This is a genomic window from Vibrio sp. PBL-C16 (assembly GCF_034321865.1).
GTDB classification, from domain to species: Bacteria; Pseudomonadota; Gammaproteobacteria; order Enterobacterales; family Vibrionaceae; genus Vibrio; species Vibrio alginolyticus.
Genome location: NZ_JAXLNY010000002.1, coordinates 2421855 through 2537197, shown reverse-complemented (window position 1 = coordinate 2537197; position 115343 = coordinate 2421855). Strand labels below are relative to the sequence as shown.

The following is a 115343-nucleotide window of genomic DNA, read 5'->3' as shown; positions in this document are numbered from 1 at the left end:
AGAAGGGATACCGCTAAAAGGCCTGTTAAAGTCTGACGTTTCATATCAGGAGTCTGTTCCTTGAATCTAAATATTTCTTAAGCTGCCGTTACTTTCTTTCCAGTAACAGATACAATGACGTAATAGTCTATTTTTTCACAGTCGTGAGCATTAGTCTCACAGTTTTTAAAAAAGTTCGATATGGCTCAGCAGATTGTATTAACAAATACCGTAAAAGATAGCCAGTTAGGTCAACGTTTAGACCAAGCTATCGCCGAATTATTCGCGGACTTCTCTCGCTCGCGCCTAAAAGAGTGGCTGCTTGATGGGAAAGTTCAAGTTGATGGTGAAGTTGTCACTAAACCTCGTACCAAAGTAATGGGTGGCGAGGAAATTACATTGCAAGCCGAGTTAGAAGATGAAGAACGCTGGGAAGCGCAAGATATCCCGCTAGATATCGTCTATGAAGATGAAGATATTATCGTTATCAACAAACCTCGTGACTTTGTGGTTCATCCGGGCGCTGGTACGCCTGATGGCACTGTGCTTAATGCGTTGTTGCATCATTACCCTGATATTGCAGAAGTACCTCGTGCAGGTATCGTGCACCGTTTGGATAAAGACACAACGGGTTTGATGGTGGTGGCGAAAACCGTTCCTGCACAAACTCGTCTGGTTCGCGCACTGCAAAAACGTAATATTACTCGTGAGTACGAAGCGATCGCTATTGGTCGTATGACTGCGGGCGGTAAAGTGGATCAACCTATTGGTCGTCACTCTACTAAGCGCACGCTTATGGCGGTGGCACCAATGGGCAAACCAGCAGTAACGCACTACCGTGTTGCTGAACGCTTCCGCGAACACACGCGTATTCGTTTGCGTCTAGAAACGGGTCGTACGCACCAGATTCGTGTGCACATGTCTTATCTTCAGCATCCGCTGCTCGGTGATATTGCATATGGTGGACGTGCTCGCATCCCGACAGGTGCGTCTGAAGAGCTAACGGCAATGATCCGGGGCTTCGATCGCCAAGCATTGCACGCAGTAATGCTGCGCTTTGAGCACCCAATTACGGGCGAAGTTCTTGAGTTTCATGCTCCAGTGCCTGATGACATGGTTGTGATGACTGAAGCGCTTCGTCAAGATACAGAAGAGCACGGCTTACCGGAAGAATTCTAATATGAAGACGATCATTCCGAACTGGCCAGCGCCTAAAAATGTCAAAGCTTTCGCCTCAACACGCATAGGCGGATTTTCGACAGGCCCTTACCAAGGGCTAAATTTAGGTACTCACGTTGGGGATGATTTGTCTTTAGTAGAGAAGAACCGAGCTTGGTTGGCGCAACAGGCAAGCATGCCAAATGCGCCAATCTGGTTAAACCAAACGCATTCAACCGTTGTGGCTCAAGCAAATGAACCAACAACACAGGTGCTTGATGCGGATGGTGTATTTACTTCTTCAAGCCATGTTGTTTGTTCAGCGATGACCGCCGATTGTTTACCTGTATTATTGACTAATACACAAGGTACGCAAGTAGCCGCTGTTCACGCAGGTTGGCGCGGCTTAGCAAATGGCATTGTCGAAAATGCGTTAGCGTTGTTTTCTGGTGAAGTGATAGCGTGGCTTGGCCCCGCCATTGGCCCTCAAGCCTTCGAAGTGGGTGAAGATGTTCTGCAAGCTTTTGTTGATTTTGATTCACAGGCGAATCAAGCATTTGCTCCACGCGATATCGACGGTAAATGGTTTGCTGACATGTCGGTGCTGGCAACGCAACGTCTAAACCGGACTGGTGTGACACAAGTGTTTGATTCTGGACTTTGTACTTACCAAGATAAAGCCTCTTTTTACTCTTATCGCCGTGATGGTAAGACTGGTCGACAAGCAACCTTTATTTGGATCGAAGACTAGCTATAAGCACCAAAGTGCTAAGATGCATACTACTATTTTTGCAAAGCTATCTTTATTCATTCACTCCCTTGAAATTCCCCACCCGAGTATCCATCTTTCTAACTGTCAAAAGAATTTCCTTTAGTTGAGGTTAGGAAGGTAGATATGCGTCTTGATCGATTCACAAGTAAGTTTCAAATCGCTATCTCTGATGCTCAATCACTAGCGTTAGGGCGCGATCATCAATATATCGAGCCAGTTCACCTCATGGTGGCTTTGCTTGATCAAAATGGCAGTCCAATTCGTCCATTGCTTACTATGCTGGATGTGGACGTAACGCATTTACGCTCTAAATTGAGTGAAATGTTAGATCGATTACCAAAAGTCAGTGGCATCGGTGGGGATGTTCAGCTCTCTAGCTCGATGGGCACATTGTTTAACCTGTGTGACAAAGTGGCGCAAAAGCGTCAAGACTCCTATATCTCGTCTGAAGTCTTCCTGCTTGCCGCTTTAGAAGATCGCGGACCATTGGGGCAATTGCTCAAAGAGATCGGCTTAACAGAGCAAAAAGTCAGCCAGGCAATCGAAAAGATCAGAGGTGGTCAAAAGGTCAATGATCCGAATGCAGAAGAGCTTCGTCAAGCATTGGAAAAGTTCACCATAGACCTTACCGAACGTGCAGAGCAAGGTAAATTGGATCCGGTTATCGGCCGTGATGATGAAATCCGTCGTACTATCCAGGTATTGCAGCGTCGTACTAAAAACAACCCTGTGATTATCGGTGAACCAGGCGTAGGTAAGACAGCAATTGTTGAAGGCTTAGCGCAGCGCATAGTTAACAATGAAGTACCTGAAGGTCTGCGTGGTCGCCGTGTGCTATCACTGGATATGGGCGCACTGGTTGCTGGCGCGAAATACCGTGGGGAATTTGAAGAGCGTTTAAAATCAGTATTGAATGAACTTGCTAAAGAAGAAGGCAATGTCATCCTCTTCATTGATGAACTACACACTATGGTCGGTGCTGGTAAAGGTGAAGGCTCAATGGATGCGGGCAACATGCTAAAACCGGCATTAGCTCGTGGTGAGCTGCACTGTGTTGGCGCAACAACATTGGATGAATATCGTCAGTACATCGAAAAAGATGCAGCATTAGAACGTCGTTTCCAAAAAGTGCTGGTGGATGAGCCGACCGTTGAGGATACCGTGGCGATTTTACGTGGCTTGAAGGAGCGTTATGAGCTTCATCATCACGTCGAAATTACCGACCCAGCGATTGTTGCTGCGGCGAGTTTGTCACATCGCTATGTCTCCGACCGTCAGTTGCCGGATAAAGCGATCGACTTAATCGACGAAGCGGCTTCAAGCATTCGTTTACAAATTGACTCTAAGCCGGAGTCCTTGGATAAGCTTGAGCGTAAAATCATCCAACTCAAAATTGAGCAGCAAGCACTAAGTAACGAGCACGATGAAGCGAGTGAAAAGCGTTTGAAAGCGCTTAATGAAGAACTCAATGAAAAAGAACGTGAGTACGCTGAACTAGAAGAGGTTTGGAATACAGAAAAAGCAGCTCTTTCTGGTACTCAACATATTAAGTCTGAGCTTGAACAAGCTCGTATGGACATGGAGTTTGCTCGCCGAGCTGGTGATCTAAACCGCATGTCGGAGCTTCAATATGGTCGTATTCCTGAACTTGAGAAGCAGTTAGATCTTGCAACCCAAGCTGAAATGCAGGAAATGACGCTATTGCGTAATAAAGTAACCGACAACGAGATTGCAGAAGTACTTTCTAAGCAAACCGGTATTCCGGTATCCAAGATGCTAGAAGCGGAAAAAGAGAAACTACTTCGCATGGAAGACGTGCTGCATAATCGTGTGGTAGGTCAAAGCGAAGCGGTCTCTGTTGTATCGAATGCCATTCGTCGTAGTCGAGCTGGGCTTTCTGATCCAAACCGACCAATTGGCTCCTTCTTATTCTTAGGTCCAACTGGTGTGGGTAAAACAGAGCTTTGTAAGACACTTGCGAGCTTTATGTTCGACAGCGAAGATGCGATGGTCCGTATCGATATGTCTGAGTTCATGGAGAAACACTCAGTGGCAAGATTGGTGGGTGCGCCTCCAGGCTATGTCGGATATGAAGAGGGTGGTTACTTAACGGAAGCGGTTCGTCGCAAGCCGTATTCGGTAATTTTGTTAGACGAAGTAGAGAAAGCGCATCCGGATGTATTTAACATTCTGCTGCAAGTTCTCGATGATGGGCGTTTAACGGATGGTCAAGGTCGTACTGTTGACTTCCGTAATACGGTTGTGATCATGACATCTAACTTGGGTTCATCTCGTATCCAAGAGAATTTCGCAACATTAGACTATCAAGGTATCAAGAGTGAAGTGATGGATGTGGTTAGCAAACACTTCCGCCCAGAGTTCTTGAACCGTGTTGACGAAATCGTGGTGTTCCATCCACTTGGTCAAGAACACATTAAGTCCATTGCTTCTATTCAATTGGGACGTTTGGCGAAACGACTAGAGGAGAAAGGCTATCAACTAGAAGTTTCCGACAAAGCGCTCGATTTGATCGCTCAAGTTGGTTTCGATCCTGTGTATGGTGCGCGTCCTTTAAAACGTGCAATTCAGCAGAATGTCGAGAATCCGTTAGCCAAATCAATTCTGTCTGGTGAAATCGTTCCAGACAAGACAGTGCAGCTAATTGTTACTAATGACCAAATTTGTGCTCATCAATAATTGTATGGATACAGTAAAATTGAGATAAAAATCACACTAAAGGGGCCGTTTGGCCCCTTTTCTATAGTTTTTTAGAGTCTTTTGTCTGTTTTCTATACGAATAAACTAAAAAGGTGAGTTTTTTTTAAAAATGCACTTGTGTTCTTTAATGAACTCCCTATAATGCGCCTCCGTTGTCACGGGAAAGCAAGTAAAGCGGAACCTAAACAACTACGGTTAGTGAGTTAAAATTAACTCGCAGATAAATAACTTAAAAAAGTGTTTGACACGATAAGTTATCTAGCTAAAATGGCCGTCCACTTTGAAGAGAACTTCGAAGTGTGCTCTTTAACAATATAGACCTATCAATCTGTGTGGGCACTCGTTGATGATAATCCAATTAGAAGCTTCGGCTTAAAATTAGGTTTCAATGATACGAAGTGACCATTCGAATTGGGAAGCAGCCTTGAGCTGTTTTGTTTTACTTTTCAAAAGTGAAAACCAATAAGAGCACAGTCAATTCAAACATTACTTATGTAATGTTCAGTATTCATTGAGCCAAACAAAATCTTAAATTGAAGAGTTTGATCATGGCTCAGATTGAACGCTGGCGGCAGGCCTAACACATGCAAGTCGAGCGGAAACGAGTTATCTGAACCTTCGGGGAACGATAACGGCGTCGAGCGGCGGACGGGTGAGTAATGCCTAGGAAATTGCCCTGATGTGGGGGATAACCATTGGAAACGATGGCTAATACCGCATGATGCCTACGGGCCAAAGAGGGGGACCTTCGGGCCTCTCGCGTCAGGATATGCCTAGGTGGGATTAGCTAGTTGGTGAGGTAAGGGCTCACCAAGGCGACGATCCCTAGCTGGTCTGAGAGGATGATCAGCCACACTGGAACTGAGACACGGTCCAGACTCCTACGGGAGGCAGCAGTGGGGAATATTGCACAATGGGCGCAAGCCTGATGCAGCCATGCCGCGTGTGTGAAGAAGGCCTTCGGGTTGTAAAGCACTTTCAGTCGTGAGGAAGGCGGGTACGTTAATAGCGTATTCGTTTGACGTTAGCGACAGAAGAAGCACCGGCTAACTCCGTGCCAGCAGCCGCGGTAATACGGAGGGTGCGAGCGTTAATCGGAATTACTGGGCGTAAAGCGCATGCAGGTGGTTTGTTAAGTCAGATGTGAAAGCCCGGGGCTCAACCTCGGAATAGCATTTGAAACTGGCAGACTAGAGTACTGTAGAGGGGGGTAGAATTTCAGGTGTAGCGGTGAAATGCGTAGAGATCTGAAGGAATACCGGTGGCGAAGGCGGCCCCCTGGACAGATACTGACACTCAGATGCGAAAGCGTGGGGAGCAAACAGGATTAGATACCCTGGTAGTCCACGCCGTAAACGATGTCTACTTGGAGGTTGTGGCCTTGAGCCGTGGCTTTCGGAGCTAACGCGTTAAGTAGACCGCCTGGGGAGTACGGTCGCAAGATTAAAACTCAAATGAATTGACGGGGGCCCGCACAAGCGGTGGAGCATGTGGTTTAATTCGATGCAACGCGAAGAACCTTACCTACTCTTGACATCCAGAGAACTTTCCAGAGATGGATTGGTGCCTTCGGGAACTCTGAGACAGGTGCTGCATGGCTGTCGTCAGCTCGTGTTGTGAAATGTTGGGTTAAGTCCCGCAACGAGCGCAACCCTTATCCTTGTTTGCCAGCGAGTAATGTCGGGAACTCCAGGGAGACTGCCGGTGATAAACCGGAGGAAGGTGGGGACGACGTCAAGTCATCATGGCCCTTACGAGTAGGGCTACACACGTGCTACAATGGCGCATACAGAGGGCGGCCAACTTGCGAAAGTGAGCGAATCCCAAAAAGTGCGTCGTAGTCCGGATTGGAGTCTGCAACTCGACTCCATGAAGTCGGAATCGCTAGTAATCGTGGATCAGAATGCCACGGTGAATACGTTCCCGGGCCTTGTACACACCGCCCGTCACACCATGGGAGTGGGCTGCAAAAGAAGTAGGTAGTTTAACCTTCGGGGGGACGCTTACCACTTTGTGGTTCATGACTGGGGTGAAGTCGTAACAAGGTAGCGCTAGGGGAACCTGGCGCTGGATCACCTCCTTAAACGATGATTATTGCGATGAGTGTCCACACAGATTGATATGGTTTAGATTTCAGAGCAAAATTGGTTCTGCATAAAATGCTGAAGCAATTTATGTGGGGCTATAGCTCAGCTGGGAGAGCGCTTCGCTGGCAGCGAAGAGGTCATCGGTTCGATCCCGATTAGCTCCACCACATACTCAGTGTCCCGTTCGTCTAGAGGCCTAGGACACCGCCCTTTCACGGCGGTAACAGGGGTTCGACTCCCCTACGGGATACCATCTTTAAACATTCTCTCTTGAGAGTTTTTAAAAATGGTTACTTCATTAGAAGTGATTAGCTCTTTAACAATTTGGAAAGCTGACAAAACAACAATTTATTGTTGTTTGTAAAGTTCTCAATGTTTGTCTTTAAGACAAACACCAAAAAACACATTCAAGTGTTCTTGGCTTTTTGTTTTCATTTTTTCTAAAAATGAAGGTAAAGAGATGAGTCCGGCAAAATCGAATGTCTCTCGCTCATTCAAATAATGAGAGACAACTTTGGTGATTTGATTATCAACTCGAAACTCCTTCGGGTTGTATGGTTAAGTGACTAAGCGTACACGGTGGATGCCTTGGCAGTCAGAGGCGATGAAGGACGTATTAACTTGCGATAAGCCCAGATTAGGTAGTAAAAACCATTTGAGTCTGGGATTTCCGAATGGGGAAACCCAATATCATAAGGTATTACTGTTGAGTGAATACATAGCTCAACAGGGCGAACCGGGGGAACTGAAACATCTAAGTACCCCGAGGAAAAGAAATCAACCGAGATTCCGAAAGTAGCGGCGAGCGAAATTGGACTAGCCCTTAAGCTTTACACGCGTTAGACGAACAGCCTGGAAAGGCCGACGATACAGGGTGATAGTCCCGTAGTTGACGACGTGTGTTCAGTGAAATCGAGTAGGGCGGGACACGTGATATCCTGTCTGAATATGGGGGGACCATCCTCCAAGGCTAAATACTACTGACTGACCGATAGTGAACCAGTACCGTGAGGGAAAGGCGAAAAGAACCCCTGTGAGGGGAGTGAAATAGAACCTGAAACCGTGTACGTACAAGCAGTAGGAGCAGGCTTTGTCCTGTGACTGCGTACCTTTTGTATAATGGGTCAGCGACTTATATTCAGTGGCAAGGTTAACCATCTAGGGGAGCCGTAGGGAAACCGAGTCTTAACTGGGCGTTCAGTCTCTGGATATAGACCCGAAACCAGGTGATCTAGCCATGGGCAGGTTGAAGGTTGAGTAACATCAACTGGAGGACCGAACCGACTAATGTTGAAAAATTAGCGGATGACTTGTGGCTAGGGGTGAAAGGCCAATCAAACCTGGAGATAGCTGGTTCTCCCCGAAAGCTATTTAGGTAGCGCCTCGGACGAATACTACTGGGGGTAGAGCACTGTTAAGGCTAGGGGGTCATCCCGACTTACCAACCCTTTGCAAACTCCGAATACCAGTAAGTACTATCCGGGAGACACACGGCGGGTGCTAACGTCCGTCGTGGAGAGGGAAACAACCCAGACCGCCAGCTAAGGTCCCAAATTACTACTAAGTGGGAAACGATGTGGGAAGGCTCAGACAGCCAGGATGTTGGCTTAGAAGCAGCCATCATTTAAAGAAAGCGTAATAGCTCACTGGTCGAGTCGGCCTGCGCGGAAGATGTAACGGGGCTAAGTAGTAAACCGAAGCTGCGGCAATGCACTTTAGTGCATTGGGTAGGGGAGCGTTCTGTAAGCGGTTGAAGGTGTGTGGTAACGCATGCTGGACGTATCAGAAGTGCGAATGCTGACATGAGTAACGATAAAGGGGGTGAAAAACCTCCTCGCCGGAAGACCAAGGGTTCCTGTCCAACGTTAATCGGGGCAGGGTAAGTCGACCCCTAAGGCGAGGCCGAAAGGCGTAGTCGATGGGAAACGGGTTAATATTCCCGTACTTCTTACAATTGCGATGGGGGGACGGAGAAGGCTAGGTGGGCCTGGCGACGGTTGTCCAGGTTCAAGTGCGTAGGCTGAAGAGTTAGGTAAATCCGGCTCTTCTTAAAGCTGAGACACGACGTCGAGCATCTACGGATGTGAAGTCATTGATGCCATGCTTCCAGGAAAAGCCTCTAAGCTTCAGATTGTAAGGAATCGTACCCCAAACCGACACAGGTGGTCGGGTAGAGAATACCAAGGCGCTTGAGAGAACTCGGGTGAAGGAACTAGGCAAAATGGTACCGTAACTTCGGGAGAAGGTACGCTCTCGACGGTGAAGTCCCTCGCGGATGGAGCTATTGAGAGTCGCAGATACCAGGTGGCTGCAACTGTTTATTAAAAACACAGCACTGTGCAAAATCGCAAGATGACGTATACGGTGTGACGCCTGCCCGGTGCCGGAAGGTTAATTGATGGGGTTAGACTTCGGTCGAAGCTCTTGATCGAAGCCCCGGTAAACGGCGGCCGTAACTATAACGGTCCTAAGGTAGCGAAATTCCTTGTCGGGTAAGTTCCGACCTGCACGAATGGCGTAATGATGGCCACGCTGTCTCCACCCGAGACTCAGTGAAATTGAAATCGCTGTGAAGATGCAGTGTACCCGCGGCTAGACGGAAAGACCCCGTGAACCTTTACTACAGCTTGGCACTGAACATTGACCCTACATGTGTAGGATAGGTGGGAGGCTTTGAAGCGCAGTCGCTAGATTGCGTGGAGCCGTCCTTGAAATACCACCCTTGTAGTGTTGATGTTCTAACGTCGACCCCTTATCGGGGTTGCGGACAGTGCCTGGTGGGTAGTTTGACTGGGGCGGTCTCCTCCCAAAGCGTAACGGAGGAGCACGAAGGTGGGCTAATCACGGTTGGACATCGTGAGGTTAGTGCAATGGCATAAGCCCGCTTGACTGCGAGAATGACAATTCGAGCAGGTGCGAAAGCAGGTCATAGTGATCCGGTGGTTCTGAATGGAAGGGCCATCGCTCAACGGATAAAAGGTACTCCGGGGATAACAGGCTGATACCGCCCAAGAGTTCATATCGACGGCGGTGTTTGGCACCTCGATGTCGGCTCATCACATCCTGGGGCTGAAGTCGGTCCCAAGGGTATGGCTGTTCGCCATTTAAAGTGGTACGCGAGCTGGGTTTAGAACGTCGTGAGACAGTTCGGTCCCTATCTGCCGTGGGCGTTGGAGAATTGAAAGGGGCTGCTCCTAGTACGAGAGGACCGGAGTGGACGAACCTCTGGTGTTCGGGTTGTGTCGCCAGACGCATTGCCCGGTAGCTAAGTTCGGGATCGATAACCGCTGAAAGCATCTAAGCGGGAAGCGAGCCTTGAGATGAGTTCTCCCTGATACTTTAAGTATCCTAAAGGGTTGTCGTAGACTACGACGTTGATAGGCAGGGTGTGTAAGCGTTGTGAGGCGTTGAGCTAACCTGTACTAATTGCCCGTGAGGCTTAACCATACAACACCCAAGGGGTTTTGATGGACTCAATGAAAGAACATTGAATGTGTAAGAACGAGAATTAAAAAAACGGCTTTCCAGATTAAAGAATTTGCTTGGCGACCATAGCGTTTTGGACCCACCTGACTTCCATGCCGAACTCAGAAGTGAAACGAAATAGCGTCGATGGTAGTGTGGGGCTTCCCCATGTGAGAGTAGAACATCGCCAGGCTTTAGTTTTATTTTCACTTTTTCGAAAAGTGAAGACAAAAGCGGACGCTTGCTTATTAAAGCGAGTGATACCACTGCGGAGTGGTAGTTCAGTTGGTTAGAATACCGGCCTGTCACGCCGGGGGTCGCGGGTTCGAGTCCCGTCCACTCCGCCACTTATTTGAGCGTCGTCTCAATAAACACGAATTACAGGGGTGTAGCTCCAATTGGCAGAGCAGCGGATTCCAAATCCGCGTGTTGGGAGTTCGAATCTCTCCACCCCTGCCATACTCTAAAGCCTCAGCAGTAATGCTGGGGCTTTTTTGCATCTGAAGAAAAGAGAAGCTGACTAGTTGGAAGAGTTGTCGATTCCTCTGATACCAAAGTATCGGGGGGATTGAAAGCTCATATCTCCGGGATATTGGTCCACTTCACCTATCCCCCATATTCATAAGCTCTGGCTTAGGTCAGGGTCTCTTTTATTCCTAACGTATAATTTCGATGTCAGGTGTATGTTTATCCAACGAATATGGCATACCTTTGCTTCAGATAGTTTTATTTTCTAGTAATGTAATTACTAAATGTTGATGTATCGCGTTGCTCTTTCTGTTTTACCTTCGAATTTCATAACACTTTTTCTTCGTTATCGAGCACATCTGATTCACAATCTATTGAAAGGTCAGTGGTTACATTGGCTTGGATGATTACTGACTTGGTTCCTGTTATCATCATGCATTAATGCTAATAATTAGGAAGTAAGTTTATGCCACATTTTCGATTCCGTGCTGTAGAGCCACAAGCTGTTCAGGCATTATCAAAACCCCTTACGGATGAACTTCAGCCTCTAATGGACTGTCCGCGTGAGGATTTTACTTTTGAGTATATCTACACTACGTTTTTCAATGAGGGTGAGGTGAGTGCTGCATATCCTTTTGTCGAAGTGCTTTGGTTCGACCGTGGCCAGGTAGTGCAAGATGAAGTTGCCAAGCTTATTACGCAACAAGTGCGCGGTATCGCTGGTGCCGATATTGATGTTGCAGTTATCTTTTCCGCCTTATCTCCTAAAGCTTATTACGATAATGGCGAACACTACTAAAGGTTAAAGGCTATGAGGCTGAGTTTCATTGTAACTTTGGGTTTATGTTTCTCAGCTTCAGTATGTTCTACTCCTTGGGAGTCTGTGGTTAATCCTACCCGAAACTCTTCCTCCTCTATTGGTAGTTATGCTAACGGTTGTTTAGATGGTGCATTACCCTTGCCTCTCGATGGCGTTGGTTATCAAGTCTTACGTAGTAAAACGAAGCGCTACTATGGGCACCCTAAAACGATAGAGTTTATTGAAAATCTGGCGCTTAAAGCTCATCAAAATCTCAACACCACTCTGCTAATTGGTGATTTGTCTTTACCTAGAGGTGGAAGGTTCTCCTCTGGTCATTCTAGTCATCAAACCGGGTTAGATATCGATATCTGGTTAAGGCTTGCTGACCAACCGCTTTCTTATAACGAATTACAACTTCCTAAGCCCATGAGTGTGGTGGATTTAAAAGGTTATTCCATACTTAATCATCGCTGGGAAGAACGGCACTTTAAGCTAATTCGGTACGCTTCAAAAAGTAAGGATGTTGCACGAATTTTTGTACATCCTGTTATTAAGGAGCAACTTTGCTTGCAAGAAAACGGCAAAGATCGTTCTTGGTTACGTAAAGTACGTCCATGGTGGGGGCATCATTACCACTTTCACGTCAGGTTGTCTTGTCCTGATTCGAGCGACTATTGTGTTGATCAAGCACCACCTCCAGTAGGCGATGGCTGCGGTGTTGAGCTTGCAAGTTGGGCCCCGAAAGCAAAACCTATTGATCCCCCTCCACGGGTAAAAACAACCTCTAAGCCCAAACGAAAAAAAGTCGTTCCACCTCAATGCTTGCCGCTTATCAATCCTAATTAGTGTTACTCTTCAGGTTTATCTGTACTTGGTGATCTCTTTTATGAAACTGGAGAAACATCATACTTTTGTCTACATTGAATAATACCAATACAAAAACTAACCCAATTAGTTTTGGGGACATATTATAGAAGTCTAAATTAAACAAAGAGTTGTAGTATGGGTAAGTTGTAACTTCTTTGTTTAGAAAAAGATCTTTCGTCACGATACTCTGGTTTCTTAGCAATATGTCTGTCAGTTGGCTAAAAAGCGATAACAACGCAGACAAGTGTGTAAGGCAGGGATATGCCCTTTTCCTGTTAGAAGAGTAAATCAAGGACAAAACCATGACTATGATTTGTGCAAAAGAATTTGCAGAGTGGTTAAGACACAGATTTAGCAGTGATACTAAAGGAGTCTCTTTGACTCGAGAGGATGTGAATCACCTGACTGGGCGTCAACGCCTTGATCCGGGTTTTGTTAATGATGTGCATTATGAGCTGATGCAATATGGGATGGCTTTCGTTACTGATACGAGCCGAGAAAACTTTTATTTAATACCTGTTTCTCAAGCGGAAAATTGGCGTGAGAGACTAGAGTATCATTTTGAAAAAGAGCTGTTCTGCAATATTATCCCTATTGAAAAATCAGGTTGAGAAAAGGTTCAACTTTGATGCCAAAGTTGAACCTAATTGCTCTTATGCTAACCCTTGAATAATCACGAATTTTTCAAGCAACTGCTCTTCAGTTTCGACATGGTTCGGATCAGTGATTATGCATTTTGTAATTGGACACACTGACTGACAGGTCGGCTTTTCGTAATGCCCCTTACACTCTGTACATAGCGCTGGATCAATTTCGAAAATGCTCTCTCCCATACTGATTGCCCCATTGGGGCATTCGGGATCACACATGTCGCAGTTAATGCATTTATCAGTAATGAGCAAGGCCATGGTTACTTACCAGTCGGGTTACGGGTGTCCTGCCCTGAGTTTAGATTACGCATTAATAGGCCATATTCTAAATCTAGCTCTGCTGGTACTGGAATGAATACAAAGTGACCGTTTCCTTTCGCGTCTTCAATAGACTCTGACTTGCGGTTTTCCATTGCCTCTAGCGTGAAAACAATATTGCCTTTTGGCGTCATTAGTTCAAGGCTATCACCGACAAGAAACTTATTTTTTACTTCTACTTCAGCCATGTCACCACGACGTTTGCCAGTGAATTCACCAACAAACTGTTGAGCATCAGAGACTGAGTAACCGTAATCGTAGTTTTGGTAAGTATCGTGTGTATGACGGCGTAGGAAGCCTTCAGTGTAGCCACGGTGAGCTAGGCTTTCTAGTGTACCCATTAGGCTTTCATCGAATGGTCGACCTGCTACAGCATCATCAATTGCTTTACGATAAACTTGAGCGGTACGTGCGCAGTAGTAGAACGATTTAGTACGACCTTCAATTTTCAATGAGTGAACACCCATCTTAGTTAAGCGTTCAACGTGCTGAACCGCTCGTAGGTCTTTAGAGTTCATGATGTAAGTACCATGCTCGTCTTCGTAAGCTGCCATTTTTTCTTCTGGACGGTGTGCTTCAGAAAGCAGAACGACTTCATCTGTTGGTTGGCCGCGACCAATTGTGGTTTCAGGGCGCTCGTCTTGTACTTCGACAGGCTGTGCTTCAGTCGGGTCGAATTTCTCTACGATATCACCAGCGTCGTTTTCTTTACCCTCTTCAACTTTGTATTCCCAGCGGCATGCGTTAGTGCAAGTGCCTTGGTTAGGGTCACGTTTGTTGATATAGCCAGAAAGTAGACAACGACCTGAGTAAGCCATGCATAATGCACCGTGAACGAATACTTCAAGCTCAGTTTCAGGGCAATGCTCACGAATTTCTTCGATTTCTTCTAGAGATAGCTCGCGAGAAACGATCACACGTCCCACGCCATTCGCTGCCCAGAACTTAACGGTCGCCCAGTTTACAGCGTTCGCTTGTACAGAAAGGTGAATTGGCATTTCTGGGAAAGCTTCACGAACCATCATAATTAGGCCTGGATCTGACATGATCAATGCGTCAGGACCCATCTCTACGATTGGCTTAAGATCACGGATGAACGTTTTTAGCTTCGAGTTGTGTGGTTGAATGTTACATACCACATAAAGCTTTTTGCCTAGGGCGTGGGCTTCATCGATACCGATTTTTAGGTTCTCGTGGTTAAACTCGTTGTTACGTACGCGAAGGCTGTAGCGAGGTTGGCCAGCGTAAACTGCATCTGCCCCGTAGGCGAATGCGTAACGCATGTTTTTCAGGCTGCCCGCTGGAGATAGTAGCTCAGGCACGAATGCTTTCTCAGTTGTCATTGCTCAATTCTCTTTTATCTGATCACAAGTCAGGCCAATTCCACCTAATGGAAATGGGGCGCAAATTTTACGTCAAAATGTGAACTGTGACTAGGGTAATTGTGCTTCAGATAGAAAAACGCCCTCAAAAAAAGTGAGGGCGTTATGGTTAACCTTTATACAATATTATGCGTTAGGATTCGGTAAGCCGCCTAGCGCATCGTATAGGTTGGGAAGGAAAGCACTGAACTCTCCACACATTAGAGAGAAGTCTGCATCAAATCGAGCTGCTTGATCTTCACGTGGAATATCATCGTTTTGATCTTTCAATTCATCAGAGAATTTTAGACGTTTGATGCCTGCATCTTCCGTCATAATGAACTCAATACGATCTTGCCAATTAAGCGCAAGTTTCGTCACGACCTTATCCGCAGCGATGTGGTTGCGGATTTCATCAGTGGTTAGCTCTTGCTTCTTACAGCGAATCACACCACCTTCTTCAAGTACGGATTTTAGCTCAGCTTCGTCCATCATGCTGATACCTTGAGGTGTGTCACCGCTTTTCACCCACTCGGTTAGCGTAGTTTCAATCGCCACCTCTGGAATAGCAGGAACAACAGGTAGACTACCCATGGTTTTACGAAGCAATGCTAATACATCTTCTGCTTTTTTATAGCTGCTTGCATCAACAAGGATAAAACCTTCTTTTGGCATGATGAGCACGTGAGAGTGGCTGCTGCGGCTGAATGCGCGCGGCAGTAAATCCATTACGATGTCATCTTTCAGGTTGTCTTTCTCTTTCTTCTTCAGAGGACGACCTTCTTGCGCTTCCATTGCTTCTACTTTTGCATTCAATGATTCTTTGATCACAGAGGCAGGTAGCATTTTCTCTTCTTTCTTGGCGCAAATCAGAATGCGGTTTTCTGACACGTGAGTCATCATATCGCCATGTCTACCCATTGCACTGACCCAGCCAAATTTCTGTTTGTCTTGACTGCCACACGGGGTGAATCGGAATTCAGACAGCTGAGTTTCTAGTTGTTCGGCGTTAAAAGTAACCTCGCGGTTAACGCGGTATACCAGACAGTTTTTAAACCACATAAATCTTCTCTAGGCTTGATGACAAGGGACTAATCATAGGGAATTTTTGTGCTGATGTCTTAATAGAAATGAAAAATATCCGAATGAACCTCAAAAGAAAGTTATATGAAAATTTGTTTTCAAAGGTCACAAAAGTGTCATAATTGGTAGTGATAATGCTTATGCATAGAGAGGCGCTTTGTCTCTTAAATTCATTAGCTCAACGAACATAAGGTTACTCAATTATGTCTAGAAGGATTCTGGTTGTTGAAGACGAAGCTCCTATTCGCGAAATGCTGTGCTTCGTACTTGAGCAGAAAGGTTACCAAGCGGTAGAAGCGGAAGATTACGATACTGCAGTAACCAAACTGGCTGAACCCTTCCCTGATTTAGTTTTACTGGATTGGATGTTACCAGGCGGTAGTGGCATTAACTTCATCAAACATATGAAGCGAGAGGAATTAACGCGCAACATTCCAGTTGTGATGCTTACCGCTCGTGGTGAAGAAGAAGATAAAGTGCGCGGTTTAGAAGTCGGTGCGGATGACTACATTACCAAGCCATTCTCTCCTAAAGAGTTGGTTGCACGCTTAAAAGCGGTGATTCGTCGCGTAACCCCTACTGCACTAGAAGATGTAATTGATGTACAGGGATTAAAGCTTGACCCTGTATCGCACCGTGTTACGGCTAATGATGCGCCATTAGACATGGGCCCAACAGAATTTAAGATGCTTCATTTTTTCATGACGCATCAAGAACGCGTATACAGCCGTGAGCAGCTATTAAACAATGTTTGGGGCACCAACGTGTATGTCGAAGACCGTACAGTCGATGTCCATATTCGCCGTCTGCGTAAAGCGTTGGAAGCTGCAGGGCATGATAAGCTGATCCAAACTGTTCGTGGTGCTGGATACCGCTTCTCGACGAAGGCATAAATTAACACGCAGCTTATCGGTACCATTTCTGGAGTTATGAGTGGTTGAAAGATTAACGTGGAAAAAGCTGGCCTGGGAGCTGGCTTTTTTTTACACCCCATGGGTGATAGTAGGTTGGATATTCGGTTATATGCCGTGGTTGCTTTTGGCTGCTACGGCATTGCAGCTTGTGTGGCATTTGCATAACCAAGTACGTTTATCTTCTTGGTTATGGGATGAAAAACGCCTCACGCCACCATCTGGTAGTGGTAACTGGGAATCTTTGTTCAATGGGTTGTATCGCTTACAACAGCGCCAACGCCGCAAACGAAAAGAGCTTACTAATCTTATTCGTCGATTCAGAAATGGTGCAGAATCGCTACCCGATGCGGTAGTGGTATTCCGTGCTGAAGGCAATATTGTTTGGTGCAACAAGCTGGCTCAGCACTTACTGGGCTTCCATTGGCCAGAAGATTCAGGTCAACCTATCTCGAATCTCATTCGTACACCTGATTTTATCAAGTACCTCAACAAGAAAGACTTTTCTGAGCCATTAGAAATGCGTTCACCACTCAACGTCGAACGCATGCTGGAATTACGTATCGTACCGTATACCGAGGGTGAGCACTTGATGGTAGTGCGTGATGTGAGCCAGTTAAAACAACTTGAGGGAATGCGTCGCAACTTCTTCGCCAACGTATCTCATGAACTACGTACACCAATGACGGTGCTACAAGGTTATCTTGAGATGACAGAAGACCCTGATATGGTCGTAGGTCCAATGTGGAGCAAAGCTCATGGTGTCATGACGGAGCAGCTCAACCGCATGAACAGTTTGGTGAACCAACTACTGACACTATCTAAAATTGAAGCGGCACCTATGCATGAGCTTGAGGAAGTCGTGAATGTGCCCGCGATGCTTGAAGTGTTAGAAAAAGAGGCGGTTAGCCTTAGTGGGGACAATCAACATAAATTGAAATTTGATGTTGATGCTAGCCTACGCGTGCTGGGCGATGATGACCAGTTACGTAGTGCTATCTCTAACCTCGTTTATAACGCCGTCAAATACACACCGCCTGGTGCGAACATTAATGTTCGTTGGTTCCAGACCTCTCAAGGCGCATGCTTAGAGGTGGAAGATAGCGGTGATGGTATTGAACCTCAGCACCTACACCGACTTACCGAGCGTTTTTATCGAGTAGATAAAGCAAGATCACGTGATACTGGTGGAAGTGGTTTAGGGCTAGCCATTGTAAAACACGCGCTGAGTCACCATGACTCTCATTTAGAAATTCACAGTGAAGTAGGTGTGGGCAGTAAGTTTTCTTTCGTATTGCCTGAGCGTTTGGTGGTGAAATAATGGCTTTACGATTGGCAAAAACATTCAGTTTATTCGCGCTTGTTTGTTCCTGTATGGCTGGGGCTCAAGATAAACCATTGCCGACTTATCATAAAACGACGGGGATTGTCGGGAACTTGCTCTCTGTTGGCTCCGATACACTTGCGGGTATGACAACGCTTTGGGTTGAAGAGTTTAAATCCATTTACCCGAATATTAATGCGCAAGTCCAAGCGTCTGGCTCTTCTACTGCCCCTCCAGCATTGACCGAACAAACAGCTCAGTTTGGTCCCATGAGCCGCCCTATGCGTTTAAGAGAGGTTGAAGCGTTTGAACGTGAACATGGCTACAAGCCAACGGCGCTTAGGGTAGCCATTGATGCAATCGGTATTTTTGTTCATCAAGATAATCCAATTCAAGGTCTTAACTTTAGTCAGTTAGATGCTTTGTTTTCTGCCACGCTACGCTGTGGTGAAAGTCAATTTGTAACAAACTGGCAGCAACTCGGTCTTGAATCACAGTGGGCAAAGCGAAACGTACAGTTGTTTGGTCGTAACTCCGTTTCTGGAACTTATGGTTACTTCAAAAGTAATGCCTTGTGTGGCGGCGATTTCAAGACTCGAGTTAACGAGCAGCCAGGCTCCGCGTCAGTTGTGCAAGCTGTAGCGTCAACCATCAGTGGAATTGGTTATTCCGGTGTTGGTTATCGAGTGGCAGGCGTGCGCTTAGTCCCTGTGGCTAAAATGGGAAATGACTACGTGACTCCAACGCGAGAACATATTGTTAGTGGTAAGTACCCACTATCACGTTACTTATATGTTTACGTGAATAAGCACCCTGATTACCCATTAACACCAATTGAAGCTGAGTTTATTCGCTTTATCTTTTCTGCTCAGGGACAAGCGTTGGTTGAGAAAGATGGTTATGTGCCCATTACGGCAGACTTTGCAGAAGAAGAGTTAAAAAAAGTCGGCCTGTAAGCCGACTTTTTATTTAGGTATGGACAGTACGAGATCAGAAAGTGAGTGTCCACTTCGCGCTGTCCCAACGTTCTTGTTCTTCCTGTAAATCCGCGTGAAGTAATTTATTGTTTTCTAGCCATGCTTCATCTGTGCATGTAAGAATCCATTCGTCATTTTTGATAGATAAGGTGATATCAGGCAATGGATCTTCATTACGCTGCCCATTTAATACGATAGAAAGTCGTAATATTTTGATGAGGCTTATAATGTCACTCTGTTTATAGAGGTTGAAATCTGGTAGTTCTTGCAATTTGAGCGCTTTACGCTGGAAGCGAGCTAATGTTGCAAGCACTAATTGCTGCTCACGGTTGAAGCCTTGTAGGGTGGAGTGCAACAGAATATAAAAAGAGTGGCGATGGAAACTACGCAAGTTAATACTTAATCCGACTTCATGAAGCAACGCTGCCCACTCTAGTAAGTCAAATAACTCACTCTTTTTCTTAATGCCTAGTTCAGAGCGTACCTGACATAACATCTCACGTGCATGCCCCTTAACACGAGCGGCATGCTCTAAGTCGACCCGGTGCTTGTTGGCTAAATTTTCTGTGGTGCGCATGCGAATATCGGAGCGCGCAAAACGCTCTTCCATTTCGTACAACAGGCCTTCGCGCAGAGCACCATCGGAGAAAAACATCTGCTCAATGCGAAGCGCTTTGAAAATCGCGGACAAAATCGCTACGCCTGCTGCGAATACGGGTTTACGTTCTTCTGTTAGACCAGTCAGTTCAATATCTTCAATTGAATCAAATTTACACAGAGTTTCGATAAGTGTATCCAGTCGACTCGCTGTGATCAGGCCATCTTCAAAACCTAATCCTACTAGCACTTCTTGAATTGCTTTGATGGTTCCTGATGAGCCGAGAGCAATATCCCAGCCCTTTTTACGATATGTTGAGGCGATGGACTCGAGTTTTTGTTCGGCCGCTAACATCGCCTTACTGAAGTTTTTGCCTGACAGTTTGCCGTTTTTAAAGTATTGCTCTGTAAAACTGACGCATCCCATCTGTTTACTGTTGAGAAGCTCAGGCTCAAATTCTTGTCCAATAATCATCTCGGTACTGCCGCCTCCGATATCGATGACTAGTTTGGAGTTGGATTCTACTTGAGTGTGCGCGACGCCTAAGTAAATCAGGCGGGCTTCTTCTTCTCCAGGGATAATTTCTATTGGGAAAGGCATCACTTCTTTCGCACGCTCGATGAAAAGGTGGGCATTTTTAGCGCGTCTTAGTGTGTGCGTGGCGGCGATACGTACATTTGACTCATCAAGCCCTTGCAACCTTTCAGCGAACATGGCTAAGCATTCTAGCGCACGCTCCATTGCGGCGTGACTTAAGTTCAATTCACTGTCGAGTCCTGATGCTAAGCGAACACGTTGTTTATGACGACTAACCAGTTGTAGGTCACTGCCGACAACTTTGGCCACCACCATATGGAAACTGTTTGAGCCGAGGTCTATCGCGGCAATGTAGCGAGTATCTTGTTCAAGTATTTGAGGCATCTGAATTTTGTTTTCTAGTTTGCTTTTCTATATTTTTAAGATAGTCATAGATAGCGATTTGAGAGCGAACTTTTTTGCGATTACCTCGTGGTACGTAAGCGTTACTCATTTCTTTATCTATTAAACGAGCCTTTACTGTATCGGTAAAATGGATATTCGTTATATCAATAATTCTCTGTTTCAAACGTGGATCACGGACTGGTACTGCTACCTCGATACGGTGATCAATATTTCTTGTCATCCAGTCTGCGGAGGAGATATAAACTTGCGGATCGCCATCATTGTGGGTGATCACCACGCGAGGGTGCTCAAGAAAGCGGTCAACAATACTGATGATGCGAATATTGTCGCTGATCCCCTCAATGCCCGGTACTAATGAGCACATGCCTCGAATGATCATGTTTATTTTTACACCGGAAGTACTTGCTCCATAAAGCTTATTGACGATGCCTTTATCGACTAGGTTATTGACCTTGATCGTAAGAGCGGCTTTTTTCCCTAGCTTGGCATTCGCAATTTCATTATCAATTAAGCGGTAGATTTGGGTTCGAGAATTACGAGGAGATACCATAAGGTGATTGAACTTCACTGGTCGGTATGGATTCTCAATGTAACCGAAGACATTACGGACTTCATTAGTAATTTCTTGATCTGCCGTAAGTAGGGAGAAGTCGGTATAAATTCGTGCCGTCTTCTCATGGAAGTTGCCTGTGCCGATGTGTGCGTAACGAATAATTTCTTCACCTTCGCGGCGGCTAATCATCAATAGCTTTGAGTGAATCTTAAGGCCAGGCGCACCAAAGATGACGTGCACACCCGCTTCGGTTAATACTTTTGACCATTCGATATTGGCTTCTTCATCAAAGCGAGCTTGCAGTTCGACGACCACAGTGACATTTTTGCCGTTGTGCACCGCATCAATTAAAGAGTTCATCAAGCGAGAATCTTTCGCGACGCGATAAATGTTAATCTTGATACTAAGTACTTTGGGATCGAAGGAGGCTTGGCGCACTAACTCACTAATGTGGTCAAAAGTGTGGTAGGGATAATAGAGCAGAATATCTTTCGCTTTAATCGCGTCAAAGCTGTTGGCATAACCTTCGAAATCGGCACATTTCATTGGCGGGAGAGGTTTATTTTCAAGATATTCTCGTCCAACATTTGGAAAGCCGATGAAGTCTTTAAAGTTGTGATAGCGTCCGCCGGGGATAAGGTTATCGTAGTTAGAGATATTAAGTTTGTTACACAGAAACTCTAACATTTGAGGCGGCATATCGCGTTCGTAGACGAAGCGAACGGGCTTTGCTGTCAGTCGCTGATTTACACCCTCTGACATTTGTTCAAGCAAGCTGTACTCGATTTCATTGCGTAAATCGTATTCAGCGTCACGCGTCATTTTCATCGCATAGCCGCTAAGCTCATCATAATCAAAAAAGCCTTTGAACAGCTCGTCCAAACAGTGGCGAATAATATTATCAAGTAAGATGATGGTTTTTCGACGCTTTCCTTTCTGTTCTGGTACCATCACAAAGCGGGGAAGGTGATCGGTTGGAATTTCGATCAGAGCGTATTGGTAATGTTCTTCTTTACGCAGCTCTACGGCGATGTAAGCGTACTCGTCTTTGAGAAATTGCAGAACATCGATCTCGTCTTTCATTAGGAGGGGAGTGATATGCGGCATTACCTCTCTACGGAAGTATTTTGCGATCCACTTTTGTTGCGATTCATCCAGTTGTTGTTCGTTGACCAAGAAAATGCGACGTCGCGCCATTTCTCGAATCAATTCGCTGTAAAGCTCATCAAATTGTTCGTTAAGCTTTAGTGCTTTCGACTGCATTTTGGTTAACAGTCGTTTAGGGCTATCACTGCCACCGCGCTCTTGGCTGATTAGGATTCTGCGCTTCACGTCCGCAAAGCGTACTTTGTAAAATTCATCTAAATTGTTGGAAAAGATCCCAAGAAAGCGAATACGTTCGATCAAAGGGACGGTTTTATCGGCAGCTTCTTGTAATACTCGTTCGTTGAAAGACAACCAACTCAGTTCTTTTTCTATATATAGTTTTTCTGCGCTCATAACCTTACCTAGCCAAAAGTGAAGTAATACGTACTCATCTTGGAAAAATGGATGAGTGAGAACATTATGAGATTTTCATTACAGATTTATTTCATACCACGCATTGCATAAGAGTTGTATTCTTTTCAGGTGTTTAATGTGATCTGTAATATAATTGTCATCTTAACGACATATTCTAGTACTAAGTCAAAAAAGGTAGAGATTTAAATGGCACAAGCCGAGTTTTCATTGCAGGAAAAAGATAAGAAACGACTGATAAAAGATCGTTTAGTTCGACTTGCAGTGACATCCGGTGGTGTCGGCGTACTCGCGGCGCTTATTTTGATCTTTGTCTACCTCGCCATGGTGATCATTCCGCTTTTTTCTGATGCGGAGATCAAAACCAACCAAGCCATTCGAGCCACTCATATTGAAACACCACTTGCGATTTCAGTGGATGATTACGCTCAGCTTGCGTTCGTCCTAACCCAAAGTGGTGAGATTCAATATTTGTCGATGGACGAGCCTACGAAACCTGCGGTGTATAAACAGCAAATCGTCCAGAAACCCGTCGCTTTCTCTCAATCTGCTCCTGGGCTAGGTTGGTATGGATTTGTTGATGGGCAGGGTAAAGCGAACCTTTTCAAGCCAGAATTTAATGCCACGTTGAGAGAAAATACACGTCCTCCGGAAGTGATTGAGCTAGACACCAGCATGGATCTGACACTAAGTACGCCTCAAGAGCCTGTGACTCAGTTTGTATTTGCAGCTTCGACGCCCTTACCAACGATTGTTTGGCAGACGCAAAGCGGTGAAGTGAAAGCTCGCTGGCAAGTGGCTTCGTCTTTGGGTACGCCTCCTACAACGATCGATTTTACGTTCTCTTCAGGCTTTAATACGCCTCAGCAAATGTTGTTGACACCTGACGGTGAAACGCTTTATTTGCGCGATGGCTCTGAGTTGATCGTGTTAAAGAAAACCGCACGTAAATTTGCTGTGCGAGAGGTGGTCGATCTCACTCAAGGTGATAAGAAGCATTCCGTTCGTACGATAGACTTATTGGCCGGTGCTTACTCGCTTTTGGTGACGCACAACGATGGTCGGGTGTCGCAATGGTTTGATACGCTGCAAGAAGAAAAACGCACGTTAACGCATATTCGTGATTTTAAATTGGCATCAGAGCTTAAGTATTTGTTGCCGGATTCTCATCGAAAAGGATTTTATAGCTTTTACACCAACGGCACGTTGCAAAGCCATTATACAACCAGTGAAAAACTGGTGTTGTTTAAGCGTGCGTACAATCAAGCGCCCGCAATCGCAGCAATGTCTAACAATGAACGCTACTTAATCACTTGGCAAAATAATGCGTTAAATGTTGCGGAAGTGGACAATGCCTATCCGGAAATTTCATTGTCTTCATTATGGCAAGAAGTGTGGTACGAAGGGTATCCTGAGCCTGAATTTGTGTGGCAATCGACTTCGGCGAGCGATAACTTTGAGGCTAAGTTCAGCCTAGTACCTATTGCGTTTGGAACGATAAAAGCGGCGATGTTTGCGATGCTGTTTTCAGTACTGCTCGCAGTGCTAGGTGCTATTTATACGGCTTACTTTATGTCGCCACGCATGCGTCGTGTCGTGAAACCGTCGATTGAGCTAATGGAAGCACTGCCGACGGTGATCATTGGTTTCCTCGCGGGATTGTGGTTCGCGCCTATTGTCGAAGATCACCTGATTACGATCGTCGTTATGCTGTTTGTTTTGCCCTTGAGCACCATGATTATGGGCGGGCTATGGGCATTAATACCGCAACCTTTGCGGAATCGTCTGCCTAATGGTTGGCATGCTTTAGTGCTCATGCCTGTCATATTGGTACTGATTGGGCTTGGAGTGTGGATTTCGCCTACGATTGAGCAGACGTTCTTTGGTGGCGATATGCGCTTATTCTTAACCGAGCATGGTATTGGTTACGATCAACGCAATGCATTGGTGGTGGGGCTAGCGATGGGGTTTGCTGTTATCCCGACGATTTTTACCATTGCCGAAGATGCCATTTTCTCTGTACCGAAGCATTTATCGGATGGCTCTTTGGCATTAGGGGCCACGCCTTGGCAAACTTTAATCTATGTTGTCTTGCTTACTGCAAGCCCAGGTATTTTTTCTGCCATTATGATGGGCCTGGGACGCGCTGTTGGCGAAACCATGATTGTGTTAATGGCAACGGGCAATACGCCATTAATGGATTGGAATATTTTGGAAGGATTGCGCAGCCTGTCGGCGACCATCGCCGTTGAGTTGCCAGAGTCGGAAGTTGGAAGTTCGCATTATCGCCTGCTGTTCCTAGCTGCATTGATTTTGTTTGTGTTTACGTTTGCAGTAAACGCGCTTGCGGAGTGGGTTCGTCAGAGACTGAGAGATAAGTACCGTGCGTTGTAATAATGGTTTGAATAAAGAGCGAGTAATAACGTGTTAAATTGGATTCGTTCTGGCGCACCGTGGATATGGCTAACAGGCGGTGCAGTCAGCATCAGTTTGTTGTCGGTATTAGGGTTGTTACTCCTTATCGGCTGGAAAGGCCTGACTTACTTTTGGCCAGCGCCCTTGTATCAGTGGAATGTTGCAGCGCTGACTCCTGTACAAGGTGAAGTGCTACATGAAAATACTATTCTGATTGGTCAAGTGTATGAGCGCAGCTTTGTACCGAAGAGTTATTTGCCTGAAAGCGCAGCACAACAGTTAGAAGACGATGAAGATTTTGCCACGCGACTCAACATCAAAATCGCTAACCGAGAGTTGTATCCCGCCGATTTTATCTCCGTATTGCAAATGCAGTTGGATGAGCCCACGACGCCAAAAGAGTGGGCGGTGATAGAGCGCAGTAGCGGTGGTTATTTCTTTGGTAAGCTGGTGGCGTTTCAAGATGGCGATAATATATACACCAGTGATATTCAATCGATACTAAATAAAAAGCTTGATGATGCAGAAACTCTGCGCCATGAGATTGATTCTTTGGTGGTCGATCAGCTTAAAGAGCTTGGTTGGAAGCTAGAGCAGTTGCGATTAGAAAAGCGCAAGCATGAATTGAATGACACGCTGACAGAAAGCTTCTTAAAGGAAAATCAGACGAAAAAAGAGCAGATAGAAAAAGCGCTTGCGACGTTAGATTTGCAACTTGATGGTTTACGACTTCAGCTCTCTGACTATGCCTTGATTGTCGAGGATATGACGGGGTCACAAGTATCGATTCCGCTCGAAGATATTTTGGACTACTGGTATCCAAACCAAATGTCACTGCCTGATAAAGTCATGCATTGGGGAAAACAGGTTTGGAAGTTTTTATCTGAAGATCCAAGAGAGTCTAACTCCGAAGGAGGCGTGTTCCCTGCGATATTTGGTACGGTTTTCTTAGTACTCATCATGTCGATCATTGTGATGCCACTCGGGGTGATCGCCGCTATCTATCTACATGAATACGCTAAGAATAACGCTCTAACCAGAGTTATTCGTATTGCGGTTATAAACCTAGCGGGTGTTCCATCGATTGTTTATGGCGTGTTTGGTTTAGGTTTCTTCGTTTATACGATTGGTGCCTCTATCGACAACGTATTCTATGCGGAGAAGCTACCGGCACCAACCTTTGGTACGCCGGGTTTGTTATGGTCTGCACTAACTCTTGCCGTGCTGACGCTTCCAGTTGTGATTGTGACTACTGAAGAAGGTTTAACTCGTATTCCGAGCTCAGTACGACATGGTTCTCTGGCGCTTGGTGCAACTCAGTTCGAAACACTATGGCGTGTGGTTTTACCTATGGCGACGCCAGCTATTATCACAGGTTTGATCCTTGCGATTGCACGTGCAGCTGGCGAAGTAGCGCCACTGATGCTGGTGGGGGTCGTGAAATTGGCATCCAGTTTACCGGTTGACGGACAATTCCCTTATGTGCATTTGGATAGAAAGTTCATGCATTTAGGTTTTCACATTTACGATGTTGGCTTTCAAACCTCCAACATCGAAGCGGCGCGACCATTAGTTTATGCTACCTCTTTCTTACTCGTGACAGTGATTGTCGGGCTAAACTTAACAGCAATCAGTATTCGCAATAATTTACGAGAAAAATACAGAACGTTAGGACAAGATTAAGTATGTTTAATTTTGATAGTACATTAGGTTATGAGCCACCATTGGATGTTCATAATTTAACGGATGAACAAACAGCCATCTCAATCGAGAACCTTAATCTGTTCTATGGTCAAACTCAGGCGCTGCATGATATTTCGATGCGAATTCCCAAAGGGCGAGTCACCGCTTTTATCGGTCCTTCAGGGTGTGGAAAGTCGACGTTATTACGTTGCATCAATCGCATGAACGACTTAGTGGAAGGGTGTCGAGTCACAGGTAAAGTGCGTCTCCATGGCAAGAATGTTTATCATCCTAATGTCGATGTTGCGACACTTCGACGCCGAGTTGGGATGGTGTTTCAAAGACCCAATCCATTTCCTAAGTCTATTTATGAAAACGTAGTTTATGGCTTACGCTTACAAGGTGTAAAAAACAGCCGTAGTTTAGATGACGCAGTGGAGCGATCCTTGCGCTCAGCGGCGTTGTGGGATGAGGTAAAAGACCGCTTGCATGAGAACGCATTTGGCTTATCTGGGGGACAGCAACAGCGCTTGGTCATTGCGCGCGCGGTGGCGATTGAGCCGGAAGTCCTGTTATTGGACGAGCCAACATCAGCGTTGGATCCAATCTCAACTTTAACTATTGAAGAGCTTATCAATGAGCTGAAGACTCAATATACTATGGTTATCGTTACCCATAACATGCAACAAGCGGCGAGAGTGAGCGATCATACTGCATTCATTCATATGGGTAAGTTAATTGAATACTCTGACGCGGATTCGATCTTCACCTCGCCAATGAAGAAACAGACCGAAGATTACATTACGGGTCGCTACGGTTAAGTCGCGACTCTATACGGAATAAGGAACATCATGCACTTTGGACGTCATATTTCAGGACAATTTAACGTAGAGCTAGAATCGATTCGTACTCATGTATTAACCATGGGGGGCTTGGTAGAACAGCAGCTTTCGTATGCTATTCAAGCCTTGCATAAAGAGGACATCGAACTGGCGCGTAAGGTTGTGCGTGACGATCATAAAGTGAATGCGATGGAAGTCTCGATCGATGACGCCTGTACACGCATTATTGCTAAGCGTCAGCCAACGGCAAAAGACTTGCGCTTAATCATGGCTATCATCAAAACGATCACTGATTTAGAACGCATCGGTGATGTGGCGACACGCATTGCTTACGTTGCCATTGAAAGCCCATCATCAAAAGAACGACAATTCCAAGTGTCGTTAGAGCCTCTCTGCCGTCAGGCAATTAATATGCTGCATCAGGTTTTAGATGCGTTTGCCCGCATGGATGTAGAAGCGGCAGCAGAGGTGCATAAACAAGATGACAAACTAGACGCCGAGTATGAAGCGGTGATTCGTCAGTTGATGACTTACATGATGGAAGATCCAAAAAATATCCCTAATATTCTGCAAGTGATGTGGTCGGCACGCGCGATTGAACGCGTGGGGGACCGCTGCCAGAACATCTGTGAATACATTATTTACTTCGTGAAAGGGAAAGATGTACGCCATCTAGGTGATCAAAGTATTGATGACGTACTGAAGTAACTGACTTCAATAAATAGACCAGCTTTTAGGCTGGTCTATTTATTAGAGAGAAGGAAAGCACGTCAATATTTATCAGGAACGAAGGTCTGATCATCAATGGGCGCTCTGACGTAACCTTCTTTATTGAGTTCAGGTAATTCGATGGGTGAGTACTCAAGTGCTTTGTAATCAATCTGGCTTAGTAAATGACTGATACAGTTCAAGCGCGCTTTCTTTTTGTCATCTGAAGGGACGACCCACCAAGGGCAGTTTTTCGTGTCTGTATAGGCAAACATCTTATCTTTTGCTTCCGAATACTCCGCCCAGCGATGACGTGACTCCAAATCCATTGGGCTGAATTTCCAACGTTTGATCGGCGTATTAATTCGACCTAGAAAACGTTTTTCCTGCTCTTCGTCTGAAACCGAAAACCAATACTTAATCAGAATAATCCCAGAGCGTTGCAACATTCTTTCGAATTCAGGACAAGAGCGTAAAAACTCTTCGTATTCATCAGGCGTACAGAACCCCATGACTTTTTCGACACCCGCTCGGTTATACCAACTTCGGTCAAATAAAACGATTTCACCAGCAGATGGTAAATGAGCGACGTAACGTTGGAAGTACCATTGCGTTTTTTCTTTTTCTGTCGGTGCAGGCAGAGCCACTACGCGACAAACACGCGGGTTTAGCTTTTCTGTAATTCGCTTTATCACTCCGCCTTTGCCCGCAGCATCACGGCCTTCAAACAGAACCACCACTTTTAACCCTTTGTGTTTGACCCACTCTTGAAGTTTTACGAGCTCAACTTGAAGGTTTTTGAGCTCCTTTTCGTATTCCTTTTTCTTCAATTTAGACATACACCTTTCCTCACTCCTTGATAAACAATATGTTAGCACTCAAAAGCTATGCGCGTGAGGTTACGGTGGTCTATTTGAGAGATGCTACGACATCGGTTATGGCTTGTGTACTTGTGATGGGGATTAAAAAATCATCGACATCGGATGCGCCCATTTTGCTTTGTTCAGCAACAAAGGTCATTTGGCTAGGGCGTGTGGTTTTGCCTGACAGATGGATTTCAGGAACTTGAGTGTCTTCTACTAACGCACGTACGTTACTCGCATTAACGCCAGCCCCCGCCATGATTGCTATGCGTCCTTGGGCTTGCTTAACCAAAGCTCTAAGCACATCGATCCCTTGTGGTGCTGAAGGCGCAAGACCGGAGGTTAAAATACGTTCACAACCTAAGCTGATCACTTCTTCCAAAGTTTTTTCAGCGTCACGACACTGGTCAAAGGCACGATGGAAGGTCACGCCTAAGCCAAGCGCTTGAGCAAATTCACACAGCGCAGCCGCGTAAGGCATATGAATATCACCGTCTTGAGTGAGCACGCCGAACACGACACCGCTCAAGCCTGATTGGTGAGCCGCTTCAATATCCCAACGCATCATTTCGATCTCTTCTTCATTGTAGAAGAAGTCACCTTGGCGTGGGCGGATCATGGCATAAACTGGAACACTCGAAAGCTTAGCCGCTTGCTGCATACAACCATAACTGGGTGTTAGTCCGCCTAAAGCCAAAGAGGAGCAAAGTTCAATCCGAGTGGCGCCGCCAGCAATGGCGTAGTGCAGAGATTCAATATTATCGATACAGACTTCTAGGTGAGTAACCATGTTCATTCATCCTGCTAACGTTACAAATAGGTGTTGTGGCTAAGATATTAACAGGGCAAGTAAGCAGAATCTGTATGGAGGGGATGATAAATAGAGGTAAAGTTTACGCTAAAGCGTTACCTCATTTTGGCGGTTTATCTGAAGGAAAAAGAAAGCCCAGAGCAGAGGCTCTGGGCTTTGATAGGACTTTACTTAGACTGATTGGCGTTTGCGGTTTTCCGCATTAGCTTATTGCTTTATATACATCCAACCATCACACCCGTTGAGCTAGGGTGAAGGTCTATTATTTTTTGCCTAGGTCAGCTGCGTGCTCAGATAGGAACGCTGCAACACCTTTTGGAGATGCGTCCATACCTGCTTTACCTTCTTCCCATTGTGCAGGACATACTTCGCCGTGCTTCTGGTGGAAGTTAAGAGCGTCAACCATGCGTAGCATTTCGTCGATGTTACGGCCTAGTGGTAGGTCGTTAACTACTTGGTGACGTACAACGCCTTCTTCGTCGATTAGGAAAGAACCACGGAAAGCAACGCCTGCTTCTGGGTGCTCAACGTCGTAAGCTTTACAGATTTCGTGCTTAACGTCAGCAACTAGTGGGTACTTAACTTGACCGATACCGCCATCTTCGATAGCAGTGTTACGCCATGCGTTGTGAGAGAACTGAGAATCGATAGAAACACCGATTACTTCAACACCTTTAGCTTGGAAGTCAGCTAGACGGTTGTCGAATGCGATTAGCTCAGATGGGCAAACGAAAGTGAAATCTAGTGGGTAGAAGAATACTACTGCTTTCTTACCTTTAGTGAACTCTGCAAAGTTGAAGTTTTCAACGATTTCACCGTTACCTAGAACAGCTGCTGCAGTAAAATCAGGGGCTTGACGACCTACTAGTACCATTTTTTTGCTCCTAAAAAGTATGGTTAGCTCCAAACCGAATTCAGTTGTGTCGGTTTGGTTCGTGTTTGTACGAGACAAACTATAGTACAGATTGTAGTATTGAAAAAAGCGAAATAAATAGATTGAGTTAATCGAAAAAAACGATAATAACAAAACTCTTAACTCGATCACTGGAACGGCGGTAGATACAAATACAATTATGAATAAATGGCCCAGTTTGAAGCAGTTACACTATTTAGTCACACTGCATGAAACAAGACATTTTAGTGACGCTGCAGAGCGTTGTTTTGTCAGTCAGTCGACTTTAAGTAAGGGTATTCAAAACTTAGAGGAGTTGATTGGCTGTCCATTATATGAAAAGAAAGACAAGAAAAGTCCACTGGTTTTTACCCAAACAGGAGAAATGGTAGTAAAGCAGGGGCGAGAGCTGTTAGCAAAAGGGCAAGATTTGGTCGAGCTTGGACGTATGTGCCAAGGCGACGATATGCAAGGCCAGCTAAAAGTAGGATGCATACCAACAATTGCTCCGTTTTTACTGTGTGATTTGGTACAAGAGGTGAACTACCGTTTCCCACAACTGAACCTTTTATTAAGAGAAGACACGACGACAAACTTACTCCAAGCGCTCAGACATGGTGAGCTGGATGTGCTTATTTTAGCGTTACCAGTCGAAATTGATGGGATGGAAAGCCGAGTAGTGGGTAAGGATCCGTTTCGAATGGTTATAAGCGCTAATCAAGCCCAATCGGTCCCTGTGCCGATTCGTTACGCGGATTTACCTGACGAATCCGTCTTTCTACTAGAGAAAGAACATTGCTTAACGGAACATGCGGTATCAGCGTGTAAATTAACAGACAAAGAAAAAATCAATCCGTTTACGGCAACCAGCCTCCATACACTGGTGCAAATGGTTGCGAATGGTTTGGGAACAACGTTCATTCCTCAAATGGCTATCGACCATGGCTTGCTGCATAACCAGAATTTAGTCGTGATCGATCCTCCAGGTAAACAAGCTTATCGCGAAATCGGCTTAGTTTGGCGTCCGAGCTCGTCAAGAACGAAAACATTTAATCAACTTGCAGAAGTCGTTTCAGAGCTGCTTTAGCTATTAGTATTAGCCCTTACTTCTCCATTATTTATCTAAAAGCGCACTGGAAACAGTGCGCTTTCTAGTATTTTATTCTGTTGGTAAACTTTGACTTGTAAAATTTTACAGCTCTTCTTTGATGAAGCTTTCATAAAATAGTGAAATTTCACAATGTTAATTTTACACAAAGCCCTGCATACCTTGTTTGACCCCTGTTTAAATACATCTCTTCAGCCCTTGTGAGTACAAGGTGTTTGTTTACCTGTCAATATTCATACGCTTGTTTGAAATTATAAAGCGACTTTAAATTTAATGTAATTTTATTACGTAATAACTTACAAAATGAGGCGCTTGATAGATGGTTTTTACCTTGCGGAATAAAACTTTGAATTTTCTGTTTTGTTTATATTAGGGGTTTCACTAAACCCTTTGTTGATATAGCTTATTTAAAGGCCGATACGACTTATGTCTAGATTGAAAATACACGTAGCATTACGCAATCTATCGGCATGGCTAGACGAGTTGAACACAAAGTTAAAGGATGTAATTTGTTGTTCATAACTTACAAATGTAGCTTTACGCTGACTGCCCAAGATTGATAAAGCACGTTAAGGATGAATGATTATGCTTGCTCAGACAGAACAAAAAACACAACAACTAAAGCAAACCCAAGGCATGCTTGAGGTGAATGGAGTCGTTGCTCCAGAACATCAAGCAATTTTCCCTGTTGAAGCCCAAACCTTTTTATCTCTACTGTGTGAAAAATTTGCCGGACGTGTTGAACAGTTGCTGGAAGCAAGAGAAGAGAAGCAAGCACGTATTGATGCTGGTGAGCTACCAGATTTTCTACCAGAGACACAAGACATCCGTGAAGGAAGTTGGAAGATCCTAGGAATCCCACAAGATCTGCAAGATCGCCGTGTGGAGATTACCGGACCAACTGACCGCAAGATGGTGATTAACGCACTGAATGCGAATGTAAAAGTGTTCATGGCAGACTTCGAAGATTCAATGTCTCCTGCATGGAGTAAAGTGCTAGATGGTCAAATTAACTTGCGCGATGCTGTTAATAGCACCATCAGTTACACCAATCCTGGCAATGGCAAACATTATCAGCTGGAAGATGACCCAGCGGTGTTGATCTGCCGTGTTCGCGGCCTTCATTTAAAAGAAAAACACGTTACGTGGCACGGTCAGATCATTCCAGGTGCGCTATTCGATTTCGCTCTGTATTTCTATAACAACTACAAAGCGTTACTTCAAAAAGGCAGCGGTCCTTATTTCTACCTTCCAAAACTGCAATCGCATCACGAAGCGAAGTGGTGGAGCGAAGTGTTCCATTTCACGGAAGACTATTTCGGTTTGGATACAGGCACCATCAAAGCGACTGTGCTGATTGAAACCTTACCAGCGGTATTTGAAATGGACGAGATTCTGTTCTCGCTTAAAGAACACATCGTTGGTTTGAACTGTGGTCGCTGGGATTACATCTTTAGCTACATCAAAACATTGAAAAAACACTCAGACCGAGTACTGCCAGATCGCCAAGTGGTAACGATGGACAAGCCATTCTTAAACGCTTACTCGCGATTATTGGTACGTACTTGCCATAAACGAGGTGCTTTCGCGATGGGAGGAATGGCCGCATTTATCCCAGCTAAAGACCCGAAAGAGAATCAAAAAGTATTAGACAAGATCCAGACTGACAAATCGTTAGAAGCTAACAACGGCCACGACGGTACTTGGGTGGCTCATCCAGGTTTGGCTGACACTGCTATGGAAGTCTTTAGTGCTGTGCTGGGTGAACGCACCAACCAGTTGGATGTGAGCCGTGCAGAGGATGCGCCTATTACAGCAGCTGAACTGCTTGAGCCTTGTGAAGGCGAGCGCACTGAAGGCGGAATGCGCCACAATATTCGCGTTGCGCTGCAATACATCGAAGCTTGGATTTCTGGCAATGGTTGTGTGCCGATTTACGGACTAATGGAAGACGCAGCAACGGCAGAAATCTCACGCGCCTCTATCTGGCAATGGATTCAACACGGCAAGTCGCTAGACAACGGATTAAAGGTCACTAAAGAGCTGTTCGAGCTCTATCTCAAAGAGGAGATTGAAGTCGTGAAGCAAGAAATTGGCGAGCAGCGCTACCATGCGGGTCGATTTGAAGAAGCAGCAGACTTAATGGCAAGGCTCACGACGAGCGATGAACTGACCAACTTTTTGACAGTTCCTGGTTATGACTACCTGGATTAATAAAGAATAACTGTAACACCAATAACGTGAAGGATTTTCAAGGCAGATAGGGAAGTACTGCCTGAGAACGGAAACTCAACGCACACGCATAAAGTGCAAATTATAAAGAGGGATAGACCAATGACTAACTTAACTCGCCGCCAACAAATTGAAGCTCTGGAAAAAGACTGGGCAACTAACCCACGCTGGAAAAATGTGAAGCGTACTTACACTGCCGAGGAAGTGGTGGAACTGCGTGGCTCTATGGTGCCTGCAAACACAATTGCACAACGTGGTGCAGACAAACTTTGGTCACTGGTCAACGGTAGTGCGAAAAAAGGTTACGTAAACTGTCTTGGTGCGCTAACGGGTGGTCAAGCCGTTCAACAAGCTAAGGCAGGTATTGAAGCGATCTATCTGTCAGGCTGGCAGGTAGCGGCGGATAACAACACCGCTTCGACGATGTATCCAGACCAATCTCTTTACCCAGTAGATTCTGTACCGTCAGTAGTAAAGCGTATCAACAACTCATTCCGTCGTGCAGACCAAATTCAGTGGGCTGCTGGTAAGACGCCTGAAGATGAAGGTGGTATTGATTACTTCCTACCTATCGTAGCGGATGCTGAAGCGGGCTTTGGTGGTGTGCTTAACGCTTACGAACTAATGAAATCGATGATCGAAGCCGGTGCCGCGGGCGTTCACTTTGAAGACCAGTTAGCATCGGTGAAAAAGTGTGGTCATATGGGGGGTAAGGTATTAGTTCCTACGCAAGAAGCGGTACAAAAGCTCGTTGCAGCTCGTTTGGCTGCTGACGTAGCGGGAACAACAACATTAGTTATTGCTCGTACTGATGCGAATGCGGCGGATCTCATTACTTCAGATTGCGACCCATATGATAAAGACTTTATTGAAGGTGAGCGTACTCAAGAAGGTTTCTACCGCGTTCGCGCGGGTATCGACCAAGCGATTTCTCGCGGTCTGGCTTACGCACCATATGCAGACTTGATTTGGTGTGAAACGGCTACGCCATGTTTGGAAGAAGCACGTAAGTTTGCAGAAGCAATTCACGCTGAATACCCAGATCAATTGTTGGCGTACAACTGCTCGCCTTCATTCAACTGGGAGAAAAACCTAGATGCAGAAACCATTGCTAAGTTCCAACAAGAGCTTGCAGACATGGGCTACAAGTACCAATTCATCACGCTAGCAGGCATTCACAACATGTGGTTCAACATGTTTGAACTGGCACACGCTTACGCTCAAGGTGAAGGTATGCGTCATTATGTTGAGAAAGTTCAGCGTCCTGAATTCCAAGCAGCTGAAAAAGGCTATACGTTTGTTGCGCACCAACAAGAAGTAGGTACAGGTTACTTCGATAGAATGACCAATACTATCCAAGGTGGTAACTCTTCAGTGACAGCATTGACAGGTTCGACCGAAGAAGACCAATTCTAATTGGCAGAGAAACACTTCCTTAATCAGCGTCAGTAATGGCATTTTGAGCGGCAACCCTGCCGCTCTTTTTTCGTTTAACCGGTGTAAAAACGAAACTTACAACAAAGAGAATACGCTTGCGTACTACTCTTCCTGCTCGATTTCTTCAGGTTCCACTTCTTCTTGTAGTTCCAATAAGTTAATCGCAATCGTCACGAAGTCACTATCAGTAATAATGCCGACCAATCGACCTTTGGTGACAACAGGTAGACAGCCAACTTTATGCTTTTGCATATAGATAGCGCTCTCTTTGAGCCCCGCGATAGGCTCTGCCGTCATGATATTGGTGTGCATCATTTCGTAGAGCGGTGTGTCTAAAGTAAAAGATTGTTCAGCCTCATCTGGGTGCAAGCTCGATTCTTGAGCAGCAAGAATGTCGCGTTGAGTCACCAAGCCTTGTAAGTGGTTATTGGCATCAACAACCGGAATGTGTCGAATATCAAGCGCATCCATCATGCTTTTTGCATCACGCAAGGTGTGCGTGCGCAGTAAGGTATGAGGATTACGAGTCATCATGTCTTCAACCTTGATCATAGAGACCTCCAGCGGCATTGTCCTTCTCTTAAATATAGAGAATATTTTTCTGTATATCTGGGAGCTAACTCGTTTTTCATCAATTAAATAGCACAATGCTGATGGGCTGCGTAATCTGTGTTTTATTGGTGTTTTTATTAATTTGAATAAGTCGGTTTGTGTGCGAGTCAGTTGGCATTTTTAGTTGATATTGAATGTGTCCCCAAGGTAATCCAATGAATTGAATCGCACATTTTTATTCGCTGGATTTTCCAAGATTCTTCTCTCGAAGAAGATACGTCCAGGCTTACCAAATTGAAGACAGCAACCTAGATGAAACGAACAACGTGTAACAAACTTATTGCGCTGGCAGTGGCGGCATTCAGTGTGCCATCAACACAGGCGATTGTGTTAGGAGATGAACAAACCGATCATGTTGACCGCGTTACTTTGAGAGCAAGTAATATGGCAGAGTTTCCGCTGTGTGGTGGAACGATGCTGACAGAGCAATGGGTACTGACTGCGGCGCACTGTGTGGTGATGGGACAAGGAACCAATGAAGCAACCTACTATGTGACCCCGCCGGGTGAGCTGTCGGTGAATGCGAATGTGTATGAACTTAATTCTGCAGGGCTTGATAACTTCTATCCGGTGTCTCACGTTGTGGTTCATCCGGATTACACTCGGATTTCAAAAGCTGAGACCGACGGTAATGGCAACGTGAAACCTATCCAAACCGGTTTAGATTCAGACATCGCGTTGCTGTATCTCACGCGCCCAGTGGCAAACGCGAACTTTGCTGACCTAGCGAGTAAAGTTGACATGGAGAGTATCGAAGCACGTTTGGTGGCGGATTGGAACGATAATTACCTGACCAATCAACGTGTCGAAAATGTGCAAGTGTTTGGATGGGGGGCTACTCAGCCGGATGCTTCTGAACCTTCTAATACGCTCAAAACCACCATTAGCACATTTTTACCCATCGACAAATGTTATGAGCGTTTAGAAATTGGCAGCAGTTTTCCGGGGATCATTGATTCAAGAGACAACCAAACCAAAATTTGTACGCTACCAACACAAAACCATGTATTGGAGCCAGATAGCCATACTCAATATGGCAACTCTGCATGTAAAGGTGACAGTGGTGGCCCGTTGGTCGATGTGGCGACCGGCAAACAAATTGGTATTGTTAGTGGCGGCCCCCTTATTCTACCAACGTGTGGCTCTTTGACGATCCCAAGTTTCTACACCAAGGTGAGCCACTATTACGACTGGGTACAGTCTTACATCACTGCCGATGCGCCACCAAGTCGTTACATCGTTGCGCCGAATTTTATCAAAAGTGCTAACAATGAAAGTGGTGACAATAAAGAGTGTCACGATGGCATTGCGACCAATAACTGTGATTTCAAAGGCTCAGATGATGAAGGTGGCAGTCTAGGGTTTTGGTTATTGGGTTTATTCGTGCCGTTATTCTTGTGGCGAAAGCGTGAGGTTTGATAGGGCGATTGGAATGCCAAACTAATAAGCAGCGGTATACGCTGCTTTGCTTTTTTCATGTTTTCTCTTTTGGGCTCAAATTAAAAATAGTGCCAAGTAATCGAGGCTTTTCACGTTTTATTACACTCTTCACCATGGCTTTTACTGCTATATTCTGGTGATTTGCTTGCTATTGCAGCATGTAAACATATACTAGTCTGCTGCGAAAAACTCGTCGCAATTTTATCGTCGCCTAGACGTGATTTGACCAATAGATAAGACAAGTAACATGCAAGTATCAGATTTCCATTTCGACCTTCCAGATGAACTCATCGCTCGCTACCCTCAACCAGAGCGTACCGCTAGCCGACTGCTGCAAATGGACGGCAATACCGGAGAGCTCATTGATGGCACATTTACTGATGTATTGGGCCAAGTTCAACCCGGTGACTTAGTGGTGTTTAATAATACTCGTGTTATTCCTGCTCGTCTTTTTGGCCGCAAGGAGTCGGGCGGTAAATTAGAAGTGCTAGTGGAGCGCATGTTGGATGAGAAAAGCATCCTCGCGCACGTTCGTTGCTCTAAATCACCAAAACCAGGTACAACCATTATTGTTGGCGAGAATGATGAATATTCAGCAGAAATGGTTGCACGCCATGATGCTTTATTTGAACTGAAATTTAGTTCTGATAAGACGGTACTAGAAATTCTGGAAGAAATCGGCCATATGCCGCTTCCTCCTTACATCGACCGTCCAGACGAAGATGCAGATAAAGAGCGTTACCAAACGGTATATAATCAAAAGCCAGGTGCGGTTGCGGCACCAACAGCGGGCCTTCACTTTGATGATGTTCTCTTGGAGAAAATCAAAGCGAAAGGTGCAGAGTTTGCTTACGTTACTTTGCACGTTGGGGCGGGTACATTCCAGCCAGTAAAAGTGGAAAATATCAACGATCACCACATGCATGCCGAGTACGTAGAAGTACCGCAAGAAGTCGTCGAAGCAATTAAAGCGACGAAAGCGCGTGGCGGACGAATTATTGCTGTTGGTACCACATCTGTGCGTTCACTTGAAAGTGCAGCGCAAGACGCATTGCAAAAAGGGACTGAGCTGGCCCCATTCTTTGGCGATACAGAAATCTTTATTTTCCCTGGTTACGAATATCAGTTGGTGGATTGCTTGATCACAAACTTCCACTTGCCTGAATCAACACTGATCATGTTGGTGAGTGCATTTGCTGGATACGAGAACACCATGAATGCTTACAAACATGCGGTGGAAAACAAATACCGTTTCTTCTCGTATGGCGATTCAATGTTCATCAAGAAGAAAACGGCGTAGTTAAAAATAGATTTACGAGTGCTAGCAGTAAGCTAGGAAATAAAGCATCCATTGCTTTGTCTCTCGCAAGGAAAAGCGACCGCTCCTTAAAGTAGGGTAGAGCCCTAAACACTCAGTCAGACTGTTTCTCTGACACCCGGAGGCATCGTGAAATTAAAATTCGATCTTAAGAAGAAAAACGGCAATGCACGTCGTGGTCAACTGACTTTCGAACGCGGCACTGTTCAAACTCCTGTGTTCATGCCAGTAGGTACTTACGGTACCGTTAAAGGTATGACACCAGAAGAAGTAAAAGGTACTGGTGCAGAAATTCTGCTAGGTAATACGTTCCACCTGTGGCTACGTCCTGGTCAAGAAGTGATGAAAATGCACGGTGACCTGCACGATTTTATGAACTGGCACGGTCCTATTCTTACTGATTCAGGCGGCTTCCAAGTATTCAGCCTTGGTAAGATGCGTACGATCACTGAAGAAGGTGTCCATTTTCGTAACCCAGTAAACGGTGACAAGATTTTCATGGACGCAGAAAAGTCGATGGAAATTCAAAAAGACCTGGGCTCTGACATCGTTATGATTTTTGACGAGTGTACGCCTTACCCAGCGACACACGATGAAGCGAAGAAATCGATGGAAATGTCATTACGCTGGGCACAGCGTTCACGTGACCATTTCGAGAAGCTAGAAAACCCGAACAACCTATTTGGTATTGTTCAAGGTGGTGTTTACGAAGATTTACGTGATGTGTCGGTAAAAGGTCTAACGGAAATCGGTTTTGACGGTTACGCGGTTGGTGGTTTGGCAGTAGGTGAGCCTAAAGAAGACATGCACCGTATTCTTGAGCATACTTGTCCTCAACTTCCTGAAGACAAACCTCGCTACTTGATGGGCGTAGGTAAGCCAGAAGACTTGGTTGAAGGTGTTCGTCGTGGTATCGACATGTTTGACTGTGTAATGCCAACGCGTAACGCACGTAATGGTCACTTATTTGTGACTGGTGGTGTGATCAAGATCCGTAATGCGAAACATAAAACGGATACAACACCATTGGATCCGCATTGTGACTGTTACACTTGTCAAAACTACAGCAAGTCGTACCTTCACCATTTAGAGCGTTGTAATGAAATCTTAGGCGCTCGCTTGAATACAATCCATAACCTGCGTTACTACCAGCGTCTGATGGAAAGCATTCGTAAAGCAATTGATGAAGATCGCTTCGATGAATTTGTTACTGAGTTCTATGAGCGTCGTGGCCGTGAAGTGCCACCACTAGCAAAAGAGCAGTAATTGAAAAACTAAAAGAATTAAAGCCTTTGGTATGTCGCCAGAGGCTTTTGCTAATAAAGTAGGCTAACGCACGTTATTTTTGAGAGAGCGATCTCTATTAGTTACTCTCAGACTTGAATCTAAAATGCGAAAGCCCAATTTGTTTGATTATCAATAAAATATAATGAGGATGTTTTAATGTTTATTTCTCAGGCTCACGCAGCAGCAGAAGGTGCGCCAGCAGGCGGTGGTTTTGAAATGCTAATCATGCTTGGCATGTTCGCAGTGATCTTTTACTTCATGATTTACCGCCCACAAGCGAAACGCGTAAAAGAACACAAAAACCTAATGGCTTCTATGGGCAAAGGCGACGAAGTTTTAACTAGCGGTGGCCTAGTGGGTAAAATCACTAAGATTGCTGAAGACAATGACTACATTTCAATTGAGCTTAACGCGAACAATGAAGTAGTAATCAAGAAAGACTTCATCACTGCAGTGCTACCAAAAGGTACGCTTAAGTCTCTATAAAACAGCTAAAGGATCCTCGCTGTGCTAAACCGTTATCCATTATGGAAGTACTTGATGGTGCTTTTTGCCATCATCACCGCTGCGTTATACGCACTTCCAAATATCTACGGTGAAGATCCGGCTATTCAAGTTACAGGGGCGCGTGGCGCCTCTGTAGATATGTCAACGCTGGATGCTGTCACTACTGCTCTTAACAAAGAGCAACTTTCTCATAAATCCATTGCTCTCGAAGATGGATCAATTCTTGTTCGTTTTAACGACACTGACACACAAATCAGTGCTCGTGATGTCATCAGCGAAGCGCTAGGCAAAGACACAATTGTTGCACTTAACCTTGCACCTTCTACACCCGATTGGCTAGAAGCGATTGGCGCGTCACCATTGAAGCTAGGTCTTGACCTTCGCGGTGGTGTTCACTTCTTAATGGAAGTGGATATGGATGCAGCGATGGAAAAGCTTGTTGGTCAACAAGAAGAAGCTTTCCGTAGCGAACTTCGTGACGCCAAGATTCGTTACCGTGCAATCCGCCCTTCTGGAAAAGAAGCGGTAGAAGTGTTGTTGCGTAACGAAGAGCAATTAGCAGAAGCGAAAGCAACGCTAGAAAAGAATCACCCGGACATGATTTTTGTCGATTCTGATTCAAATGGCCGTTACGCTCTTACTGCAACCTTTACTGAGCAACGTTTACAAGAGATCCGTAACTATGCTGTTGAGCAAAACATTACGATTTTACGTAATCGTGTCAACGAACTAGGTGTTGCGGAACCATTGGTTCAACGTCAAGGTGCTAGTCGCATTGTAGTTGAACTGCCTGGTGTTCAAGACACTGCTCGTGCAAAAGAAATTCTCGGAGCTACGGCAACGCTTGAATTCCGTGAAGTTGATGATAAAGCTGACCTATCGGCAGCGGCAAATGGTCGTGCGCCAGCAGGTAGTGAAATCAAGATGGACCGTGATGGTCGCCCAGTTGTGCTTAAGAAGCGCGTTATTCTTGGCGGTCAAAGCATCACAGATGCAAGCTCAAGTGTTGATGAATATGGTCGTCCACAAGTTAACATCTCGCTAGACAGCGAAGGTGGTAATAAGATGTCTGCGTTCTCTAAGAAGAACATTGGTAAGCTAATGGCTACCGTGTTTGCAGAATACAAAGACAGTGGCCGTCGTACGCCTGAAGGCAAAGTTATTCTGGATAAGCATGAAGAAGTCATCAACCAAGCAACGATTCAATCGGCTCTTGGTCGTAACTTCCGTATCACAGGTATCGACTCTGCTGCAGAAGCACACAACCTAGCACTTTTACTACGTGCTGGTGCACTGATTGCACCTATCTCTATCGTTGAAGAACGTACCATTGGTCCATCAATGGGCCAGCAAAACATCGATATGGGTATCCAAGCATGTATCTGGGGTATGGTTGCCGTAATGCTATTTACGCTGCTTTACTACCGCGGCTTTGGTTTGATTGCAAACATCGCTCTAATGGCAAACTTGGTGCTTATCATTGGTGTTATGTCGATGATTCCAGGCGCTACCATGACGCTTCCAGGGATAGCCGGTATCGTGTTAACAGTCGGTATGGCGGTTGATGCGAACGTACTGATCTTCGAGCGTATCCGTGAAGAAATTCGTGATGGACGCAGTCCACAACAAGCGATTCACCAAGGTTACGCGAATGCATTCAGCACGATTGCTGATGCGAACATCACAACACTAATTACTGCAATCATTCTATTTGCGGTCGGTACAGGTGCGGTGAAAGGTTTCGCAGTTACTCTATCTATCGGTATCTTAACTTCAATGTTCACCGCCATTATTGGTACACGTTGTATCGTGAACCTGATCTACGGTGGCAAACGCGTTGATAAATTGTCGATCTAAGGCTGGGAATTAATATGTTTCAAATTCTAAAAGCAGAGAAGACGATCGGCTTTATGCGTTGGTCGAAAGTAGCATTCGTTTTTTCAATTATAATGATTGCTGCTTCTATCTTCACTTTGTCAACCAAGTGGCTTAATTGGGGTCTAGATTTCACTGGCGGTACGCTTATCGAGGTCGGTTTTGAACAGCCAGCAAACCTTGAAGAGATTCGTGCAGCACTAGATTCAAAAGGCTTTGGCGATGCGACAGTACAAAACTTCGGTAGTGCTCGTGAAGTCATGGTCCGTCTTCGTCCACGTGATGACGTTTCTGGTGAAACGCTAGGTAACCAAATCATTGGTGCTATCAAAGATGGTACTGGCGAAAGCGTAGAAATGCGTCGTATTGAGTTCGTAGGTCCCAACGTTGGTGATGAGCTAACAGAAGCTGGTGGTCTAGCGATCTTGGTATCGCTGATCTGTATCCTGCTTTATGTATCGATGCGATTTGAATGGCGTCTAGCGGCTGGTGCGGTAATGGCATTGGCTCACGATATAATTATCACGCTAGGTGTCTTTTCGTTTCTACAAATTGAAGTTGACCTGACTATCGTAGCTGCGCTACTGACGGTTGTGGGCTACTCACTCAACGATACCATCGTTGTATTTGACCGGATTCGTGAAAACTTCCGTAAGATGCGTAAGGGTGAACCTTCGGACATCATGGACGCTTCAATCACTCAAACATTGAGCCGTACATTGATTACATCTGGTACGACGTTGTTCGTGGTAATTGCACTGTTCATGCAGGGTGGTGCTATGATTCACGGCTTTGCAACCGCACTTTTACTCGGTATCACTGTAGGTACTTACTCTTCTATCTACGTAGCATCAGCACTGGCTCTAAAACTGGGTATCCAGAAAGAGCACTTGATGCCACCTCAAGTAGAAAAAGAAGGTGCAGAGTTCGACGAAATGCCATAAGGCAGATTGAGAACCGAAAACAAAAACCGCTGAACAATCAGCGGTTTTTTTGTATCTGAATAGAGTCGTGAGCTTGCCGAACCTCATTGTATGGAGAGCCTTACATTGCAGCTAAGTAGATACGGTTCGGTAGATACAAAAAAGCCCCGCTCATTGAGCGGGGCTTTCTAAAGTCATCAGCGTGACGGGCTAAATATGACTTTCAAATCTTACTTAAGGATCGCGCTGTTACCGTTTTCGCGGATGTGCTTAAGGATAGATTTTACGCCACGAGCGCTTGAAGCAACGATGTTACCAGACTTCATGTAGTCAGTGCCGCCAGCAAAGTCTGTTAGGATTGCGCCAGCTTCACGAGCAATAAGCTCACCTGCTGCCATATCCCAAGGTTTTAGGCCTAGTTCGAAGTAACCATCAACACGGCCAGCTGCCACGTAACAAAGGTCTAGAGCAGCAGAGCCGCTACGACGGAAATCAGCACACTCAGTGAATAGCGCACCAACGATCTTGATGTAAGACTCAGCGTGTTGTTTCTGCTTGAATGGGAAGCCTGTTGCTAGAACAGTACCTTGAAGGTCTTTTAGTTGAGCAACACGAATACGTGCACTGTTTAGTTGAGCGCCGGCACCGCGTTGCGCAGTGAATAGCTCGTTTTGCATTGGATCGTAAACACAAGCAACTTCAGTTTTGCCCTTAATACGAACAGCGATAGAAACCGCGAAAGTTGGGTAACCTTTTACAAAGTTAGTGGTGCCATCCAGTGGGTCGATGATCCATTGTACGTCTTTATCTTTACCTTCGATAAGACCTTGTTCTTCAGCAACGATACAGTGCTCAGGGTAAGACTGCTTGATAGTATCGATGATGATGTATTCTGCTTCTTTGTCTACGTTAGTGACAAAGTCATTAGTGCCTTTAAGAGTAGATTCTACTTTATCAGTGTTTTCTAATGATTTAGCAATATGATTGCCTGCCTTTCGCGCAGCGCGAATAGCAATGTTTAGCATTGGATGCATACGAATTTCCCAACGGATGTTAAAGAACAAATGAAAGCGGCGGCGAGTATACCAGAGATAATTAAAAAGGGAAGTGGTTATTTTTTGTTCTAAATGCGACTGGTTGAGTGTACAGAGCATACTGCGGACGAGAACAATAACCAAGAATGAGAAGAGAGGTCTGCTTGCCTCTAGGGTGTCTTAAAAAACTATGATAACATTCTGCGGTTTTAATTTAGGTAGCAAACACAGATGTTGGATCAAGTAAAAATTGTACTCGTAGGTACCTCTCATTCAGGCAATATTGGCTCAGCAGCTCGAGCAATGAAAGTGATGGGTTTAAACCAACTAGTATTAGTCGATCCACAATGTGAAGTGGATGAACAAACTCTTGCTTTAGCTGCGGGTGCTGGTGATATTGCTCAAAATGCAAAGATTGTCGGCACATTAGAAGAAGCGGTTGAAGATTGTGGCCTTGTTGTGGGTTCTAGCGCCCGCTCTCGTACATTAGAATGGCCAATGCTCGAACCACGTGAATGCGGTGAGAAATTTGCAGTTGAAGGCCGAAAGCATCCGGTTGCGCTCGTGTTTGGCCGAGAAAGAACTGGTTTGACAAACGAAGAGCTACAAAAGTGCCACTACCATGTTTGTATTCCCGCTAATCCTGAGTACAGCTCGCTTAACCTAGCGATGGCTGTACAAACTCTCAGTTACGAAGTGCGAGTTGCACACTTGAACTTAGAGCAAAGCCAGTTTTCCCCAAATGAATCGGAAGAATACCCGCGTCATCGAGAACTCGAAATGTTCTTCGAGCATCTTGAAAAGGTGATGGTTGAGACCCAGTTTATTAACAAAGAGCAACCTGGACAGGTGATGAATAAGTTGCGCCGTTTGTTCTCTCGTGCTCGACCAGAAACCCAAGAACTTAATATTCTACGAGGCGTTTTGACTTCGATAGAAAAGAAGTTCTGAGTGAATAATAACCACTTTAGGTGTAAGGATGAATACCTGAGTAAAATGGTCAAATAAATACTTGACCAAATTACTCAGGTATGGAAAAATCTTAACCATTACAAACCATGTGGATACGGTGTGGTATGAAACTTACATCTAAAGGAAGATATGCGGTGACAGCCATGCTGGATGTGGCACTGCATTCGCAACAAAACCCTGTACCTCTGGCTGATATTTCAGAGCGTCAAGGGATCTCGCTCTCTTACTTAGAGCAGCTATTTTCAAAATTGCGTAAAGCAGGTCTCGTTGCCAGCGTTCGTGGTCCTGGTGGTGGTTACCGACTTGGTGCCGACGCTCACAGTATCGCTATTGGTACCGTGATTGCTGCCGTTGATGAGTCAGTAGATGCAACTAAATGCCAAGGTAAAGGAGATTGCCAAGGTGGAACACGTTGCCTTACTCACACGCTGTGGCGTGACCTAAGCTCTCGCATTAGTGACTTTTTGAATAACATCACTCTTGGTGAGTTGATGACAGACAATGAAGTACTCGAAATTTCTGATCGTCAGGACATTGATCTGGCGGTAACCCATGGGCTATCAAACAAAAATACAACCGCCGCGCCCATCGGTGTAAACGTCCGCTCTTAGCGGTCAGCTTTTTACATTGGAGTAGAGAATGAAACTGCCGATTTATCTTGATTATTCCGCTACATGTCCAGTTGATCCACGTGTTGCTGAAAAAATGGTTCAGTACATGACAATGGATGGCACATTTGGCAACCCAGCGTCACGTTCGCACCGTTACGGCTGGCAGGCAGAAGAAGCGGTCGATACTGCTCGTGAGCAAATTGCTGACCTTCTAAATGCAGATCCTCGCGAAATCGTATTTACATCTGGTGCGACAGAATCAGACAACCTTGCGATTAAAGGTGCAGCGCACTTTTACTCGAAGAAAGGCAAGCACGTAATCACTTGTAAAACAGAGCACAAAGCCGTTCTTGACCCATGTCGTCAACTTGAGCGTGAAGGCTTTGAAGTGACTTACCTTGAGCCAGAATCAAATGGCTTGATCGATCTAGAGAAGCTTAAAGCAGCCATGCGTGATGACACCGTGCTTGTGTCTATTATGCATGTAAACAACGAGATTGGTGTGGTTCAAGACATTACAGCGATCGGCGAACTGTGCCGTGAGCGTAAAATTGTTTTCCACGTGGACGCTGCGCAATCTGCAGGTAAATTACCAATCGACGTTCAAGAGATGAAAGTTGATCTAATTTCACTTTCTGCTCACAAAGTATACGGCCCTAAAGGTATCGGTGCACTTTACGTACGTCGTAAGCCTCGTATTCGTCTTGAAGCGCAAATGCACGGTGGCGGTCATGAGCGTGGTTTCCGCTCTGGTACACTTCCTACTCACCAAATCGTAGGTATGGGTGAAGCATTCCGCATTGCAAAGGAAGACATGCAAAAAGATTACGATCACGCTTTAGCGCTGCGTAACCGTCTTTTTGATGGCGTGAAAGACTTAGAAGCAGTGACGGTAAACGGTGACTTTGAGCAGCGTGTACCACACAACCTAAACATCAGTTTCGCATTCGTAGAAGGTGAATCACTACTAATGTCGCTTAAAGATCTAGCGGTATCTTCTGGTAGTGCTTGTACGTCTGCAAGTCTTGAGCCTTCTTACGTTCTTCGTGCCCTAGGCATGGATGACGAATTGGCTCACAGCTCGGTTCGTTTCTCGTTTGGTCGTTTCACGACTGAAGAAGAAATTGATTACGCAATTGAACAAATCCGCGTTGCAGTGACTAAGCTACGCGACATGTCTCCTCTATGGGATATGTACAAAGAAGGGATTGATTTGAGCACTGTTGAATGGGCTCACCATTAATCTCAGGGATTGAAATAGAGGATTCGAGGTAATTTATCATGGCATACAGCGAAAAAGTAATTGATCACTACGAGAACCCACGTAACGTTGGTTCATTCGATAAAGAAGACCCATCAGTAGGTAGCGGTATGGTTGGCGCTCCTGCGTGTGGTGACGTAATGAAGCTTCAAATCAAAGTGACACCTGAAGGTATCATCGAAGATGCGAAGTTCAAAACATACGGTTGTGGTAGTGCAATCGCATCAAGCTCACTAGTAACTGAGTGGGTAAAAGGTAAGTCAGTTGATGAAGCGGCAGCAATTAAAAACTCTGAGATTGCTGAAGAGCTAGAGCTTCCACCAGTGAAAGTTCACTGTTCTATTCTTGCTGAAGATGCAATCAAAGCAGCGGTTGCTGACTACAAGAAAAAACACCAAGAATAATTATTCCGTAATATAATGGGAGCTTTGACGCTCCCATTCCAATCGAAATTTAGACAGACTAAGGTGCAGTATGGCCATCACAATGACAGAATCAGCGGCAAGTCGCGTAAGAGCATTCCTAGATAACCGAGGCAAAGGTATCGGTTTACGTCTTGGAGTGAAGACGACTGGTTGTTCCGGCATGGCATACGTACTTGAGTTTGTTGATGAGCTCAATGAAGAAGACGAAGTATTTGAACTCTCTGGAGTGAAAATCATCATCGACAAAAAAAGCTTAGTGTACCTAGACGGTACCGAATTGGATTACGTGAAAGAAGGGTTGAATGAAGGTTTTGAATTCAACAACCCTAACGCGAAAAGTGAATGTGGTTGTGGTGAAAGCTTCAACGTCTAATTGATTGTCCTTCTGGGCAAGCGAGTCCGGAAGGCTTTACTAGGACCCGAACTTAATGAATCACTTTGAATTATTTGGGCTACCAAGTCAGTTTAAGCTGGATGGTAGCCTTCTTTCTTCTCAGTTCCGAGAACTACAAAAACGCTTCCACCCGGATAACTTTGCAACGGGCTCAGAACGTGACCGTTTGATGGCGGTGCAAAAGGCGGCGCAAATCAACGATGCCTATCAAGTTCTGAAAAATCCTATTTCTCGCGCCGAGTATATCCTCGCAGAGCAAGGTGTTGAGATCCGAGGTGAACAGCAAACGATGCAAGATCCGATGTTCTTAATGGAGCAAATGGAACTGCGCGAAGAACTGGAAGAGATTGCTGACAACTCCGATCCTGAATCGGCGCTTTTTGACTTCGACTCTAAGGTCAGCAAAATGTACAAACAGCATCTGGCAAGCGTCGAGCAAGAGCTTGATGATGGTCTATGGGCTGAAGCCGCAGACCGAGTTCGTAAGCTAAAATTCATTGCCAAACTAAAGAACGAAATTGAGCTAGTCGAAGACAAACTCCTCGGCTAGTAAGCGTGACAAGGACCTATCATGGCACTACTTCAAATCGCAGAACCGGGCCAAAGCTCGGCACCTCATGAGCATAAGTTAGCAGCGGGTATCGACTTAGGTACTACCAACTCTTTGGTTGCTTCTGTACGTAGCGGCGATGCAACTCCACTTGCGGACGAGCAGGGCCGTACTATTTTACCTTCAGTCGTTAATTACGCTGAGGAAACGTTAACGGTCGGCCACGAAGCCAAAGCCAAAGCAGAGTTTGAACCAGAGAACACGATTATCTCTGTAAAACGTTTGATCGGTCGTTCATTAAAGGACATTCAGTCCCGTTACTCTTCACTTCCTTATCGTTTTAAAGAGAGTGAAAACGGCCTGCCAATTCTGCAAACACCTCAAGGTGACAAAAACCCGATTGAAGTATCTGCGGACATCCTAAAAGTATTGGGTAAGCGAGCTGAAGATACGTTAGGTGGTGAGTTAGCTGGTGTAGTTATTACCGTTCCTGCTTACTTTGATGACGCGCAACGTGCAGGTACAAAAGATGCGGCGAAATTAGCTGGTCTTCATGTTCTCCGTCTACTTAACGAACCAACCGCTGCGGCAATTGCTTATGGCCTAGACTCTGGTCAAGAAGGTGTGATTGCGGTTTACGATCTAGGTGGCGGTACTTTTGATATCTCTATCCTACGTTTATCGAAAGGCGTATTTGAAGTATTAGCAACAGGTGGCGATTCTGCATTAGGCGGTGACGACTTCGACCATCTATTTGCCGATTATTTAATGGAGCAAGCGGGTCTAGAAGCGCCGCTTTCTGCAGAAAAGAACCGTACACTGTTGAACATTGCTACTGAAGCTAAGATTGCTTTCTCTGAGCAAGACAGTGTTGACGTTGACGTTTTTGGCTGGAAAGGCACCGTGACTCGCGAGCAGTTCGAAGATCTGATTCGTCCGCTAGTGAAGAAAACCCTGATGTCTTGTCGTCGCGCATTAAAAGATGCGGATGTCGACGCAGATGAAGTACTCGAGGTCGTCATGGTTGGTGGCTCAACCCGTACATTGCTGGTTCGTGAAATGGTAGGCGAGTTTTTTGGTCGCACACCCCTGACAAGCATTAACCCTGATGAAGTTGTTGCAATCGGCGCGGGTATCCAAGCAGACATTCTCGCGGGTAACAAGCCTGACTCTGAAATGTTGCTTCTTGATGTGATTCCACTGTCGCTCGGTATTGAAACCATGGGTGGTTTGGTCGAGAAGATCATCCCCCGCAACACTACGATTCCCGTTGCGCGTGCGCAAGAATTTACCACATTCAAAGATGGCCAAACGGCGATGAGTGTTCATGTGGTACAAGGTGAACGTGAAATGGTTGATGACTGTCGTTCACTTGCTCGCTTCTCGTTAAAAGGTATTCCTCCGATGGCAGCGGGTGCGGCACATATTCGCGTGACTTACCAAGTTGACGCTGATGGCCTTCTTTCTGTTACGGCAATGGAGAAGAGCACTGGTGTTCAATCAGAGATTCAAGTAAAACCTTCTTACGGCTTAAGTGACAATGAAGTGGCGGATATGTTGCGTGATTCAATGACGCACGCAAAAGAAGACATGCAAGCTCGTGCCTTAGCTGAGCAGCGTGTTGAAGCCGACCGAGTGATAGAAGGTTTGATTGCAGCGATGCAAGCTGATGGTGATGAATTACTATCAGAACAAGAGAAACAAAACTTGATTAAAGCCATCGAAGCCTTGATTGAGCTGCGTAATGGTGATGATGCAGATGCGATAGAGCAAGGCATTAAAGATACCGATAAAGCGAGCCAAGATTTCGCATCACGCCGTATGGATAAATCGATTCGAGCTGCGTTGTCAGGTCAATCAGTAGACGATATATAAGAGATAAGTAGTTATGCCTAAGATTATTGTATTACCACACGACGATTTGTGCCCAGAAGGTGCAGTGTTGGAAGCAAACTCTGGTGACACCGTTCTAGACGTAGCGCTAAAAAACGGTATCGGTATTGAACATGCGTGTGAGAAGTCATGTGCGTGTACTACCTGCCACGTAATCATCCGTGAAGGTTTTGATTCACTCGAAGAAAGTGAAGAACTAGAAGACGACATGCTAGATAAAGCGTGGGGTCTAGAGCCTGAGTCACGCCTAGGGTGTCAGGCGAGAATTGCTGATGAAGACTTGGTGGTAGAAATTCCTAAATACACACTAAACCACGCTTCAGAAGATCACTAAAACTATCTTCCCAATATAGGGAAGAAGCAAAAGGAAGATGAGCAATGAAATGGACAGATTCTCGCGATATCGCGATTGAACTTTGTGACAAGTTTCCAGATGTCGATCCAAAAACAGTGCGTTTTACCGATCTTCATCAATGGATCATGGAGTTAGATGAGTTTGACGATGAGCCAAACCGTTCTAATGAAAAGATTCTAGAAGCCGTTATCATGTGCTGGATGGACGAAGCAGACTAAGTCTGTAAAACACAGCCTAGTTAACAATTCTTACTAAAAAAAGCGGACCTTTAGGTCCGTTTTTTTATCCAATTGACATTTTTGCCCTACATAATGCTAACATCCGTGAGTTATTAAAAAGAAGCAGCGTAGGCAACGCTGCTATAAGACAAGGAGAAACCATGTCTACACAGATGTCTGTATTTTTAAGTCAAGAGTCGGCAGCACCACATTGGGGTGAAAAAGCACTGCTTTCATTCGCTGAAAACGGCGCAACTATTCACTTAGGTGAAGGTCATGATCTCGGCGCAATTCAACGTGCAGCTCGTCAGCTAGATGGCCAAGGAATTCGTTCTATTTTTCTTTCTGGTGATAACTGGGATCTAGAGAGCGTATGGGCTTTCCACCAAGGGTTCCGTAACCCTAAAAAACATGGCTCAGTTGAGTGGGCAGCATTGTCTGATGAAGATCAAGCAGAGCTTCAAGCTCGTATTACTTCGACTGATTTTACCCGCGATATTATCAACAAAACGGCAGAAGAAGTTGCTCCTCGTCAGCTAGCGACAATGGCTGCTGAATTCATTAAATCTGTTGCGCCGAAAGGCACTGTGACAGCACGTATCGTCAAAGACAAAGACTTGTTGGCAGAAGGTTGGGAAGGTATTTACGCAGTAGGCCGTGGTTCTGAGCGTACTTCTGCGATGCTTCAGTTAGACTACAACCCAACTGGTGACGAAAACGCACCTGTATTCGCATGTCTTGTGGGTAAAGGCATCACCTTTGATTCCGGTGGTTACAGCTTGAAGCCTTCTACCTTCATGAGTGCAATGAAAGCAGATATGGGTGGCTCGGGTACTATCACTGGTGGCCTAGGATTAGCTATCTTGCGTGGTTTAAACAAGCGCGTAAAACTGATCTTGTGTTGTGCTGAGAACATGGTTTCTGGCCGTGCCCTTAAGCTTGGCGACATCATCACTTATAAAAACGGCAAAACCGTTGAGATTATGAATACCGACGCGGAAGGTCGCTTGGTGCTTGCAGACGGTCTTATCTACGCCAGTGAGCAAAAGCCTGAGTTAATTATTGACTGCGCGACGCTAACAGGCGCAGCGAAGAATGCGTTAGGTAACGATTACCATGCGCTAATGAGCTTTGATGATGAGCTATCGCATCAAGCCCTCACGGCGGCAAACCAGGAAAAAGAAGGCTTGTGGCCGCTACCACTTGCTGATTTCCATCGAGAAATGTTGCCATCTAATTTTGCCGATTTATCGAATATCAGCTCTGGTGATTATTCTCCAGGTGCAAGTACTGCTGCTGCATTCTTGTCTTACTTCGTTGAGGACTACAATAAAGGCTGGTTACATTTCGACTGTGCGGGTACGTATCGTAAAGCCGCTTCTGATAAATGGGCTGCGGGAGCAACGGGTATGGGTGTTCGTACACTTGCTCGTTTCCTCAATGAGCAAGCTGGAAAATAAGATTGATTGCAGCACTCTCTTGTTTGAGTGCTGCTCTTACCCAGTAAGTCACTTTAAAAGCACAACTATTATTACAAGTACAGAAAGGAAATTTTATGGCTCTAGAAAGAACATTTTCAATCATTAAGCCTGATGCTGTAGAGCGAAACCTAATTGGTGAAATCTACAATCGTATTGAAAAGGCTGGCCTACGTATCATCGCTGCCAAAATGGTTCACCTGACAGAAGATCAGGCAAGCGGCTTTTATGCAGAGCATGAAGGTAAAGAGTTTTTCCCTCCTCTAAAAGAGTTCATGACATCTGGTCCTATTATGGTTCAGGTATTGGAAGGCGAAAATGCGATTGCACGTTACCGCGAGCTAATGGGTAAAACCAACCCAGAGGACGCGGCATGTGGCACTTTGCGTGCTGATTACGCACTCAGCATGCGTCACAATTCAGTTCATGGTTCCGATAGCCCTGAGTCTGCCGCTCGTGAAATTGAGTTTTTCTTCCCTGAATCAGAAGTTTTCTCTCGCTAACTCGTTCATGCATCACTTTTGCGTGATGATCTAGTTCGTAATAACCTCGGAATTGTCCGAGGTTTTTTATTCCGCATTCTCCATTTCACCGGCGAGTTCATTCGTAATTATTCGCGAAGATGTTGGCTAATCTGAGCATCTTGCAGGGGTGAAAGCTTAGTTACGTGTGTTTGTTCTCACTGTTTTCTCTGTACCACTTCTACGCTTTTGTTGTCGGTTGTCTAATCATTATTCTCACCGTAAAGTCTGATTAAAATTTAATCGTTTTTATTTTAATGCCTTAGCAAACTCAGGGTCTTACACCCCTTGTTGTAGCTGCATAAAGGCTGTACAATTCGCGCCCTTATTCTTGTTTCAGTCATTGAGAGGCAACATGACCACTGAAAAAATCAATCTACTCGACTTTGATCGCAAAGGCATGCGTCAGTTTTTCGCGGAAGAACTTGGCGAGAAAGCGTTTCGTGCCGATCAGGTTATGAAGTGGATCTACCATTTCGGTGTAGATGACTTCGAAAAAATGACAAACATCAACAAGAAGCTGCGCGAAAAGCTTTTACACAAGTGTGAAATTAAAGCACCAACTGTAGCAGAAGCTCAGCATTCTTCAGACGGCACGATCAAGTGGGCAATGAAGGTTGGTGATCAGGATGTAGAAACGGTTTACATTCCAGAAGATGATCGCGCAACGCTTTGTGTATCTTCTCAAGTAGGTTGTGCATTGGAATGTAAGTTCTGCTCAACAGCACAGCAGGGTTTTAACCGTAACTTGAAAGTTTCAGAGATCATCGGTCAGGTTTGGCGTGCTGCACGTGAAATTGGTCTTGAGAAAGAAACAGGCCGTCGCCCAATTACGAACGTCGTGATGATGGGTATGGGTGAGCCGCTTCTTAATATGAAGAATTTGATTCCAGCACTGGAGTTAATGTTGGATGACCTTGGCTTTGGTTTGTCGAAGCGTCGCGTAACCGTATCAACATCAGGTGTGGTTTCTGGTCTTGATCAGATGACGGGCAAAATCGACGTTGCGTTGGCGATCTCTCTTCATGCGCCAAACGATAAGCTGCGTAGTGAAATCATGCCAATTAACGATCGTTGGGATATTCAAGATTTCCTAGCATCCGTTCGTCGTTACATTGCTTCATCGAATGCAAACCGTGGCAAGGTAACAGTCGAGTACGTGTTGCTTGATCATGTGAACGATGACATGGACCATGCTCGTGAACTGGCTGAGCTGATGAAAGACACACCATGTAAGATTAACTTGATTCCGTTTAACCCGTACCCAGGTTCACCTTACAAGAAACCAAGTAACTCACGTATTGATCGCTTCCAAAAAACATTGATGCAATACGAGCACACAGTTACGGTTCGTAAAACGCGTGGTGATGACATTGATGCCGCATGTGGTCAGTTGGTCGGTGATGTAATTGACCGAACTAAACGTACGGCAATGCTGAAAGCGTCACGCGGTGCCGATACCATTGAAGTGAAAGCTGTATAAACGACCGGAATTCAAAAATAGCCAGAGCCATTCGCTCTGGCTATTTTGTTTATTGTTTAGGACATTTTCGCCAAGATTTGGGACTATCACTCTTCAACCTAAGGTTATTTGGGTATAATTTCGAATTCCTTTGTCAAAGTTTGGACAAAAGCTTGAGCTATCTGTTAGTTTGAGTGTAAAGAGTTTTTGTCTTCGTTGCGCATTCGCTTATCATGATATGTAACACTAACGATGACACCGATAATTCTCAGCACTTTCTCACATACGTTTTGCTGATTTTTGCAAAACGGGTATTCGCACTCAGATCGCTGAGAGTTTCTTAAAATTATTATTTTTGGTTAACGCGTTTAGGCTAGCTATCTTTAAAGAGGCTTAAGAACAATAACGAAAATACATGACCACGTTAGCCACTAAAACAGATTAAATACCGCCATTATGACAGAACACGAAAATACGAATGAAGTGCCACTCTCTATTGAAGCTGGCACATTACTGAAAAACAAACGTGAATCCTTGGGAATGAGCCAAAAGCAAGTTGCCGATCGCCTGAGGCTTCGCATTTCTGTGATTGAAGATATTGAAAATAACCGATTTGAATCTCAACAAGTCGCGACATTTACGCGTGGTTACTTACGCTCTTACGCTAAATTCGTAGGTCTTGATGAGAAGGTGGTTTTGACGGCGTTAGAGCAGACTGCCGATGCTCAGCCTCAAGAGCAAGAAATTGAAATGCAAAGCTTCTCTCGTAAAACAAAAGACGAGAAGCACAATAGCCGTATTATGCTCCTTACTTGGGTTATCGGGCTGGTCATTATTGGCATTTCAGCGGCATGGTGGTGGCAAAACCAACAAGAGAATAGCCTAACTAAGGAAGTAACGGATTCAAGTGTTGAAGCGCCGCAGCCCACTGCTCAAGAATTAGCTGATATCGATTTGATGACGGCTGAAGAGTTAATCGCAAGCACTCCTGAAGAAGTTGCTTCAACTAATGAAGGCGTTGCTGAATCGACTGAAGCATCCGTTGAGCAAGGGGCGGATCCTTTGCTGACTGAAACTGAAAATACAACAAGCGTAGATTCTGAAGAACCTGTTGCCGTGATTGAAGCGGCGGAAGAGGAACAGCCTGCGCCAGTAGTACCTGAAGGCATGACACTTCTTACTATGAAGTTTAAAGCGGACTGTTGGATTCAAGTAAAAGACACCAATGGTAAAACGCTGGTAAGTGGTACTCATAAGCCAGGACAAGATGTAGAACTTACCGGAAAAGCGCCATTTAAAGTGATATTAGGCGCACCGGAAGGGGTTACAATGACATTTGCAAGTGAACCTGTCGACCTTTCTGGGTATACTTCAGGCAAAGTAGCTAGATTCACTCTACCGTTATAAAAAATTATGCAACACGAATCTCCAATTATTCGTCGTAAATCGACGCGTATTTATGTGGGTGATGTGCCAATTGGTGATGGTGCGCCAATTGCAGTACAGTCAATGACTAACACTCGCACGACTGACGTAGAAGCGACAGTCGCTCAAATCCGAGCACTAGAAAAAGTCGGCGCAGATATCGTTCGAGTTTCTGTACCTACGATGGACGCAGCAGAAGCTTTCAAACTGATTAAACAGCAAGTTTCTGTACCATTAGTGGCTGATATTCATTTCGACTATCGTATCGCGCTGAAAGTGGCGGAGTACGGAGTTGACTGTTTACGTATCAACCCAGGTAACATCGGCAATGAAGAGCGCATTCGCGCTGTTGTTGATTGCGCTCGCGATAAAAATATCCCGATCCGTATTGGTGTCAATGGTGGATCTTTGGAAAAAGATCTACAGATGAAATACGGTGAGCCTACGCCAGAAGCCTTGGTTGAATCGGCGATGCGTCACGTAGATCATCTCGATCGTCTTAACTTTGACCAATTTAAAGTTAGCGTGAAAGCTTCAGACGTTTTTCTTGCGGTGGATTCATATCGTCTGCTGGCGAAGAAAATCGATCAGCCTCTTCATTTAGGTATCACAGAGGCGGGTGGTGCTCGAGCTGGCGCTGTTAAGTCATCTGTTGGCTTAGGTATGCTGTTATCTGAAGGGATAGGCGATACGCTGCGTATCTCTTTGGCTGCCGATCCAGTTGAAGAAATCAAAGTCGGTTTCGACATCCTTAAATCTCTGCGCATTCGCTCTCGAGGCATCAACTTTATTGCGTGCCCAAGCTGCTCACGCCAAGAATTCGATGTGATTGGTACGGTGAATGCACTGGAGCAACGTTTAGAAGACATCATCACGCCAATGGATGTGTCTATCATCGGTTGTGTGGTAAACGGCCCTGGTGAAGCAGAAGTTTCTCACTTAGGTCTAGCAGGTAGTAACAAGAAGAGCGCATTCTACGAAGATGGTAAACGCCAGAAAGAGCGCTTTGATAACGATGACCTTGTGAATAAGCTAGAAGCTAAGATCCGTGCGAAAGCAGCTATGATGAATGGCGAAAACCGCATCGAAGTTAAAGTACAAGATTAATCTCAACGAGAATTACGGTAAGTATTGTGGCAAAAACAATTCAAGCAATTCGAGGCATGAACGATTGCCTCCCAACTCAGTCGCCACTGTGGCAAAAACTAGAAAACACAGTGAAAAATGTAATTAGCGCATACGGTTATAACGAAGTGCGCATGCCAATCGTTGAAGAAACAAACCTATTCAGCCGCGCTGTTGGTGAAGAAACAGACGTCGTTTCAAAAGAAATGTACACCTTTGATGACCGTAACGGCGACAGCCTAACACTTCGCCCTGAAGGTACGGCGGGTTGTGTACGTTCATGTATTCAAAACAGCCTTATCAACCGTGATGAACAGCGTCTGTGGTACATGGGACCTATGTTCCGCCATGAACGTCCGCAGAAAGGTCGTTACCGTCAATTCCACCAGTGTGGTGTTGAGGTGTTTGGTCTAAATGGTCCAGATGTTGATGCAGAGCTTATCATGATGACGGCGCGTTTATGGCGTGAGCTAGGTATCAATGAACATGTTCGTCTTGAGCTGAACTCTATCGGTTCTCAAGAAGACCGCGCAGACTACCGTACTGCACTGGTTGCATTCCTTGAGCAACATATTGATGTGCTAGATGAAGATTGTAAGCGTCGCATGCACACGAACCCACTGCGTGTTCTGGATACGAAGAACCCAGACGTTCAAGCTATTTTAGGTGATGCGCCTCGCCTTTCAGATTACTTGGGTGAAGAATCTAAAGCACACTTCGCAGGTCTATGTGAACTTTTAGACGCTGCAGGTATCAAATACACAGTTAACGAACGTCTAGTTCGTGGTCTGGATTACTACAATCGCACGGTATTTGAGTGGATCACTGAGAGCCTAGGTGCTCAAGGCACTGTATGTGGTGGTGGTCGTTACGATGGCCTTGTAGAGCAATTAGGTGGTAAACCAACACCAGCGGTTGGCTTTGCAATGGGCCTAGAGCGTCTAGTACTGATGCTAGAAACGTTGGAACTGACAGACGTTCGTCGCAGTGTTGACGTGTACGTAGTCACTGCGGGTGAAGGCACCATGATGGCAGGAATGAAGCTAGCAGAACAGCTTCGCGAGTCTGTTCCAGGCGTTCGTGTGATGAATCACTTCGGTGGCGGTAACTTCAAGAAACAGTTTAAACGCGCAGACAAAGTTGGTGCTGTTGTAGCATTGGTTCTGGGCGAAAACGAAGTTGCGGATAACACTGTAGTACTGAAAGACTTAGCTGGTGGTGAGCAAGAGACTTACAACCAAGCAGAAGTTGCAGAAAAGATCGCAGCACTGATTTAAGTCTTTTAGTAATCTAACAAAATTACATCCTAGTTCGTAAGCTAAGGCTCCCAAATGTGGAGCCTTTAAACGAAATAGGAACAATGGCAGCTAAGCTGCCATTTACATGTTTTAAGAGGACAGGAAGTGGAACTTTACGATACTGAAGAACAACAAGTTGAAGCCATTAAAGACTGGTGGAAGGAAAACGGCAAAGCCGTCATCATCGGTGCGGTTGTTGGTTTAGGTGGTCTATTTGGCTGGCGTTACTACCAGGATTCTGTGATTCAGGCGAGTGAAGCAGCTTCTCAAAGCTACACGACAGCAATGAATGCTTTGCAAGACAAAGGCACTGATGCTCAAGCTGACGTGAAAGCTTTCATTGAGTCAAATGAAGTAAAAGAATATTCAGTATTGGCTGCACTACAACTTGCTAAAGCACAAGTTGAAGCTCAAGACCTTTCTGCTGCATTGGAGCAACTGAAGTGGGCGCAAAGCAACACTCAAGATGCTGCGTTGTTACCATTGATTAGTTACCGCATTGCGCGTATTGAGACGGAAATGGGTAACTTCGACGCTGCAACGGCAGAGCTAAGTAACGTCACTGATACAGCATGGACAGGTCGTATTGCTGAACTTCGTGGCGATATTGCGATTCGCCAAGGTGACAAAGATGCTGCGTACGCTGCGTATACTGAAGCTCAGCAAGCGGCAGATGCAAGCCCGACACTACAAATGAAATTGGACGATCTGGCGAAATAAGGACCGCATTGGATGAAAAGAGTCTTTAAGAAAGCCTTGCTAGGGGCGTTAACAATGGGAGTACTTGCCGGTTGTGCAGGTGAGAAAGACACCATTGTAATGGCGCCACTACCTCAGGTAGACAGTCAGTTTACAACCAGTAGTGAGTGGAGCACGTCGGTTGGCGATGGTGTCGGTCATTACTTTTCAAAGCTATCCCCTGTATTTGCGAATGATACATTGTTCGTGGCAAGTCGTGATGGCTTAGTAAAAGCGCTCGATCCTGAGAATGGTAAACAACGTTGGCAAACGGACCTAGAAGAAGATGTCATTGCTCGTCTCTCTGGTGGTATCACAGCGGCATACGGAAACCTTTACATTGGCTCTGAGAATGGTGAAGTCATCTCTCTTGACCAAGAAACAGGTGAAATTGTTTGGCGTGTAAAAGTTGGTGGTGAGGTACTGGCGAAGCCAGTTGCAGATTCAGGCCTTATTATCATCAATACTAGCCGAGGCATGTTGATTGCCCTTAATGAGAGTACAGGTGAGCAACGCTGGGCATTGAGTACAGAAGTGCCGAACTTAACTTTACGTGGCGACAGTACTCCGACTGCAATTGGCGGCGGTGTGTTTTGGGGAACGGCAAATGGCCGACTCGCAGCTGCTATCGTTGAGCGTGGTCAGTTGATTTGGCAACAGCCTGTTGGTACGCCAAAAGGCGCGACAGAAATTGATCGTTTGGTTGACGTTGATTCATCGCCAATTGTGCTAGGCGGTACTCTTTTCACCATTGGATACAATGGTCAACTTATCGCCATTGACTTGCGTTCAGCGAACCCGATTTGGAAGCGTAATTACTCATCTGCGACAGACATTTCTACAGATGGTAGTCGCATCTTTGTGATAACGGAAAAAGATCATGTTGTTGCCGTTGATTCACGAAGCGGGACTGAGTTGTGGGAAAACAGCTTGCTTGAGCACCGACAACTTACAGCGCCAGTTATTGTTGGCAATTATCTCGTTGTCGGTGACACGCTTGGTTACCTTCACTGGATGGATCGTTCAACGGGCGAATTTGTTGCGCAGCAGTTTGTCGATGATAGTGGCTTGGCAGTTGGCCCGACGTTATTGTCGGATGGTTATGTGATTACAACTCGCAACGGCGATGTAAAGAAACTAACCATTAACGAATAATATCGTGATATAATTCACATTCGGCTCCTGGCTGGTGACAGCTAGGAGCCGTTTTGTTGTTTGAATTTATTAACCCTGACGTGGTTATAGGTAAAAAGCTGGTTTGATTTGGCATCGAGCAAGTCGTTACCTATAACTACAGAAGAAAGATTATTGTAGAGGTTGTTATGGTACCTGTTGTAGCTCTAGTAGGGCGTCCGAACGTAGGTAAATCTACACTATTTAACCGATTGACTCGCACTCGTGACGCGTTGGTTGCGGACTTTCCAGGCCTAACGCGAGACCGTAAATATGGCCAGGCGAGACTTGGTGAAGAGCACGAATTCATTGTGATTGATACTGGTGGTATCGATGGCACAGAAGAAGGCGTGGAAACAAAGATGGCAGAACAGTCATTAGCCGCGATTGATGAGGCTGATGTTGTATTGTTCCTTGTTGACGGTCGTGCTGGTCTGACACCTTCAGATGAAGCAATTGCTGCGCATCTGCGTAAAATTGAAAAGCCAGCGATGCTGGTAGTAAACAAAATCGATGGTATTGATGCCGATGCGGCGTGTGCTGACTTTTGGCAGCTCGGCGTGGATGATATGTACCAGATTGCGGCCGCTCATGGCCGTGGTGTGACCGCTTTGCTTGAGCGTGCTTTATCTCCATTCTTTGATGATCTACTAACAAGTGAATCTGAAGAAGGTGAGATTGAAGACCTGACTGGATTCGAAGACGAAGAGCCTCTTGTTGAAGATTACACTGAAGAAGACGCAGAAGCAGAGTTCAAACGCCTTCAAGAGCAGCCGATTAAGTTGGCGATCATCGGTCGGCCGAATGTAGGTAAATCGACACTGACTAACCGTATTCTGGGTGAAGAACGTGTAGTTGTATACGATATGCCAGGTACAACGCGCGACTCTATCTACATCCCGATGGAACGTGATGGACGCGAATACGTACTGATTGACACTGCAGGTGTTCGTCGTCGTGGTCGTATCAATGAAACGGTTGAAAAGTTCTCTGTTGTTAAGACGCTGAAAGCGGTAGAAGATGCAAACGTCGTTCTACTGGTGATTGATGCTCGTGAAAATATTTCAGACCAAGACCTAAGCTTGCTTGGTTTTGCACTGAATGCTGGCCGCTCAATTGTCATCGCCGTTAACAAGTGGGATGGTCTAGACAGTGACGTGAAAGAAAGCGTGAAGAAAGAACTGGACCGCCGTCTAGGATTCGTCGATTTCGCGCGTATCCACTTTATCTCTGCGCTGCACGGTACTGGCGTTGGTCACTTGTTTGAATCTATCCAAGAAGCATATAACTCGGCGACAACGCGCGTGGGTACGTCAGTACTGACGCGTATCATGAAGATGGCAGTGGATGATCACCAGCCGCCAATGGTTCGTGGTCGTCGTATCAAACTCAAATACGCACACGCAGGTGGCTACAACCCACCGATCGTTGTTATCCACGGTAACATGGTTCGTGAATTGCCAGATTCGTATAAACGTTATCTGATGAACTACTTCCGTAAGTCTCTGGAAATTATGGGAACACCGATTCGCATTAACTTCCACAACAGTGATAACCCATACGAGAACCGTACGAATAAGCTTACGCTATCACAAGAGCGTAAACGTAAGCGTATGATGTCGATGGTGAAAAACCGCAATAAATAATGAAATTCGAATACCCAAGTTTCTACTTGGGTATTTTTTTATCAAAAGTAATCGTAAAAATGACTATCACAGCAACAAAGACTCGTTTTTGTCATCAAACATGGCAATTAGAAGCACAAATACAGCTCGTTCAATCTACGGAAAAAGTGACTTACGTTATTACAGATGTCACGCCGTTCCATCCCGTTAGTCACATATGGCCGGATCACCCTGCAGACAAAGGAACGTTGAAGGTGAATGGGGCTGAGCATGACGTAGTAGATTGCCAAGTTGGAGCAGTGGAGCAGGAGAGTGGTGCTTTGTATGTGGGTAGTGACATCCCTGTAAAGCGTGATGCTGAAGGTTGGGTGTTTGTCGTCGTGCATGTTTTATCACGTACGGAATCATTTGCAATTAATGACTTGGTAACATTAGCGGTAGATAAAGACTATCAAAATGCTGTGAGTCGAGGCCACACTGCAGGACACTTAGCGTATTTGGCGTTGAATAAAGTACTATCGGAAGACTATTGGCGAAAAGACGCAGACCGCAAAGACCCACATGGTTATTATGACTTTAATAGCTATGCGCAAGTTACTAGTTATGTCACTCCAGACAAGTGCCTCGATACGTACCGTTTAGGCAAAACGCTCCGTAAAAGAGGATTAAACAGTGCAGATATGCTGAATGACCTCCAGGCGATTGCAGAAAAAGTGAATGGCCAACTGGTTGAATGGCTTCAAAGAGATGCGATGATCACCATGGAATGCCACGGCGATAGATTAACGGATTCTCGCTATTGGAAGTGCGATTTAGGGGAAGGTCAATTAGCGGTAATCCCTTGTGGTGGAACGCATGCGAGCCATTTAAATGAGTTTGCTTTTATCCAAGTTAAACTCGTTAAGCTCGACGCTCAAACTATCGAAATGCACACCAATGTAAACACTGCTTTTTGAATAAGATCTTTTTATTAAATTCTGATTTTTCGTTTAATTAAATCTCTTTAGGGTTTTTTATTCTGTATTAAATTGGAATGCAGAATATGTAACTTATGCTTTCGGTGTGTGGTTATATAAATATTCTTTTAAGGGGTGATCGCTGATCAAGGAGTAAATATCAGACGATCAGTATAAGATCCTACGTATCAAGTATGGTTAACGCCTCGTGAAACTTGTTGGGGCGGTGATGAAGATCAACATACTTGTTCGTTATTTTGAGTAGCATGCGTTACTCGAAATTGCTTAGTTTAGAGAGAGGAACGGGATATGCAGCAGAACATTTGCCCGACTTGCAATGTCGAACTGGAATGGACGGGACAATACCATTGTGCACAGTGTGAATCGGATTTTAAAAAAGTAGGTTTTTGCCCTGATTGTGAGGCGGAGCTGGAGAAGCTGCAAGCATGCGGTGCTGCGAGTTACTTTTGCAATGTGTGTAATGAACTCAAGTCAAAATCACGTGTCCGATTTGAGTTCCAGAAAATCAGTTAACCAGAGTTTGTATTCAGTTAACGGTAGAACGAACGTCGCCTTCGGCTAATCGAGTAATCAATACATCTCCCGACTTAACATCTGAAGATTGCGTAATTACTTTACCTTGCTCAGTTTGAGTAATTGAGTAACCTCGTTTCAATGTCGCTAGTGGGCTGACGGTGTCCAACTTTTCTGCGGCAATCGCGAGTTGATGGCGCATAGTCAGTAACTTGCGATCCATTGCATCCATGAGCTTTTGCTCTACACGTTCTAGCTTCGACTTCTGCTCGGCAAGGCGTGTTACAGGAGAATTTAATTGCAGCCGATAATGTTGACGCTCGATTCGCTGTTGACGCAAGGCAATAAAACGACTCATCGCTCGCTGTAAGCGCATGTCCAACTCATCTAACTGTTGCGTCTGACGTTGCAAGCGATAGCTTGGGTGCTGTCTCTCTAGACGGTGCACTAATTGAGCAGATTGCTGCTTTTGTTGTGCTAGGTAGTAACGCATCGCGCTCGCTAACTTATGCTGGCGGGTAACTAAAGCTTGATCTTTGTGGCTGTTATCACGGCTTACTAGCTCAGCGGCTGCTGATGGAGTAGGCGCGCGTACGTCGGCGACAAAATCAGCTATTGTCACGTCAACTTCATGTCCAACGGCGCTAATAATAGGAATTTGGCTTGCTGCAATCGTGCGAGCTAATATCTCGTTGTTAAAGCACCATAAGTCTTCTAATGAACCACCACCTCGGCCCACAATTAGTACATCACATTCATCACGGCTGTTAGCGCGACCAATGGCTTGTGCAATTTGAATGGCTGCGTCCTCACCTTGTACCACTGTCGGATAAATCACAACAGGTAGGGAAGGATCACGACGTTTCAATACGTCTAAGATATCGTAAAGCGCGGCACCAGTTTTCGATGTGATGACGCCAACACGTTTAGGGTGCTCAGGCAAAGATTGCTTATTGATTTGCGCGAACAACCCTTCTGCTGCAAGCTTCATTTTCAGCTCTTCAAACTCTTGTTGAAGACGGCCATCACCTTCCGGTTGCATGCTTTCGATGATCAATTGGTAGTCACCGCGAGGCTCATAAAGAGACAGACGAGCTTTTACTAGGACTTGATTACCGTTAGCGGGTTTGAAAGTAACGCGGCGATTGTTACCACGAAACATGGCACATTTAACTTGAGCGCGAGAGTCTTTAAGAGTGAGGTACCAGTGACCAGAGACAGGAGCTGAAAAGTTGGATATCTCTCCGACGAGCCAAACGATCCCCATTTCGTTTTCAAGGAGTAAACGAACTTCTGCGTTGAGACGAGAAACAGTAAAGATGTTTTGATTGGTCTTGGAGAGCACAGCTAATCTCTTAGACGTGAGTATGGAAATTAGCGGCAATATAATACATAGCAAGGGGGTAATTGCAAGAAAAAAATTAAAAAATTTGTGGTCAAGCGATTGCGTTAACCGTATAATCCCTCCGCAATATCTAATCCAAATGTAGCTAGTTGCTAACGCAGGTTACCCTCATTATGCGAAACGATGAGATTGGATTGTTCTTTTTACTCCTCTAATTGTGAGATATTGCAAATGCTAAGAATTGCCAAAGAAGCGCTGACATTCGATGACGTACTACTTGTGCCAGCACACTCCACCGTTCTCCCAAACACAGCTGATCTTCGCACTCAGCTAACTAAGAACATCACCCTAAACATCCCAATGATTTCAGCGTCTATGGACACTGTTACTGAAGCTCGTCTAGCAATTGCGCTAGCGCAAGAGGGTGGCATTGGCTTTATCCACAAGAACATGTCTATTGAGCAGCAGGCAGCCGAAGTTCGTAAAGTTAAGAAGTTCGAAGCTGGTATGGTAACTGACGCGGTTACTGTAAACCCTGACGCGACCATCGCTGATGTTGTTGCACTCACTGAAAAGCATGGTTTTGCAGGTTTCCCTGTTGTCACTGAGAGCAATGAGCTTGTTGGTATTATCACTGGTCGTGACGTTCGTTTTGTGACGGACCTTTCTAAGAAAGTATCTTCAGTAATGACGCCAAAAGAGAAGTTGGCAGCAGTTAAAGAAGGTGCAACACGAGAAGAAGTGCAAGAGAAAATGCACGAAGCTCGTGTAGAGAAAGTATTGGTTGTGAATGATGAGTTCCAACTAACCGGTATGATTACTGCGAAAGACTTCCACAAAGCAGAACGTAAACCAAACGCATGTAAAGATGAGCGTGGTCGCCTACGTGTTGGCGCAGCCGTTGGTGCTGGCGCTGGTAACGAAGAGCGTGTTGCTGCTCTAGTTGAAGCAGGCGTTGACATTCTACTTATCGACTCTTCACACGGACATTCTGAAGGTGTACTAAACCGCATCCGCGAAACTCGCGCTGCTTACCCAGATCTAGACATCATCGGTGGTAACGTAGCAACAGGTGCTGGTGCTAAAGCACTAATCGAAGCTGGCGTAAGCGCAGTGAAAGTGGGTATCGGCCCTGGTTCTATCTGTACAACTCGTATTGTAACGGGTGTGGGAGTGCCACAAATCACTGCAATCGCAGATGCGGCAGAAGTGGCTAATGATTATGGTATTCCGGTTATTGCTGACGGTGGTATCCGTTTCTCAGGTGATATCTGTAAAGCAATCGTAGCTGGCGCATCATGTGTGATGGTTGGTTCTATGTTTGCAGGTACTGAAGAAGCGCCGGGTGAAGTGATTCTATACAACGGCCGTTCTTACAAGTCTTACCGTGGCATGGGTTCTCTTGGTGCTATGTCTCAAGGTTCTTCTGACCGTTACTTCCAGTCTGACAACGCAGCGGACAAGCTAGTACCAGAAGGTATCGAAGGTCGTATCGCATACAAAGGCCGTCTAAAAGAGATCGTACACCAACAAATGGGTGGTCTACGTTCAAGCATGGGTCTAACTGGTTCTGCAACTATCGAAGATATGCGTACGAAAGCTGAATTTGTACGTATCTCTGGTGCAGGTATGCAAGAGTCTCATGTACACGATGTTCAAATTACTAAGGAAGCGCCGAACTACCGTCTAGGGAACTAATTACCTAACGGAAACGTTTGCTTTTTCCTTGAAGCATTAAGAAGAGGCGAGTACACTCGCCTCGGTTTTAATCACTTAGCCTTAAAAAGACTGCTCAAAATGACTAAAAATATCCATGACCAACGTATTCTGATCTTGGACTTCGGTTCTCAGTACACTCAATTAGTAGCACGCCGCGTACGTGAAATCGGCGTTTACTGTGAACTATGGAGCTGGGATGTAGAAGAAGCGGATATTCGCGAATTCAACCCAGATGGCATTATCCTATCTGGCGGTCCAGAAAGCGTAACGGAAGAGAACTCTCCACGCGCGCCTCAATATGTGTTTGATTCTGGTGTTCCTTTGCTTGGCGTATGTTACGGCATGCAAACCATGGCGGAACAGCTAGGAGGCAAAGTGGCGGGCTCTAACGAACGTGAGTTTGGCTACGCTCAGGTTAAAGTTTCTGGTGAATGTGCTCTATTTAAAGACCTTGAAGCAACTCAAGACGTTTGGATGAGCCATGGCGACAAAGTAGTAGAGATCCCAGCCGATTTCGTAAAAGTTGGTGAGACAGACACTTGTCCTTACGCTGCGATGGCGAATGAAGAGAAGAAATACTACGGCGTTCAGTTCCACCCAGAAGTGACACACACAAAAGGTGGCCTACAAATGCTTGAGAACTTTGTTCTTGGCGTATGTGGCTGTGAACGTCTATGGACATCGGAATCTATCATCGAAGACGCGGTTGCTCGCATTAAAGAGCAAGTGGGTGACGACGAAGTTATCCTAGGTCTATCTGGTGGTGTTGATTCATCGGTAGTCGCGATGCTGGTTCACCGTGCAATCGGCGACAAGCTAACGTGTGTATTTGTTGATAACGGTTTACTTCGTCTAAACGAAGGTCAACAAGTAATGGATATGTTCGGCGACCAATTTGGTTTGAACATCATCAAAGTTGACGCTGAAGAACGCTTCCTAAAAGCACTTGAAGGCAAGTCTGACCCAGAAGAGAAGCGTAAGACTATCGGTCACGTATTCGTAGATGTATTCGATGAAGAGTCTAAGAAGCTGAAAAACGCGAAATGGCTAGCTCAAGGTACGATTTACCCTGATGTAATCGAGTCTGCTGCATCTAAGACTGGTAAAGCGCACGTGATCAAATCGCACCACAACGTGGGCGGTCTTCCAGATGACATGGAAATGGGTCTTGTTGAGCCACTACGTGAGCTGTTCAAAGATGAAGTACGTAAGATTGGTCTAGAGCTAGGCCTGCCTTATAACATGCTTTACCGCCACCCATTCCCAGGTCCAGGTCTAGGTGTTCGTGTTCTTGGTGAAATCAAGAAAGAATACTGTGACTTGCTACGTCGTGCTGATGCTATCTTTATTGAAGAGCTGCACGCAGCTGATCTATACAACAAAGTATCTCAAGCGTTCACGGTATTCCTACCAGTACGTTCTGTTGGTGTAATGGGCGATGGCCGTAAATACGACTGGGTTGTATCACTGCGTGCAGTAGAAACCATCGACTTTATGACGGCACACTGGGCGCACCTACCATACGACTTCCTAGGTAAGGTATCTAACCGTATTATCAACGAAGTTGATGGCATTTCTCGTGTTGTTTACGACATTTCTGGTAAGCCACCAGCGACTATCGAGTGGGAATAATTTTCCTCTAGACAGTTGAGTTTATAAGAACCAGCCTTCGGGCTGGTTTTTTTGTACTTCAAGTTTGTGAAGAGCTGGCTCAACTTTTTTGTGAGAGATATATACATGCGGTTAAATTAAATATATATTCATTTTAATTGTTTAATTATCATAAATGGTATTGCTATGGAACAGGCTGACGTTACCTCTCTCATTCCCATCCTTATTACTCTTTTCCTCGCGCTGACCACAAGAAATGTCGTTGTTGGTTTATTCGCGGGTGTGGTGAGTGGTGTCGCTATGCTCGAAGGGACATTTGTCGAAAAAGGGCCACTAGACTCGTTTAGTGCATTGATGAAAAGCTATCTACTGCCGCAATTAACTGACAGCTACAATGCGGGCGTCATTTTGCTCTTGGTCTTTATTGGTGGCTTTGTTGCCTTGATGGAGAAATCTGGCGGTGGTGTGGCGTTTGCTAAAAAGGTCACTCAATGGGTTGCGAGTAAATGCCAAGCTCAACTGTCCGCATGGTTCGGTGGTGTGGTTATTTTCTTCTCAGACCTTGGTACACCACTGATTGTTGGCCCTGTTTTTCGCCCTTTATTTGATAAGTTAAAAGTATCACGCCAAAAATTAGCTTTTATTATCGACTCTACTTCCTCTCCCGTCGCAATCTTGATCCCTTTTATCGGATGGGGCGTTTACATCATGGGATTGATTCAAAAAGAGTTTACTGCCCTGAATGTCAGTATGAGTGATTGGGATGCTTTCATTGGTGCGATCCCGTATCAGTTTTACGCCTTTCTTGCGATCGCGATTGTGCCGATTGTCTCTTTCTTCAAATTAGATTTCGGACCGATGGCGAAGGCTGAACAACTAGCAGAGCAGGGCTCCGACTTTGGGAAAGTGCAGGAGTCCATGAATGTGTTTACGCATAAAAATGCAAAATCTAGTTTTGTATGGGCACCTTTGCTCGTTATGCTGGTGGTTCTATGTACCATCCTCGTGCCACACGGTTTTCCATTTCAAAAAGTAGCAGGCTCAACGTTCAGGGCTGCACTTTCTTCGGCATATTTCTTCGCAGCCTTTACTTTGATTGCGCTGATGGCGTTTTATGGCGTAAGAAAACTCTCTGATGGCATTCAGGTTTACCTAAAAGGGATGTCGAACATGATGTCTGTAGCCGTGATTTTGGTATTGGCTTGGGCACTTAGCTCGGTTGGGAAAGAATTAGGTGCAGCTGCATACATTGCTGAACAAGCTCAAGCCGGTTTCCCGTACTGGCTATTGCCAGCAGTCGCCTTTTTGCTTGCTGGTGTTATCTCATTCGCTACGGGATCATCTTGGGGGACGTTCGCCATCATGATGCCATTAGTGATCCCAACTGCCGTTGCGATTGATGCACCACTGTTGGTTTGTATTGGTGCGGTATTATCTGGTGGCTTGTTTGGCGATCACTGTTCTCCCATCTCTGAAACTACGATTTTGTCGTCGACAGGAGCGGGGTGTGAACAGTATGAGCACTTCCGTACACAATTGCCCTACGCATTACTCAATGGAATGATCGCATTAGGGTGTTTTCTTTTAGCTGGAATCAACGCCTCACCAGTGATTGTGCTTGCCGCAATTATTTCTCAGTGTGTGGTTTATTTTGTGCTGTCTAAACAAAAGTCAACCGCGAAGCTAGAGGTGGTTTCGGCAGAACAATAAAGAGAGAAACATCACAAAGCGGAGGCTCACAGGGTCTCCGCTTTTCTTTTGAGTCAAGGTAACATTTTTCTTGTGACAAAATGTGTGTGAGGACCTATTTATTCATTTTGTCTCGCAGAATCAACGTACTTGGCTCGGTGTTTCGTATATATGATCCACTATATGTCTAGTTATTCCTCGTATATTGTATTGTTGAAATCCGGAGACTAGACATGTTTGCACTCAAACATCTTCCTCTTGCATTGAGTTGTGTCTTAGCAGCACAAGTGAATGCGAGTATGAATATTCAGCCCGATCCGCAAAATCCGAATGGTTATGTTATTGCTCGTGGTGACGTTCAAGCCGTAGAGCAAAGCAAAACTTCTGATCCTATGTATGCCATTTGGTCACAAGCATTAGAGACACGCCCGAACTCAGTGGTTGAAGCGATTGTTCCAGGGGCGGCAACCAACCCAGAAAACGTGAAGCGTGTAGAGCGTGTATTCCCCGAAAGTGAGTGGGACTTCCTGACTCAAATGGCGGCACCTGAATACACTTACACGCGTTTCCTACGTGCAATTGGTAAGTTCCCTGCATTCTGTGGTGAGTACACAGACGGTCGTGATTCGGATGCAATTTGTAAAAAATCGATCGTGACAGCGTTTGCTCACTTTGCACAAGAAACCGGTGGCCATATTTCGATTGATAACGTATCGGATAATCCGCTAGGGTTGGAAGAGTGGCAGCAAGCTTTGGTGCATGTGCGAGAAATGGGATGGTCTGAAGGGCAAGAAGGTTACACAACAGGTTGTGGTCAAAATGACTGGCAAAACAAACGCTGGCCATGTGAGTCTGGACAAGGTTACTTTGGACGTGGTGCAAAGCAGCTTTCTTACCATTTTAACTATGGCGCGTTCTCTGAAGTGATGTTTGATGGCGATGCATCTGTATTGCTGAAAAATCCAGGCTTGGTTGCGGATTCGTGGCTGAACTTAGCATCGGCTATCTGGTTCTTCCTAACCCCACAAGCACCGAAACCTGCAATGCTACATGTGATTGACCGTACTTGGGTGCCTTCACAGCGTGAGCTTGATGCTGGCATTGGTTACGGCTTTGGTACCACCATCAACGTGATCAATGGTGGTATTGAGTGTGGTGAGCAAAACAAGGATAAAGGTCAACCTGTTAACCGTATTCGCTATTGGGAAGGTCTTGCCGCCCATTATCAAATTCCAATTGAAGCTGATGAAACAAACACTTGTTGGCAGCAGACGCCTTACGGCAGCTTAAATCTGAATGGTGCGACAGACGTGTTGTACACCAACTGGGATGGGAACTGGAAATACTACTCAGATCGTCCTGGAGGTCACTCATTTGAATGTGAGCTTGTTGGTTTCCAAACGGCTTATTCTGCGCTAGTTGCGGGTGATTATGAGAAATGTGTAACTAACTTCTACCAATCTCATGCGGGTTGGCCAGAAGTTCGTGTAGTTGACAAGTTAGATCCAGTGGATCCGGTCGATCCGCCTGTAGGTGGTGTGGCAGCTTGGGATTCTGGCAAAGTATATAACACGGGGGAACAAGTCTCTTACCAAGGTGCTGTTTACGAAGCGAAATGGTGGTCACAAGGTAATGAGCCAACGAAAGGAGACCCGTGGAAGCTGGTTTCAGGCACTCCTACGGAGCCGCCTACAACGGAACCTGAACCACCGGTGACTGAGCCAGAGCCGCCCGTCACAGAACCTGAGCCGCCAGTAACCGAGCCAGAACCACCAGTGACAGGCAATTTTATTCAGTGGGAGCCGGGTGTAACGCAAGTCGCTAACGGCGATAAAGTGACGTACCAAAACAAATGTTTTGTTGCGAAAAATGGCCCAGGAGTGTGGGAAAGCCCAACGCAAAGCAACTGGTTCTGGGACGAGATTTCTTGTCAGTGATTGAGTGAAAAACAACCTAACTATCTATAAAGACTCTGCTTTTTTGCAGGGTCTTTTTTTATATATGTAGTGGTTTATTTATGGAATCTAAGTTTTCAATAACAGCTTTTCTCTTTTGTTCTGGAGCCCATTAAAATTCGCGCGCATTTTTTATCAACATTTTTGAAAAAAGGTATTTGTACATGTCGACAAAACTGGCTAACCCAGCACCGCTAGGTCTAATGGGTTTCGGTATGACCACTATTCTGCTCAATATTCATAATGCAGGATTTTTCCCAATTGACTCTATGATCCTAGCGATGGGCATCTTTTACGGTGGCCTTAGCCAAGTAATCGTTGGCATCATGTGCTTTAAACGCGGTGATACATTCGGCACAACTGCGTTTACTTCTTACGGTCTATTTTGGCTAACATTGGTTGGTCTAATCGTAATGCCTCACATGGGTCTTCCTGCAAGCCCTGCAAGCTTTATGGGTTGGTACCTAGCGCTTTGGGGCATCTTCACTGGTTTCATGTTCATTGGTTCTCTATGTTACCCAACAGCGAAGCAAGTGGTATTTGGTTCTCTAACTATCCTGTTCTTCTTGCTTGCTGCTCGTGATTTCACTGGTAGCGAAGTGATCGGTGCTATCGCTGGCTTCGAGGGTATCTTCTGTGGCGCAAGTGCAATTTACTTCGCAATGGCGCAAGTACTGAACAACGAATTTGGTCGTGAAGTGTTACCTGTGGGTAAAGCAAAAATCGCTCGTAAAGTTGAAGCGGTTATCGCCTAAGCTGTTACTCATAAAGAAGAAAGGGGGATTAACCATTGGTTAATCCCCCTTTTTTATGTCCTTAATCGGACCACTGCTTTTTCTTATTTATGTGATAACGCTATGTTGATGGTTGCTCAACAGTTTCTGCGCTATTGCTGTCTGCCGTTGGTGCTTTACCCGTTTTACGTCGGTACTTATCTTCCCAGTAATCTGCGCCTTTAATGCCCAGTGCAACAGGGTTAAATGTAAAATCGGTCACACCACGTTTTTGTTGCTCTTCGTAGTCGTTCAGTGCTTTGAGTGCAGGCTTCGACATAAAGAAGATGATCAAAATACCGATGATGTTTAGCCACGCCATCAGTCCTACACCTACATCACCCATCGCCCATGCTAAGTTGGCGGTTTTCACGGTTCCGTAGAACACGGATGAAATAATGATGACTTTCAGAATAAACATCAGTCCATTTACTTTGAACGTACGACGAATGTAAGCAATGTTCGTTTCTGCAATGTAGTAGTAAGCCAGAATGGTCGTAAACGCGAAGAAGAATAGAGCGATTGCGATGAATGGTTTACCCACGCCAGGTAGTGCGCTTTCGATCGCCATCTGTGTAAACACAGGGCCATTTGCACCAATATCCGCTGGTAGGTTTTGAACCAGGAATGTACCTTCAATCGCACCATTTACGTTGTACGCGCCAGTGATAAGAATCATGAACGCGGTTGCTGAACACACAAGTAGTGTATCGATGTAAATAGAGAAAGATTGAACAAGACCTTGCTGAGCAGGGTGATCAACACTCGCTGCTGCTGCTGCGTGAGGACCAGTACCTTGACCTGCTTCGTTGGAGTAGACACCACGTTTTACACCCCAGCCAATTGCTGCACCAACGCCTGCCATTGGTGTGAACGCGTCACCAATAATCATGCCGAAAATGCGCGGAACCTCACCAATGTTTAGAAGGATGATGACAAACGCAGTAATGATGTAAGCTAACGCCATAAATGGCACAACGACTTGGGTAAAGTTCGCGATACGCTTTACACCACCAAAAATGATGAAGGCCAAAATGACACAAACAACCGTACCAGTGAAAATTTTAGCAAAACTGAAGGTACCAATAGCGGTTTCAATCATGTCACCTGAGCCAAATGCGGCTTCTACTGCGTTACCGATACTGTTCGATTGAACGCCAGGAAGTAGAACACCACAAGCAAAGATGGTCGCGATAGCAAAGATCCAAGCGTACCACTTTTGTCCCATTGCTTTCTCAATATAGTAAGCAGGGCCACCACGGAACTCGCCTTCGTCTTCTTCTTTATAAATTTGTGCAAGTGTTGATTCTGCGTATGCGGTTGCAGCGCCAAAGAAGGCCACGACCCACATCCAGAATACGGCGCCTGGGCCACCGAAACCGATAGCAGCGGCAACACCAGCAATGTTACCTGTACCTACACGGCCAGACAGTGAAACGGCAAGTGCCTGAAATGATGATATCCCTTTTGTTGAACTCTTCCCAGAAAGTAATAAGCGCCACATCTCAAAGAAGTGACGAATTTGTACAAAACGCGTCATGATTGAATAGAACAAACCTGCGCCAAGGCACAAATAGATCAGTACCGGGCTCCAAATAATTCCATTCAGAAAATCAACTAATGACTGCATGAGTATTTTCCCTGTTAGTTGTGTTTGTGGTTGTTTTTCACACAATACATTACCCTTTATGTAATGCAATTGTTAACTTTTTTAGCTACAAATCCTTTGTAGCGTGATGATGAACACAGAATGGAGAGTAGTTGTTAAAATTTGGTTCTTGTTGCTTATTTGCTCCTTTTAGGTAGAAGATTTGCCTGATGATTAATTATGCAGCACATTGTCATTTAAATGTGCTGCGATTTTGATGAGTTAAAAATGCCAGTGGTTATGCATTTTGTGGAGTAAGTGTCTGCCTGTTTTTTGTTCAGTCATGTCCTCAGGAGTAACGACAAAGGTTAAGCTCCGCATTATCCATCACTTTTGCTTTTTCACCTTTCATTACGCTTGCTAGCAATTGACCTGAACCACAAGCCATCGTCCAGCCCAGAGTTCCGTGTCCGGTGTTAGTAAAAAGGTTATCGTATTTAGTCGCGCCGATAATTGGTGTGCCATCAGGCGTCATTGGCCTAAAGCCGCTCCAAAACTCAGCTTGGCTGAAGTCACCACAACGAGGAAAAAGATCACGGATGACCATTTCGATGGTGTTTTTGCGCTTTTGTGGAAGGGAAGCATCAAACCCTGCTAATTCTGCGGTGCCAGCTACGCGAATTCGGTCATCAAATCGAGTCATAGCGACTTTATAGGTTTCATCCATCACAGTAGATCGAGGAGAGAAGTGTTCATCTTCCATCGGGATGGTGAGTGAATAGCCTTTGACAGGGTAGACCGGAATATCAATATCGAGTTGCTTGAGTAGCGCTGTAGAGTAGCTTCCAGAGGCCACCACATATTGGTCTGCTTTAAATTGTCCTCGGTTCGTTTGGACACCTATGATCTTTTTGCCTACTGTAACCCAATTGCTTACTTCAGTATCGAATTCAAATCGGACACCGTGTGCCTTAGCAAGCTCCGTTAGTTGTTGGCAAAATTGATGGCAATCGCCCGTTTCGTCATCAGGTAGATGCAAGCCACCAACCAGTTTGTCTTTCACAAGTGCAAGCCCTGGCTCTTGTTCAATACATTGTTCGACGTCCATTAGCTTAAATCGGGTTCCGCTTTGTTCAAGGAGCTGCATGTCCTTTTCAATGGCTTGCAGCTGTTGATGTGTTCGGAATACTTGCAAGGTCCCAAACTGACGTCCTTGATACTCAATGGCGTGTTCTTGGCGTAACTGTTCTAAGCAAACACGGCTGTGGTTAGCGATCGAAAGCATGCGAGCCTTGTTAACTTGATAGCGAGGTAGGGTGCAGTTCGCGACCATTTTACTCGCCCAGCGGATCATGTCGGCATTCAGAGTGGGTTTGATTTTAAGTGGAGCATGCTCCTCCATTAACCACTTAATGGCTTTAACAGGAACACCAGGCGCAGCCCAAGGCGAAGAATAGCCATATGAAATCTGCCCGGCATTGGCGAAGCTCGTTTCCATGGCACTGCTTGGTTGGCGGTCAATGACGGTAACTTGATAGCCTGCTTGAGATAAATACCAAGCAGAGGTTAAGCCGATAACGCCGCTGCCTAATACGATGACTTCCATTGATGCACTCCACACATTTATCAGAGTGCTCAGTTTCTTTTCTTTACCTTTTGTTAACAATCGATATAAATTACACACAGCGTTTAGAAAAACTATAGGCTCAAGGATGAAAAGTAATCTGATAAGTGGTTTGTGTTTATTTAGCCAAGTCGCGGAGTACAACAGCTTTACTGGTGCTGCAAGACATTTACACCTCACCACTGGTGCCATAAGCCAACAAATTATTCATTTGGAAGCGTTATTAGGTTTTACTTTATTTGAACGCCATTCTCGCGGTATTCGTTTAACCGTAAAAGGCACTCAGTTACACCAAGCGACGCAGTTTCACTTTTCGGAACTGAGCAAATTGCTTGATGAGCTCAAAGTAGAAAAGCAAACCAATGAAATTCGTTTGAAGTTGACGCCTTCTTTTGCTTTCAAATGGTTAGTCCCAAAGCTCGAAAGCTTCCATCATGATAATCCGGATATCCAAGTACAAATCTTTGCGGAAGGTGCGCTGGTAAATAGTGAGATAAAAGACTATGACGTCGCAATTGACTATGGTCTTCATCCTTATAGAAATGCTAACGCGGAGCTGATTTTGGATGAGCATCTGCTACCGGTGATGAGTCCAAAATACCTTGAGGATCATGGCTGGCTAAAAACGTTGTTTGGTGAGCAAAAAAACTCAATGCCAGTGAAGCAATGGCAAGAGGCGACGCTACTACACGATGCGATGCCATGGGAAAAAGCGACGCGTGACTATGAGTGGCTATATTGGGCGTCAGCGATGGGGTTGGATTTTAAAACCGATATCGGACACTTTTTTAATCGAACGGATATGGCAATGTCTGCAGCCGAAGCAGGCGTTGGGATTGCGATGGCACGAATGGCACTGATTGAGGATGAATTGACGACAGAGCGTTTGGTTTCTCCATTCAAACCGATTCCTGCTAATGCAGGGTATTACTTGATCATGAACACACGTACGAATGCGACAGAAACGTTTCGTCACTGGTTACTTGGACAGTTGAAATAGCGTTTTATCTCTGTGATTCATCCCTACGTTATTTGTTGAAAAGTTGGGCAATATAAGTTTTATAAGCAAGGTAAGTGCTTTGCTTGCCGCTATTTGAGTGATGAAAGACAGGGAAGAACATGAAAGACGAAACGCTATCCATCCATTTTGGTTACGAAACTGACCCTACCACTAAATCTGTCGCGACGCCGATTTATCAAACAGTCGCGTACGAGTTTGATAACGCGCAGCACGGCGCTGATCTGTTTAACTTGGAAGTGCCGGGTAATATCTACACTCGCATCATGAATCCGACTAATGACGTGCTGGAAAAACGCATGGCAGCGTTAGAAGGCGGCATTGCTGGATTGGTCGTGAGTGCGGGGAGTGCAGCGATTAACTATGCGATTCTGACGTTAGCGCAAGCGGGCGATAACATCGTTTCTACGCCGCAACTTTATGGCGGTACTTATACCTTGTTTGCGCACATGCTCCCAAATCAAGGTATTCAGGTGAAGTTTGCTAAAGATGACAAGCCAGAAAGTTTGGCCGAATTAATTGATGAAAATACCAAAGCGGTGTACTGCGAGAGCATTGGGAACCCTGCGGGCAATATCATCGATTTAGAACGTGTGGCGGAGCTTGCTCATGCACAAGGCGTACCTGTGATTGTGGATAACACCGTCGCGACGCCAGTGCTGTGCAAACCCATCGAGTTCGGTGCGGATATCGTAGTTCACTCTCTCACTAAATACGTTGGTGGGCATGGCACCACATTAGGTGGCGTGATTGTGGATTCCGGTAAATTCCCTTGGGCACAGCACAAAGACCGCTTTCCTGTTTTCAACCAACCAGAACCTTCTTACCACGGCGTGGTGTATACCGAAGCGTTTGGTGAGGCGGCATTTATCGGGCGTGCGCGTACCGTACCACTGCGTAATACCGGAGCCGCATTATCACCGATGAATGCATTTATGCTTATGCAAGGGTTAGAAACGTTACCGCTGCGTATGGAGCGCCATACCGAGAACACACTCAAAGTGGCTGAATTCTTGGAACAGAATGACAAAGTCTGTTGGGTAAGTTATGCCGGATTGCCAAGTTCTGAACACTTCCATCTCGCCGAAAAATACATGAAAGGTAAGCCTTCTGCAATTTTGTCGTTTGGTTTAAAAGATGGTTATGACGCTGGTGTGCGTTTTTATGATGCTTTGAAAATCTTTAAGCGTTTGGTGAACATTGGCGATGCAAAATCATTGGCTTGCCATCCTGCATCGACGACTCATCGTCAATTGAGCGAAGCAGAACAAAAACAAGCTGGTGTGTCTCCAGAGATGATTCGTTTATCGGTGGGTATTGAACATATTGACGATATTCTAGCCGATTTAGAACAGGCACTAAACTCGTAAAACGATTCTGTTTTTAGCTTTGGGTTACCCATAGGCCAGCCTTTAAAAAAGCTGGCCTATTTTTATTTTATTGTTTAAATATCAAGGGTTTTGGTGTTTTTGGTTTGTGGCATTCCAAAAGCTCATAGAGGGTGAGATTTATTCTCTTGTCACGTTTGGGTTTGTTCCTGATGATGTGTGCAAGTATTACACATTGGAAGGGACTCAAATGTCTTACGTATTTCACCGTCATTGCCATGCCACGCTACCAATCATCGATAGAGGTGAAGGTGTTTATCTATTCGATAAGCATGGAAAGCAGTATCTCGATGCTTGTGGTGGTGCTGCGGTATCAAACCTTGGCCACAGTCATCACGCCGTTAAAAAAGCCATGTTGGAACAGATCGAGCGAGTGCCATTTGCTCATACTGGATTTTTTACTAGTGACAACAGTGAGCGCCTAGCAGAATTGATTTGTCAGCACATGCCTGAACAGTTCAACCATGTGTATTTAGTCAGTGGAGGATCAGAAGCGGTGGAGTCGGCACTAAAAATGGCGCGGCAGTATTTCGTGGAATCAGGTAAGCCAGAGAAAAAGCAATTCATCGCGCGTCAGCAAAGTTATCACGGTAATACCTTGGGGGCTCTGGCTGTCGGAGGTAATGAATGGCGACGTGAACCGTTCAAACCCATCTTACACCCGAGCCATCATATCGCCCCTTGCTATGCTTATCGTTATCAGCAGAGTCATGAGTCGGAATTGGATTACTCATTGCGAGCGGCGAATGAGCTAGAGGCAAAAATTCTTGAGTTGGGGGCTGATAATGTCATGGCTTTTGTCGCTGAGCCCATTGTGGGAGCCACCGCTGGAGCTGTGCCTGCCACACAAGGTTACTTCAAGCGTATTCGCGAAATATGCGACCAGTACGATGTGTTATTGATCTTGGATGAAGTCATGTGTGGCGTTGGACGCAGTGGCAGTTTTTTTGCGTTTGAGCAAGAAGAGGCAGAACCCGATCTGGTGTGTATGGCTAAAGGGCTTGGTGCGGGTTATCAACCTATTGGCGCGGTGGTTGCGAATGATCGAGTCTATCAAGCTATTGCTGATGGAAGCGGTTTTTTCCAACATGGTCATACTTTTATGGCGCACCCTGTGGCGTGCGCTGCTGCCGTGGCGACCATTCAAACCATCTTCCAAGATAATTTGTTAACGGCGGTGAATCGGCAAAGTGCTTTGCTGCGTAATGAGCTTACTTCTGCATTGGCCCATTTACCGTACATTGGCGACATTCGTGGTAAAGGTTTGTTTTTTGGCATTGAGCTGGTGGCGGATCAAGAAAGCAAGGCGCCTCTGAGTAAAGCCACATTGGCAGACAAACACATCAAACAGCGAGCAATGGAAAATGGCTTAATGTGCTATCCAATGGGCGGAACGATTGATGGCGTTAATGGGCACCATATCTTGCTTGCGCCGCCATTCATTATTCAGCCTCACCATATTGATGAGCTAGTTGGCAAACTCTCATTAACGCTAAAAGAGGTAGCGAAGGAATGGAATTAGAAAATCGATGTATACGAGAGCCTATCGCTATTATCGTGGCCCCAAACGGTGCAAGAAAAACTAAGCACGATCACGCCAGCTTACCCATGACAAAAGACGAACTGGTTGCAGAGGCTATCGCTTGTCAAACGGCAGGGGCTGCCATGATCCATTTACATGCTAGAGACGCCAACGGACGTCATTCATTAGACATCGACGACAACATGGCAATTTACCATGCCGTGAAAGAAGCGGTGGGACAAAACATGATGGTACAGCTCACCACAGAGGCGGTGGGCTTGTATTCTCCGCCACAACAGATGGCGTTAGTTAAAGCTGTGAAACCAGAAGCGGCTTCTTTTGCATTGAGGGAGTTAATCCCTGATCGCGCAAGTGAGAAAGAAGGGCATGCCTTTTTCCATTGGGTGGCAGAACACAACATCGTGAGCCAAATTATTCTCTACGATGCAACCGACATTGAACGTTATTTCCAACTGCGTGATGCGGGCGTGTTACCTAAAATGCATCAGCATGCATTAGTGGTGTTAGGGCGTTATCACCAAGCTCAACAGTCTTCGCCATGGGATTTACGAGGTTTGAATTTGGCGCGTTTTGTCGAGGAAGAAATTCGATGTGCCATTTGTGCTTTTGGCGCGCGAGAGCAAGACTGTTTAGCGAGTGCGATGTTACTTGGATTCGATGTGAGAGTGGGGTTTGAGAATAACCACGTCGATGTGGCAGGCGAATTAGCAATCAGTAACGCGGCTCAGGTGGAAGCTCTACGCGATGTGGCGCATCGCTTTGCTATTCCTTTACACAGTGCGCAAAGTTTGCGTTCAGCTTTGAAGTAAATCTGCTCGCGGAAAAGAAAAAAAGAAGAAAGGAAAGTAAAAAGGCTCCATCGGAGCCTTTTCGGTATTTGTCGTTAGTTCTCAGTTTGCGCTACAGGTTGACGAGCGGGATGTTTGATAAACACCGCGACAACAGCCGCTATCGCTAATGCAAAACAGTAGTAAGAATTGGCAACTACTTCAAGTGGCGATAGGTTGAATACGGAACCTAGCAGCAGTACTTGAGCACCGTAAGGCAACACGCCTTGCACCACGCATGAGAAAATGTCTAACAAGCTTGCTGAGCGGCGGGGAGAGACATTATTCTCTTCCGCCAGTTGGCGAGCAACGCTGCCCGATACAATGATGGCTACGGTGTTGTTTGCCGTACAGCCATTGACCATTGATACCAAACCTGCAATACCTAGCTCGCTTGCACGACTGTTCGCATGCTTAGAGTGACTAGAGCCAAACGCGTGGATAAGGCTACTAACGAAATTTGTTAGAAAAGCAAGACCACCTTGGCGACGCATCAGTTCACTCAAACCACCAATCAGCATGGATAACAAGAAGATCTCTTGCATGTTACCAAAGCCTTTGTATACGTCTTGGGCTAGATTAGTTAGTCCGTAATTGTCAATCGATGCCAAGCTCACGCCGCCAGCCAAAAGAATGCCAATCGACAGAACCACAAACACATTCACACCAGATACCGCTAGGATCAAAATAGTGATGTACGGCAAGACTTTTAGCCACTCAATATCGCCAGTTTCAGGCACTTGAGTCGCGGTACTGTTGAAAGCGAACACTGCAATCGCGATCAACGCCGCAGGTAAAGCAATACGAATGTTCTCTTTAAACTTGTCTTTCATCTCACAACCTTGAGAGCGTGTCGCCGCGATGGTGGTGTCAGAGATGATAGAAAGGTTATCACCAAACATAGCGCCGCTCAGCACAACGCCTGCGGTTAACGGTAAGCTCATTCCTGCTGATTCAGCAATCCCCAACGCTACGGGGGCAACGGCTGCGATGGTACCCATCGAAGTCCCCATTGCTGTTGCGATAAAAGCAGAAATCAGAAAAATGCCCGGTAAAATCATGCTGGTTGGAATAGCGGATAAACCAAGGTTCACTGTTGCATCAACACCACCAGAGGCTTTTGCTACCGCAGCAAAGGCACCTGCAAGCAGATAGATCATACACATTGCGATGATGTCTGGGTGGCCAACACCACGCATGAAGTGTTCGATTGAGCGGTTAAGTTTCTCTTTACTTAAAAGAAACGCAATGATGATGGCTGGTAATACCGCGATGGGTGCAGGCAGCTGGTAGAAGGCAAATTCCACGCCTTGCAAAGATAAGTAAGTGCCTACGCCAATAAATAGTGCAAGGAATACAATTAATGGGATCAGTGCGACCGCAGACGGTGCAACTGTTTTAGTAGTTTGTTGGGAACCGGACATGTAAACGACAATGTTAATGATAAGAGAGAAGAGCAGACTAATATCACATTTCTACATTGTCAACGTCTAGACGTCTAAATGGCTGTTTAAATTTTGCACGTAAAGAAAAAGATAAAAGCTCGTGTTGCGTATCTCACTGATACCACGAGCTTTAGTTATGCGCTAATGAAGAGACTGTCGTTATTGCATTGATTTGGCTTTTTTGCGTTTAACAATACCTAAAACCATCCACGTAAATAAGACAGCAGCAAATGCCCATACCAGATATTTGTATTCGGTGTACAGGTTGCTCAACACGCTTAAATGTTCAAATGCAAAGTGAGTTGACAAGCTGAATACCAATACCCAAACCGTCGCCGCGAGGGCGTTACCGAGCAAAAACTCTCTACGTGGCATTTTCGCGATACCGCATGCAAGAGGCATAAATTGCTTCATTCCTTCAATAAAGCGGCTGACCACCAAGCACGTAGGGCCGTATTTCTGGATAGTCAATTGAAGCGTTTGCATCTTCGGGCTGGAAATGTAGCCTTTTTTATCTAACCACCCCTCAAAGTAATAACCGATTAAGTAGCCACAGGTATTACCAAAAAAGCAGCTCAGCCACGATACCATCATTACCATACTTAGGTTCATGACTTGTTCTGACGAGAGCAAAGATGCCGCGATCATCAGTGATTGACCAGGCATCGGGATACCTATCCCTTCTAGAAATATACTGACAATCAGCGCAACGTAGCCGTATTGCTCAAGCAAAGGCTTCATTGACATGAGAAGTTCGTTAATATGTTCCAAAAGCTTTCCCCTAATAAAAGCGGAACGAAGTTGGAGTGATACTCCGAATGTCCTATTGGGTCAATTCTTGTTTCTCACCGTTGAGAAAAACTGACATGCCTCTGATAATTGCGCAGAATCAACCTGCAGCTGGCTTTACTCGCCGCCACGCTCTTTGGTAGCGGCGAACTAGGGAGATCCTTATGACTCTTTGGCTTTGGTGAATGCGCCATACAAATCAAGGCGGCGATGACGTAAGTTGGTGACAGAGCCTTCGGTATTAAGCTGTTTCAACTTAGTCAAATCAACATCAGCGAAGATTATCATTTCGGTGTTGGCGCTTGCTTCTGTCAAGGTCGCATCGTGTGGGAAATAGATATCCGACGGTGAGAATACGGCAGATTGTGCGTACTGGATATCGACATTATCAACACGAGGTAAGTTGCCGACACTGCCCCCAATTGCAACGTAGCATTCGTTTTCGATGGCTCGTGATTGGGAACAGATTCGTACTCGTTGGTAGCCATTTTTTGTGTCTGTCCAGAAAGGAACGAACACAATTTGTGCGCCTTGCTCGGCGAGCATTCTTCCCAACTCTGGGAACTCGCTGTCATAACAAATCAGTATGCCGACTTTGCCTGCATCGGTTTCGAACACCTGAACATTGTCACCACCGTCGATCACCCAGTCTTTTTGCTCATGGGGCGTGATGTGAATCTTATATTGAGCGTTTATTTCACCATCTCGTTGCAGTAAGTAGGCCACATTATACAACTTGCCATCTTCGATGACGGGCATACTGCCAGCAATAATGTTGATGTTGTAGGTGACTGCCATCTGCGAGAAGCGGTTTTTGATCTCTTCTGTAAAGCTAGCCAAAAAGCGAATTGCTTCGACGGAATTTTGGTCGTTTTGCAAGCCCATCAGCGGCGCGTTAAAGAATTCAGGGAATAGGGCGAAATCGGCTTTGTAGTTCGCAAGAGAAGAAATGAAGAACTCAGCCTGATCGAGCAAGTCCTCTAAGTCATTCATGGCGCGCATTTGCCACTGCACAACACCAATACGAATCAGCGTTTTTTCTACATCATGTACGGATTGAATATCCTCTTCGTAGAAGAAGTTATCCCACTCCAGCAGAGTTGCGTAGCCTTTAGAAGCACTATCCTCTGGCAAGTAACCGCGCATAATACGTTTTACATCGAAGTCGTTTGCAAGCTGAAAAGACAAAATAGGATCGTGAAGCTCACGGCGTTTTATTTTGTCGATGTACTCTGCAACGCTCAGTTCATCTGCGTATTGGTGGTAATTAGGAATGCGACCACCGGCTAAAATTGCTTTGAAGTTCTTACTACGGCAAAGCTCTTTACGCGCATCATACAAACGTCGACCTAAACGTAGCCCTCGATAGTCCGGGTGGACAAATACATCGAGACCATACATGGCGTCACCGGTCACTTGGTTTTGGATGACGTTGTTCTCGGTGATGATGTCGGTGTACAGGTGAGGAAGTGAAAATCGGTTGTAGTCCACTTTGATTGTTAGCGCTGCGCCGACAATTTTTCCGTTATCCTCAATACAGATTTGTCCATCAGGAAACTGATGAATAAGATCCATGATGGTCAGGCGTGGCCATGAGCCACCAACATCAGGAAAAACAAGGTCCATTAATTCCGCGAGCTCTGGGTAATCGGTCGGCTCAATGGTGCGTAAAGAGAGTCTTGGCGTGTTGCTGTCCATATCCTACTATCCATTTATCCTTTTTAAATAGTATGGATGAGAATGCCATAAATTTGAGCAGACAGATACCGAAGTCTTTGAGTTGTTTTGGTTTACCTAAACGAGTTTAAAGAAACAACATTAACTTAGCTTGCTCTTCAGCCATTCGTGAAATGCCACTACTTTTTTAGCTGAAAGTCGATAATTTGGAATCATCACGTAATAACCATAACCGCTCTGTAAAGAGAGGTTGAGAACATGCTGAATGTCCCCTCTTAAAATCGAATACTGCGCCATAAAATCGGGAAGCAAGGCGAGCCCTTTTCCCATTCTGACAGCTTCGCAAGCTAGGTAAAAATGTTCGACGCCTACAGGTTGATAGGTAACGGGAGATTCTACAGTGTAGACAGCTTTAAATTGCTCCCATAGCTGAGGGCGAGTGATTTGAGGTATAAAAGGATAATTGCTAACAGCGTGCACACTCTCAATTGCAGGAGCATTTGTGCAACCGACTAATAACAATGTTTCTTCGCACAGTAAGTTGCTGTATTCATAATGTGTGGATAATGGAAGGCAGCGAATATGTAAGTCACTTTCGTTGCTCGAATCTTTGACGTTCCCATCCCCGGTACAGACTCTTACTCGGATGTTAGGATGTTGCTGGTGGAAGTCATCAATATTAGGTATCAACCAAAGGCTGGCAAAAGAAGGGGTTACGTCCACGGTGAGTAATTCTTGCTTTGAATCTGACTGGATTAAGTTGGCAGTTGCATGCTGAATAAGCTCCAAAGCTTCTGTGACTTGCGGCAGATAACGCTTGCCCTCTTCGGTTAACTCAATACCACTCGCCCCTCTTTGTATTAAAGGTAAACCCACCAATTGCTCCAGCGATGCGATTTGTTTGCTTACTGCGCTTTGCGTAATACATAGGGCATCCGCTGCTTTAGAGAAACTGAGGTAATTAGAGACCGCGACAAACGTCCTTAATGCTCGAATAGAAGGGTATTCACTGCCTTTTAACATACTTCTGTTCCATTAAACTCTGCTTAGGCAAAGAGTAGAATATTCACGGCTTGAAGCAAAGTAAGATGCAACGTATGTGTGATTAGCTTCCTTTCTTATAAAAACTAGCTAAGCGTTTTTTGACGGATTAATCTACAAGAGTATTTTAGATGTTTATTTAATTTCTTTGAAAAATCTACAAATTAACAAGAATCTTTTTCACATCAGCGATTAACCCCAATTTAGTATTGTTTATATAAAGTAAACAGACAGCTCTTTTTTTCTATTTTTGTTCGGCAATCTTTAGAGGATTGTCAGTATTCTATAAAATTAAATATATTTTTCATTAATTTAAAGTTGGCATTGCATTTGCTCTTTACTATTCGAACCTTCAATGGAACTTATATTAGGAGAACGAAATGAAAAGCAATGTTGTTACTTTGATTAGCCTTTTTTCTTTAGCAACGTTTAGTACTTTATCACATGCTGCGGACTCCAACGATCATGGTGTATATGTTGGCGCCAACTACGGTTACTTAAAAGTTGATGGACAAGATGACTTTGATGATGACAGCGATGTTATTCAAGGTTTAGTTGGTTACCGTTTTAATCCTTACTTAGCGTTGGAAGGTGGTTACATTGATTTCGGTAGCTATGGTAATAACCTAGCAAATGCCGAAACGGACGGTTACACCGCAGCACTAAAAGTTACAGCCCCTATTGCTGATCGTGTCGACCTTTACGCAAAAGGCGGTCAAATGTGGTACTCGACGGATTACGACGTTGCGGGCTTCCAAGGCAACAAAGATGATGAAGGTGTATTCGCTGGTGCCGGTGTGGGTTTTAAAGTTACTGATAACTTCTTAGTTAACGCAGAATATATGTGGTACGACGTAGAACTCAATGCGGAGAATGTCGCGAACGGTGCAAACACGGAAACAGACTTTAACCAAGCATCACTAGGTGTGGAATATAGATTTTAATATTGTTAACAACTCTAAGCCCTAATAAAAAGCGAAGCCTAAATAGCTTCGCTTTTTCTGAACTCAATCTAGTTGAGGATAATAGAGCGTTTTTTAGAATAATTGTTCGTGCCTTTTACTGTCACTCTACTATATTTAGAGCATTTCTAACATGACTATCTAACCTTCTTACTAGTCTCGAAAAACAAAGTTTTATCACTCTATAAGTAATACTCGATAGGTCGATCGCTGCGCTACCTGACATTACATTCATGTGACCTAAAATACCGCGAACGTGTTCTGTATACTCGTTTTTTAGTTTTGAGATGTACGCCATAGCTTTAGCTAGTTGATCCCAAGCAGTAAGGCCTACAGTTGCTATTTGTTGTATTATATGACCCAGACCTGAAATTCTTAATAAGGTCAAAATTGAAGAGACTATTTTACTTACCCAACCATCAGTCATCCGAGCATTATATCTATTGTTGAAGTCAAGAAATACGTTGCGTTCTAGGTAAGCTTGAGATTTGGGTTGTAGTGCCGACCACTCATTACTTGTAGCGGTATTGACATAACCCGGAACAGATTTTTTTCCTAGTCCATGAGCGCAGAAGTAGATGCCAGAACTTCCATCTAGCCGATACTCAATACCACCGTGAGTAAATGGCCAAAGAGGAGACATAGGAACTGGATCTGCGCCATGAGTGCAGCGATAGGAAGAATCTAACTCCCTTCTTGCGTATGGTTTAAAGCCAACTTTTGGTGCGCCAAAAGTATATAGGTGTACGCTATAGCCGTACTGACTCTTCACCCAATCTGCCGCTAATGAAGCAAGAGCACCACCTAAACTATGACCTACACAGTGTATTGCCTTCGGTGCTTTCATGTTCTTTTTCGAATAACCAGCGATGTATGCTGCAAGTTGTGGCTTTATCGTATTGAAGAGATTTACAAAACCTGCATGTACCCTGTAACCGGATGAGGTACCTGATATCCCAATGTTTCCATCGGTCATAATGTCGCCGATGTTTACTTGAGTGCCACGGAAGGAAAATACCAAAGTATCGGCAAACTCGCCCTTACCTCGACCTATCGCTACAAAATCTGATGTCATTCCACCAAATCCCATAAAGCCACTTGTCGTTCCTTTTTTGACATCATTCCTTAGATCAAATGTAAAAAACTTTGCTATATAACCACTAACGTTACGAACATTAGTTGCGAATACAGAATAGGGGATTTCTGCGATTCTAGATGATAGTTTTGGTGAGAGTGATTGCATTCTTTAATTTCCATATAAGTCAGAGTCAATATATCCAAATAAATCACATTGACTATTTACGTAGTAGTCATCGTTTTCGTCATCATCAATTGAAAAAGCAAAGTACTTAAGAGGGTTTGCTGCATCACAGACTAGATTAGCCATATTGTTTTTTACGTAATCCTCTATTTCATAGCCATCGAACGAACCTTCCCAAATAATAACGCTTTCATCAATATCTAGTTCTGTGGTTAAAACAATAGTTACATAATGTTCAATAAGCGGGATCTTAACGCTCTCTTTGTTCTCATACACAGGAGAAAATTCAAACCGACCATTGCTGTCAGTAAATGTTGATAAGTCTATTGATTTTCCTGAAGCGCTTAAACCAATATTAAGACTAACCTTTTGGTTATTAATCGGCTTCCCTTTTTTTGTTATCACACCATTGATTTGTGGTGTGTATTGGTTAACTTTATCGTTATTCAATATACTCTCTCCAAAACTCATATTAATGCTCAACAATATGATTGTAATAAATCTAAATAAGTAATTTCTCACATCGACTTTTTTCATTTTAAAAATCTATAAATCTATATGTATTGTGTGTTTTTACAATATTTAATTTTAACTATGTGATTCATATTGCATTGCTCTGTAACTTGTGAATTTGAAAATTACATTTTTAGATTTATGTTTATCTATTTGACCGATTTTTATTAGCATTAATAAAGTTTAAATCTGGAACACTCAGTCTGCGCTAATCTTAGGTAGTTATATTGTATTGGATTTTTGAGGCTTTCATCAGGTAATGTGAAAGCAAAATAAACGAGAGCTACCGAATGATAAAAACTCTATAAATACTAGGTTTCAGACAATGAAATAGTATTGAAAACAGTTAATTATTCGCTTTGTCAAGAGGTATTTTTATTGCTTTACATCGTAATGCTAGATTGACTTGATAATTTATTTTTCCGCCAATTGTGATAACCAAGAGCAAAAGAAAAGGCTTATTTAGTATCTTTTGATGGTTAGTGATAAACCCAAATTGTTCTACTTTAACCCATCATAATTCTATAACTTAGATTTAGCACTCGTAGTTGTTGATAACTCAAAAACTTAGAACACTTTAAATCGAAGAACATATAGACACACTTTTGTCCTTGGATGAGTTCTTCTGAACTTCCGTGTAGTTTTGGTGGTGTATTTATGAGCGTATCGTCTGTTACTTAATACTCAACGAGTTTTTAAATCGGCGTACGTTCAGAGTTATGCAGTAATGCTCGTGAAAAGTTATCAGGTAGCATGAGTGCGTGAGAAAAGAAGACAATGTGGATAGTGGATAGTGGATAGTGGGTTGTTGATACAAAAAAGGCCACCCGAGGGTGGCCTTTTCCAAACGTTTGGTGCTGGCGTCATCTGAAGATTATATAACCTTAATATTTTCAGTATGTTATATGTATCATTTCTAGTTGATGTTACTAATAATGTTACATTAAATTCCTACTGTTGAAAGAACTTAACTACCGTCTAAATATAGAGCTTTTGGTTATGGTTAATGAGAATATATAACAAAATAATCTAATTAACTTTACTATTACTAGCTCAGAACATGAACTTTAACTGCTTTTTAAAGAAATAGTTGCTTTAGCTGATTTTTATAACCCCAAAATGGCATCTTGAGACATTGATTGCAGAGCCAATGTTTAAACGAATGTTTTGGTGATGTGGTAGTCTGAGTGCTTTTAGAGGGGGCATAGCCCCCTTTTTAGAATAATTACATCTGATCTTCTATGTTACGATCATTGAGTTTTGTATGGAAATCATTAATAAACAGTATGTTGCTAACGATAACTTTGCCGATGCTAATAATCTGTAGATAGCTCAAAAAGAAGATAACAGTAAATCCAGTAGGCTTGATATAGTCTCTATTCTGTGCATAAAAATCTAGTCCACTGAAAGCAGTTTTAGAAGCAAAGAATAAAACAATACCAATGATGACAGTAGCAGATGTAATGATAATTCCTACCAGCATTTCAATTCTTCGTGCATCTTGTTCACCAGCAAGGTACTCCACACTTTCTGGCTTTACTATAGCAGTAATTGCATTTGGGTAGATGTAAGCTAACCATATGCCTACAATAGTAAAGATCATAGCTGAAGCATTCTTCAGAATGTCTATAAGATCTTTTAGGTTGTCATAATTTATAGAACTTTGGAACTCAGAGCTAAACCACCATAGACCAGCGAATACCACCAAGTGAATAAGTATTCTTACTGACATAGGGTTATGCTTCTTCTGCCTGCGGTTGCTCATCTTCTACCATCTCTTCATTCTCAGCATTTTTAGTATCAATTTTATCAATTAGTTTCGTTCGCTGAGCGTTGATAGCTATCAAAAGTTGTTCCGCAGTGTAAACTTCACTATCTGCTTGAGCAACCACTAGCTCATCTCGGAGGACAAACTCATCAAGCCACATAGTGGATTCACTTCGCCCACCTACTTTCAAGCCAATATTGTTCCAATCAGACATTTCATCGTGCTCTTCTGCGTATCTTTCAGCGAGTTGCTTTAATTCTTCCCCATCGGGTGATGCATCAACGACTACTTCGATATGACGTTGACCTTTAAGAGGAGGAGTCTTAAAGCCCATTGCAGAACCAATTGTGTCGAACACTTGCACCCATGAAGGGCGGCTATCATCGACTTTCGCGGAAATCGTTTCTCTGTAAACAATGTGAGTAACGTCTTCAGCAAGTCGATTGTAGTTCAAGCTCGAGCTAGCCTTTTTAAAAAGTTGAGTTCTGATCTTGAAGTTTGCGTGGAATACATGGTCTTTTTCATCTTTGTATTCAAAGGTAAACTTCTTGATTTTGATATCTCGCCCAGATTTTGCGTGATGAATCGTTCTTTCCGACACTTTCTTGTTCGGGAATTCTCCTCGGTAATCTACAAAAGCTTTGATGTAGTGACCTAAAGAGTCGGTATCTGCAATTGAACTAGCAAACTTGATAGAAGCTACTTTATTTTTTTCTGGAATAATCCAGTAGTAACTAGGCTGTCCCCAGATAACCTCTTCACCAGCAGCGTCAGTGCCAGTAGTGAGGTCATCGGCAGTATCACTACCAACATCACTACCTGCATAAGCACCATGAACATTGCCACTACTGTCACCTACTGCTTTCCATAAAACTAACACGGTATCTCCAGTATTGGGATCAACCTTATAGCTACGACAATAAACTTTGGTTCTTCTTGGGTTAGTCTCTGCATCCCAAGGGATTGTATTTCTTAACTTTTTTCCATCAAGCCACTTCTCTAAGGATGCCATTACACTAGGTATTGTACCGTCTAGGTACTCTGGGTCTTTTCCCTTTCTTAATCGGTAGAAACCAAATTCCTTGAGGTCGAAGTAAGTTATACTAGCCTTGATGTTAGCCATAGTTAGTTAGCTCATTGTTTAAACAGATAATTTCATAAGAATATACACATAAATTAATAGGTAATCTAATGATGTGTATCATGTTGTAATGGGGCGCAACTAAATTTTGATAACTAATCTGTTCCCAAGGCCAGAACTTGACGCTCTTTGTTTCAGTTTTCACTATAGGCTTCAGCGTTTTCCGTCACCATTCTTACCCTGTAGCCCATACAACAAGAAAGGCTAGTGTGGTCAAAGAATAGAAAGTCATTCGCAAGGTTTGGCGTTTTTCTTTCCTATATTTGTTTTCTTGCTCATCGGTGCTGCGTCCAACACCATCAGGATCAAAGCAGTCTTGTTTTCGAACAGTTATCGGAGATGTTAAGTGTCTGACTATTAACTCACTAATGATGAGAATAATGATGAATAGCCAAGGGTAGGGGGGGATAGCTGATAATATTTGACTGTACATTATTTTTACCTTTCTGTTCTTAATTCAGTTGTAACTATTGGTGTGAGTGCTTTATTTTGGCGCTTATTTTGGTCAATAGCTTCTATTGCTAACGTCGCATGTTTGTCTGTTTTCATGGGGTCAGCAAAAGCGGTTATCCTAGAGCTTGATTCAATCCTGACCCCCTGTTCAGTCAATAGTGGGTCAACATCTTTTGTACTGAAGAAAAAGTGACTATTGTTTCTATGTCTTGAACCAGCAACATATGTTGCGTCTCTTCCCATTGAAGGGGTATACAAGATAAATGTATCGCCATCTACGGTGATACCTTGTGAGCTATATACTGTCATTGAGTAGCCATGTATAAGCGGTAGATTACCATTCTCATCTCTATAGGATTTTTCATCAAAGGTAACCAATCGTTGATTGTCCAAACGTATATGGAAAACAGTACTTTCGGCCGTAGTTATAAGTTTTTCTATATGCCCAAAAGTCCCATTACTAACTCCAAGTTTGTAGTCATTTTTGCTAAAGCGAATATATTCGCCTACTGAAAATGGCAAAATCATGTGCTTACCTGAGACTGATACATTAAACTTTATATCTTGGTTATCAACAGCCCCCATAGATTGATAATACGTACGAATTTTGCTGGAAATGCTCAATACGTCGTCCCACTTTTGAGCGAGTACGACGACCTTCTTATTTTCAGACGTATTCTTTTTCCATTGTTCAAAAAGTTGTGCGATTGACTCTTGTCTAGACTCAGAAAAATGGAGCATATTACGCTGGTGTAGTTGTTGAAGAGCCGACAATGTATGACCATCCCTAAGCATCGCCACTACATTTCTAGCCCATTGTTCCGACTGTCTGCGTATTGTTTCTATTCGGGATGTTCCAATGATATTTGATTTTGAAAGGTATTTAAGAACTCCTCCGTGCTCAATAGCTTGTAGCTGCTTGTCTTCTCCAACCAAAATAACCTTGGTGTTCTCTTTTTCAGCTTGAACGAACAGGTTGTACATTTGCTTGGTACCGACCTGACCAGCTTCATCTATGACCAGTACATCGACATTTTTTAATGGCTTTCTTTCTGCTTCAATATCTGTAATCAGTTTGGCAATAGTTTGCGATTGGATACCTGTTTCTTTTTGAAGGTTATTGGCGGCAATTTTAGCAATACATACGCCACGTACATTTTTGCCAATAGAGTCATAGGCATTTTTCAAAGCTATCATGGAGTAGCTTTTTCCTGCACCTGCTGAGCCTTGGAGTATGCTTAAGCTATGTTGATCACAAGCGCTATATAGTGCAGATATTTGTTCATCAGAGAACTTAGTGTCCCCATTTTTATAGATTACATTTTGAAGTATTGTTTCGTTAGGGTTTGGATGAATTCTATTTTTGAGTGTTAGTGCTATAGAAACCAGGCTGCGTTCCAAATCAACAATTTCGGAAGTGCTTAGCTGTAAGTTATGCTTGTTATCTAACCCTAACTTAATTACTCGATTTGATTTTATTGCTGTCGTACCTAGAGACATTATACTTATTGATCGCTCTCCACTCAGTTGCGCTTGTTTAGCAATCTCAAAGTATAAGTCTTGCTCCTTAAATATTGATCGATTCTCGGTTATTCTATCTAAAATACTGTCAATGCAGATAAATTGGTCAGCATATACTGGTGTTAAAGAGCGAATTTTAGCAAAGTGCTCTGAACTAAAGCCTATACCTTTTAATTCATTTTTCCACGTTACTAATAGTTCTGATATTGGGGTTCTGCTTTTCCTATTTCTGGTATAGAGCTTCACGTGCTCACCTATCGCACTAGCACTTGAGCGCTCTCCGTACCGCTTTAGAGACTTGGTTATCTGTTCATCCCTTTTTGAAAAGTATTCGCAGATATGCTCAGGTACTCCCGCCACTTTGAAGCTATCGTGATCTGCTATTATTGAGTACCCAAGAGAGCGAAGGTTCTCTGCTAACTCTGATCGATATACTGCACCTGATGCTTTTATCCATTGATATAGCTTTCGCCCATGTATAGTTCCCCAACTGAGGTCATTTCGAATAGCTAAATTAAAAACAAGGCAGTGGGTGTGCAGTTGCATGTCATCAGCACGGGAGCGAGAGTGTTGGAAAAGTGCAGCAAGTAAACCTGGTAATCTTTCGGTTTGTTTTCCCTGTGCGCTTCTTCTCGTAAATGCAGCTTTTTCTTCAATGAATCGCAGAGCAGCTTTTACTGCATTCTTGTGAGCTAATTGGATCACACCTTCATTATCATAGACGTATAAGATAGATACTGATTTAGGCGCAGAAAACGTTAAATCATAGCCACAGTTATGCCTTTGACCTGTCGTTTGGACAAGTGCTTTAGAGCCATCTGGTGAGAGTCCTTGCATAAGATTTTTATACTCTAGTACATCAATAGAACCAGAAAGACCAAGTACTTTAGCTACATAGCCACCCCATAAGCCTGAATTTTCAACATCTTCTAAGTAATAATCACTTTCGGGGGTATTACAATAGTATTCAATATTCTGAATTGGAAAAATCGTTAACATTTAGATGCCTCATCTCTTCTTTGCTGGATGCGCTTCCTAAATGTGTAGTTGCTCTCTCTGTTAGTTGAGAGGGGAGTTTCTCTAGTCCAACTAGCGGTTTCTTCCCGTCTCGCAATCGTCGGCATTTTTGTGTAAGGCCATGTGAGTTTGTAGGTTGCCTCCCAACCGTTGATGGACAGATAACCCGAAACACCTACTTTGTTTGGGGGTGACAATTCAGTTAACTCAAAAGTGCGTACCGTTGGAAGTGTGAGATGTTGCCAGCTCGTTTGGGTTATTCCTCTCGAATTCTGGTAATTTGGTCTTTCGACAACTCTTTCTCCGAGAGCTTGAGATATAAATTTAGGAGTACTACCCGTCGAGCCAACCTTTAATGCTATTAAATTGGCGAAAAAGCTCATGAATGCATCAGTAATATTATTGCCATATATATTGGTTATTTGAGAAATAGTTTGCGTACCAATGATAGTTTTGCCGCCTCTCTCCCTCGCTAGCTCAATCCACCTAATCAAAGCCTTAGATTTAGGGAAGTTTGCAAGCTCATCCAGTACCAGATAACAGGCTCGCTTTTTTTTCATTGAGAGAAACTCATCCGTTAAAGTTCCCATGAGCGCATTACATAGAGGCGCTCCTACGGATAAGTACCTTTTTTGACCTTGAACTATGATCTTTCGTTGACTGCTGTCTGCGTGAACCCACTCATGTAATGAAAAACCGTTTTTGTACGACTGAGGCCATGCCGTCGCTAGCCATCTAATCCACTCTAATTCACTGAGTAGAGTCAGCATGATACCTTGAGTAGTACGGCTATTTTTTTCAATAAATCTAACTGCTTCAGGAAAATCCTCTTTTAAGGTTAAATTGAGTTTTTCGTCATCTAAGGTCATATGGTCAAATAATTCACGCCAGCCCCAGTTAAGATGTTTTTTGTTTAGACTGACAATGATTCCCGTCAAAATGAGACGGGCTGATTTACACCATATGGCATCTTTAGTCTCAGGAATGATATGTTTAGCAAAGTTAGCTGAAGCAATGGGAGTTGATAAGTCTTTACTTATATCCCAGACTGCACTTCTTTTATCCCATGGGGCTACCAAGATTGTGTCGTGAGGGTTGTATAGTTTTGCTGTGTATTCTTGTTTTTCATCGTAGATAAACAGCCTATCTTCTCGCATATTCAATTGTTTGAGTAGGTAAGTGATTATTACTGTTTTACCTGATCCTGGCTTGCCCGTGATTAGGGTATTCCCTATTTCTGCTTGTTTAGTTATTTGTATTTTTGGATGAAGAAACATTCCTTTATAAGCACCTAACTTTCGTTCTGAATTTAGACAGCGTTTTGCATGCTTATATGCTGCTACTCCTGATAACTGTCTTATACCTGAGATATGACGTTCAAGTGTTCTGCCTCCTGGTACATAAAGAAGTTTAATGCTAATCCAGATTGCCAAAGAGAAAGATATGAAAACAGGAATTATCGTATGTAAAACTAAGTCGTCTATTTGATTCTTATCAGATAAGTAATTTACGTACTTATACCAAACATTTAGAGAGGAGTTAGTAATGAGTTCTTGAATACACAGCAGCCATACTTTTGTGTGATGATTCAATGGCTCCCAATTAGAGAGCCAATCCCACGAGATCTGTATTGAAGCTGTACTAAATATACATCCAACAATTAGGCTGAAAAGGACTATAGAGTCCCAAACCTGGAAGGTTTGGCTTGGTGCAAGGTTATCAAATCTCATCTGATTACCTCTTGATTAAATATGCTATTGAAGTCTTTTATGGCCTGTGCTTTTTGATCTGGAGTTAATCCAACAATTATGCAATTCATTGCAAATATTTTTCGTAATAGGCGTAATTCAAGCTGTTTAATAGTTAATTCAACAGGAGTCTCATTCAACTGTTTTGCGGTTGCATTGCGAATAACTTCTGTTTTCGTTTGTCCCGTGCGATCGGCCTCGCTAAGTATTTTGGCTTCAACCTCTGCTGAAAATCTCACGCCGTAAGTTTTACTAGTAAGTTCACTCATAAAAACATCGCTCCAGCTGCAATCATGGCTAGCGCCAGAATAACTAAGCACTTTAAAGCATATTGGTTAACTTTCGCTAGCAGGCTTGCTAGCGGCCTAACTTCAGCCTTTTCAAGGCTACTCTCTGTTGTTTTAGGAGTCTCGATAGCATCACAGGTGCAAAGGGTCTGATATCCTCTTAGAGCAGGCACTGTATTTTTGTAGTAGATACGTAATGCTCTAAGGACTAGGGGCATTTGGTAGCAAGTTGGGCTGTAGTAATCTTGAATAGTGAGGTGTCTTACAGCATTTGATACCAATTCAGGAATTACTGAATCATTAGCTTGAAAATCGTACTCATGCTCAGCGACTACAATAGAGCCTGCCAGAATGTAAGAAACCACATCAAATTGTTCTTCGAAGGTTTGTTCAAGTTCTGATTGGTGATTTTTTATTATGAGCGTTGAATACATTTTGCGACGAGCGGAGGTTTTCATTATGCGTTCTCCTTACTCGATGATTGTGTATCACTAGATAGAATAAATTTGTGTTTAAATATTGAAGTTGATGCTAAATCTTTTCTCTGCGCTATTAGTTCTTCAACTACTGTTTCTAAATCTCTATCAGCAGCTAATGCTGCGATAAATGCATCAATTTCATGTGATAAGAAACATACAGAACGGGAACCTAAAGGGATAGAAGGAGGGAACTTGCCTAGATTAATGTATCTATGTAATGTCGCCTTTGAAAAGGGAATTCGATCAAGTACTTGTTTCTTTCGTTCTAGTTTTATTTGATTTTTCATAAGTGCGTCTCATTTTTTGTTTACTTAAGACGCACTGTATCTTATTGAGTTAATCCGAAAAAAGAGGGGGGCTTTACGGATTTTCTGTCTCAGGCCACTTTGCTCCTGCGATTTGTTCTAGCTCATCAAGGTTACGGTTCATGATTACTTGCTTAGGAGATGATGCGATTAGCTTTAAGCGTATTTTGTCCATGTATAATTTGAGCTGAGGGACTTCTTCTTCGTGGTAAGTGAAGTACTTTTGGATAGAGTAATCCAGTTTGTTTTGGCTAGATGCCACGTCTAAGCTTTCAAAAACACGGTATTCAATATTTTTTTCTAAAACTGAATATACCTCTGTCATATAGACGTAATGCTTATCTAAATTCATTTCTGGAAATAGGTTGTCGCTCTTTTGGTATCGAGCAATCGATTCTTTAACCTTAAAATACTTATCTTCAATTGGAGGAAACTGCAACGTTTGTTCTAAATTTATTTGAGAAGGGTCTGGATAGCCTATTTTTGAGTACAATTTCGAATGATACTTCTTAACTAATTCTTTATGCTGATAGTATGCATCAGATACAACCGAAATAGATATTCCAAGCTTTTTTGATGTTGCAGCGAAGGCTTCATTTTGCGATATTTTTTTTCCTCTTTTATTTGCTTCAACCTCGTCAAAAGCTTTTATTGAAGCAATAGCTTTACGTCGATTAGATGCCGTAACTCCTAGACCGTCAGTTAGAATTTTAATTGCATCTTTTCTTTCTTTGTCGGTGCCTGCTGCAAGCAAGGCTAATCCTGCTTTGATGAAAACATGGGGGAGTGGGAGTTGTGCGCTAATTTTGTCTTGATAGTCGTTTAAGTTAGCAAGGCTATCACGTAGCAACTGTCCTATCAAAAGCAAATTTTTGGCAGCAGAGTCGTGCGATAGCATGCGTTCGTTGACAATTTGAGAAGAAAATAGTTTCAAGTATTCTTCTAATGATGGAATAGTATCCTTGTCGAAATCGTAAAAGGGTTCGTTATTCATTCTCAGTTCCTGCTATTGTAAAACAATCCTTTGATGAGTCGATAATAAACTGACTCCAATATTCCATTATCTCTCTTCTTCTCTCTACATAGTCAGCTCTATTATATATTGACCTAACATTAGTTTCGGAAATGTGGGATAAGACGACCTCTATTATGTCTGGTTCAAATCGGGATACATTTAAATCATTAGGATCGTTAAGGAATGTACTGCCAATAGATCTTAACCCGTGACTAACTAATATACCTTTGAGACCTGCATTTTTTATTGCTGAATTTACGGTCTGGCTACTCATGTGTTTTTCACGATCTGTGAAGTGAGGAAAAACATAGGTACTGTTTGAAAGTGTAATTTCCCTGACTTGTGTGAGTATTCTAATTGATGGTTCAGATAGTGGAACTCTGTGAGGACGACGTTTTTTCATTTTTTCTGCATCAATAGTCCAGATTCTTGATTCAAAATCAATCTCTGACCACTCTGCTCTGGCTACTTCAACTGGTCTGAGCAGTGTGTGAAGTTGAAACTCAAATGCACACCTTGTCAATAAATGCATGTTTGCCTTTGACATTTTTCGCATTACATAATGAAGCTCGCTAGGAGCAACTGATTTCATTGGTGTAGATTTTGGGGGTTTATAAGCTGATTTTATGTTTGCCAAAGGGTTACTTTGGCAGTATCCACAATTGACACCGAAAGTCATCACTTCATTAATTCGACCGCAGAGACGCCGAAGTGTTTCGAGTTTGCCTATTTTTTCGAGGGGACGCAGGTGCTCGATTACTAAAGGTGCAGTTAACTCTGATATTGGTAGAGTACCAATACTTGGAAAAACATGAAGCTCCAGACTTCTCCATATGTCCTTAGCACTATTTTCCGTAATGGATGACTTTTTAACTTCTAACCATTTAGATGACACACTTTGAAATGAGTTAGATCTCTCTATCTGCCTTTTTATTAGTTCATTATCTCTATGAGACTTAGGATCTATGCCTTCAGCGAGAAGTGAGCGAGCCTTATGGGCGCTGATTCTAGCTTTCTGCAAAGTCACTATAGGATATTTTCCAAGGCTTATATTTTTCCGTTTCTTGCTAATAGGATGTGTATAGTTGAATATCCAGATTTTTGTCCCTTTAGGGGATATTCTTAAGTGCAAACCTTCTCCGTCCGCAAGTGAATATTCTTTTTCTTTAGCTTTCGCGCTTTTTATCTTTAGCTCAGTGAGCTTAACTACAGTTTTAGGCATAACTAACTCCGTTGATTCAAGTTGAGACGAAGTGTAACTATCTGAGTTAATCCGAAAAAAGATGCCCCCTTTCTGGATTACTTACTGAAGAACGTTTTAATGAATACTGACGACGGTGATGACGTATTAAAATCGTTGTAACATTTCAAATTTGGATTAATGCAAATGTTACTACAAGTGTACGATGCTGAAGAGTTCATGTGGAACGTTGTGAGACTAGATGAGATAGGGATGTGCGGACAAATCAATGGATTAAATAAAAAACGGGACATCCTGAGATGTCCCGTTCCAAACGTTTGGTGGAGCTGGCGGGAGTTGAACCCGCGTCCGAAAACCGTTCATCATTGGTACTACATGCTTAGTCGATCTTTAATTTCGCCATCCACCTGCGAACCGACACGCTAATGAATGACTAGCCTGAATTAAAATTCGCCGTTCATCTCTCAGGCGGGAGAATCCGGGCTAGCGCGTTTGGGTTTGATCCCTCGTTATTCCCCGTCTTACGTGCGGAAGCTAGGGCGAGAGAGCTCTTAGCAGGTTATTAAGCTGCTAGTGCGTAGTTTTCGTCGTTTGCGACTATTTTTTTGCGGTTTGTTAACGAGGCCTACCGCACCTCGGCATGCACCTCAGACTTCTGAATTCCCGTCGAATCCTAAATCAGCCCCAGGTAATATTCGCATAGTAACAGAAAAGCATTGGCTGTCCAGTACTATGCGTTTAAGTGGTCAAGATTAACGCAGTGTACTCTTCATTACGCGTGCTTTCTCTCTTGCCCAGTCTTTTTCTTTTAAATCCGTACGTTTATCGTGCAGCTTTTTACCTTTTGCTACGCCAATTTTTAGTTTCACCCAAGAGCGAGACCAGTACAGAGAGAGCGCCGTTAATGTCATACCTTCACGGTTCACACGTCCGAATAGGTTGTCTAGTTCACGACGACTCATTAGTAGTTTACGCACACGTGTGGGGTTCGCCACAACGTGTGTCGATGCCTGATTTAAAGGAGTGATTGTCATGCCACTCACAAAGGCTTCACCGTCACGCATAAATACGTAACTTTCAGAAATATTGGCTTTACCTTGGCGAAGGGCTTTCACTTCCCAACCTTGGAGCTCCAAGCCAGCTTCGATTTCATCATCGATGAAATACTCGTGGCGAGCTTTTTTATTCAGCGCGATAGTATTGCTACCCGCTTTTTGTTTCGTTTTTTTCTTTGCCATAATAGCCACATTATACGGGTTGGATATCGGATAGGAAATCCTTTTATTTGCGCAATCGTGGAATAAAAGTAAAATTGGCAGGAGCTTTAAATCTGTACATGTATCGATAGGAGTATGTATGAAGCAAGTCAGCCGTTCTGCGCTTGTGTCTTTTAGTGCTGAACAGATGTTCAATCTGGTTAACGATGTTGCTAAATACCCTGAGTTTCTGCCTGGTTGCTCGGGCTCTAGAATCATTGAGTCTTCGGGGAATGGTATGGTGGCTTCTGTCGATGTGGCGAAGGCTGGAATCAGCAAAACGTTTACGACTTCAAATGAGTTGATCCCCGGTCAGGCAATTATGATGAACTTGGTGGATGGCCCGTTTAAGACGTTGCGTGGTGGTTGGATTTTTACCGCGTTAGATGAGCAAGCTTGCAAGGTTGAACTAAAGCTTGAGTTTGAATTCTCGAGTAAAATGATTGAGATGGCCTTCGGTAAGATTTTTAACGAGCTTACTAGTAATATGGTAAATGCATTTACTAAACGCGCAAAACAGGTCTACGAGTGTTATGAGTATTGAGTCAGATATGATTCACGTTGAGGTTGTCTATGCTCTTCCTCATGAACAGCGTGTATTTAACTTAGTGGTAAATAATCACGCAACGGTAGAAGAGATCATTCGACAATCCGGTGTATTGGAGTTGTACCCTGAAATTGATTTGTCCAAGAACAAAGTGGGTGTGTTTAGTCGTAACGTGAAGTTAGATGTGACCGTTCGAGATCGAGATCGAATAGAGATTTATCGTCCGTTACTCGCCGATCCGAAAGAGATTCGCCGTAAACGGGCGGAGCAGGCTAAAGCCGTGGGGAGTGCAGACCCAGTCACCGGTGGCAAGCCTAGTTCTGTACGTAAAAATAAGCAGGATTAATATAAACCCAATAGCTCATGTGAGTTACTCAAAGTTTGACTAACGTGATTTCTATATAATAAAAAACCTCCCAAACGGGAGGTTTTTTTGCAAAAGTCAGTTTACTGAATTTGCTCGTAAAATGCGTCACTTTTTGGAAAGTCACCACTGATGTCTGCGAGCGTGCCCTGGTCATTAAAGCTTACAATCAGATCTTTCTGTACTGGTTCGCCATGGCCAGGAGTATGATGATAGATGTAATACCAAGTGTTTGGATAGCCGTTTTCAATAAGCATTGGCGACCCTAATACGAAGCGAACCTGTGCTTTAGTCATCCCAAACTTTAATTTATCAACCGCACTTTGTTCTACATAGTTGCCTTGGTTGATATCAATACGATAAACCAGTCTTTCCAATACCGAACATCCTGTCAGCAATGTCATTGCTAATGGTACGGCAACTAACCACTTCTTTAATTGCATAATAATTTCTTAGTAACCTTTAAAATACTGCGCTGATAATAAACAAGCTCGACGCAGATGTAAAAAGCTATGCGTCGTATGGTAGACAATCTGACAACGAATTTTGAGTTGAGTTGCATTTATTCACCGATATTAGGCGGTAAATGTCACCACATGACGTATTAGTTAGGTGACGAAGAGCACATTTCAATCGGAGGTAGGGTGATGGACGCTTTCAGCGGTGAGCCAAGCCTAGTGACTCGTTAGTCGGTTTTGGCGAATTCGCGTAATGCATCACCTGAAAAACGATAATACTCTTTTTCATGAATTAGTGTTGCACCAATTGAGCGGTAAAACTGACCTGCGGTAGGGTTACTACTTTCAGCTGTCCAGTCCAACCTTTGGCATCCACACTTGATCGCCAAAGATGCCAGATACTTCATTAACTTGAGACCAACCCCTTTTCCTCGAACCTTCGAAGATACGAACAGATCTTTTAAGTACATCTGCCCTGAGAGCTTTGGGGCAGGGAACATGACGGTATAAGATGCAAAGCCTACGACGTCATCATTATCGTAAACCGCAATGATATGAACGCCAGAATGTTCAGAGAAAACTTGGTTCTTTAGATAATGGACCAGATCGTGTTTTGATGAAGCTTTTTCTTTGAAGTAGTAATGTTCTAACTCAATAAAAATAGGGATGAGATCTAAGCAGTTGGTTTTGTGTATTGCTCTGATATCCATATCTCATCCCTTGTCGATTTATTAAGCGGCGATAAGCAGTTCTTTTGCGTTTGCCAACGTTGAGTCGGTTATTTGACTACCCCCAAGTAAGCGAGCTAATTCTGCCACACGTTGTTGTTCATCTAATGCGTGCATTTGGGTTTCGGTTTGGCCTGCTTTGGTTTGCTTAGCTACAAACATTTGTTGATGGCCGCATCCGGCAACTTGAGGGAGGTGAGTGACACACAATACCTGAGTAGATTCGCCAAGCTTGCGTAGCATTTTGCCCACTACGGCAGCTGTTGGGCCACTAATACCTACGTCCACTTCATCGAAGATTAAACTTGGTGTATCTACTTTCTGAGCGGTGATCACTTGGATCGCTAGAGAGATGCGTGATAGCTCACCGCCTGACGCAACTTTTGCTATAGGTTGTAATGGTTGTCCCGGGTTGGTCGATACTAAGAAGCACACGCTGTCCATGCCAAGCGGCGATGGGTGCGTGTTGTCATTGCTAACTTCGATACTGAATACTGCTTTCTCCATGCTCAATTCGTGCATGCTTTGTGTGATCAGTTTGTTCAGTTCTTTTGCGTAACGGCTGCGTGATTTGTGCAGTTTTTCTGCTTGTGTTAGAAAGCTTTGGTACTTGTGTTCTACTTCTTGAGCAAGTTCATCTAAACGTTCATCGGAGCAATCTAACGCTTCTACTTGGGTCAGAAGATCTTGATGATGCTGGTAGAGTTCTTCTGGCATTACGTGGTGTTTACGAGCTACAGACATCACTTTAGAAAAACGTTCTTCTACATAAGCCATACGAGCTGGATCAACATCGATGCCATCTAAGTAGCTGCGTAATTCATTCTTCGTTTCTTCAAGTTGAATCATCGCTTCTGACAGCATGTTAGGTAGCTCAGATAGCTTTTCATCTAATTCGGCTAATTGAATTAGGGAGTGATTGGCCGATTGCAAAATACCAAGCGCATTGACTTCTTCACCTTCGTAAATAAGTTCGATGGCTTGCTGACAGGTAGTGGCGAGTTCACCACTGTTGGATAGTCGTTTGTGCTCTTGCTCGAGCTCTGCAAATTCTTCTTCACCTAGCGATAACTCATTCAGTTCTTTGATTTGGTATTCAAGCAATTGTTTTTGCGCCTGGTTTTGCTGGCTATTTTCTTTTAGTTGCTTGAGGTTATTGTCTGCCTGACGCCAATGCTGGTAAGCACTTCGTGTGCTTTTTAGTAGGTTTAAATGCCCAGCATATTGGTCGAGCATGGCCATTTGGTGCTCACTTTTCATCAATTGATGATGAGCGTGCTGCCCATGGATATTGATAAGTAGCTGCCCTAGAGATTTGAGTTGTGATAGTGGAACAGGGCTGCCATTAATGAAGGCTCTTGAGCGGCCTTCTTTTGTGATAATACGACGCAAAATACACTCACTGCCATCTAGCAGATCGTTATCTTCTAACCAACGTGTTGCATGTAAGTTGTTGTCCAATAAAAAAGCGGCGCTAACTTCGGTTTTCTCTTCACCTTGTCGCACCATGCCGGCATCGGCTCGTCCGCCTAAGCAGAGCCCTAAAGCATCGATAGCAATGGATTTACCCGCGCCTGTTTCACCTGTAATGGTGGTCATGCCCTTAGAAAGCTCGAGTTGTAAAGACTTAACAATCGCAAAATTATTAACACTTAGATGAGCCAGCATTTTATTTACCTGTATAACCGAACAATACTGTATAAGAGAACAGTATATACTGTTTCTTTATACAGTAAAGTCAGGTGAGGAAAATTTTCTTTGTAGGCTGTTTTTTTGTGATGAAGTGGGAAAAATGAGCCGATGTGATTACAACGACTCATTAAAATTGAACAGGTTACGGACGAGTTGGGTTAATCGTTAGTGGTTCTAGTGTGACGACTGCATTCACACCTGCACCTGGGTGATCTACGTATGAAGTATCTTGCATTAGAGTGTAGTAAACGTCGACGAAGTCATCATCATTCGTGAGTACACCATCGGGGATAGTGTCGATGATCTTGTTCGTGATTTGCGGAATAATCGCGTAAGCCTGAACTTCTGGATCTGGAATCGCTTTCAATACTTCTTCGGCAACTTGAACAAGGAGTTTTGCCAATTGTTTATAGTCTGTGCCGTCATCTTGCTCCATGAGCACAATGTCTGCCGCACCCCAGCGGTAACGAGACCAGTGAATAATGATCTGATTTGGATAGTAATCTTGGTTATCGTAGTCTAAGTATGGAAGCTCCACCAAATCGAGAGTAGGTTCATCACGACTTGGATTGACGCCCGTTACGATAGCGTAGATTTCTGCCTTGCCAGAGATCCAAGGTTCTTTGTCATCGGCTAGACGGATCTTTTTCAACTGCGTGGTTTGAATTGGAGCCGCTTCGCCCACTGCGCTACTTGACAATAGCGGTGTATTTTGGCGTTGTTCATCAGCAATATATGGTTGAACTAAAGCTGGTTGACCGAGTTTTTTCATCTCAGCTTGCATAGCTTGCAAGCCTGCTTTTAGCTCTGCAGAGCTATTGTTATCAACGACAAGTACAGGTACCTCAGGGAGCTGGTAAACATCGAGTTGATGGATGTTGCCATAAACATCAAATGCTTCGATGTATTGCCAATTCTCATCATCACCACTTGGTTCAAATGCAAATAATGGCTCGACCTCGCCACTTTGCCATGCTGTTATCATGGCTTCATTTGCCAAGCGAACTTCTAACAACTGATCTGAGTATTCAGAAATACCTTTCCAGCTACGAATTTGAGTGTCAGCTTGTACAAGCTGGCGGCTGAACTCTGAGTTAGGGTTTTGCTTAACAAATGCTGATACAGACACGTTAGTCTGTTGCGGAGTAATATCTCTTCTCAACATGGGTTCAATGGCAGCATAGTTCTCACTCAATTGTTGAGCTAGGGCACGCTTCGTCTTAGTGATATCTTCCGCTTTTGCGTTGGATACACTGTTGACTTGCGTTTCCTCTGATTGGCAGCCAATAAGTGCTAATGTACTGAGAACAGACAGAATGATTGTTTTCTTCATAATATGTCCTTTATTGATTGTATGAAATAGAGTTAATACTCTATTCATGGTGAGAATATCACCGGACATAGATCATTGAATTTGCTTTTCTATCTTTTGTGTAAAGTTTGCCCACAGGATCAAAATTTATAAGCTTCTCTTTAATGATGACAAATATCGTGTCGCCTCACTACTTTGTGTCTATTTCTTGTCTAAGAAAGCCAAAAGCCAGTAGCAATTGAGCTGCTGGCTTTTTTATTGAAGTTATTACCCTGAGTAACAAGTGTTAGAACAATTTACTAGACCAGCCAAGCTTATTCCGTAAGACGTGATAGTAGCTGTAGTCTTTTGGATGGATGAGCTTTAGTACATTTGGACTTTGATAGATGTGAATTTCGTCGCCAGGGGTAACTGGAAGTGAGACTTGTCCATCACAGCTAACTTCTTGTGTTCCACGGTTTTCTGGTGATACCACCAATTTAATTCGACGTTTTCCATCAACCACCAAAGGTCGACTCGACAATGTATGAGGGAACATTGGCACGAGTGAAATGGCATTCAAGCTAGGAGAAAGAATTGGGCCGCCGCCAGAAAGTGAATATGCCGTCGAGCCAGTCGGAGTGGAGACAATCAAACCGTCGGCCCGTAAAGAGAAGGCGAAGCTTTCATCAATATACACTTCAAATTCAATCATATGAGCAATTTGCCCTGGGTGAAGTACGGCTTCGTTTAGCGCAGCGTTATGGCTCTTTATTTGTCCGTGGCGGTGTACTTCCGCCTCTAAAAGAAAACGCTCCTCTTCAATGTACTCACCGTCGAGTACCGCTTGCAGAGACGCTTGGAAGTCGTCTGGGTTCAAGTCAGTTAAGAAGCCCAAATTTCCGCGGTTCACGCCTATAACTGGTACATCAAATCGGGATAAAATTCTTGCTGCACCTAGCATGTTGCCATCGCCACCAACCACAATGGCTAGATCGGCATTTTTTCCTAGTTCAACTAAGCTAGCAAACTGACTCTGTGGGATATCATCCAGTATTGCGGCAAGGCGATCGTCAATGAATACTTTATAGCCCTCAGAGGTCAACCATTGGTACAACTCTTTATGAGTTTGAATTGCTTGTTGATCTCTTGGTTTTCCGATAATCGCGATCACGTTACATGGATTTTTCATAGCATTTCCGCATTAAAGAGGCTTGAATCAGGAATCTTCATCCCCATAATAATGGCAAGTCACCTAAATATGCGAATTTTTATGTGGTTAAAGCCCGCAAAAACGCGCATGGCTTTAAGGGCATTATGTTGAATTCTGGAGATATCATGAGCAACGAAGAAAACAAAGTTACAGAAGAAGAGCTTGATCAAATCATCGAAGAGGCTGAAAAAGTAGAAGCTGAAGCACAAGAAGTTGAAGCTGAGCTTGAAGAGCTTGGTGATGAGACAGACGCTAAGATTGCTCAACTAGAAGCGGCACTATTGTCTAGCGAGGCAAAAGTAAAAGAGCAACAAGATGCGGTGTTGCGTTCTAAAGCTGAAGTAGAAAACATGCGTCGTCGCACTGAGCAAGAGATCGATAAAGCACGTAAGTTTGCGTTGAACAAGTTTGCAGAAGAGCTGCTTCCTGTTATTGATAACCTAGAGCGTGCAATTCAAGCGGCAGATACAGAGAATGAAACTGTGAAGCCGTTCCTAGAAGGCGTTGAACTAACACATAAAACGTTTGTAGACGTTGTCGCGAAATTTGGCTTGAAAGCAATCAACCCTGAAGGTGAAGCATTCAATCCAGAGTTCCATCAAGCGATGTCGATTCAGGAGAGCCCTGATCATGAATCAAACACTGTTATGTTTGTTATGCAAAAAGGTTACGAACTAAACGGTCGTGTGATTCGTCCGGCAATGGTAATGGTTGCTAAGTAACTTTAACTACCTGTTTTTTAAATATAAAAGCGCCCATCATTTTTGATGGGCGCTTTTTTGTTTTAAACATAAATGACTGCATCGAACTTCGTTGTATATCGATAAATGAAAATTTGATCCCCTTCATATTTTTTCCTATTGGTTAATTATTTTCCTATAGGAGATTTTCTCTCATCTCGCTGCGTGTTTATTAACGGAAAGGGCTATAAGTGATTGTAATCATTCGTTGTGTGAATATTTGTTCTGCATAGGAATGTAAATATAGTCATTTTTTCTAAAACAATGTCGTTAACAAAAATGTAAATTATCACTTTATTTTGTAACTTCGGTGTGTATGATTTGCGACTAATGCTTTAAAAGTAAGCATATATAACTACAAAAATGTAAATAGTAAACACAACATATCGGAGATTTATAATGGATAAATCGCTTTCTAGTAAGATTTTTATAGGCTTGTTTGCCGGCCTTGTGCTGGGGACAGCAATTCAGTACTTATTTAGCGGTATTGCGATTTTTGATACATACCTACTTGGAGCAGCAGAAGGTGTTGGCGGCATGTTCGTCTCACTGATCAAATTGCTTGTTGTTCCTTTAGTTTACGTTTCAATCGTATGCGGCATTGTTGACTTGAAAGACATCAGTGCATTTGGTCGTCTTGGTGGAAAAACTTTTACCCTTTACATTCTTAACACCATCATTGCGATTACGGCGGCTTTGACTGTCGGCTTGATCTTCCAGCCAGGAGCGGGCGCTAATCTAGCAGGAACTGTATCTGAGGCTGTACAGCTGACAACGACAGAGACGCCGGACATTTTCTCTTTAGTTGTTAACATTGTTCCTAGCAATCCTGTACAAGCGTTTGCTAGCGGCGACATGCTGCAAATCATCTTTATGGCAATTTTGACGGGGCTTGCAATTCAAGCTTTGGATTCTCGTGGTGGCCCAGCTATTCGCACATTCAAAATGGCAAATGAAATCATGATGAAATTGGTTGGATTAGTGATGAGTCTTGCACCATATGGTGTGTTCGCACTAATGATTCAACTAGGTGCAACGCTAAACGCCAATACATTAATGTCCGTTGCCGGTTACGTGGCTTTGGTGGTTGCGATGTTGGTGTTCTGGATCTTCTTCTTCTACCCAATGGCAGTGAGTATTGCGACAGGAACTTCTCCAAAGACTTTCCTACGTGCAACTCGTGAGCAGATTCTTTTCTCTCTATCTACCGCGAGCTCAAACGCGACTATCCCGGTAACGATGCGCACACTGACAGAAAAGCTTCAGGTCTCTAAATCGGTTGCTGGCTTCGGTGTACCACTGGGCGCAACGATGAATATGTCTGGTGTTTCTATCTATATTGCTCTAGCAACGATGTTTGTTGCGAACGCTTTTGGCCAGCCAATTAACACCGCAGACATCTTCACACTTGGCTTAACTATTCTTCTGTTATCTATTGGTGCTGGCGGTGTTCCTGGGGGCGGCGTGGTAATGGTAGGCGTTTTGCTTCACCAACTAGGTTTACCACCTGAAGGTTTAGCAATCATTGCAGCGGTCGACCGTATTAATGATATGTTCTGTACATCATCTAACGTTGTCGGCGACACGGCAGTGAACACCATTGTTGCAAAAACAGAAGGTGAGATCGGTAAAGAAGAAGGGGTTGATGCTGAGCCTGCTCAAGCGAACGCCTAATACCTTGAATAATTTATTTTAACCCTAATATTGAAGCGAGCTCTTATGAGCTCGTTTTTTATTTAGGAAGAGTCGGACATAAATAAATTTATCTGGGAAATGACGTTTTGTTGCGCTACAGCAGTGTGACGAGTTCCCAACTAATCAGAAAGAAACACATAAATTTCGAAAAAAGACGCTTTTTTTTAATTCTGCCCTTGAAAAGCATTTTGCCGCCCTTATCTATGTGGCATAGAGAAGCAAACATTGATTATTTTTGTTTGTGAGCAAGGGTTGAAACCCGATTCTCCTCCCCCCACATTGGGGTTATAACCAAACGAAAATAGAATTTATTCGGAGATAGCCAGATGGGTAAAATCATTGGTATTGACTTAGGTACTACTAACTCATGTGTTGCTGTATTAGACGGCGACAAACCACGTGTAATTGAAAACGCAGAGGGCGAACGTACTACTGCATCGGTTATTGCTTACACTGACGGTGAGACGCTAGTAGGTCAACCAGCGAAACGTCAAGCAGTAACTAACCCAGAAAACACGCTATTTGCAATTAAGCGTCTAATCGGTCGTCGTTTTGAAGACGAAGAAGTTCAGCGTGACATCGAAATCATGCCTTACAAAATCGTTAAGGCTGACAACGGTGATGCTTGGGTAGAAGCGAAAGGCCAAAAAATGGCAGCTCCTCAGGTTTCTGCTGAAGTTCTTAAGAAAATGAAGAAAACTGCTGAAGACTTCCTTGGTGAGGAAGTAACTGGCGCAGTTATCACAGTACCTGCTTACTTTAACGATGCTCAGCGTCAAGCGACAAAAGATGCTGGCCGTATCGCAGGTCTAGAAGTTAAACGTATCATCAACGAACCAACAGCAGCTGCGCTAGCTTACGGTCTTGATAAGAAAGGCGGCGATCGCACTATCGCGGTATACGACCTTGGTGGTGGTACATTCGATATTTCAATCATCGAAATCGATGAAGTTGAAGGCGAGAAAACATTCGAAGTTCTAGCAACTAACGGTGATACTCACCTAGGTGGTGAAGACTTTGATAACCGTCTAATCAACTACTTGGTTGATGAGTTCAACAAAGAGCAAGGCATCAACCTTAAGAACGACCCACTAGCAATGCAGCGTGTTAAAGAAGCAGCAGAGAAAGCGAAAATCGAGCTTTCTTCTACTTCTCAAACAGACGTAAACCTACCTTACGTTACTGCAGATGCAACTGGTCCTAAGCACATGAACATTAAAGTGACTCGTGCAAAACTAGAATCTCTAGTTGAAGACCTAGTACAACGCTCTCTTGAACCATTAAAAGTAGCTCTAGCTGACGCTGACCTATCAGTAAACGACATCACTGACGTAATCCTAGTTGGTGGTCAGACTCGTATGCCAATGGTTCAAGCGAAAGTTGCTGAGTTCTTTGGTAAAGAAGCGCGCCGTGACGTAAACCCTGACGAAGCAGTAGCAATGGGTGCTGCAGTTCAAGGTGGTGTACTTGCTGGTGACGTTAAAGACGTACTACTACTAGACGTAACTCCACTGTCTCTAGGTATCGAGACAATGGGTGGCGTGATGACTAAGTTAGTTGAGAAGAACACAACTATCCCAACTAAAGCGAACCAAGTTTTCTCTACAGCGGAAGACAACCAGAGCGCGGTAACTATCCACGTTCTACAAGGTGAGCGTAAGCAAGCGATGTACAACAAGTCTCTAGGCCAATTTAACCTAGAAGGCATCCAGCCTGCACCACGTGGTATGCCACAAATCGAGGTTACGTTTGACCTTGATGCGGACGGTATCCTACACGTATCTGCGAAAGACAAGCAGACTGGTAAAGAGCAGAAGATCACTATCCAAGCTTCTGGCGGTCTAAGCGATGAAGACATCGAGAAAATGGTTCAAGAAGCAGAAGCTAACAAAGAAGCGGACAAGAAGTTCGAAGAGCTAGCGACTGCACGTAACCAAGCTGACCAAATGATTCACGGTACTCGCAAGCAAGTAGAAGAAGCTGGTGAAGCGCTACCTGCAGAAGAGAAAGAGAAGATTGAAGCAGCAATTTCTGAGCTAGAAACAGCACGTAAAGGCGAAGACAAAGATGCTATCGATGCTAAAGTTCAAGCACTAATGACTGCTTCTCAAAAGCTGATGGAAATCGCTCAACAACAAGCTCAAGCGCAGCAAGCACAAGGTGCTGACGCAGGTGCACAGTCTAAAGAAGACGACGTTGTAGATGCTGAGTTCGAAGAAGTTAAAGACGACAAGAAATAATATTTCTTAACCAGATGGCTGCATAGCCATCTGGGGTCGATAAGACTTCGTGTGCGGGCGTTTGGGGCAACTCTTACGCCCGTCTGTTTGTAAACGCTGTCTTTCTAGTTAAGTATGTTGCAGACAAGTGCACTTACCTAGAACGATACAAACACCAAGCGGTGAATCGATGCCGTTTGTAGTAATTAACTGGTGACGAAGAACATGTCAAAACGTGATTTTTACGAAGTATTAGGCGTAAGCCGTGATGCCTCAGAGCGCGATATCAAAAAGGCGTATAAGCGTCTAGCGATGAAATTCCACCCAGACCGAAACCAGGGTGATGATTCTGCGGCGGACAAGTTTAAAGAAGTAAAAGAAGCGTACGAAGTTCTGACCGACCCTCAAAAGAAAGCGGCGTACGACCAATACGGTCATGCTGCTTTTGAACAAGGCGGCGGTGGTTTCGGTGGCGGCGGCTTTGGCGGCGGCGGTGCTGATTTCGGCGACATCTTTGGCGATGTATTCGGTGACATCTTTGGTGGTGGTCGTCGTGGCGGTGGTGGCCACCGTGCCCAGCGAGGTGCTGACCTACGTTACAACATGGAATTAACGCTAGAAGAAGCAGTTCGTGGTGTAACGAAAGAGATCGAAGTACCGACACTAGTACACTGTGATACCTGTGATGGTAGTGGCGCGAAGAAAGGTTCATCTGCTGAAACATGTGGTACCTGTCATGGTCATGGTCAAGTACAGATGCGACAAGGCTTCTTCGCAGTGCAACAAACCTGTCCTACCTGTCACGGTAAAGGTAAAATCATTAAAGACCCTTGTAATGAGTGTCATGGTCAAGGTCGTAAGCAGAAAACAAAAACACTTAACGTTAAGATCCCAGCAGGTGTTGATACTGGCGACCGTATTCGTCTATCTGGCGAAGGTGAAGCGGGAGAAATGGGGGCGCCTGCTGGCGACTTATATGTACAAGTGCACGTGAAAGAGCACCATATCTTCGAGCGTGATGGCAACAACCTATACTGTGAAGTGCCAGTAAGCTTTGCGATGGCGGCTCTAGGTGGTGAAGTTGAAGTGCCAACTCTAGATGGTCGCGTAAGCCTAAAAGTACCTTCAGAAACGCAAACAGGTCGTATGTTCCGCATGCGTGGTAAAGGTGTGAAAGGCGTTCGCGGTGGCGGTGTTGGTGATCTTATTGTGAAGTTGGTTGTTGAAACACCAGTAAACCTAAGCTCACGCCAAAAAGAACTGCTCAAAGAGTTTGAAGAGTCTTGTGGTGGTGAAGCGGCGACAAAGCACAAGCCTAAATCAGAAGGCTTTTTCAACGGTGTGAAAAAGTTCTTTGATGATTTAACCAGCTAAGACGTTAGTGAAAAGCACAAATACAAAGGCCTGCTAAAATGCAGGCCTTTTTGCATCTCGGTGTTCTTGCTAGTTCCAGCAATCACTTGGTTCTTCGACATTTGTTGACGTTAAAGTAATCGTTTTAGAACCAGTCAAGCACTCGTCGTCATCTTGTCCCAGAGCCGATTTTGCTGTTGCTGTAATGGTATAGGCCGTACTTGCAGAGCTCGCAATATCGAAAGAAAATCTATTTGTGTCTGAGTCACATAGAGTGCATGTGCCTCCAGAGAGAATATGACTCCAGTCGTACCCACCATCATAAGATGTCTCTAGCTCTAGCTGAATTCGACTAAGATCGCTCAAGGCAACCGTCCTATGAGACTTGATTACATGATTAGTGTAAGAGGGGTAGGCGACCGCAGCAATGATCCCGACAATCACGACAGCTATCAGTAATTCGATCAATGTCATCCCTCTCAATCCTTTTTTGTAGCCGTTACAACGAGAAATTCGAATCATCACGAGTAGTTTCCTTTTCACTTTTCCGCCTATTTTTGGCAGGTGATAGCATCTGTGCAAGATGAATTACGGCCCTTTTGCCGTTTACATAGGAATTTGGGAAATGCCTCGCGGGTTTACGTTGTTGGAGCTTCTTATTACTGTTGCTGCCTTGTCAGTACTACTACTTTTTGTCGCCCCAAGTTTTTCAAAAGTTAGCCAACACATGAAAATAGTGAATTTAGCCAACGAATTACAGGGTTTGTTGATCCAAGCGAAATCGGAATCGGTGATGAGAAATCAAGATTTTTGGGTTCATATTCAAGGCTTGCCTTCATCCACCGGAAGCTGGAAGCTCACACTCTCGAGTGTATCGAATGTCACTGACATTACTTCAATGAATACTGTTGCTGAGCTGCAAGGTCATCTATATCGGGGTCTGGTGGTGTCGAGTAATATAACTAGCGTCAAGTTTGATCGTGTTATGGGGAATCCCAAAAATGCGGGAAGTATTCACCTGAAGAAATCTCAAGCGGATACCAGTCCGATAAAAGTAACTGTTCATAACGGAGCAGGGCGAGTAAAAGTGTGCGCTATGAATAAGGCAAAATATGGCTTTGAACAATGCTAAACAGCAGGGTAGTACACTTGTTGAGTTTATGATTGCTGCGTTGTTAGGACTTGTCGCTTTGGGCATTGTTGGCGCAGTGTTTCTTTCTAACCAAAAAACAGCTGTGCAGCGAAGCAAGGAAATAATGCTACTTCAGCAGATGAGTAGTGTAATGCAACAAGTGAAAGAGGATATTCAGCGAGCAGGGTTTGATGGTATTACGACAAAATCAATGATGCTTTCCGGTTCTCCTAGCGTTCTATATCAACAATCCGAAAAAATCGGTTATGTTTATCGAAACACAGCAAGCTCTGTGAGTAATACGATATATCGGTTAAAGGATAATATGTTGGAATATTGCCAGGATGATTCACCATCACCTTTAAGTGTCGTGTCTGCTGCTAGTGGATGTTTTGATCTTTTTGATCCTAAGCAAATTAAAGTAACTCAATTTGGTGTTAGTCGAACATTACTATCAGGTTCGTCAATAGAGAGTGCGTTTATTTCTATTTCAATGGCCGCTGAATTAAAAAATGATCCGGCAATTTCTCACGCCATTTTATTACAAGTTCAGCAAAGGAATTGGCAATGATACGTAAGCATCAACAAGGAGTGGCCACGTTACTTATTACTTCCATACTGCTCTCTGTCGCTTTGGTTGTGACGTTAGGCTCATATAAGAATCTATTTTATCAAATTAAGCGTGCGCAGAATGAAGTTAGTTCTCGGCAACAGCACTGGGAAGCGGAAGGAGGGCTTGAGTGTCTATTTGCTTATGTCACAGATGATGTATCCATAGTGAACGAGCTCATCCCAATTAATCACAATAATTTAAATACCTTATGTAAGAGGGAATTAAACCTTAGCCAGCTGAACGTTACTGATATAGGGGCAGGAGTCTATCGTATTAATTCTATATCTCACAATGGTTGGGCCCAGCTCAATAAAACTTTCAGTACACTAAGTAATCATGGAAAAGGAGCGATACAAACCACATCCAAGTTAACTACTTATGGTGATTTAAAGGTTCATCCAGATGCGAAAGGTGATCTTAATTCTGACAATCTGTATGAATGCATATCACTGACTTATCGGTATAGTTATACCATGGAAGGCGGAAGCACAGGATCAAAATATAACACTGCATCAATAAGAGCGAATAGCTTATATGATGGTTCTCCTGCTGGAGGGTGTACCGCTGCAACGACAACCAATGTTACAGTAAAAGCTGGGAATGCAATTACGAAAACTAATAAACCTGAAACTTCTGATCCGCAGCTAAAAGGCGATTTTGTTTATGACTCTGAAGTCGATCCTTTCCAAACCTTTTTTGATTACAAAAAAACACCGGAAAATATTGATAAAGTCAAAGCTTCATTTCCGAAAGCTGGGAAAATCAATTTGTCAAATGCGACACAGTG

General features: G+C 44.2%; 97 protein-coding genes, 4 tRNA genes, 3 rRNA genes, 1 other RNA gene and 2 pseudogenes (2 of these 107 cut by a window edge). 69 read left to right on the top strand and 38 right to left on the bottom strand.

The window, feature by feature from the left end:
• On the bottom strand, window positions 1-44 hold the beginning of the coding sequence (gene bamD / locus UQW94_RS19900; RefSeq protein WP_005381876.1) for an outer membrane protein assembly factor BamD. It extends 685 nt beyond the left edge of the window; 44 of the gene's 729 nt are visible here — the first part of the coding sequence; it begins with the start codon at window positions 42-44; its stop codon lies beyond the left edge, outside the window.
• 136 nt (window positions 45-180) lie between these two features.
• On the opposite strand from bamD, the gene rluD reads away from it, so the two are divergent.
• The 13 genes from rluD to UQW94_RS19835 all read left to right on the top strand — a co-directional run bounded on the left by rluD (window position 181) and on the right by UQW94_RS19835 (window position 12927).
• Window positions 181-1158, top strand: coding sequence for a 23S rRNA pseudouridine(1911/1915/1917) synthase RluD (gene rluD, locus UQW94_RS19895; protein WP_005381875.1), 978 nt, complete (start codon window positions 181-183; stop codon window positions 1156-1158).
• A gap of 1 nt (window position 1159) precedes the next feature.
• Window positions 1160-1888, top strand: a complete 729-nt coding sequence (pgeF, locus tag UQW94_RS19890) for a peptidoglycan editing factor PgeF (protein WP_104978810.1) — start codon at window positions 1160-1162, stop codon at window positions 1886-1888.
• A gap of 144 nt (window positions 1889-2032) precedes the next feature.
• Window positions 2033-4606 carry an ATP-dependent chaperone ClpB gene (gene clpB, locus UQW94_RS19885; protein ID WP_262652783.1) on the top strand — a complete coding sequence of 858 codons (2574 nt, stop codon included), beginning with the start codon at window positions 2033-2035 and terminating at the stop codon, window positions 4604-4606.
• A 551-nt stretch (window positions 4607-5157) separates the two neighbouring features.
• Window positions 5158-6710, top strand: a 16S ribosomal RNA gene (locus UQW94_RS19880).
• A 95-nt stretch (window positions 6711-6805) separates the two neighbouring features.
• Window positions 6806-6881, top strand: a tRNA-Ala gene (locus UQW94_RS19875).
• Between the two features lie 10 nt (window positions 6882-6891).
• Window positions 6892-6967: transfer RNA gene (locus UQW94_RS19870), tRNA-Glu, on the top strand.
• A gap of 303 nt (window positions 6968-7270) precedes the next feature.
• Window positions 7271-10161, top strand: a 23S ribosomal RNA gene (locus tag UQW94_RS19865).
• 94 nt (window positions 10162-10255) lie between these two features.
• Window positions 10256-10372 (top strand): 5S ribosomal RNA (rrf, locus tag UQW94_RS19860).
• The 16S, 23S and 5S rRNA genes sit together here with 4 tRNA genes alongside, the layout of an rRNA operon.
• Before the next feature lie 77 nt (window positions 10373-10449).
• Window positions 10450-10526, top strand: a tRNA-Asp gene (locus tag UQW94_RS19855).
• A 35-nt stretch (window positions 10527-10561) separates the two neighbouring features.
• Window positions 10562-10638: transfer RNA gene (locus UQW94_RS19850), tRNA-Trp, on the top strand.
• A 475-nt stretch (window positions 10639-11113) separates the two neighbouring features.
• Window positions 11114-11446 carry a DUF1904 domain-containing protein gene (locus UQW94_RS19845; protein WP_064353645.1) on the top strand — a complete coding sequence of 111 codons (333 nt, stop codon included), beginning with the start codon at window positions 11114-11116 and terminating at the stop codon, window positions 11444-11446.
• A 12-nt stretch (window positions 11447-11458) separates the two neighbouring features.
• Window positions 11459-12295, top strand: coding sequence for a penicillin-insensitive murein endopeptidase (gene mepA, locus UQW94_RS19840; RefSeq protein ID WP_322142511.1), 837 nt, complete (start codon window positions 11459-11461; stop codon window positions 12293-12295).
• Between the two features lie 323 nt (window positions 12296-12618).
• A complete protein-coding gene (locus tag UQW94_RS19835) occupies window positions 12619-12927 on the top strand; it encodes a hypothetical protein (RefSeq protein ID WP_005381765.1) in 309 nt (102 codons plus the stop codon).
• Window positions 12928-12969: 42 nt separating this feature from the next.
• Here the strand turns inward: UQW94_RS19835 and UQW94_RS19830 are convergent, their stop codons facing one another.
• The 3 genes from UQW94_RS19830 to rdgC form a co-directional block, all read right to left on the bottom strand.
• Window positions 12970-13224, bottom strand: coding sequence for a YfhL family 4Fe-4S dicluster ferredoxin (locus UQW94_RS19830; RefSeq protein WP_005381763.1), 255 nt, complete (start codon window positions 13222-13224; stop codon window positions 12970-12972).
• A 2-nt stretch (window positions 13225-13226) separates the two neighbouring features.
• Window positions 13227-14627: a tRNA 5-hydroxyuridine modification protein YegQ gene (gene yegQ, locus UQW94_RS19825; RefSeq protein WP_322142510.1), complete on the bottom strand. Its 1401-nt coding sequence runs from the start codon at window positions 14625-14627 to the stop codon at window positions 13227-13229.
• Between the two features lie 165 nt (window positions 14628-14792).
• Window positions 14793-15707, bottom strand: coding sequence for a recombination-associated protein RdgC (gene rdgC, locus UQW94_RS19820; RefSeq protein ID WP_054576951.1), 915 nt, complete (start codon window positions 15705-15707; stop codon window positions 14793-14795).
• Between the two features lie 224 nt (window positions 15708-15931).
• Between rdgC and phoB the strand changes: the two genes are divergently transcribed.
• From phoB to UQW94_RS19805, 3 genes are read left to right on the top strand one after another with little or no spacing between them, the layout of a single operon-like run.
• Complete coding sequence (gene phoB / locus UQW94_RS19815; protein WP_005381752.1) at window positions 15932-16621, top strand: phosphate regulon transcriptional regulator PhoB; 690 nt, start codon at window positions 15932-15934, stop codon at window positions 16619-16621.
• Between the two features lie 40 nt (window positions 16622-16661).
• A complete protein-coding gene (gene phoR, locus UQW94_RS19810) occupies window positions 16662-17960 on the top strand; it encodes a phosphate regulon sensor histidine kinase PhoR (protein WP_005383667.1) in 1299 nt (432 codons plus the stop codon).
• Window positions 17960-18919: a PstS family phosphate ABC transporter substrate-binding protein gene (locus tag UQW94_RS19805; RefSeq protein WP_064376918.1), complete on the top strand. Its 960-nt coding sequence runs from the start codon at window positions 17960-17962 to the stop codon at window positions 18917-18919. The genes phoR and UQW94_RS19805 overlap by 1 nt, the downstream gene beginning before the upstream one ends.
• A 34-nt stretch (window positions 18920-18953) precedes the next feature.
• Here UQW94_RS19805 and ppx read toward each other — a convergent pair whose 3' ends face one another.
• Window positions 18954-20459, bottom strand: coding sequence for an exopolyphosphatase (gene ppx / locus UQW94_RS19800; RefSeq protein ID WP_213963110.1), 1506 nt, complete (start codon window positions 20457-20459; stop codon window positions 18954-18956).
• Window positions 20443-22533: a polyphosphate kinase 1 gene (gene ppk1, locus UQW94_RS19795; protein WP_005381748.1), complete on the bottom strand. Its 2091-nt coding sequence runs from the start codon at window positions 22531-22533 to the stop codon at window positions 20443-20445. The genes ppx and ppk1 overlap by 17 nt, the downstream gene beginning before the upstream one ends.
• Window positions 22534-22740: 207 nt before the next feature.
• Between ppk1 and UQW94_RS19790 the strand changes: the two genes are divergently transcribed.
• From UQW94_RS19790 to phoU, 5 genes and pseudogenes are all read left to right on the top strand, one after another.
• Entirely contained in the window at window positions 22741-24945 is a 2205-nt protein-coding gene (locus tag UQW94_RS19790; protein WP_322142509.1) for an ABC transporter permease subunit, read from the top strand.
• Window positions 24946-24975: 30 nt separating this feature from the next.
• Window positions 24976-25207: pseudogene (locus UQW94_RS23520) on the top strand (phosphate ABC transporter, permease protein PstA); the annotation flags it as partial.
• Window positions 25208-25272: 65 nt separating this feature from the next.
• Window positions 25273-26649 (top strand): annotated as a pseudogene (gene pstA, locus UQW94_RS19785) (phosphate ABC transporter permease PstA); the annotation flags it as partial.
• A gap of 2 nt (window positions 26650-26651) precedes the next feature.
• Entirely contained in the window at window positions 26652-27470 is an 819-nt protein-coding gene (pstB, locus tag UQW94_RS19780; RefSeq protein WP_322142508.1) for a phosphate ABC transporter ATP-binding protein PstB, read from the top strand.
• A gap of 30 nt (window positions 27471-27500) precedes the next feature.
• Window positions 27501-28199, top strand: coding sequence for a phosphate signaling complex protein PhoU (gene phoU, locus UQW94_RS19775; RefSeq protein ID WP_005381744.1), 699 nt, complete (start codon window positions 27501-27503; stop codon window positions 28197-28199).
• A gap of 62 nt (window positions 28200-28261) precedes the next feature.
• On the opposite strand, the gene ppk2 is transcribed toward phoU, so the two are convergent.
• The 3 genes from ppk2 to UQW94_RS19760 all read right to left on the bottom strand — a co-directional run bounded on the left by ppk2 (window position 28262) and on the right by UQW94_RS19760 (window position 30747).
• The gene (gene ppk2, locus UQW94_RS19770; RefSeq protein ID WP_005381743.1) at window positions 28262-29038 is read right to left on the bottom strand and encodes a polyphosphate kinase 2; all 777 of its coding nucleotides are present in this window, start codon (window positions 29036-29038) and stop codon (window positions 28262-28264) included.
• 70 nt (window positions 29039-29108) lie between these two features.
• A complete protein-coding gene (locus tag UQW94_RS19765) occupies window positions 29109-29852 on the bottom strand; it encodes a copper homeostasis protein CutC (protein WP_322142593.1) in 744 nt (247 codons plus the stop codon).
• 283 nt (window positions 29853-30135) lie between these two features.
• Window positions 30136-30747, bottom strand: coding sequence for a peroxiredoxin C (locus UQW94_RS19760; protein ID WP_005381738.1), 612 nt, complete (start codon window positions 30745-30747; stop codon window positions 30136-30138).
• Between the two features lie 199 nt (window positions 30748-30946).
• Between UQW94_RS19760 and UQW94_RS19755 the strand changes: the two genes are divergently transcribed.
• The 3 genes from UQW94_RS19755 (at window position 30947) to aceA (ending at window position 35521) form a co-directional block, all read left to right on the top strand.
• Window positions 30947-31852 (top strand): hydrogen peroxide-inducible genes activator, encoded by a 906-nt coding sequence (locus UQW94_RS19755; protein ID WP_005383681.1) that lies wholly within the window; start codon window positions 30947-30949, stop codon window positions 31850-31852.
• 606 nt (window positions 31853-32458) lie between these two features.
• A complete protein-coding gene (gene aceB, locus UQW94_RS19750) occupies window positions 32459-34087 on the top strand; it encodes a malate synthase A (RefSeq protein WP_258454425.1) in 1629 nt (542 codons plus the stop codon).
• 120 nt (window positions 34088-34207) lie between these two features.
• Window positions 34208-35521: an isocitrate lyase gene (gene aceA / locus UQW94_RS19745; RefSeq protein ID WP_005381733.1), complete on the top strand. Its 1314-nt coding sequence runs from the start codon at window positions 34208-34210 to the stop codon at window positions 35519-35521.
• Between the two features lie 123 nt (window positions 35522-35644).
• Here the strand turns inward: aceA and UQW94_RS19740 are convergent, their stop codons facing one another.
• A complete protein-coding gene (locus UQW94_RS19740) occupies window positions 35645-36094 on the bottom strand; it encodes a CBS domain-containing protein (protein ID WP_017820562.1) in 450 nt (149 codons plus the stop codon).
• A 312-nt stretch (window positions 36095-36406) separates the two neighbouring features.
• Between UQW94_RS19740 and UQW94_RS19735 the strand changes: the two genes are divergently transcribed.
• From UQW94_RS19735 to secF, 6 genes are all read left to right on the top strand, one after another.
• On the top strand, window positions 36407-37573 hold the full coding sequence (locus UQW94_RS19735) for a trypsin-like serine protease (RefSeq protein ID WP_213886794.1): 1167 nt from the start codon (window positions 36407-36409) through the stop codon (window positions 37571-37573).
• Between the two features lie 268 nt (window positions 37574-37841).
• Window positions 37842-38894: a tRNA preQ1(34) S-adenosylmethionine ribosyltransferase-isomerase QueA gene (gene queA / locus UQW94_RS19730; RefSeq protein ID WP_005381728.1), complete on the top strand. Its 1053-nt coding sequence runs from the start codon at window positions 37842-37844 to the stop codon at window positions 38892-38894.
• Window positions 38895-39041: 147 nt separating this feature from the next.
• Window positions 39042-40178, top strand: a complete 1137-nt coding sequence (gene tgt / locus UQW94_RS19725; RefSeq protein ID WP_186584453.1) for a tRNA guanosine(34) transglycosylase Tgt — start codon at window positions 39042-39044, stop codon at window positions 40176-40178.
• A gap of 177 nt (window positions 40179-40355) precedes the next feature.
• Window positions 40356-40685, top strand: coding sequence for a preprotein translocase subunit YajC (yajC, locus tag UQW94_RS19720; protein WP_005381725.1), 330 nt, complete (start codon window positions 40356-40358; stop codon window positions 40683-40685).
• A 21-nt stretch (window positions 40686-40706) separates the two neighbouring features.
• Complete coding sequence (gene secD, locus UQW94_RS19715; protein ID WP_005381724.1) at window positions 40707-42563, top strand: protein translocase subunit SecD; 1857 nt, start codon at window positions 40707-40709, stop codon at window positions 42561-42563.
• 14 nt (window positions 42564-42577) lie between these two features.
• Window positions 42578-43525 carry a protein translocase subunit SecF gene (gene secF / locus UQW94_RS19710; protein ID WP_005383689.1) on the top strand — a complete coding sequence of 316 codons (948 nt, stop codon included), beginning with the start codon at window positions 42578-42580 and terminating at the stop codon, window positions 43523-43525.
• Between the two features lie 209 nt (window positions 43526-43734).
• Here secF and suhB read toward each other — a convergent pair whose 3' ends face one another.
• Window positions 43735-44538, bottom strand: coding sequence for an inositol-1-monophosphatase (gene suhB, locus UQW94_RS19705; RefSeq protein WP_005381722.1), 804 nt, complete (start codon window positions 44536-44538; stop codon window positions 43735-43737).
• A 231-nt stretch (window positions 44539-44769) separates the two neighbouring features.
• Here suhB and trmJ point away from each other — a divergent pair, with 231 nt between their 5' ends.
• From trmJ to UQW94_RS19605, 20 genes are all read left to right on the top strand, one after another.
• On the top strand, window positions 44770-45489 hold the full coding sequence (gene trmJ, locus UQW94_RS19700) for a tRNA (cytosine(32)/uridine(32)-2'-O)-methyltransferase TrmJ (RefSeq protein WP_005383693.1): 720 nt from the start codon (window positions 44770-44772) through the stop codon (window positions 45487-45489).
• 125 nt (window positions 45490-45614) lie between these two features.
• Window positions 45615-46121: a Fe-S cluster assembly transcriptional regulator IscR gene (gene iscR / locus UQW94_RS19695; RefSeq protein ID WP_005381720.1), complete on the top strand. Its 507-nt coding sequence runs from the start codon at window positions 45615-45617 to the stop codon at window positions 46119-46121.
• 28 nt (window positions 46122-46149) lie between these two features.
• The gene (locus UQW94_RS19690; protein WP_025768862.1) at window positions 46150-47364 is read left to right on the top strand and encodes an IscS subfamily cysteine desulfurase; all 1215 of its coding nucleotides are present in this window, start codon (window positions 46150-46152) and stop codon (window positions 47362-47364) included.
• Between the two features lie 38 nt (window positions 47365-47402).
• On the top strand, window positions 47403-47786 hold the full coding sequence (iscU, locus tag UQW94_RS19685) for a Fe-S cluster assembly scaffold IscU (RefSeq protein ID WP_005381718.1): 384 nt from the start codon (window positions 47403-47405) through the stop codon (window positions 47784-47786).
• 70 nt (window positions 47787-47856) lie between these two features.
• Window positions 47857-48180, top strand: coding sequence for an iron-sulfur cluster assembly protein IscA (gene iscA, locus UQW94_RS19680; RefSeq protein WP_005391554.1), 324 nt, complete (start codon window positions 47857-47859; stop codon window positions 48178-48180).
• 55 nt (window positions 48181-48235) lie between these two features.
• On the top strand, window positions 48236-48751 hold the full coding sequence (gene hscB, locus UQW94_RS19675; protein WP_042521163.1) for a co-chaperone HscB: 516 nt from the start codon (window positions 48236-48238) through the stop codon (window positions 48749-48751).
• A gap of 21 nt (window positions 48752-48772) precedes the next feature.
• Window positions 48773-50626: a Fe-S protein assembly chaperone HscA gene (gene hscA / locus UQW94_RS19670; RefSeq protein ID WP_322142507.1), complete on the top strand. Its 1854-nt coding sequence runs from the start codon at window positions 48773-48775 to the stop codon at window positions 50624-50626.
• A 13-nt stretch (window positions 50627-50639) separates the two neighbouring features.
• Window positions 50640-50978, top strand: a complete 339-nt coding sequence (fdx, locus tag UQW94_RS19665) for an ISC system 2Fe-2S type ferredoxin (protein WP_005381713.1) — start codon at window positions 50640-50642, stop codon at window positions 50976-50978.
• A 44-nt stretch (window positions 50979-51022) separates the two neighbouring features.
• The gene (gene iscX / locus UQW94_RS19660) at window positions 51023-51217 is read left to right on the top strand and encodes a Fe-S cluster assembly protein IscX (RefSeq protein WP_005381711.1); all 195 of its coding nucleotides are present in this window, start codon (window positions 51023-51025) and stop codon (window positions 51215-51217) included.
• A 161-nt stretch (window positions 51218-51378) separates the two neighbouring features.
• The gene (gene pepB, locus UQW94_RS19655; RefSeq protein ID WP_213874915.1) at window positions 51379-52677 is read left to right on the top strand and encodes an aminopeptidase PepB; all 1299 of its coding nucleotides are present in this window, start codon (window positions 51379-51381) and stop codon (window positions 52675-52677) included.
• 95 nt (window positions 52678-52772) lie between these two features.
• Entirely contained in the window at window positions 52773-53198 is a 426-nt protein-coding gene (ndk, locus tag UQW94_RS19650) for a nucleoside-diphosphate kinase (protein ID WP_005381702.1), read from the top strand.
• Window positions 53199-53571: 373 nt separating this feature from the next.
• On the top strand, window positions 53572-54699 hold the full coding sequence (locus UQW94_RS19645; RefSeq protein WP_017633913.1) for a bifunctional tRNA (adenosine(37)-C2)-methyltransferase TrmG/ribosomal RNA large subunit methyltransferase RlmN: 1128 nt from the start codon (window positions 53572-53574) through the stop codon (window positions 54697-54699).
• 435 nt (window positions 54700-55134) lie between these two features.
• Entirely contained in the window at window positions 55135-56085 is a 951-nt protein-coding gene (rodZ, locus tag UQW94_RS19640; RefSeq protein WP_005381700.1) for a cytoskeleton protein RodZ, read from the top strand.
• 6 nt (window positions 56086-56091) lie between these two features.
• A complete protein-coding gene (gene ispG, locus UQW94_RS19635; RefSeq protein ID WP_005381699.1) occupies window positions 56092-57210 on the top strand; it encodes a flavodoxin-dependent (E)-4-hydroxy-3-methylbut-2-enyl-diphosphate synthase in 1119 nt (372 codons plus the stop codon).
• A gap of 26 nt (window positions 57211-57236) precedes the next feature.
• Window positions 57237-58505 carry a histidine--tRNA ligase gene (gene hisS, locus UQW94_RS19630; RefSeq protein ID WP_005381698.1) on the top strand — a complete coding sequence of 423 codons (1269 nt, stop codon included), beginning with the start codon at window positions 57237-57239 and terminating at the stop codon, window positions 58503-58505.
• A 126-nt stretch (window positions 58506-58631) separates the two neighbouring features.
• Window positions 58632-59246: a YfgM family protein gene (locus tag UQW94_RS19625; protein ID WP_005381697.1), complete on the top strand. Its 615-nt coding sequence runs from the start codon at window positions 58632-58634 to the stop codon at window positions 59244-59246.
• A 12-nt stretch (window positions 59247-59258) separates the two neighbouring features.
• Complete coding sequence (gene bamB / locus UQW94_RS19620) at window positions 59259-60419, top strand: outer membrane protein assembly factor BamB (RefSeq protein WP_005381696.1); 1161 nt, start codon at window positions 59259-59261, stop codon at window positions 60417-60419.
• 167 nt (window positions 60420-60586) lie between these two features.
• Window positions 60587-62083: a ribosome biogenesis GTPase Der gene (der, locus tag UQW94_RS19615; protein WP_017820569.1), complete on the top strand. Its 1497-nt coding sequence runs from the start codon at window positions 60587-60589 to the stop codon at window positions 62081-62083.
• A 59-nt stretch (window positions 62084-62142) separates the two neighbouring features.
• Window positions 62143-63018, top strand: coding sequence for an alanyl-tRNA editing protein (locus tag UQW94_RS19610; protein WP_213973448.1), 876 nt, complete (start codon window positions 62143-62145; stop codon window positions 63016-63018).
• Window positions 63019-63327: 309 nt separating this feature from the next.
• Window positions 63328-63552 (top strand): zinc ribbon domain-containing protein, encoded by a 225-nt coding sequence (locus UQW94_RS19605; RefSeq protein ID WP_012842112.1) that lies wholly within the window; start codon window positions 63328-63330, stop codon window positions 63550-63552.
• 13 nt (window positions 63553-63565) lie between these two features.
• Here the strand turns inward: UQW94_RS19605 and xseA are convergent, their stop codons facing one another.
• Window positions 63566-64897 carry an exodeoxyribonuclease VII large subunit gene (xseA, locus tag UQW94_RS19600; RefSeq protein ID WP_017633909.1) on the bottom strand — a complete coding sequence of 444 codons (1332 nt, stop codon included), beginning with the start codon at window positions 64895-64897 and terminating at the stop codon, window positions 63566-63568.
• Between the two features lie 231 nt (window positions 64898-65128).
• Here xseA and guaB point away from each other — a divergent pair, with 231 nt between their 5' ends.
• From guaB to UQW94_RS19575, 5 genes are all read left to right on the top strand, one after another.
• A complete protein-coding gene (gene guaB / locus UQW94_RS19595) occupies window positions 65129-66595 on the top strand; it encodes an IMP dehydrogenase (RefSeq protein ID WP_017633908.1) in 1467 nt (488 codons plus the stop codon).
• A 99-nt stretch (window positions 66596-66694) separates the two neighbouring features.
• The gene (guaA, locus tag UQW94_RS19590; protein ID WP_005381685.1) at window positions 66695-68248 is read left to right on the top strand and encodes a glutamine-hydrolyzing GMP synthase; all 1554 of its coding nucleotides are present in this window, start codon (window positions 66695-66697) and stop codon (window positions 68246-68248) included.
• 165 nt (window positions 68249-68413) lie between these two features.
• On the top strand, window positions 68414-69937 hold the full coding sequence (locus tag UQW94_RS19585) for a Na+/H+ antiporter NhaC family protein (RefSeq protein ID WP_054730033.1): 1524 nt from the start codon (window positions 68414-68416) through the stop codon (window positions 69935-69937).
• A 212-nt stretch (window positions 69938-70149) separates the two neighbouring features.
• On the top strand, window positions 70150-71853 hold the full coding sequence (locus tag UQW94_RS19580; protein WP_262592590.1) for a chitinase: 1704 nt from the start codon (window positions 70150-70152) through the stop codon (window positions 71851-71853).
• A 182-nt stretch (window positions 71854-72035) separates the two neighbouring features.
• Window positions 72036-72626 carry an acetate uptake transporter gene (locus UQW94_RS19575; RefSeq protein ID WP_005381682.1) on the top strand — a complete coding sequence of 197 codons (591 nt, stop codon included), beginning with the start codon at window positions 72036-72038 and terminating at the stop codon, window positions 72624-72626.
• Window positions 72627-72726: 100 nt separating this feature from the next.
• Here the strand turns inward: UQW94_RS19575 and UQW94_RS19570 are convergent, their stop codons facing one another.
• Window positions 72727-74274: an alanine/glycine:cation symporter family protein gene (locus UQW94_RS19570; protein ID WP_005381681.1), complete on the bottom strand. Its 1548-nt coding sequence runs from the start codon at window positions 74272-74274 to the stop codon at window positions 72727-72729.
• Window positions 74275-74581: 307 nt separating this feature from the next.
• Window positions 74582-75838: a D-amino acid dehydrogenase gene (locus UQW94_RS19565; RefSeq protein ID WP_025768866.1), complete on the bottom strand. Its 1257-nt coding sequence runs from the start codon at window positions 75836-75838 to the stop codon at window positions 74582-74584.
• A gap of 106 nt (window positions 75839-75944) precedes the next feature.
• Here UQW94_RS19565 and UQW94_RS19560 point away from each other — a divergent pair, with 106 nt between their 5' ends.
• The 4 genes from UQW94_RS19560 to UQW94_RS19545 all read left to right on the top strand — a co-directional run bounded on the left by UQW94_RS19560 (window position 75945) and on the right by UQW94_RS19545 (window position 80614).
• Window positions 75945-76856 carry a LysR substrate-binding domain-containing protein gene (locus UQW94_RS19560; protein ID WP_053302974.1) on the top strand — a complete coding sequence of 304 codons (912 nt, stop codon included), beginning with the start codon at window positions 75945-75947 and terminating at the stop codon, window positions 76854-76856.
• 119 nt (window positions 76857-76975) lie between these two features.
• Window positions 76976-78244 (top strand): O-acetylhomoserine aminocarboxypropyltransferase/cysteine synthase family protein, encoded by a 1269-nt coding sequence (locus tag UQW94_RS19555; protein ID WP_054579031.1) that lies wholly within the window; start codon window positions 76976-76978, stop codon window positions 78242-78244.
• Between the two features lie 208 nt (window positions 78245-78452).
• The gene (locus UQW94_RS19550) at window positions 78453-79784 is read left to right on the top strand and encodes an aspartate aminotransferase family protein (protein WP_262653835.1); all 1332 of its coding nucleotides are present in this window, start codon (window positions 78453-78455) and stop codon (window positions 79782-79784) included.
• Window positions 79775-80614, top strand: a complete 840-nt coding sequence (locus UQW94_RS19545) for a 3-keto-5-aminohexanoate cleavage protein (RefSeq protein ID WP_322142506.1) — start codon at window positions 79775-79777, stop codon at window positions 80612-80614. The genes UQW94_RS19550 and UQW94_RS19545 overlap by 10 nt, the downstream gene beginning before the upstream one ends.
• 74 nt (window positions 80615-80688) lie before the next feature.
• On the opposite strand, the gene UQW94_RS19540 is transcribed toward UQW94_RS19545, so the two are convergent.
• From UQW94_RS19540 to UQW94_RS19525, 4 genes are all read right to left on the bottom strand, one after another.
• Window positions 80689-82056, bottom strand: coding sequence for a Na+/H+ antiporter NhaC family protein (locus UQW94_RS19540; protein ID WP_017635705.1), 1368 nt, complete (start codon window positions 82054-82056; stop codon window positions 80689-80691).
• 180 nt (window positions 82057-82236) lie between these two features.
• On the bottom strand, window positions 82237-82824 hold the full coding sequence (locus UQW94_RS19535) for a DedA family protein (protein ID WP_262653833.1): 588 nt from the start codon (window positions 82822-82824) through the stop codon (window positions 82237-82239).
• A gap of 204 nt (window positions 82825-83028) precedes the next feature.
• On the bottom strand, window positions 83029-84564 hold the full coding sequence (locus UQW94_RS19530) for a bifunctional GNAT family N-acetyltransferase/carbon-nitrogen hydrolase family protein (RefSeq protein ID WP_104978836.1): 1536 nt from the start codon (window positions 84562-84564) through the stop codon (window positions 83029-83031).
• Window positions 84565-84684: 120 nt separating this feature from the next.
• Window positions 84685-85566 (bottom strand): LysR family transcriptional regulator, encoded by an 882-nt coding sequence (locus UQW94_RS19525; RefSeq protein ID WP_226083927.1) that lies wholly within the window; start codon window positions 85564-85566, stop codon window positions 84685-84687.
• A gap of 398 nt (window positions 85567-85964) precedes the next feature.
• Here UQW94_RS19525 and UQW94_RS19520 point away from each other — a divergent pair, with 398 nt between their 5' ends.
• Complete coding sequence (locus UQW94_RS19520; protein ID WP_005383742.1) at window positions 85965-86528, top strand: porin family protein; 564 nt, start codon at window positions 85965-85967, stop codon at window positions 86526-86528.
• A 121-nt stretch (window positions 86529-86649) separates the two neighbouring features.
• Here UQW94_RS19520 and UQW94_RS19515 read toward each other — a convergent pair whose 3' ends face one another.
• From UQW94_RS19515 to smpB, 14 genes are all read right to left on the bottom strand, one after another.
• A complete protein-coding gene (locus tag UQW94_RS19515; RefSeq protein ID WP_005383744.1) occupies window positions 86650-87789 on the bottom strand; it encodes a lipase family protein in 1140 nt (379 codons plus the stop codon).
• Window positions 87790-87792: 3 nt separating this feature from the next.
• Window positions 87793-88344: a DUF6795 domain-containing protein gene (locus UQW94_RS19510; protein ID WP_262665906.1), complete on the bottom strand. Its 552-nt coding sequence runs from the start codon at window positions 88342-88344 to the stop codon at window positions 87793-87795.
• 1201 nt (window positions 88345-89545) lie between these two features.
• Window positions 89546-90052 (bottom strand): hypothetical protein, encoded by a 507-nt coding sequence (locus UQW94_RS19505; protein WP_322142505.1) that lies wholly within the window; start codon window positions 90050-90052, stop codon window positions 89546-89548.
• Window positions 90053-90056: 4 nt separating this feature from the next.
• The gene (locus UQW94_RS19500) at window positions 90057-91211 is read right to left on the bottom strand and encodes a hypothetical protein (protein ID WP_322142504.1); all 1155 of its coding nucleotides are present in this window, start codon (window positions 91209-91211) and stop codon (window positions 90057-90059) included.
• Window positions 91212-91404: 193 nt separating this feature from the next.
• A complete protein-coding gene (locus tag UQW94_RS19495; RefSeq protein ID WP_322142503.1) occupies window positions 91405-91662 on the bottom strand; it encodes a hypothetical protein in 258 nt (85 codons plus the stop codon).
• Between the two features lie 5 nt (window positions 91663-91667).
• Window positions 91668-94202, bottom strand: coding sequence for a MobF family relaxase (mobF, locus tag UQW94_RS19490; RefSeq protein WP_322142502.1), 2535 nt, complete (start codon window positions 94200-94202; stop codon window positions 91668-91670).
• Complete coding sequence (locus tag UQW94_RS19485; RefSeq protein ID WP_322142501.1) at window positions 94196-95950, bottom strand: type IV secretion system DNA-binding domain-containing protein; 1755 nt, start codon at window positions 95948-95950, stop codon at window positions 94196-94198. The genes mobF and UQW94_RS19485 overlap by 7 nt, the downstream gene beginning before the upstream one ends.
• Window positions 95947-96237, bottom strand: coding sequence for a hypothetical protein (locus tag UQW94_RS19480; RefSeq protein WP_322142500.1), 291 nt, complete (start codon window positions 96235-96237; stop codon window positions 95947-95949). Before UQW94_RS19480 ends, UQW94_RS19485 begins: the two co-directional genes overlap by 4 nt.
• Window positions 96234-96713 carry a hypothetical protein gene (locus tag UQW94_RS19475; protein WP_322142499.1) on the bottom strand — a complete coding sequence of 160 codons (480 nt, stop codon included), beginning with the start codon at window positions 96711-96713 and terminating at the stop codon, window positions 96234-96236. Before UQW94_RS19475 ends, UQW94_RS19480 begins: the two co-directional genes overlap by 4 nt.
• On the bottom strand, window positions 96713-97021 hold the full coding sequence (locus tag UQW94_RS19470; RefSeq protein ID WP_322142498.1) for a helix-turn-helix transcriptional regulator: 309 nt from the start codon (window positions 97019-97021) through the stop codon (window positions 96713-96715). The genes UQW94_RS19475 and UQW94_RS19470 overlap by 1 nt, the downstream gene beginning before the upstream one ends.
• Before the next feature lie 73 nt (window positions 97022-97094).
• Window positions 97095-98033 (bottom strand): hypothetical protein, encoded by a 939-nt coding sequence (locus UQW94_RS19465; protein WP_322142497.1) that lies wholly within the window; start codon window positions 98031-98033, stop codon window positions 97095-97097.
• Window positions 98026-99276, bottom strand: a complete 1251-nt coding sequence (locus UQW94_RS19460; protein WP_322142496.1) for an integrase arm-type DNA-binding domain-containing protein — start codon at window positions 99274-99276, stop codon at window positions 98026-98028. Before UQW94_RS19460 ends, UQW94_RS19465 begins: the two co-directional genes overlap by 8 nt.
• A gap of 297 nt (window positions 99277-99573) precedes the next feature.
• Window positions 99574-99941: a transfer-messenger RNA gene (gene ssrA / locus UQW94_RS19455) on the bottom strand.
• A gap of 66 nt (window positions 99942-100007) precedes the next feature.
• The gene (gene smpB / locus UQW94_RS19450) at window positions 100008-100493 is read right to left on the bottom strand and encodes an SsrA-binding protein SmpB (protein WP_005391476.1); all 486 of its coding nucleotides are present in this window, start codon (window positions 100491-100493) and stop codon (window positions 100008-100010) included.
• 118 nt (window positions 100494-100611) lie between these two features.
• Between smpB and UQW94_RS19445 the strand changes: the two genes are divergently transcribed.
• Together UQW94_RS19445 and UQW94_RS19440 are read left to right on the top strand one after the other, a co-directional pair.
• A complete protein-coding gene (locus UQW94_RS19445) occupies window positions 100612-101055 on the top strand; it encodes an SRPBCC family protein (protein ID WP_005381641.1) in 444 nt (147 codons plus the stop codon).
• A complete protein-coding gene (locus tag UQW94_RS19440; protein ID WP_213868821.1) occupies window positions 101045-101404 on the top strand; it encodes an RnfH family protein in 360 nt (119 codons plus the stop codon). Before UQW94_RS19445 ends, UQW94_RS19440 begins: the two co-directional genes overlap by 11 nt.
• Before the next feature lie 101 nt (window positions 101405-101505).
• Here the strand turns inward: UQW94_RS19440 and bamE are convergent, their stop codons facing one another.
• The 5 genes from bamE to nadK all read right to left on the bottom strand — a co-directional run bounded on the left by bamE (window position 101506) and on the right by nadK (window position 106783).
• Window positions 101506-101865: an outer membrane protein assembly factor BamE gene (bamE, locus tag UQW94_RS19435; RefSeq protein WP_322142495.1), complete on the bottom strand. Its 360-nt coding sequence runs from the start codon at window positions 101863-101865 to the stop codon at window positions 101506-101508.
• Window positions 101866-102107: 242 nt separating this feature from the next.
• Window positions 102108-102590 carry a GNAT family N-acetyltransferase gene (locus UQW94_RS19430; RefSeq protein WP_025768876.1) on the bottom strand — a complete coding sequence of 161 codons (483 nt, stop codon included), beginning with the start codon at window positions 102588-102590 and terminating at the stop codon, window positions 102108-102110.
• Between the two features lie 21 nt (window positions 102591-102611).
• On the bottom strand, window positions 102612-104276 hold the full coding sequence (gene recN / locus UQW94_RS19425; RefSeq protein ID WP_054865950.1) for a DNA repair protein RecN: 1665 nt from the start codon (window positions 104274-104276) through the stop codon (window positions 102612-102614).
• 166 nt (window positions 104277-104442) lie between these two features.
• A complete protein-coding gene (locus tag UQW94_RS19420) occupies window positions 104443-105633 on the bottom strand; it encodes a DUF3103 domain-containing protein (RefSeq protein ID WP_005383752.1) in 1191 nt (396 codons plus the stop codon).
• A 265-nt stretch (window positions 105634-105898) separates the two neighbouring features.
• The gene (gene nadK / locus UQW94_RS19415) at window positions 105899-106783 is read right to left on the bottom strand and encodes an NAD(+) kinase (RefSeq protein ID WP_005381631.1); all 885 of its coding nucleotides are present in this window, start codon (window positions 106781-106783) and stop codon (window positions 105899-105901) included.
• Window positions 106784-106929: 146 nt separating this feature from the next.
• Here nadK and grpE point away from each other — a divergent pair, with 146 nt between their 5' ends.
• The 4 genes from grpE to dnaJ all read left to right on the top strand — a co-directional run bounded on the left by grpE (window position 106930) and on the right by dnaJ (window position 112832).
• Window positions 106930-107526 carry a nucleotide exchange factor GrpE gene (gene grpE, locus UQW94_RS19410; protein WP_021034134.1) on the top strand — a complete coding sequence of 199 codons (597 nt, stop codon included), beginning with the start codon at window positions 106930-106932 and terminating at the stop codon, window positions 107524-107526.
• A gap of 417 nt (window positions 107527-107943) precedes the next feature.
• Window positions 107944-109218: a dicarboxylate/amino acid:cation symporter gene (locus UQW94_RS19405; protein ID WP_005381625.1), complete on the top strand. Its 1275-nt coding sequence runs from the start codon at window positions 107944-107946 to the stop codon at window positions 109216-109218.
• A gap of 347 nt (window positions 109219-109565) precedes the next feature.
• Window positions 109566-111479, top strand: a complete 1914-nt coding sequence (gene dnaK / locus UQW94_RS19400; protein ID WP_149192387.1) for a molecular chaperone DnaK — start codon at window positions 109566-109568, stop codon at window positions 111477-111479.
• A 204-nt stretch (window positions 111480-111683) separates the two neighbouring features.
• Window positions 111684-112832, top strand: coding sequence for a molecular chaperone DnaJ (dnaJ, locus tag UQW94_RS19395; RefSeq protein ID WP_005381620.1), 1149 nt, complete (start codon window positions 111684-111686; stop codon window positions 112830-112832).
• 69 nt (window positions 112833-112901) lie between these two features.
• Here dnaJ and UQW94_RS19390 read toward each other — a convergent pair whose 3' ends face one another.
• Complete coding sequence (locus UQW94_RS19390; RefSeq protein ID WP_033905821.1) at window positions 112902-113333, bottom strand: type IV pilin protein; 432 nt, start codon at window positions 113331-113333, stop codon at window positions 112902-112904.
• Between the two features lie 103 nt (window positions 113334-113436).
• On the opposite strand from UQW94_RS19390, the gene UQW94_RS19385 reads away from it, so the two are divergent.
• The 3 genes in view from UQW94_RS19385 to UQW94_RS19375 are tightly spaced (each overlapping or abutting the next) and all read left to right on the top strand, a layout consistent with a single transcriptional unit that may run on beyond the window.
• Window positions 113437-113943: a GspH/FimT family pseudopilin gene (locus UQW94_RS19385; protein ID WP_149192398.1), complete on the top strand. Its 507-nt coding sequence runs from the start codon at window positions 113437-113439 to the stop codon at window positions 113941-113943.
• Window positions 113924-114514, top strand: a complete 591-nt coding sequence (locus tag UQW94_RS19380; RefSeq protein ID WP_322142494.1) for a pilus assembly protein PilW — start codon at window positions 113924-113926, stop codon at window positions 114512-114514. The genes UQW94_RS19385 and UQW94_RS19380 overlap by 20 nt, the downstream gene beginning before the upstream one ends.
• On the top strand, window positions 114511-115343 hold the 5' portion of the coding sequence (locus UQW94_RS19375) for a hypothetical protein (protein WP_149192386.1). Its footprint extends 478 nt past the window's final position; only the first 833 of its 1311 coding nucleotides appear in the window; the start codon lies at window positions 114511-114513; its stop codon lies beyond the right edge, outside the window. The genes UQW94_RS19380 and UQW94_RS19375 overlap by 4 nt, the downstream gene beginning before the upstream one ends.

Coding starts and splice junctions, on each gene's coding strand:
- UQW94_RS19405 (WP_005381625.1), top strand. CDS start 107,944: ATGGATAAATCGCTTTCTAGTAAGATTTTTATAGGCTTGTTTGCCGGC.
- UQW94_RS19500 (WP_322142504.1), bottom strand. CDS start 91,211: ATGGCTAACATCAAGGCTAGTATAACTTACTTCGACCTCAAGGAATTT.
- UQW94_RS19525 (WP_226083927.1), bottom strand. CDS start 85,566: ATGTTAAAAGGCAGTGAATACCCTTCTATTCGAGCATTAAGGACGTTT.
- UQW94_RS19430 (WP_025768876.1), bottom strand. CDS start 102,590: ATGGATATCAGAGCAATACACAAAACCAACTGCTTAGATCTCATCCCT.
- UQW94_RS19735 (WP_213886794.1), top strand. CDS start 36,407: ATGAAACGAACAACGTGTAACAAACTTATTGCGCTGGCAGTGGCGGCA.
- UQW94_RS19470 (WP_322142498.1), bottom strand. CDS start 97,021: ATGAAAAATCAAATAAAACTAGAACGAAAGAAACAAGTACTTGATCGA.
- UQW94_RS19510 (WP_262665906.1), bottom strand. CDS start 88,344: ATGAAAAAAGTCGATGTGAGAAATTACTTATTTAGATTTATTACAATC.
- UQW94_RS19540 (WP_017635705.1), bottom strand. CDS start 82,056: ATGTCCGGTTCCCAACAAACTACTAAAACAGTTGCACCGTCTGCGGTC.
- hscA (WP_322142507.1), top strand. CDS start 48,773: ATGGCACTACTTCAAATCGCAGAACCGGGCCAAAGCTCGGCACCTCAT.
- nadK (WP_005381631.1), bottom strand. CDS start 106,783: ATGAAAAATCCATGTAACGTGATCGCGATTATCGGAAAACCAAGAGAT.
- guaB (WP_017633908.1), top strand. CDS start 65,129: ATGCTAAGAATTGCCAAAGAAGCGCTGACATTCGATGACGTACTACTT.
- UQW94_RS19610 (WP_213973448.1), top strand. CDS start 62,143: ATGACTATCACAGCAACAAAGACTCGTTTTTGTCATCAAACATGGCAA.
- bamE (WP_322142495.1), bottom strand. CDS start 101,865: ATGCAATTAAAGAAGTGGTTAGTTGCCGTACCATTAGCAATGACATTG.
- UQW94_RS19515 (WP_005383744.1), bottom strand. CDS start 87,789: ATGCAATCACTCTCACCAAAACTATCATCTAGAATCGCAGAAATCCCC.
- iscU (WP_005381718.1), top strand. CDS start 47,403: ATGGCATACAGCGAAAAAGTAATTGATCACTACGAGAACCCACGTAAC.
- clpB (WP_262652783.1), top strand. CDS start 2,033: ATGCGTCTTGATCGATTCACAAGTAAGTTTCAAATCGCTATCTCTGAT.
- pepB (WP_213874915.1), top strand. CDS start 51,379: ATGTCTACACAGATGTCTGTATTTTTAAGTCAAGAGTCGGCAGCACCA.
- UQW94_RS19555 (WP_054579031.1), top strand. CDS start 76,976: ATGAAAGACGAAACGCTATCCATCCATTTTGGTTACGAAACTGACCCT.
- UQW94_RS19495 (WP_322142503.1), bottom strand. CDS start 91,662: ATGTACAGTCAAATATTATCAGCTATCCCCCCCTACCCTTGGCTATTC.
- UQW94_RS19545 (WP_322142506.1), top strand. CDS start 79,775: ATGGAATTAGAAAATCGATGTATACGAGAGCCTATCGCTATTATCGTG.
- yegQ (WP_322142510.1), bottom strand. CDS start 14,627: ATGACAACTGAGAAAGCATTCGTGCCTGAGCTACTATCTCCAGCGGGC.
- pgeF (WP_104978810.1), top strand. CDS start 1,160: ATGAAGACGATCATTCCGAACTGGCCAGCGCCTAAAAATGTCAAAGCT.
- UQW94_RS19505 (WP_322142505.1), bottom strand. CDS start 90,052: ATGTCAGTAAGAATACTTATTCACTTGGTGGTATTCGCTGGTCTATGG.
- UQW94_RS19580 (WP_262592590.1), top strand. CDS start 70,150: ATGTTTGCACTCAAACATCTTCCTCTTGCATTGAGTTGTGTCTTAGCA.
- rodZ (WP_005381700.1), top strand. CDS start 55,135: ATGACAGAACACGAAAATACGAATGAAGTGCCACTCTCTATTGAAGCT.
- UQW94_RS19480 (WP_322142500.1), bottom strand. CDS start 96,237: ATGAGTGAACTTACTAGTAAAACTTACGGCGTGAGATTTTCAGCAGAG.
- iscR (WP_005381720.1), top strand. CDS start 45,615: ATGAAACTTACATCTAAAGGAAGATATGCGGTGACAGCCATGCTGGAT.
- UQW94_RS19570 (WP_005381681.1), bottom strand. CDS start 74,274: ATGCAGTCATTAGTTGATTTTCTGAATGGAATTATTTGGAGCCCGGTA.
- ppx (WP_213963110.1), bottom strand. CDS start 20,459: ATGCCTCAAATACTTGAACAAGATACTCGCTACATTGCCGCGATAGAC.
- UQW94_RS19565 (WP_025768866.1), bottom strand. CDS start 75,838: ATGGAAGTCATCGTATTAGGCAGCGGCGTTATCGGCTTAACCTCTGCT.
- aceB (WP_258454425.1), top strand. CDS start 32,459: ATGCTTGCTCAGACAGAACAAAAAACACAACAACTAAAGCAAACCCAA.
- UQW94_RS19385 (WP_149192398.1), top strand. CDS start 113,437: ATGCCTCGCGGGTTTACGTTGTTGGAGCTTCTTATTACTGTTGCTGCC.
- aceA (WP_005381733.1), top strand. CDS start 34,208: ATGACTAACTTAACTCGCCGCCAACAAATTGAAGCTCTGGAAAAAGAC.
- smpB (WP_005391476.1), bottom strand. CDS start 100,493: ATGGCAAAGAAAAAAACGAAACAAAAAGCGGGTAGCAATACTATCGCG.
- trmJ (WP_005383693.1), top strand. CDS start 44,770: ATGTTGGATCAAGTAAAAATTGTACTCGTAGGTACCTCTCATTCAGGC.
- UQW94_RS19845 (WP_064353645.1), top strand. CDS start 11,114: ATGCCACATTTTCGATTCCGTGCTGTAGAGCCACAAGCTGTTCAGGCA.
- rdgC (WP_054576951.1), bottom strand. CDS start 15,707: ATGTGGTTTAAAAACTGTCTGGTATACCGCGTTAACCGCGAGGTTACT.
- UQW94_RS19420 (WP_005383752.1), bottom strand. CDS start 105,633: ATGAAGAAAACAATCATTCTGTCTGTTCTCAGTACATTAGCACTTATT.
- UQW94_RS19520 (WP_005383742.1), top strand. CDS start 85,965: ATGAAAAGCAATGTTGTTACTTTGATTAGCCTTTTTTCTTTAGCAACG.
- iscX (WP_005381711.1), top strand. CDS start 51,023: ATGAAATGGACAGATTCTCGCGATATCGCGATTGAACTTTGTGACAAG.
- recN (WP_054865950.1), bottom strand. CDS start 104,276: ATGCTGGCTCATCTAAGTGTTAATAATTTTGCGATTGTTAAGTCTTTA.
- mepA (WP_322142511.1), top strand. CDS start 11,459: ATGAGGCTGAGTTTCATTGTAACTTTGGGTTTATGTTTCTCAGCTTCA.
- UQW94_RS19440 (WP_213868821.1), top strand. CDS start 101,045: ATGAGTATTGAGTCAGATATGATTCACGTTGAGGTTGTCTATGCTCTT.
- UQW94_RS19605 (WP_012842112.1), top strand. CDS start 63,328: ATGCAGCAGAACATTTGCCCGACTTGCAATGTCGAACTGGAATGGACG.
- ppk2 (WP_005381743.1), bottom strand. CDS start 29,038: ATGTCTAAATTGAAGAAAAAGGAATACGAAAAGGAGCTCAAAAACCTT.
- UQW94_RS19645 (WP_017633913.1), top strand. CDS start 53,572: ATGACCACTGAAAAAATCAATCTACTCGACTTTGATCGCAAAGGCATG.
- ispG (WP_005381699.1), top strand. CDS start 56,092: ATGCAACACGAATCTCCAATTATTCGTCGTAAATCGACGCGTATTTAT.
- ppk1 (WP_005381748.1), bottom strand. CDS start 22,533: ATGAGCGCAGAAAAACTATATATAGAAAAAGAACTGAGTTGGTTGTCT.
- dnaK (WP_149192387.1), top strand. CDS start 109,566: ATGGGTAAAATCATTGGTATTGACTTAGGTACTACTAACTCATGTGTT.
- UQW94_RS19805 (WP_064376918.1), top strand. CDS start 17,960: ATGGCTTTACGATTGGCAAAAACATTCAGTTTATTCGCGCTTGTTTGT.
- UQW94_RS19485 (WP_322142501.1), bottom strand. CDS start 95,950: ATGAGATTTGATAACCTTGCACCAAGCCAAACCTTCCAGGTTTGGGAC.
- UQW94_RS19755 (WP_005383681.1), top strand. CDS start 30,947: ATGAATAAATGGCCCAGTTTGAAGCAGTTACACTATTTAGTCACACTG.
- pstB (WP_322142508.1), top strand. CDS start 26,652: ATGTTTAATTTTGATAGTACATTAGGTTATGAGCCACCATTGGATGTT.
- bamB (WP_005381696.1), top strand. CDS start 59,259: ATGAAAAGAGTCTTTAAGAAAGCCTTGCTAGGGGCGTTAACAATGGGA.
- UQW94_RS19585 (WP_054730033.1), top strand. CDS start 68,414: ATGGAACAGGCTGACGTTACCTCTCTCATTCCCATCCTTATTACTCTT.
- UQW94_RS19460 (WP_322142496.1), bottom strand. CDS start 99,276: ATGCCTAAAACTGTAGTTAAGCTCACTGAGCTAAAGATAAAAAGCGCG.
- UQW94_RS19390 (WP_033905821.1), bottom strand. CDS start 113,333: ATGATTCGAATTTCTCGTTGTAACGGCTACAAAAAAGGATTGAGAGGG.
- UQW94_RS19550 (WP_262653835.1), top strand. CDS start 78,453: ATGTCTTACGTATTTCACCGTCATTGCCATGCCACGCTACCAATCATC.
- rluD (WP_005381875.1), top strand. CDS start 181: ATGGCTCAGCAGATTGTATTAACAAATACCGTAAAAGATAGCCAGTTA.
- yajC (WP_005381725.1), top strand. CDS start 40,356: ATGTTTATTTCTCAGGCTCACGCAGCAGCAGAAGGTGCGCCAGCAGGC.
- UQW94_RS19690 (WP_025768862.1), top strand. CDS start 46,150: ATGAAACTGCCGATTTATCTTGATTATTCCGCTACATGTCCAGTTGAT.
- hscB (WP_042521163.1), top strand. CDS start 48,236: ATGAATCACTTTGAATTATTTGGGCTACCAAGTCAGTTTAAGCTGGAT.
- UQW94_RS19445 (WP_005381641.1), top strand. CDS start 100,612: ATGAAGCAAGTCAGCCGTTCTGCGCTTGTGTCTTTTAGTGCTGAACAG.
- UQW94_RS19830 (WP_005381763.1), bottom strand. CDS start 13,224: ATGGCCTTGCTCATTACTGATAAATGCATTAACTGCGACATGTGTGAT.
- secF (WP_005383689.1), top strand. CDS start 42,578: ATGTTTCAAATTCTAAAAGCAGAGAAGACGATCGGCTTTATGCGTTGG.
- UQW94_RS19760 (WP_005381738.1), bottom strand. CDS start 30,747: ATGGTACTAGTAGGTCGTCAAGCCCCTGATTTTACTGCAGCAGCTGTT.
- mobF (WP_322142502.1), bottom strand. CDS start 94,202: ATGTTAACGATTTTTCCAATTCAGAATATTGAATACTATTGTAATACC.
- UQW94_RS19535 (WP_262653833.1), bottom strand. CDS start 82,824: ATGTCAATGAAGCCTTTGCTTGAGCAATACGGCTACGTTGCGCTGATT.
- UQW94_RS19575 (WP_005381682.1), top strand. CDS start 72,036: ATGTCGACAAAACTGGCTAACCCAGCACCGCTAGGTCTAATGGGTTTC.
- queA (WP_005381728.1), top strand. CDS start 37,842: ATGCAAGTATCAGATTTCCATTTCGACCTTCCAGATGAACTCATCGCT.
- iscA (WP_005391554.1), top strand. CDS start 47,857: ATGGCCATCACAATGACAGAATCAGCGGCAAGTCGCGTAAGAGCATTC.
- UQW94_RS19835 (WP_005381765.1), top strand. CDS start 12,619: ATGACTATGATTTGTGCAAAAGAATTTGCAGAGTGGTTAAGACACAGA.
- suhB (WP_005381722.1), bottom strand. CDS start 44,538: ATGCATCCAATGCTAAACATTGCTATTCGCGCTGCGCGAAAGGCAGGC.
- der (WP_017820569.1), top strand. CDS start 60,587: ATGGTACCTGTTGTAGCTCTAGTAGGGCGTCCGAACGTAGGTAAATCT.
- UQW94_RS19465 (WP_322142497.1), bottom strand. CDS start 98,033: ATGAATAACGAACCCTTTTACGATTTCGACAAGGATACTATTCCATCA.
- UQW94_RS19380 (WP_322142494.1), top strand. CDS start 113,924: ATGGCTTTGAACAATGCTAAACAGCAGGGTAGTACACTTGTTGAGTTT.
- phoU (WP_005381744.1), top strand. CDS start 27,501: ATGCACTTTGGACGTCATATTTCAGGACAATTTAACGTAGAGCTAGAA.
- UQW94_RS19765 (WP_322142593.1), bottom strand. CDS start 29,852: ATGGTTACTCACCTAGAAGTCTGTATCGATAATATTGAATCTCTGCAC.
- dnaJ (WP_005381620.1), top strand. CDS start 111,684: ATGTCAAAACGTGATTTTTACGAAGTATTAGGCGTAAGCCGTGATGCC.
- guaA (WP_005381685.1), top strand. CDS start 66,695: ATGACTAAAAATATCCATGACCAACGTATTCTGATCTTGGACTTCGGT.
- UQW94_RS19475 (WP_322142499.1), bottom strand. CDS start 96,713: ATGAAAACCTCCGCTCGTCGCAAAATGTATTCAACGCTCATAATAAAA.
- fdx (WP_005381713.1), top strand. CDS start 50,640: ATGCCTAAGATTATTGTATTACCACACGACGATTTGTGCCCAGAAGGT.
- ndk (WP_005381702.1), top strand. CDS start 52,773: ATGGCTCTAGAAAGAACATTTTCAATCATTAAGCCTGATGCTGTAGAG.
- UQW94_RS19530 (WP_104978836.1), bottom strand. CDS start 84,564: ATGGACAGCAACACGCCAAGACTCTCTTTACGCACCATTGAGCCGACC.
- UQW94_RS19790 (WP_322142509.1), top strand. CDS start 22,741: ATGGCACAAGCCGAGTTTTCATTGCAGGAAAAAGATAAGAAACGACTG.
- UQW94_RS19740 (WP_017820562.1), bottom strand. CDS start 36,094: ATGATCAAGGTTGAAGACATGATGACTCGTAATCCTCATACCTTACTG.
- phoB (WP_005381752.1), top strand. CDS start 15,932: ATGTCTAGAAGGATTCTGGTTGTTGAAGACGAAGCTCCTATTCGCGAA.
- grpE (WP_021034134.1), top strand. CDS start 106,930: ATGAGCAACGAAGAAAACAAAGTTACAGAAGAAGAGCTTGATCAAATC.
- UQW94_RS19560 (WP_053302974.1), top strand. CDS start 75,945: ATGAAAAGTAATCTGATAAGTGGTTTGTGTTTATTTAGCCAAGTCGCG.